The sequence below is a fragment of the Spiroplasma endosymbiont of Tiphia femorata genome (assembly GCF_964020225.1).
GTDB lineage: Bacteria > Bacillota_I > Bacilli_A > Mycoplasmatales > VBWQ01 > Spiroplasma_E.
Window position 1 is genome coordinate 1384114 of the sequence record NZ_OZ026544.1, and the last position, 115343, is coordinate 1499456.

Consider the following 115343-nt stretch of genomic DNA (forward strand, 5'->3'; position numbering starts at 1 on the left):
TAAAGAAATTATTGAATTATTATGAAAAAATCTAAAACAAGTTTGTTTACCAAGAATGAATGGTGAGCATTTGGAATTTTACTTTATTAATAGTTGAAACGATATCGTATTTGATAATGATTTTAAAATTGGACAACCAAGTTTAAATTGCCAAAAAGTTATAGGAAGTCAAATTGATTGTATGTTAGTACCATTGATTGCCTTTGATAAAGATTATTATCGTATTGGTTATGGTAAAGGTTTTTACGATCGTTATTTATCTAAAAATAAATTTAACTTTAGTAAAATAGGACTTGGTTTTGCTATTCAAAAAATTCCTTATATAATTAATCACGATAATTGAGATATACCATTAGACTATATTTTTACTAATTAATATTTTAATCTAAAATTAAATACACTAATCAATAAATAAAAGATAGTTTAATTAATCAAATTATCTTTTTTTATTTTTATTGTATATTCATTTTTTTAATTATAGACTTAAATTAAGATTTACTTAGAATAATTATTTTAAAAAGACTAAAACTAATCATTAGTTTAGTTTATACACACTTGAATTTTATAAAAACTGAATCAATTAAAATTATTTTATATTTTTTATCAAAATGAATCCAAAAATAAATAATAAAAAATGATATTTTTAGTAAATCTTAATACTAAAAAATAAATATTTCTAAAAAAATAATGAAAAAATACATAGGAGGCAAATAAACATGCGTTGATATAACTTAACATGTGCTACACTTTTAAGTTCATTATCATTATTAACTATTAATTCAAAGCATTGTTATTTAAATAAAGAAGAACAAGCTATAGAACAAGTTGATAATTTATACGTTATTGGTGATAGTTTATCAGATAATGGTGCACTTGTTGGAGCTGGAACACAATTTTTTAAAGGTAATAAAATCCTTCCAAAAATTCAAGAAATTAAAATGGAAGAACCTTATCATAATAATCAGTTTTGTAATGGTCCAAATGCAGTTAGTGTTGTAGCAAATTATTTTCATAAACCTTTAACACCAGCATGGAAATTTCAAAAAATACCATTTGTTGGCAAAACTTATCAACAAATTGGCGAAAATTATGCTGTTGGTGCTGCTAGATTAGGATATAGTATTTATCCAGGTGGATTTTTTGTTAGTAAATTTTCAGCACAAGCACAAGTTACTTCTCTACTTTCACAACATAAAAATATTAATGATCATGATTGAGTACTATATGTAATGGGGGTTAATGATCTTTTGGCAGTAATGCAAGATACAACTTCTCCTTTCTTAACATGAAAACTTTATTTAGATTTTGCAATCCTTAATGAAAAAATATCACTAATGCGACTACTTAAACATCATGTAGCGAATATTGTTGTTACTGATGTTCCGGATATTAGTGAAACTCCTGCTTATAATAATGATCCTATCCTAGAGACAAAAGCAGCAGCAGCTTTTAAATATTTTCATTCACAATGAAAAGCAATGATAAAAACTTTAAAAGAAGATTACCCAAAACAAATTAATGATTTTGAACTTTCATCAGTTGTTAAACAAACATTAAATGATTTAGGTAAAAGAGGAATGAATATTAAAGAAGGAGCTAGTGATATTAGTTTTTATGAATCATTTTTAAAAGATGGAATTTTACAACCCAAATTAAATCCGGGGGTAACTTTAGATACAGTTAATAACTACTTTTTTGTCGATACTGTTCATCCAACTGAAATACCATCAAAAGTAATTGGTATGCAGTTAGCTCATTTTATTACTAATAAAATTAAACAAAATTTAAATGATTAACAAAAAAATAAAAAATAACAAATAGGAGGTACAAATTATATGTATAAAAGCAATGGAAATTATGAAGCATTTGCACAACCTAAACCAGCACAAGAAATAGAAGATAAAAAAGCATTTTTAGTAGGAGCAGGATTAGCTTCTTTAGCCGCTGCTACATTTTTAATCAGAGATGCAAAAATGAATCCAGAAAATATCCATATTTTTGAAGAATTAAGTATTGCTGGTGGTAGTTTAGATGGGATTTTAAATCCAGATAAGGGTTTCATTAGTCGTGGTGGACGAGAAATGGAAAACCATTTTGAATGTCTATGAGATTTATCTCGCTCTATTCCATCTTTAGAAATTGAAGGGGCTTCAGTTTTAGATGAATTTTACTGATTAAATAAAGAAGATCCAAATTATTCTAAGTGTCGACTTATTCATCAACAAGGGAAAAGAACAGAAGATGATGGTAAGTTTACTTTGAATGAAGAGGCTTGTAAAAAAATAATTGAATTATTTTTAACAAAAGAAGTAAATCTAAATAATAAAACAATCGAAGAAGTATTTCCAGAAGATTTTTTTAAATCAAATTTTTGATGATATTGATCATCAATGTTTGCTTTTGAAAAATGACATAGTGCTATGGAAATGAGAAGATATATTATGAGATTCATTCATCACCTTGGTGGATTACCAGATTTATCAGCACTTAAATTTACAAAATACAATCAATACGAATCACTTGTTTTACCATTAATTTCTCACTTAGAAGAACAAGGTGTTGTTTTTCACTATGAAACAATAGTAAAAAATATTATAATTTCAGAAAATGAAAATAAAGAAAAAATTGCAAAAAAAATCATTTTTCAAAAAAAGAATAAAGAACAACAAATAATATTAAAAGAAAATGATTTTGTTTTTGTAACTAATGGCAGTATTACTGAAAGTACAACATATGGTGATCATAATACTCCAGCACCAATTAGTGAACAACTCCAATTAGGTGGAAGTTGAGAATTATGAGAAAATTTGGCAAAGCAAAGTAAAGATTTTGGAAAACCAGAGAAATTTTATGCAAATTTACCAAAAGAAAGTTGATTTATCTCAGCAACATTAACAACTCTAGATAAAAAAATGGCACCTTATATTGAAAAAATCAGTAAAAGAGAGCCATATGCTAAAAAAGTTGTAACTGGTGGAATTGTTACTGCTATCGATTCAAGTTGAATTTTAAGTTATACCTTAAATCGTCAACCACACTTTAAAAGCCAATCAGATGATCAATTAGTTGTTTGAATCTATGGATTACTTTCAAATAAGGAAGGAGATTATATTAAAAAAAGTATTACTGAATGTTCTGGCATGGAAATAGCTCAAGTATATAGGGACTACGTCCCTCGCCACTACGTGGCTCACCCAAATTATAGTCGCAGTAGGTTCACTGCGACTATAACTATTTTTATTTATCTTTATTTTTAGGTTTATCTTTTTTCTTTAAAATATTATCTAATTTATCTAAACCAGCAGACTTAATATCAGTATAAGTCATATCAATACTACTTGCTTCTTTAAGGTATTTTTTAGGTGACAATTCACTTTTAAGTTCATGCACATAATGTAAAGCATGTGAATTATACCTTTTTAACCAGTGTCTAGGAAAAAATAAAGTCATAGCCATTGCTTCACCACTATAACTTGGAGGCATAATGCCTTTTTTAATCATTTTCTTTGTTCTACGTCGTGAAAACACTACTTTATTATAATCATCAATATTAGTATATAAATTAAGATTAAATATAACAACAAAGCCCAAAAAACGCATTCTTTTAACTTGCACAACATACTCTACTTTTTCTCTTGCTTGTACTGGTATTCTATTAGGATGTTGTTCAATCAAATACATAGTACCATTAAACATATGACCTATTAACTTACAAAATTGTCCTAAACTTTCTTGTTGATTTTTAAACTGTACTCCTAAATCATTAGAATTTATCTTTAATGCTAATTCATCTAAAATTATTAAATCTTCTTCTTCAAAAGCATAATTACTTGCTAACTGATTAAAAGTAAAAACATCATTATAATTAACCAAATAAGAATAACCATTTTTTAATTTAATAGGAAAAGGACTAACTACTCGTTTTTTATGAGTTTGTGCTAAACAACAAGCAAGAGCAGATTTACCAGTACGTGGTGGCGCTGAAATAATATAACTACCAACTCGTTTTAAAATTTTAACATTACGAATAGTTATAAGAATTGGATAAATAATCATAATCAAACCTATAACCAATAACACGTAACCATATCAAGGCATTATTTCACAACTCCTAACCTATAATTAAACTAATTGCTCTAACAAATAATCATAAAGGTATAATATTTTCTATTCCACTAACAATATCAACATTTAAAGCAGTACTAATCGTATCTGAAAAAATATGTCGTAATAAACTATCTGTTGTAAAAAGAAATTGTCTTAATGGTTCAACTGGTAAAACTTTACCAACAACACCATAAAGTACTCATCTAAAAGCATTACGCAAATGACCAAAAACATCATATCAACTAACACGTTCATAATCAGGGTTAAAAGGACTATTTGGTGGTACTGGTACAATATCTTTGGAAGAAAAAATGTTCATCTGCCCAAACTTAACATGCAAACCGTCACGATTAGTTAACGAAGATAAATCAAAATCAATTGTTAAATGCTTTAAATTTGGAACACGAACCGGCATAGTAACAAAATTATATTTTCCTAAATTGTAAACACTATCTTTATCATTTAATACACCTTTAAAATTATAACGAATATTACCTTCATAATCTAAAAATGAAAATGTATAAATAGAAGAAAAATAACTAAAATATTCAGCAGAAATATAAAACATAAAACCTTGTATATAAAAACTCAAAGGTTTTGTAATTTCAAAAGTCAACTTAAAACTTAAATTATTAGAAACATTATAATTTCAAAAAACTAACTCATTAAACTTACCAGTTTGTATATAATTATGATTAAATAAAATAAGAGATAACTGTTCTAAATCTTGCTCTGTAAAATCATAATTTGTAGATAAATCACTAACTCGTCTATCAAAATTACCTACAACATCAGAATGAAATTGAATTGAATAAGGAGTATCAGTAGTTTTATGTACAACAGCAGAAACTAATTTTAAATCTGGTTGGCCAACATCAAAATAAGCAGAGTTTCATGGAATAGTTGCTCAATCATTAAAATCATTATATTTAACGGGTTTAACCATATCGCTAGTTATAGTGTAATTACTTTCACTAGGTGCATTAGAAACAATTAAACTAGTTGGTGCTTGAACAGTACTATTTACAACAAAAAATAATTTAGCAAACTTAAATCACATAATTATTTACCAAATAAACATTTTAAAATTCACCATGAACCATAAAATATAATAAATCCAATAAAAAACTGAGTTCCATAAACTACTAAATTTCATAAAATAGTAGTAAATTGGTCAACTGGACTACCTATAAACATAGTTCAATAATCAACTATACATTGATGTATTTTATTGTAAATATCTCAAACACTCATAATTAACACCTACCCAAACAATGACCTAAAAACAAATTTAATACTACGATAAATAAAATTAAAAAATACAGCTAATACCAACCAAAAAGTCAAATTAAACAAAATATAAACTTCATCAGTAATATTTGGTTGATTTAAAAATATTTGAATATCTTTACTAGAAAATATAAAAATTAAATGTAATATACTATTCACAAAATCACTCATAATTAATTACCTACAAACTTCCCTTTTTTATTTTCAACACCCTTAGCCTTATTTTTTAAACGTTTTCTTTCATGTTGTTTAGCAATTTGCTTTCCAACAAATTTTGAACTTCCCTTAATATTTTTATAACTTTGCTTTACAGTACCCGATGTAGAAACTGGCTGAATATCAATACTTAAAAAAAACTGACATAGCAAACTTTATTAAAAGAATAAAAACAACAAAAGTTCCTAAGTTAAAACCTAAATCTGCCATTGGCAAATTTCAAAATTTCATAAATATTTGTGTAAATAATTCTAAAATTTTTGAAATAAAAGCAACACCCATAATAAACTACTCCTATATTATTTTTAATAATTTTAAAATTAATGAAAAAGTAAAAAGTACTAAAATAATTGCTAACAATGGTGCTGGCATAGAAACTATTTGTTGTGAACTATCACCAAAAATAAAACTTTTAATAACCAAAGATAAATTATGTAAACCAGAAAAATCAGTAATATAACTTTGTAAAATATTTTGCACAATATTATTTAAAGAAGGTAAAAGTTTACCCAATAAAGGAAAAACAAAAATTATCGCAAAAAATAATTTAATCATAACTATTACCTCCTAAAAATAACTTTAATTCTTTCTATCTAAATCCACGAATAATATGTCCTATGAATTCTTTAATAAATACTAAGACCATCATAAATATTGGAATTAATACCGGTCAATTTGTCATAATTGAGTCCCAGCAAATACTCAATCAAATACATAACTAAAAGATTCTAATAATTTTTGGCCAATACCTCCAATCATATTTAATAGTGCGGTTAAACCTGCGGGCATTCTAATCACCTCCCTCCTCTAATTCTTTTCTTGCTCTTTCTTTCCGTTTTTGTTCTTTACAATACCAACAATCTGGGTCAATTACGTTATGCTTTTTATGTTTAAATTTTCAAATTATCTTTTTAATAGTACCCTTAAAAGCCCAAGCAGTACCAAGCACAGCCAATATCACAACTATTCATTTAACCATTATTTTTTACCTCCTAAAAAATTATCAAAACTCATATTTTCACTTAATCTTTGTTCAAAATTTCTTTTTGATTTTTTCTTATGTAACTTTTGTCTTGGCATATTTTTTCATTTATCTTTTTTCATTTTAAACACCACCTAATGTATAAGCATAAGAATAATCCCAATTTAAACTTGCTCTATCTAAATTAATCTCAGACATACTATCATCGTTTAAATCAACTTCAACCATACCGTCATCTGTACTTTGATAATCATTAACACTGTTATTAATTATTCTTGCTCTTTCATCAGTAAATACTTCTTGTAATTCTGTATTATTATGTGTACTTCCAAATGGTAATAATAAAGTATTTATAATCTCACTTGCTCCGGCAATAATCGTAGGAATAGCAAAATAATTATTAAAATTATTATTAATACCCATAGCAACACCAGTTGAAATCAAACAACCGCCAGTTCCCATATTTGCTATTTTTCTTATATTTTGAAATTTATTAGGTATTAATTCAGTTAAACCACTAATAACATTCGCTATACCAAAACTATTTAAAGCAATATCTAATATACAATTTGGACAATAATATTTTCTAGTATATAAGTTTTGTAAAACTCTTTTTGGACAAATAACTTGGTCGCAAAGTTTACATATATAAATTGCTAAATGAAATGCTTGTTCACATGAACAATTATTATTTTTAGCCATAATTTAAACTTAACTCCTAACATAAAATAATTATTTAAAATTACCCTTTTAATAAATAACTATTTTCAATTAGAAAGTTTTTTAATATTACCGCTTAAATCAAGTTCAAGTGAATAAAAATTACCAACTTTTAAATCAACACTAGATAAACAATTATTAAAATCACTAGCAAATTCTGGATTATATCATTTATCACGTGTTTGACCAGTTGGCACGCTTGTTTGTTTATTTATTTCTACAAACTTCAAAACATCAAACTTTAATGTTTGAGCTTTATTATTTTTATCGGGTATAATACGCCCTTTTTCAATATTAACTAATTGAACTTTAAACATAAAAAAACTTAACCTCGACTATTCATTAAAATTTAATTTAATAAGTTAAGCATAGTAGGGTAAAACCTATACTTATTAATAATATATCATAAAAATATAAAATTTCAACAAAAAATAAAAAAATGAACACTAGTAAGAATAGTCGTAATTACTAATGTTCAATAAACATTATATATATATATATATATATATACAAGTAAAAATATAGAAAAACTAGTTTTTTTTCTAATGTAAAACTTTTTTCTTAAAATCTATTTTTTCAACTTTATTGCCAAAAACTTTATCTACCCAAGTCAAAACATCTTTATCTCTTTGAATTAAATAACCTATTTCACTAGTCCGTAAATAATACTTATGCGATAAAGCACTTAAATATACATAACGTTCATAATCTTCATATTCTTTAAAATAATCATTTACAACAGTACTTTCAATAATACCACCAATCATAACAGTATTACCGTTACTATCTCTTTGAGTTTTAAAATAAAATACATTTGTTGCTTTAAAACTTGCTTTAATTATATCTTGGATTGTAATTTTTTTAATACCACGAACTACAATAGGATTTTTACAATTACGACTAAAAGCATAAGCCTTTACACCTACATCTGTTTGATTTATAGATTTAACATCATCTATTGCTTTTGTAACATACTTTCCTAAATATTTAATAACAAATTCATTTGTACCTTTTTTAACTACTTTTAAATCATTAAAACCGTGAGTTCATCATTCTGCTAGCATACTTTTATGTATCTTTCTATTAAAAATTATATGAAAATGAATAGCACCACGAGATTGATATTCATAAACATAAAAATACTTTAATTCTCCTAAATGTTCAAAACGTTTAGGGTCATTTCACCATTTCTTTAATTTAAGAAAAAATAAACGAATATCTTTTTTTGCTTTTTTAATATCTTGTATATTATCTTTATAAGTTAAAGTAATAAAACTCAACATTTTACTATCATAAAAATTATGTAATGCTTTTTGAATTAAATTAGTTTTAGTACGAACAGTATTATTTCTTAATTTTTGTTTATTACCAACATAACATTTACCTTTTTTATTTCCAATATTATTTAAAAAAGAAATAGGTAAAACAACATTTTTAACATAACAAGCATAAAAAATCTTTTTAACATAAAAATCTTGTTGAAAATCCATATATAAAACTCGACTATTCTAGGTTTTAAAAAAACCAATTTTATACATTTTAATAACAAACAAATCTTAACATAAAAAATTATAAAAATAAATATAAAACAAAAACGATACTTAATCATGGAAATAGCTCAAGTATATAGGGACTTCGTCCCTCACCACTACGTGGCTCACCCAAATTATAGTCCCAGTAGGTTCACTGGGACTATAATCATTTTTATTTATCTTTATTTTTAAGTTTATCTTTTTTCTTTAAAATATTATCCAATTTATCCAAACCAGCAAATTTAATATCACTATAAGTCATATCGATACTACTTGCTTCTTTAAGGTATTTCTTAGGTGATAATTCACTTTTAAGTTCATGCACATAATGTAAAGCCCTAGAATTATACCTTTTCAACCAATGTCTAGGAAAAAATAAAGTCATAGCCATTGCTTCACCGCTATAACTTGGAGGCATTATGCCTTTTTTAATCATTTTCTTTGTTCTACGTCGTGAAAACACTACTTTATTATAATCCTCAATATTAGTATATAAATTAAGATTAAATATAACAACAAAGCCCAAAAAACGCATTCTTTTAACTTGCACAACATACTCTACTTTTTCTCTTGCTTGTACTGGTATTCTATTAGGGTGTTGTTCAATCAAATACATTGTACCATTAAACATGTGACCTATTAACTTACAAAATTGTCCTAAACTTTCTTGTTGATTTTTAAACTGTACTCCTAAATCATTAGAATTTATTTTTAATGCTAATTCATCTAAAATTATTAAATCTTGTTCCTCAAAAGCATAATTACTTGCTAACTGATTAAAAGTAAAAACATCATTATAATTAACCAAATAAGAATAACCATTTTTTAATTTAATAGGAAAAGGACTAACTACTCGTTTTTTATGAGTTTGTGCTAAACAACAAGCAAGAGCAGATTTACCAGTGCGTGGTGGCGCTGAAATAATATAACTACCTACACGTTTTAAAATTTTAACATTACGAATAGTTATAAGAATTGGATAAATAATCATAATCAAACCTATAACCAATAACACGTAACCATATCAAGGCATTATTTAACCACCTTATTTTTATTTTTAAACTTACTTTTAATTCAAAAACAAAATTTCATAAAATATGAACCAAAAACAAAAGAAAAAATAAAATTAAAAATAAACAATAAAAATTGAACATCAAAACCAGAATTTTCATAAAATAATTTTAATTTATCTACATCAAAATTAAAAAATAATGCAGTAACTAATGATGTTAAAAAACAAACAACAACTGTAATCAAAATTTCACATCAAAACAATCTTTTATTTTCCATAATAAACTCCTAACCTATAATTAAACTAATTGCTCTAACAAATAACCATAAAGGTATAATATTTTCTATTCCACTAACAATATCAACATTTAAAGCAGTACTAATCGTATCTGAAAAAATATGTCGTAATAAACTATCTGTTGTAAAAAGAAATTGTCTTAATGGTTCAACTGGTAAAACTTTACCAACAACACCATAAAGTATTCATCTAAAAGCATTACGCAGATGACCAAAAACATCATATCAACTAACACGTTCATACTCAGGGTTAAAAGGACTATTTGGTGGTACTGGAACAATATCTTTGGAAGAAAAAATATTCATCTGACCAAATTTAACATGCAAACCGTCACGATTAGTTAACGAAGATAAATCAAAATCAATTGTTAAATGCTTTAAATTTGGAACACGAACCGGCATAGTAACAAAATTATATTTTCCTAAATTATAAACACTATCTTTATCATTTAATACACCTTTAAAATTATAACGAATATTACCCTCATAATCTAAAAATGAAAATGTATAAATAGAAGAAAAATAACTAAAATATTCAGCAGAAATATAAAACATAAAACCTTGTATATAAAAACTCAAAGGTTTTGTAATTTCAAAAGTCAACTTAAAACTTAAATTATTAGAAACATTATAATTTCAAAAAACTAACTCATTAAACTTACCAGTTTGTATATAATTATGATTAAATAAAATAAGAGATAACTGGTTTAAATCTTGCTCTGTAAAATCATAATTTGTAGACAAATCACTAACTCGTCTATCAAAATTACCTACCACATCAGAATGAAATTGAATTGAATAAGGAGTATCAGTAGTTTTATGTACAACAGCAGAAACTAATTTTAAATCTGGTTGGCCAACATCAAAATAAGCAGAGTTTCATGGAATAGTTGCTCAATCATTAAAATCATTATATTTAACGGGTTTAACCATATCGCTAGTTATAGTGTAATTACTTTCACTAGGTGCATTAAAAACAATTAAACTAGTTGGTGCTTGAACAGTACTATTTACAACAAAAAATAATTTAACAAACTTAAATCACATAATTATTTACCAAATAAACATTTTAAAATTCACCATGAACCATAAAATATAATAAATCCAATAAAAAACTGAGTTCCATAAACCACTAAATTTCATAAAATAGTAGTAAAATCATCAACTGGACTACCTATAAACATAGTTCAATAATCAACTATACATTGATGTATTTTATTGTAAATATCTCAAACACTCATAATTAACACCTACCCAAATAATGACCTAAAAACAAATTTAATACTACGATAAATAAAATTAAAAAATACACCTAATACCAACCAAAAAGTCAAATTAAACAAAATATAAACTTCATCAGTAATATTTGGTTGATTTAAAAATATACTAATATCATTACTAGAAAATATAAAAATTAAATGCAATATACTATTAACAAAATCACTCATAAATTAAGCACCTACAAACTTCCCTTTTTTATTTTCAACACCCTTAGCCTTATTTCTTAAACGTTTTCTTTCATGTTGTTTAGCAATTTGCTTTCCAACAAATTTTGAACTTCCTTTAATATTTCTATAACTTTGCTTTACAGTACCCGATGTAAAAACTGGCTGAATATCAATATTTAAAAAAACTGACATAGCAAACTTTATTAAAAGAATAAAAACAACAAAAGTCCCCAAATTAAAACTCAAATCTGCCATTGGCAAATTTCAAAATTTCATTAAAATTTGCGCAAATAATTCTAAAATTTTTGAAATAAAAGCAACACCCATAATAAACTACTCCTATATTATTTTTAATAATTTTAAAATTAATGAAAAAGTAAAAAGTACTAAAATAATTGCTAACAATGGTGCTGGCATAGAAACTATTTGTTGTGAACTATCACCAAAAATAAAACTTTTAATAACCAAAGATAAATTATGTAAACCGGAAAAATCAGTAATATAACTTTGCAAAATATTTTGCACAATATTATTTAAAGAAGGTAAAAGTTTACCTAATAAAGGAAAAACAAAAATTATTGCAAAAAATAATTTAATCATAACTATTACCTCCTAAAAACAACTTTAGTTTTTTCTACCTAAATCCACGAATAATATGTCCTATAAATTCTTTAATAAATACTAAGACCATCATAAATATTGGAATTAAAACTGGTCAATTTGTCATAATTGAATCACCAGCAAATACTCAATCAAATACATAACTAAAAGATTCTAATAATTTTTGGCCAATACCTCCAATCATATTTAATAGTGCGGTTAAACCTGCGGGCATTTTAATCACCTCCCTCCTCTAATTCTTTTCTTGCTCTTTCTTTCCGTTTTTGTTCTTTACAATATCAACAATCGGGATCAACTATATCATGTTTTTTATGTTTAAATTTTCAAACTAACTTTTTAATAGTACCTTTAAAAAACCAAGAAGTAGCAAACACAGTCAATATTACAACTATTCATTTAACCATTATTTTTTACCTCCTAAAAAATTATCAAAACTCATATTTTCACTTAATCTTTGTTCAAAATTTCGCTTTGCTTTTTTCTTATGTAACTTTTGTCTTGGCATATTTTTTCATTTATCTTTTTTCATTTTAAACACCACCTAATGTATAAGCATAAGAATAATCCCAGTTTAAACTTGCTCTATCTAAATTAATCTCCGACATATTATCATCATTTAAATCAACATCAACCATACTGTCATTTGTACTTTGATAATCACTAACACTAGTGTTAATTAATCTTGCTCTTTCATCAGTAAATACTTCTTGTAACTCTATATTATTATGTGTATTGCCTAATGGCAACAATAAACTATTTATAATTTCACTTGCTCCCGCAATTATCGTAGGAATAGCAAAATAATTATTAAAATTATTATTAATTCCCATAGCAACACCACTACTAATCAAACATCCACCAGTAGCCATATTACATATCTTTCTTATTGCTTCAAATTTATTAGGTATTAACTAAGTTAAACCACTAATAACATTAGCTATACCAAAACTATTTAAAGATATATAAGTATCTCAATCTACAAAAGGCTTATCAATTACTGGATTAGGAGTTGGTATTGGAGTAGGAATTGGTGGTTCAGTAGGACAAGGCGGCCAAAAACAAGGTTCATCTCTTAATAAAGAAACTGACTTATCTACATACTGAACAAACTTGGCATAGTTAATTAAACCAATAGTCCCTAAACCTAAAAATATCTTTTTATAACTATTAATAACTTTATTTCTAGTAGTTGGTCTTTGATTAATATTCCATATATCAATTCCTAACTTTTTACTAAATAATAAAGAATTTATAGAACCTAATACTGGGTCTTTTAAATATTGACCATAATAAGCACTAACACCTACCATAGCACTTAATGGACTTAATCCAGTTCTTAAAATTTTAGTTAAAGTATAATTACTAGTTTGCTCTAATTCATTAGGCATAAATAAAACTCCTTACTTTATATACTAATAAGGAGCTTATTTATGAATTATAATCTAATCCATTGGGGCTTAATGAAAAATATATAATCCATATATAAGCCCCTTATTTAATTTTTACTTATTTCTTTTATTCTCTTTTTTTATTCGTTCCATTTCATTAGCAACTCTGTAACACATTTCACAACCATATACTCGTTCATAAGTTCAATCACTACATTTATGTCTCATAATTTAACTTACTTTCTTGCTGTCTCATTGCCTTATTTAAAGCAATATCTAATATACAATTTGGACAATAATATTTTCTAGTATATAAGTTTTGTAAAACTCTTTTAGGACAAATAACTTGGTCACAAAGTTTACACATATAAATAGCTAAATGAAACGGTTGTCCACAAGAACAATTATTACTTCTAGCCATAATTTAAAATTAACTCCTAACATAAAATAATTATTTAAAATTACCCTTTTAATAAATAACTATTTTCAATTAGAAAGTTTTTTAATATTACCGCTTAAATCAAGTTCAAGTGAATAAAAATTACCAACTTTTAAATCAAGAGTAGATAAACAATTATTAAAATCACTAGCAAATTCCGGATTATATCATTTATCACGTGTTTGACCAGTTGGCACACTTGTTTGTTTGTTTATTTCTACAAACTTCAAAACATCAAACTTTAATGTTTGACCTTTATTATTTTTATCGGGAATAATACGCCCTTTTTCAATATTAACTAATTGAACTTTAAACATAAAAAAATACTTAACCTTTCGCGTTCATTAAAATTTAATTTAATAAGTCAAGCATAGTAGGGTAAACCTATACTTACTAATAATATATCATAAAAATATAAAATTTCAACTAAAAATAAAAAATGAACATTAGTAAGAACGCGAATAATCACTAATGTTCATTAACCATTATATATATACAAGTATATTCTTTAATAATTTAATTTTTTATGATAAAACTTAAAATTTTTAAATTTATTATTTTAAATCATTTTTTAAACAATTCGGGCAAATAGCAATCATAATTTTTAACTTGTTTTTTCAGTTACTAAAAAGAATTTAAAAATTACACTTCAATCAATTATTTTTTTCCTATTATATAATGAATTAGTAAATTCATCTCATTTTTTTGTATCAATAATACTTCTACATTGAGAACATTCATATTTATTTTCGAAATTAAAAATAGATAATAAAATATTTACTTCTCACAAATACGAATTAAAATGTGTTATAAATTGTTTTGACATTTCTTTTACTGAAAGTTGTTTACTACCTATTATTTCATTTTTATAATCTCTAAGTAAATTTTTCTCTTCATAAGAAAAAAATTGATATTTATTTCAAATCTTTTCTAATTCTTTATATAATTCTGTTCTAATTGTTCTTTTTCTATTTTCAAATTGAAAATATATAGTAATTCCTAAAGTTATAATAACAGACATAGCACTAATAATACTAGTACAAATTTCAATTATTGTTTTAGTATCCATTTTTTTCTCCTTTTATATTTTATTATAATTTAAAAAAATAAAAAAAATACTAAAAATTAAACTAATGTAAAACTTTTTTCTTAAAATTTATTTCTTCAACTTTACTACCAAAAACTTTATAAACTCAAGTCAAAACATCTCTATCTCTATGATTTAAATAACCAATTTCACTAGTCCATAAATAATGTTTATACGATAAAGCACTTAAATATACATATTTTTCGTAATCTTCATATTCTTTAAAATAATCATTTACAACAGTACTCTCAATAATAGCACCAATCATCACAGTATCACCATTACTATCTCTTTGAGTTTTAAAATAAAATACATTTGTTGCATTAAAACTTGCTTTAATTATATCTCCAATTGTCAATTTTTTAATACCACGAACAACAAGAGGATTTTTACAATTACGACTAAAAGCATAAGCCTTTACACCTACATCTGTCTGATTTATAGATTTAACATCATCCATGGCTTTTGTAACATATTTTCCTAAATATTTAATAACAAATTCATTTGTACCTTTTTTAACTACTTTTAAATCATTAAAACCATGAGTTCATCATTCTGCTAACATACTTTTATATATCTTTCTATTAAAAATTATATGAAAATGAATAGCACCACGAGATTGATATTCATAAACATAAAAATACTTTAATTCTCCTAAATTTTGAAAACGTTTAGGGTCATTTCATAACTTTTTTAATTTAATAAAAAATAAACCAATATCTTTTTTTGCTTTTTTAATATCTTGCATATTATTTTTATAAGTCAAAGTAACAAAACTTAACATTTTACTATTATAAAAATTATGTAATGCTTTTTGAATTAAATTAGTTTTAGTACGAGAAGTATTATTTCTCAATTTTTGTTTATTTCCAACATAACATTTACCTTTTTTATTTCCAATATTATTTAAAAAAGAAATAGGTAAAACAACATTTTTAACATAACAAGCATAAAAAATTTTTTTAACATAAAAATCTTGTTGAATATCCATATATAAAACTTCCGCGTTCTAGGTTTTAAAAAACCAATTTTATACATTTTAATAATAAACAAATCTTAACATAAAAAATTATAAAAACAAATAATAAAAGAAAAACGATACTTAATATGGAAATAGCTCAAGAGTGATTATATCATATTGGTGTTCCTGAAGAAGAAATCTTTCAACTTGCTAAAAACTCATGTAATGTGGTACCAGTTTATATGCCATTTATTACTTCATACTTTATGCCAAGAGAAATTGGTGATCGTCCTTTAGTAGTTCCGGAAGGTTCAAAAAATTTAGCGTTTATTGGTAATTTTAGTGAAACTGAAGATGATACAGTTTTTACAACCGAATATTCAGTGAGAACTGCTATGGAAGCTGTCTATAAATTATTAAAGGTTGATAGAGGAATACCAGAAGTTTTTGCTTCAGCATATGATATTAGAGTAGTATTGAATTCAACTCATATTTTATGAGATAAGAAAAAAATTAATGATATACAAGTTCCTCTCATCTTAAAAATTTTCCGTAGAGGTGCATTAAAAAAAATCAAGGGAACTTTTCTAGAAGAATTACTTGAAAAATCAGGATTATTATAATAAATCCTAATATTTTTAATAATATTTATAAAATAAAATATCTATATTAACTTACCATTTTAAGTATAAAATAAAGAAAAATATTAAAAAAAATTAGTAATATTGTTACAAGTAACATTCATTTCTTTAAAAATAAAGAAATTGCTAACAAATTTAATATTTTAATAATCTTTAAATTTAAAATCAATTAATAATTTCTCATTCTAATGTTTAAAAATTCATAAAATTAATATTATTAATTTTAACTTCAAGATTAAATATAATGTTATAATATTTTTATGTATTATTAAATTATACAAAAGAAAGAGGAATTAACTTATTATGAGTACAATTATTAAAAATGAAGAAAATGAATCAAATGTTCAACAATTTCAAGTTGGTGACATTATTACCGTAACTCCAACTGGAATAAAGGAATTTGGAGTTTTTTGTAAGTGTCCAAATGGATTTTCTGGTTTAATTCACATTAGTCGTATTACCCCTAAATTTGTTAAAAATGTTAGTGATTATTTTACAATTGGTACATCAGTTAAAGCAGAAATAACAGGTATTGATCATACTAAACAACAATTAAGTTTAAGTACAAAAGAACAAGGATTAGTTGCAAAGAATAATTCTTCAATTGAAGAAAATGGTAAAGGATTTGCACCAATAAGAGAAACTGTTGATAATTGATTTAAAAAAGAAGAAAATAATTAAAATACTATTTTTCTTCCAAATAATAAAAAATATTGCTATTTAATGGTAATATTTTTTATTTTTTTCTTGCAATCTAAAATTTTTACAACTATATTTTTATTATAAATATTAAATAGTATTATTACGAATTAATATTTTAATTTTAAATACTATAAGGAGGTTATAGAATAGTGATAAAAACTAATTTAAAGTTTACTAATTTAGATATGAAAGAATTATCAACTTTATATCAAGAAAAAGTAACGGTGATTAACGCTGAACTGGAAAGTAATGCTAAAAATGAAGATGGTTGATTAGGATGAATTGATTTTCCATTTGCATACCAAAAAGACATTACTTTTCAAGACTCTTGAAAACGAATGAAAACTCTAGCATTGAAACTACAAAAAGAAATACAAGTTTTAGTAGTAATTGGTATTGGTGGATCATACTTAGGTGCTAGAGCAGGAATTGATATGGTGCAAGGTTTATTTAATAATACCGCTCCTGTTAAAGTAATTTATATGGGTAATACCATGAGTTCAACTTATGTTCACCAAGTTTTATCATATTTAAAAGATAAAGAATTTGCCATTAATGTTATTTCTAAATCAGGAACTACTACTGAACCAGCAATAGCTTTTCGTTTGTTAAAAGAACTATTAATTAAACAAAAGAAAAATAAGAATATTGTTAATAACAGAATTATCGCTACTACTGATAAAACAAGAGGAGTACTCCATGATTTGGCAAAAGAAGAAGGATATGAAAGCTTTGTTATTCCCGATAATATCGGTGGTAGATACTCTGTTTTAACTCCTGTTGGTATTTTTCCGATGATGGTAGCAGGAATTAACTGTGAAGAAATTATTGCTGGTGCGCAATTAGCAGCAAAAGAATGTAAAAGTGATAAAATTGATGTTAATGATGCCTATTTATATGCAGTTTCTCGCTATCATTTACATAAAACTAATAATAAAGCAGTTGAAATTTTAGTAAGCTATGAATTACAAATGCAAATGTTATGTGAATGATGAAAACAATTATTTGGTGAGTCAGAAGGTAAGGATGGCAAAGGATTATTACCAGCTAGTGTTGTTTTTTCAACTGATTTACATTCAATGGGCCAATTTATTCAAGAAGGTTCAAAAATGTTTTTTGAAACAGTAATAAAAATCAAAAAACCTAATGAAGATATCAAAATTCCACTTGATAAAGAAAACAATGATCAATTAAACTATTTAACAAAACATTCTTTACATGAAATTAATAATATTGCCTTACAAGGAACTATTGAAGCTCATAGTGATGAAATAGTAGGAAAAACACCAAATATTTTATTAGAATGGGATACAATGGATGGCAAAATGTTTGGTTATGCTAGTTATTTCTTTATGAAGGCTTGTGCTGTTAGTGCAAAATTATTAGGTGTTGACCCATTTAACCAACCTGGTGTTGAAGTATACAAAAAGAAAATGTTTACATTATTAGGTAAAAAATAATTTCCTAATAATAAATTTAATAAAACATTAAAATATAGTTATATAAAAACCATTCTGAAAAGAATGGTTTTTATATAATTTACTTAGTTGTTCTTCACTTATTAATTTACAATATTATATTATGACATTTTTTTGTAAATAATAATCTAAATAAATGTAATTATAAGTTAAGTTGTATTTTAAATGATGGTAAATGATATATACCAGTGCTAGTTGATGGTGCATTTATAAAATCAAATTGATTTATTTCATTTACCATTTTTTGTTCTTGTTCTTTAATTAAAAAACTTTCTACTATATGCTTAGTTATTTGCTCTTGAATAGAATATTGTGCTTTTTCTTCAGAAAAACCTTGATTAATACATTCAATAAAAATGAAAGATAATTTTTCATTTATTTCATTATTCTTAATAATCTCTTGATAAACATCATTAAATTCATTATTTAATAATTTTATATTTAATATTGATAAATCTTCATAAGTCATATTTCTAAAATTTAAATTAAATTCAAATTTTTCAAAAATATTTATTATTAATTGTTGATTTTCAAGTTCTTGATACTCGCTTTCTGATTGGATTACTTTACTAGCCATCTTTTATTCTTCCTTTTCTTTAAAACTTTAATTTAATAAAACCTAATATAGAATAATTTCTATATTAGGTATAAACATTTATTAAATTATTTTATCATTTTATCATAATTTCTATTCTAAATATAAAAATTATTAAATAATATGTAATATGTATAAAATTTATTATTTATATAAATTTATTTTATTTAAAATTCTACTTTAATTAAATAACATCCTTAACAATAGTAATGCCATTTTTAAGCATTGAATATCATGCATATTGATTTAAAATATGAGCTGGATGCTCTGGTTCATCATAAGTATTTGTCATTGTCATTGGAACAATAACATTTACTTCTTTATTGTGCTGATTAAATCAAGTTTTACAACTAATAGCAAATTGATAAATACAAATATCAGTACAACAACCAACAATAATAATGTTATCCCATTGTAAATTTGGCTTAAAATCAAAAGCAAAAAAACCATTAGTACTATTTTTTTTAATAATCTTAATATTGTCAAATTTTAATTCTTCTACTAACTCTGATTCAATAGTATTTTCCAAACAATGACTAGGAAAAGTATGAAATTCGGGACTATGTTCATTATGAGCATCATTAAAAGCAATAACTTTAGTTTCATTAGTATTTACTTTTGCTAATAAATTTTTAATTGGTTTAATAATTAAATTAATATTGGGTGAAAATAAATTTCCTTTTTTAGCAAAGCCATTAACCATATCAACAATAAATATAATATTATGACCTTTTAAAGTTTTAAAATTTAAATTAACTGTTTTATCCAAAGTTTTATTTATAATTTCAATAAATGAATCATTATTTTTCATTATTCACCTCTATTTTTTAAAAATTAATCGTTTAATAATAAATCAAATTATACTACAGCCAGAACAAATTGGCATTAAGAAAATAGTAAAAATAATTCCTACTTTTAAAAAGAAAATATCTACTGTTATTCCCTGACTACTTTGATAGATTAAACTATCAATTACACCATTTATATAAATAAAATTAAATCCATTAAAAATGTTTTCTATTTTAATACTTAATAACATAATTAACCCTAATAACAAAAATATAAAACCAGAAAAAAATAAAATAGTAATTATTTTTTCATCAAGAGGTAATTTTTTTCATCAATTTTTAGTTATCATTATTATCACCTATTTTTTTTAATTATATCATTGTTATATTACTGCTATAAAATAAATAAAAAAATTCTTACTTTAATGTGAAAAATAAGAATTTTTTAAAATTAATAAATCGCTATTTTTATTTTTTTACTACTTTTAAATAACAACTGTATCCAAAAATAATAAGACTTGTAAAAAATAAGATTGGAGTAGCAATAACCGCTAAGATTACTCCTATTTGTAACTGTGCTGCTGTACCTGTTAAAGTTGCAGTTCCACCTAATGCAGCAACTGCAATTTTTAATTTATCAAAAAAATCAGTTAATGACATAGTAACACCAAAATTAGTTATACTACCCTTAATAAAATCTCCAATAGTTCAAGGATGAGAATTTCTTAAAATTCAAAACCCATCATGACTTTCAGCCGCTTTAGCTCCTAGAGGTTTAACTGTTCAAGATACTGTTCCAATTAAAATTAATCCTAAAATCATTACTATTAACATAGTTATAAATACGTAAATGCTAATTTTATCTAACTTTGATAATTTTTTTCAAATTTTTTGCATAAATTTTCCCTTTCTTTTAATATAAATATGGCTCAAAAAAATTTTAGCAAACTTTAAAAAAATATTATATTTAAAATATATAAAACTGAAAATAGGTATAAAATAGTAATATTTAACATAAAATTATTTTTTTTGGTTTTTTCTTTTAACTTTTCTTTTAAAAAATAATTAAAAATAAAATAATTTTACATTATCTTTAAAAAATAATTGTAAATGTGAAAAATATCTATTATAATGATTAAGGTTTTTTAAGAATAAATAATTCTAATAAAACAATAAATAAGGAGTATTAGCTCAGCTGGGAGAGCAATTGCCTTACAAGCAATAGGTCGGCGGTTCAAGTCCGTCATACTCCACCATTTACCTGCTGATGTGGCTCAATCCGGCAGAGCAACGGTTTTGTAAACCGTAGGTTGCAGGTTCGATTCCTGTCATCAGCACCATTATTATTTATGGAGGGGTAGCAAAGTGGCCAACTGCACCTGGCTGTAAACCAGATCTCTTCGAGTTCGGGGGTTCGACTCCCTCCCCCTCCACCATATTACTTATTGGGGTGTAGCCAAGCGGTAAGGCAACGGCCTTTGACGCCGTCATGCGTTGGTTCAAATCCAACCACCTCAGCCATATATTTTATTAATTTGTCCTCGTAGCTCAGCGGTAGAGCACTCGGCTTTTAACCGAGGTGTCGCAAGTTCGATCCTTGCCGGGGACACCATTTGATGCCCAGGTGGTGAAATGGCAGACACGTCGGGCTTAAGATCCGATGACTTTTACAGGTTGTGCGAGTTCGAGTCTCGCTCTGGGCACCATTTTATATATTTATTAATGACGAGGAAGTATTCCTCATTTTTTATAAGCAAGTAAACTATATTTTGCCCAGATGGCGAAATGGCAGACGCAGTAGACTCAAAATCTACCGAGAAATCATGCGGGTTCGAGTCCCGCTCTGGGCACCACTAATATTAAATTATTAGTATAAAAAGGTATTCTTAAAAGAATACCTTTTTATTTTTATAATATTAAATATTATTAAACTGATAATCGACGTTCTGAAGATTGTTGTTTAACAGGCAAACGTTCTTCAGAATTTAATGCTGCTGTATTAAGTGGTTTAGGATCAGCTATTTCAACAACATGAGAAGTTGACATGACTGATTGTGTTTCCTCTCCATTATTAATTTTTTCTGGATTAAAAGGTTTATTTAATAATGGATTATTATCATCACTATCTTCAGAACTTGATGATGATGGTGAAGATGTACTGCTAGAAATATTTTCATAATTATCTTCCTCATCAAAATCATTAACATCCGCACATCAATTTTCATATAATTCCATTCCAGTATTTACTAATAAACCAGTACCAACTATTGCAAGACCAGCTATTGTGTCTCAAAAAGCCGTTGATCTTTTCTTATAAAATGGTTGGTCATCATCATTATTATTTGGATTACTTAATTCATGATATGCAAAAAGACTAACACCAGTAATTGCACTAGCAATAGTTATTGGTGCTAATAAACTTGCAGCTGTATTACCTATTTTTTGTCATATATTACGTTGTTGATTTATTGCATTTTCTTCATTATTAGGTGCACAACATTCTGATATTTTTTTACTAATTGTCACTATATGATTTAAACTTGAAGCTGCTGCTGCTGTAATAAAAGCATATGTAACAGGTAATGTATCTGGATTGGGTGTTGGTCAGTTAAGTCAAGCTACTGCTAGTGGTAATAATGGTGCTGTTGCAAAACTCACTCCTGTTAATAAATTATTAATCCTTACATTATTAATATTTCAATATCTTAATATTAAATTAGTTAACGAAATTTTTGAATTAATTCCTCCTTCCAACATAAAAAATAATGCTGGTGCTAGTGATAATACTCCATCTTGATATAATAAATAGTTACCCCCAGTTACCATTCAATTACCAAGAGTAAGTAACACATCTCTTATAGTAGGTACTACCCTATTTCTATTATTAGTTGATATTAAATCATTTGGTAATAATTGTTCTGTAGAAGAATAACTTCTTGCTGGTGATGAATCCATATTTTTCATCCTTTCTAAAAAATAATTTAAAGTAATAAAATTAATATAAAAACACCCATATTAAGAATTACAATTCTTAAATATGAGCTAAACTCTAGTCTTTATTTATTACTTCTTGTATTATAACCCTATATTAAATAAATGAAAGTAATATAATCATTAATATTGAAATTATGAAAAATAATTTTAATAACTTAAATAATTAAATTAATAATATTAAAAATAAATTTTTATTATTTCCTTATATAAGGAGGAGTTTTATTTTTTAATATTACTTTTTTAAAATTTACTTAAAAACCTTGTTTTTTCTTATTATTTATTTTTAATAATATCATTTTATTAAATAAAATAAAATTTTGATTTTCTATATATTTTCCAATACACATTATTAATAAATAACATCGCAAAATTTTATTTACTGAAATTAGTTTTAATAAAATATTTTTTTTGTATAATTAACTGTTATAAAGGAGGTCATTTATTAATATGAAAAAACAACGCTTAAATATCTCAAAATTAGGATTTTTACTTTCAGTAATGGGTTCGGCAGTAGGATTAGGTGGTATTTGAGGATTTCCAACTCAAATGTATAACCATCATGGTGCTTTTCTAATCCCTTTTTTAATATGTATGGTAATTTGTGCAATACCAGTTTTATTTATTGAAATGACAATTGGTAATAAATATCGCAAAAATCATATTGAATTTTTTAGTGAGGTTGGAGGTAAAAAGGGTGCTTTTTTCTCTTGATTGCATTCAACAACCGTTATTTTACTAAGTACTTATTATAGTGTTTTAGTAGGATGAACTTTAATTAATATTATTATTAGTTTTATTTCTAATTTAAATAAAGGTTCTTATTTTTATCATAATATTTTACAACAAACAAATGATCAAGATATTAGCAATTTAAATAGCCTAGGTAACTTAAATTGAATGATTTTACTTGCAACAATTGGTGTATGAATTATTTTGGGTATCATTCTACTAGGTGGTGTTGAAAAAGGAATTGAAAAAGCCAATAAAATTATGATTCCATTTTTATTTTTAATGATTATTATTTTAGCAATTTATACTAGTACATTATCAGGTGCTAAACTTGGATTAAATGTAATGTTTGATTTAGATGCTAAAGAATTATTAAATCCTGGATTATGAAAAGATGCTTTTGGTCAATCATTCTTTATGTTATCAACATGTACAGGAACCATTTATATTTATGCAGCTCATGCTCCTGAAAAACAAGATAGTACTAATCAAGCTTTTGTAGTAGCCTTTGGTACTAGCGTTATTGGTATATTAACAACAATTATTGTTTTTAATTCAATAGGTGCAATTGCTCAAAATCAAGGTAAAACTGATATTAAAGATGTATTTCAAGCAGGACCTGCTTTGATTTTCCAAGTAATACCACAATTATTTGCTATTATTAATAATCAAGTTCCTATTTTAGGAAATATTTTAGCAATATTATTTTTTGTTACACTTTTCTTTGCGGGTATGTCCTCACTAATTGGTCAAGTTGAATCAATGGTAAATGGTCTAGAATATGAAATTCATTTAAAGCGCAAACAAGCATTAGCAATATCATTATTAGGAGCAATGGCAGTATCAGTATTATTTACCTTTAGTAATTCACCAGCGCTGTTTAATGGGCTAGCAATCTGAGTAGCACAAATTTGACTACTAATAATTGGGTTTATTTTATTAATTGGTATTAGTCCATATGGCTGAAAACTATATGATACATTAAAATTATATAATAATGAAAATTCATGAATGAAATGAACAAAAGGATATAAAATAGTAATTTTAATTATCGCACCAATTTTAATTTTAATTAATATTGCTACTGGTATCTATGATTTTATTATTAATATTATCAATGCTAATTTTGTCTATGGTACAGTTGGTCTAACACTTGGTGTTGGGTTAGTTTTACTTTTAACTTTTATCTTAACTTATCATAAAAATATTCATAATGGTTTTAATAAATTATTTAAAATAAAAACAAAAACTGAAAGAGGTTAAAAAACATGGATGTTGGAGCAATTATTTTAATGGTAATTTCTTTAGTAAGTATTATTGGTCTTTTTATTTTCTTTGTCATAATGGATTTTAAGAGTCATAAAAAACAAAAAAGAAAAGAAAAAAACAAAGAATAATATTTTTTAAAATATTTTAGTATACTTATGATAAAGTATTATAATTAGGTTTTTTTGTAATCTGGCATTAAAATGCCAGATTACAAAACTTATTATTAAATGGTGAGTGAAATGGAAAAAAATAAATTAAAACAAATTTTATTAATTAGCAAAATAACTTTAACAATTGCTTCTTTATTTTTATTTTTAGTTTGACTAATGTTTATGACTAATATTTTTTTTCCTAAATCTCAAAACTCATTTGTTGCCAAAATTATGAATACTTCAATTCAAATTATGATTTGACCAATTACTAGTATAATTCTATTTATTTTTATTATGCCAATATGAGTTACTAATAAAAAACAAATTTTATTAGTATTTTTAACACTGTCACTAATTATCACAATATTGTGCACAACTTTTCTTTTTAGTTTAAACATTAATAAATTCTGAATTATATGATTAATTGCTCATTTTTTTGCTATAGCTTCAATTATTTTTGTCATTGTTTCTTTTTTCTTTAAAGAAAAACTTCTTTTATTTAAAAAGAAAAAAAATAAACATATTGAAAAAAAGATTAAAAAATAATTTTTTTTAACTTGTTTATCAAAAGTAGTTGACTTTAATTTTAGTAATATGATATAAATACATGGTGGTTAACATAACTGCGGGTGTCGTATAATGGTATTATTACAGCCTTCCAAGCTGAAGACGTGGGTTCGATTCCCATCACCCGCTCCATTATAAAATAAAAAAAGGCGTATTAATTACGGCTTTTATTTTTTTATAATGGTTTATATTTTAGGACCTTTTTTAGTTTGTAGTACTACTGCTGTTTCTTCATCACTACAATTACTGCAAGCACATTTATTAACTATTTCTGCTCATGAATTTACTGGATACATAACTAAAGACATTCCATTAGTTCTTTCTGGTAATGATTCTAAATATTTTATTTTATTATTTGTGCATTCTTCTAAATTAATTTTCATTAGTTATCCCCTACTTCTTTTAAAATTCGACTATTAAAAGCATCTGCTAAGAACTTATAAACTTTTACTTCAGAAATATTTTTTAAATCATAACAATTAATGATATCAGTTAATTTTAAAATCACATCATGATATTTTATAAAGTAAGTTTTATTTTCAACATTTGCTCACTTTTCTAAATTCATTGCATAATAAATTATTCCATCTCTATAAAATTGTGATTTCATATTTCTCACTCCTTTAAACGATATAATAAAACAAAAAACCTAATTTAAATACAAAAATTTAAACGAGGTCTATAAAAAAACCAAAATATTTTGTTCCAAAGTTCCTTTAAAACTTTAATACAATTGTAACTCATTTACAAGAAATTCCAAGTAAAATCAATAAAAAAAATTAATAACTTAAAATTAATATAAAGAGATAAATAAAGATTACATTTGTAATCTTTATTTATAATTGTCCTGAAATTGTTTTTAAAACAAAATTTTTTATATTCACTGATTGGAACTTCAGTTTTATTTATTAAATCACTCACTTGTTTTTGTCATTTTTTTAACTAAGCTTTTCATCTCTACATAGTCAGGTGTAACAATAGAAACAAAAATAATCATTTGTTTCATAATTTGTAACTCAACCTCACAATGTTTCTTATTGACTAATCTGGGGTCTCAAGCATAAGCAAGAACTGTTCTATTGCTTACTGCTACTTTAATTAATTTGTTTTAGTTTTATCTTTAGGAATTTCTTTTAATCTTTTTTCCTTTTCTTTAAAACTTTAATTTAATAAAAATCCTAACATAGAGATATATCTATATTAGGACTGAACAGTTATTAAATTATGAATATATAATAACATAAAAAATAATACTTTTGATGAAAATTATAATTAACACTTATATAAGTATTAATATTTAATTTCATATACATGTATTTTTTTATAAACAATTAAATTATAAAACTTCTAAGGAGGTAACTATTTCTAATTAAACAATAGTTATCTAATACAAAAATAAATGAAAAATATCTATATTTAATATAGATATTATGATATAATTTTCCTAAAATTAATATAAGTTTTTACCTATTTACTTTTATTTTAAAGTAAATAGGTTTTTAATTTGAAAAAGGAGATATTTAGAAGTGCTATATAGTAAAAAATCAGAAAATCTTATAACAGAAAAAGAAAAAACAACAACAAATTCAAGAAAAATTAAACCACAATTACCAATAACAACATCTCTTGCTGAAATATTACTAAATAATAATGAAAAACTTGTTGGTACTATTACTAGTGATCAGTATCTTAATAAAGATAACAAACAAGTACCATTATATAAACTAATTAAAACTTCAGAACCAAATAAAAAAATAAACATTAAAGCAATAAATTCTATTAAAAATGACAAACAACCAATAACAATTCTAAATAAAACCAATTCACAATCAATATAAAAATAAAATAAAATTATTAAAGATTGAAATTGAAATTTTTAATAATTTTATTTTTTATTATTTAATTCAAAGTTTATGTTTAGATTAACTACTAAAATTTATTTTCTTCTTATTTTATAGTATGATTTACCTATAAACTTAATTTTTTATTATAAAGGAGAAATAATAATGAATGTACTAAAAACATATGAGATTTGAAAAAACCAAAACTTACCACAACACTTAAAAAAACAATTAACTACAATGTCTAAAAGTGAAATTGAAGATGCTTTTACTACAACTTTAGAATTTGGTACAGCTGGCATGCGTGGTATTACTGGAGTTGGTACTGGCAGAATTAATGAAATTATTATTATGAAGGCAACTGTCGCATTTATTCAATATTTAAAATCTGCCTTTTCTGAAAAAGACTTACTTCGTGGTGTTATTATTGCTCATGATAATCGTCACTTTTCAGCAGAATTTACAATGTTAACAGCAAAAACTTTAGCTAAACATAAAATTCCTGTTTTTTTATTTAAAAATAATGATTTAAGACCAACACCAGTACTTTCATATAGTATTAGAAAAGTTAATGCTCTTGCTGGAATTGTTATTACAGCCAGTCATAATCCTCCTGAATATAATGGTTATAAAATTTATGATCAATATGGCTGTCAATTTCTTCCTAATGTTACCAATATAATTAGCAATAAAATGGAACAATTGCCTGATGATTTTCAATTAACATTCGATTATGATACTAACCTAATTAAAGAAGTGCCTTCAACAGTAGAAGATAATTATCGTGACGATATTAAAAATTTACAGTTTTATCCACAAGTTAAAAATCGTAACTTTAAAATTGTATTTTCTAATCTACACGGTACTAGTCGTGAATGAGTTAAACCAATTTTAGAACAATGCGGTTATGAAATTATTTTAGTAACAGAGCAAGCTAACTATGATCCTGATTTTAAAGGTGTAGTGTCGCCCAATCCCGAAGTAAAACCAACATTTGATTTAGCAATTAAACATGCTAAAAAACATGATGCACCATTAATTATTTTAAATGATCCTGATGCTGATCGCATTGGTATTGCTGTAAAACATAATAATGATTATGTATTATTAACAGGTAATGAAACAGCACCAATTTTATTAGAATATTTATTAAGCCATTATCAACTTAATAAAACAATGCCAAAAAATCCTGTTATGTACAATACATTTGTTACTTCAAATTTATCTGATATGATTGCTAAATCATATGGATGTCAAGTTATTAAAACGTTAACTGGTTTTAAATGAATTGGTGCAGAAATGCTAAAAGAAAAAGAACGTAACATTAACTTTGTTTTTGGTTTTGAAGAAGCATATGGTTATGTTATTAAAGATATTACTCGTGACAAAGATGGTATTCAATCAGCAATAGTAGCAGCAGAAGCGGCTTGATATTATCAAAAGTCACAAAAAACATTAGTTGATGTTTTAGAAAATATTTATCAAAAATTTGGATATTATTACTGTTATACTGTTAATCTTATTTTAAAAGGCAAAACAGGACAAAATACTATTAATAATATGTTAGAAACATTAAGAACTAGTAAAATACCAACACTTAATAATATTAAAACAATTAAAGTTGAAGATTATCAAACTGGTTTACATGGAATGCCATCGCAAAATTTACTAAAATTTTACTTCAGTGATGGTTCATGATTTGCTGTTAGACCTAGTGGAACTGAGCCAAAAATTAAATTCTATTTTGTTTGTGTTGATAAAACCATTAATGATGCACAATTAAAAATGAGAAAAATGTATGAAGAATTAGCTATCAAATATCTAAATATCAAAGATATAAAATGATAGAAAGGAACTAAAAAATGACTGTAATTAAAGATATTAAACCTAATAATGTTTTAAGTTTAGTAGTAATTATTAATCGAGTAATTCAAGGTGTTGCTTCTAACAATACTAATTATTTAAACTTACAATTACAAGATAAAACTGGGACAATTTCAGCAAGAATTTGAGACGTAAGCAAAGAAACTATTGAACAATTAACAATAGGACAAGTAATTAAAATTGAAGCAAATAGCATTAATTATAATAATGAAATACAACTAAAAATTAATAATTGAACTATTATTACTAATCCTAGTGAATATTATGATTTATTACTTACACAAGCACCAATTAATATTATTGAAGCATGAACTGAAATTAGTCAAACAATAAAGGAATTTAAAAATCCAATTTTAAAAAAAGTATTAATCCAATGTTTTAATAAAAAAAATATTGATGATTATAAAAAGTGACCAGCAGCAGTTAAAATGCATCATGCTGTTCAAAGCGGTTTATTATGACACTCAGTAACAATGTTAAGAATGGCAAAACAAGTAGTAGCACTTTATAATGATCGTAATATTAATAGTGAACTATTATATGCAGGAATCATTATGCATGATTATGGAAAAATGGTTGAATTAAATAATAATCCTATTAGTTCATATACACTATCAGGTAAAATGATTGGTCATATTTCATTAGGTGCAATGCAAGTTACACTTGCTTGTAAGGAATTAAATATTAACTTAGACGAAGAAATCGTAGTTTTATTACAGCATCTAATATTAGCTAGTCATGGTAAATATGAATATGGTTCACCTGTCTTACCAAAAACAATAGAAGCTGAAATTTTACATCATTTAGATAACTTAGATGCAAAGATCTATGCAATTGATGAAGCATTGGTTAATATTAATGTTGGTGAATCAACTGCTCGTATTGCAAGTATTGAAAATAGAATGTTCTATAAACATCAAAATTTAAAAGAAAAAAATAAAAAAGTTTAAATAATAAAAACTCTCTTTTAATTAAAAGAGAGTTTATTTTTTATCATAAATTTTAATAAATTAATTTATATTTATTTTTATAGGATAAAAATAACCAGTTTCTGTATTACCATAAAAAATCAATACATTTGCTTCTTTATCTGATTCTTTATCTTTAAATCAATCATTAGGTACTGGCTTTTCATTTTTATCATAAATTTCATTTTCATTTCTAAGCTTATTAAAATCAATTTTTTCTTTATACATACCTTTTAATAAAACTTTAACAGCTAATTCTGAATTTTTTTGTAATTTTTTTAATTTATTTATAACATCTGTTACTGCTTCTTGTTTATTCATTGTTTCTTTAGTTGAAGTTGCTGGTGCTCATGAAGCGAATGGCAAAGTTGTCTTTGCAAAATAATTTTGCATATCAATATCTGAAATAATTGTTTGTTTAGTTATATCAATCATTGTTGAACCTTGATAATTTGGATCATTTGAATTACTACTTATTTTGACAACTATTTTAGATACTTTTTCAAGTTCTTGTTTATTGTTTGTTATTTCTTCATTATTTTCGTTATAAAATTGAAGTTGATAACCAGCAGCTAATGGTGTTGACTTAAATTCATCAAAACTATTTATATTACTAATTAATTCTTTATAACTTTTACTTGGATTAGCAATAATGTCTAAACCAGTTAATTGAATAATAGTACTTAAATCAGTTTTATCAGATTGTTCTTTTATATTTATTTTAATTGGTGCTGTTGAACCTTGATAATTCAAATCATTACTATTGCTAGTAATAACTATATATAAATCACCAACTTTTTGTAATTTAGCAGTTATATCATTTTTAGCTTCTTTATCACTAAAATATTTAATTACAGGGTTACCTAACTTTGGATTTAAGTTTTTAACTTCTATTGTATTATTTATTAATGTATCTAATTTTTTATTACTTTTATTAACATCTACAGTAATATTTGTTGTTAGTTTAGTAATTTTATCTTTTAATTCTGTTTTTTGTGTTGTGTTATTATCACAAGCAACAACTGATAATGGTATTGGTGTTGATATTGTTAAGATCGATAATAATTTTACTAAGTTTTTCATTTTTTACCTCGCTTAAAAATAATAAGTTAATTTAAAAACCAATAAAGATTTCAAGTATATAGGGACTTCGTCCCTCGCCACTACGTGGCTCACCCAAATTATAGTCCCAGTAGGTTCACTGGGACTATAATCATTTTTATTTATCTTTATTTTTAAGTTTATCTTTTTTCTTTAAAATATTATCCAATTTATCCAAACCAGCAAATTTAATATCACTATAAGTCATATCGATACTACTTGCTTCTTTAAGGTATTTCTTAGGTGATAATTCACTTTTAAGTTCATGCACATAATGTAAAGCCCTAGAATTATACCTTTTCAACCAATGTCTAGGAAAAAATAAAGTCATAGCCATTGCTTCACCGCTATAACTTGGAGGCATTATGCCTTTTTTAATCATTTTCTTTGTTCTACGTCGTGAAAACACTACTTTATTATAATCCTCAATATTAGTATATAAATTAAGATTAAATATAACAACAAAGCCCAAAAAACGCATTCTTTTAACTTGCACAACATACTCTACTTTTTCTCTTGCTTGTACTGGTATTCTATTAGGGTGTTGTTCAATCAAATACATTGTACCATTAAACATGTGACCTATTAACTTACAAAATTGTCCTAAACTTTCTTGTTGATTTTTAAACTGTACTCCTAAATCATTAGAATTTATTTTTAATGCTAATTCATCTAAAATTATTAAATCTTGTTCCTCAAAAGCATAATTACTTGCTAACTGATTAAAAGTAAAAACATCATTATAATTAACCAAATAAGAATAACCATTTTTTAATTTAATAGGAAAAGGACTAACTACTCGTTTTTTATGAGTTTGTGCTAAAAAACAAGCAAGAGCAGATTTACCAGTGCGTGGTGGCGCTGAAATAATATAACTACCTACACGTTTTAAAATTTTAACATTACGAATAGTTATAAGAATTGGATAAATAATCATAATCAAACCTATAACCAATAACACGTAACCATATCAAGGCATTATTTAACCACCTTATTTTTATTTTTAAACTTACTTTTAATTCAAAAACAAAATTTCATAAAATATGAACCAAAAACAAAAGAAAAAATAAAATTAAAAATAAACAATAAAAATTGAACATCAAAACCAGAATTTTCATAAAATAATTTTAATTTATCTACATCAAAATTAAAAAATAATGCAGTAACTAATGATGTTAAAAACAAACAACAACTGTAATCAAAATTTCACATCAAAACAATCTTTTATTTTCCATAATAAACTCCTAACCTATAATTAAACTAATTGCTCTAACAAATAACCATAAAGGTATAATATTTTCTATTCCACTAACAATATCAACATTTAAAGCAGTACTAATCGTATCTGAAAAAATATGTCGTAATAAACTATCTGTTGTAAAAAGAAATTGTCTTAATGGTTCAACTGGTAAAACTTTACCAACAACACCATAAAGTATTCATCTAAAAGCATTACGCAGATGACCAAAAACATCATATCAACTAACACGTTCATACTCAGGGTTAAAAGGACTATTTGGTGGTACTGGAACAATATCTTTGGAAGAAAAAATATTCATCTGACCAAATTTAACATGCAAACCGTCACGATTAGTTAACGAAGATAAATCAAAATCAATTGTTAAATGCTTTAAATTTGGAACACGAACCGGCATAGTAACAAAATTATATTTTCCTAAATTATAAACACTATCTTTATCATTTAATACACCTTTAAAATTATAACGAATATTACCCTCATAATCTAAAAATGAAAATGTATAAATAGAAGAAAAATAACTAAAATATTCAGCAGAAATATAAAACATAAAACCTTGTATATAAAAACTCAAAGGTTTTGTAATTTCAAAAGTCAACTTAAAACTTAAATTATTAGAAACATTATAATTTCAAAAAACTAACTCATTAAACTTACCAGTTTGTATATAATTATGATTAAATAAAATAAGAGATAACTGGTTTAAATCTTGCTCTGTAAAATCATAATTTGTAGACAAATCACTAACTCGTCTATCAAAATTACCTACCACATCAGAATGAAATTGAATTGAATAAGGAGTATCAGTAGTTTTATGTACAACAGCAGAAACTAATTTTAAATCTGGTTGGCCAACATCAAAATAAGCAGAGTTTCATGGAATAGTTGCTCAATCATTAAAATCATTATATTTAACGGGTTTAACCATATCGCTAGTTATAGTGTAATTACTTTCACTAGGTGCATTAAAAACAATTAAACTAGTTGGTGCTTGAACAGTACTATTTACAACAAAAAATAATTTAACAAACTTAAATCACATAATTATTTACCAAATAAACATTTTAAAATTCACCATGAACCATAAAATATAATAAATCCAATAAAAAACTGAGTTCCATAAACCACTAAATTTCATAAAATAGTAGTAAAATCATCAACTGGACTACCTATAAACATAGTTCAATAATCAACTATACATTGATGTATTTTATTGTAAATATCTCAAACACTCATAATTAACACCTACCCAAATAATGACCTAAAAACAAATTTAATACTACGATAAATAAAATTAAAAAATACACCTAATACCAACCAAAAAGTCAAATTAAACAAAATATAAACTTCATCAGTAATATTTGGTTGATTTAAAAATATACTAATATCATTACTAGAAAATATAAAAATTAAATGCAATATACTATTAACAAAATCACTCATAAATTAAGCACCTACAAACTTCCCTTTTTTATTTTCAACACCCTTAGCCTTATTTCTTAAACGTTTTCTTTCATGTTGTTTAGCAATTTGCTTTCCAACAAATTTTGAACTTCCTTTAATATTTCTATAACTTTGCTTTACAGTACCCGATGTAAAAACTGGCTGAATATCAATATTTAAAAAAACTGACATAGCAAACTTTATTAAAAGAATAAAAACAACAAAAGTCCCCAAATTAAAACCCAAATCTGCCATTGGCAAATTTCAAAATTTCATAAAAATTTGCGCAAATAATTCTAAAATTTTTGAAATAAAAGCAACACCCATAATAAACTACTCCTATATTATTTTTAATAATTTTAAAATTAATGAAAAAGTAAAAAGTACTAAAATAATTGCTAACAATGGTGCTGGCATAGAAACTATTTGTTGTGAACTATCACCAAAAATAAAACTTTTAATAACCAAAGATAAATTATGTAAACCGGAAAAATCAGTAATATAACTTTGCAAAATATTTTGCACAATATTATTTAAAGAAGGTAAAAGTTTACCTAATAAAGGAAAAACAAAAATTATTGCAAAAAATAATTTAATCATAACTATTACCTCCTAAAAACAACTTTAGTTTTTTCTACCTAAATCCACGAATAATATGTCCTATAAATTCTTTAATAAATACTAAGACCATCATAAATATTGGAATTAAAACTGGTCAATTTGTCATAATTGAATCACCAGCAAATACTCAATCAAATACATAACTAAAAGATTCTAATAATTTTTGGCCAATACCTCCAATCATATTTAATAGTGCGGTTAAACCTGCGGGCATTTTAATCACCTCCCTCCTCTAATTCTTTTCTTGCTCTTTCTTTCCGTTTTTGTTCTTTACAATATCAACAATCGGGATCAACTATATCATGTTTTTTATGTTTAAATTTTCAAACTAACTTTTTAATAGTACCTTTAAAAAACCAAGAAGTAGCAAACACAGCCAATATTACAACTATTCATTTAACCATTATTTTTTACCTCCTAAAAAATTATCAAAACTCATATTTTCACTTAATCTTTGTTCAAAATTTCGCTTTGCTTTTTTCTTATGTAACTTTTGTCTTGGCATATTTTTTCATTTATCTTTTTTCATTTTAAACACCACCTAATGTATAAGCATAAGAATAATCCCAGTTTAAACTTGCTCTATCTAAATTAATCTCCGACATATTATCATCATTTAAATCAACATCAACCATACTGTCATTTGTACTTTGATAATCACTAACACTAGTGTTAATTAATCTTGCTCTTTCATCAGTAAATACTTCTTGTAACTCTATATTATTATGTGTATTGCCTAATGGCAACAATAAACTATTTATAATTTCACTTGCTCCCGCAATTATCGTAGGAATAGCAAAATAATTATTAAAATTATTATTAATTCCCATAGCAACACCACTACTAATCAAACATCCACCAGTAGCCATATTACATATCTTTCTTATTGCTTCAAATTTATTAGGTATTAACTCAGTTAAACCACTAATACATTCGCTATACCAAAACTATTTAAAGATATATAAGTATCTCAATCTACAAAAGGCTTATCAATTACTGGATTAGGAGTTGGTATTGGAGTAGGAATTGGTGGTTCAGTAGGACAAGGCGGCCAAAAACAAGGTTCATCTCTTAATAAAGAAACTGACTTATCTACATACTGAACAAACTTGGCATAGTTAATTAAACCAATAGTCCCTAAACCTAAAAATATCTTTTTATAACTATTAATAACTTTATTTCTAGTAGTTGGTCTTTGATTAATATTCCATATATCAATTCCTAACTTTTTACTAAATAACAAAGAATTTATAGAACCTAATACTGGGTCTTTTAAATATTGACCATAATAAGCACTAACACCTACCATAGCACTTAATGGACTTAATCCAGTTCTTAAAATTTTAGTTAAAGTATAATTACTAGTTTGCTCTAATTCATTAGGCATAAATAAAATTCCTTACTTTATATACTAATAAGGAGCTTATTTAATTTTTACTTATTTCTTTTATTCTCTTTTTTTATTCGTTCCATTTCATTAGCAACTCTGTAACACATTTCACAACCATATACTCGTTCATAAGTTCAATCACTACATTTATGTCTCATAATTTAACTTACTTTCTTGCTGTCTCATTGCCTTATTTAAAGCAATATCTAATATACAATTTGGACAATAATATTTTCTAGTATATAAGTTTTGTAAAACTCTTTTAGGACAAATAACTTGGTCACAAAGTTTACACATATAAATAGCTAAATGAAACGGTTGTCCACAAGAACAATTATTACTTCTAGCCATAATTTAAAATTAACTCCTAACATAAAATAATTATTTAAAATTACCCTTTTAATAAATAACTATTTTCAATTAGAAAGTTTTTTAATATTACCGCTTAAATCAAGTTCAAGTGAATAAAAATTACCAACTTTTAAATCAAGAGTAGATAAACAATTATTAAAATCACTAGCAAATTCCGGATTATATCATTTATCACGTGTTTGACCAGTTGGCACACTTGTTTGTTTGTTTATTTCTACAAACTTCAAAACATCAAACTTTAATGTTTGACCTTTATTATTTTTATCGGGAATAATACGCCCTTTTTCAATATTAACTAATTGAACTTTAAACATAAAAAAATACTTAACCTTTCGCGTTCATTAAAATTTAATTTAATAAGTCAAGCATAGTAGGGTAAACCTATACTTACTAATAATATATCATAAAAATATAAAATTTCAACTAAAAATAAAAAATGAACATTAGTAAGAACGCGAATAATCACTAATGTTCATTAACCATTATATATATATATATACAAGTATATTCTTTAATAATTTAATTTTTTATGATAAAACTTAAAATTTTTAAATTTATTATTTTAAATCATTTTTTAAACAATTCGGGCAAATAGCAATCATAATTTTTAACTTGTTTTTTTCAGTTACTAAAAAGAATTTAAAAATTACACTTCAATCAATTATTTTTTTCCTATTATATAATGAATTAGTAAATTCATCTCATTTTTTTGTATCAATAATACTTCTACATTGAGAACATTCATATTTATTTTCGAAATTAAAAATAGATAATAAAATATTTACTTCTCACAAATACGAATTAAAATGTGTTATAAATTGTTTTGACATTTCTTTTACTGAAAGTTGTTTACTACCTATTATTTCATTTTTATAATCTCTAAGTAAATTTTTCTCTTCATAAGAAAAAAATTGATATTTATTTCAAATCTTTTCTAATTCTTTATATAATTCTGTTCTAATTGTTCTTTTTCTATTTTCAAATTGAAAATATATAGTAATTCCTAAAGTTATAATAACAGACATAGCACTAATAATACTAGTACAAATTTCAATTATTGTTTTAGTATCCATTTTTTTCTCCTTTTATATTTTATTATAATTTAAAAAAATAAAAAAAATACTAAAAATTAAACTAATGTAAAACTTTTTTCTTAAAATTTATTTCTTCAACTTTACTACCAAAAACTTTATAAACCCAAGTCAAAACATCTCTATCTCTATGATTTAAATAACCAATTTCACTAGTCCATAAATAATGTTTATACGATAAAGCACTTAAATATACATATTTTTCGTAATCTTCATATTCTTTAAAATAATCATTTACAACAGTACTCTCAATAATAGCACCAATCATCACAGTATCACCATTACTATCTCTTTGAGTTTTAAAATAAAATACATTTGTTGCATTAAAACTTGCTTTAATTATATCTCCAATTGTCAATTTTTTAATACCACGAACAACAAGAGGATTTTTACAATTACGACTAAAAGCATAAGCCTTTACACCTACATCTGTCTGATTTATAGATTTAACATCATCCATGGCTTTTGTAACATATTTTCCTAAATATTTAATAACAAATTCATTTGTACCTTTTTTAACTACTTTTAAATCATTAAAACCATGAGTTCATCATTCTGCTAACATACTTTTATATATCTTTCTATTAAAAATTATATGAAAATGAATAGCACCACGAGATTGATATTCATAAACATAAAAATACTTTAATTCTCCTAAATTTTGAAAACGTTTAGGGTCATTTCATCACTTTTTTAATTTAATAAAAAATAAACCAATATCTTTTTTTGCTTTTTTAATATCTTGCATATTATTTTTATAAGTCAAAGTAACAAAACTTAACATTTTACTATTATAAAAATTATGTAATGCTTTTTGAATTAAATTAGTTTTAGTACGAGAAGTATTATTTCTCAATTTTTGTTTATTTCCAACATAACATTTACCTTTTTTATTTCCAATATTATTTAAAAAAGAAATAGGTAAAACAACATTTTTAACATAACAAGCATAAAAAATTTTTTTAACATAAAAATCTTGTTGAATATCCATATATAAAACTTCCGCGTTCTAGGTTTTAAAAAACCAATTTTATACATTTTAATAATAAACAAATCTTAACATAAAAAATTATAAAAACAAATAATAAAAGAAAAACGATACTTAATTAATTTAAACAAATCTTAACATAAAAAATTATAAAAACAAATAATAAAAGAAAAACGATACTTAATTGAATTAATAATATATGAAAACCAAATATTTTACAATATAACTTTAATATGCAAAAATACTTGTAAATTAAGTTATTTTTTAAAAAATTTCTTTTCTTTTTTATATATTTTAAAATTATTTTTTAATTAAAAATTATAATTATCTATTACTAGTAAAGAAAATGTGATATTATATTATTAAAATTTAATATAAGTTTTTGACCTATTTACTTTATTTCAAAATAAATAGGTTTTTTGTTTTAATTTAGAAAAGGAAGATAAAGAAATGCCTAAAAATAAATTTTTAACAGCTATTGAAGAAGGTGACTTACAAACAGTTAAAACTTTACTACTTAATCCTGATAACAATAAGTTCGATATGGAGGGTGCCTTAATAACAGCCGCTGATTATGGTCACATTGAAATAGTTCAATTTTTAATAGAAAATAATACTGATATCAATCATATAAATAGTACAAAAGATACTGCTTTAATGTTAGCTGCCGAACAAGGTCACACAGAAATAGTTAATCTTTTAATAACAAACGGTGCTAATGTTAATCATATAAATAACACAAAAGATACTGCTTTAACACTTTCTATTGAACAAGGTCATGAAAATATAGTTAAAATTTTAATAACAAACGGTGCTAATGTTAATTATATAAATAAAGATTATGATACACCTTTATTATTAGCTACCAAAAAAGGTTACATAAAAATAGTTAATCTTTTAATAACAAATGGTACTAACATTAATTATATAAACAAAAATGATGATACAGCTTTATTATTAGCTGCTGAACAAGGTCACACAGAAATAGTTAATCTTTTAATAACAAACGGTGCTAATGTTAATCATAAAAATGAAATCAATGGTGATCATACTGCTTTAACACTAGCTGCTGAACAAGGTCACACAGAAATAGTTAATCTTTTAATAACAAACGGTGCTAATGTTAATCATAAAACAAAATTTGGCAATACTGCTTTAACAAAGGCCGCTAAAAATGGCCATTTAAATGTAGTTGATTTATTAATAGCCAATGGTGCTGATATTAATCAAATAAATTTACGTGGTGAAACTGCTTTAATAAGAGCACAAAAACAAAAACATACAAAAGTAGAAAAAATTTTAACAAAACAATGTTCTTTAGAATCTAATAAAAATGAAATCAATGCAACTAATTATAATAATAAACCATCAATAAAGGTTACTGTTCTTTTGTATTAAAAGAACAGTAACCTTGTTAAATGTTTAATCTTATCTATTATAAAACTTTTTATTATTTATGCCATATTTTTAATATTATTAATTAATTGATAATTAATAGGATTATTAAAATTATTATCTTCGTGCACACATTTTCCAACGTGAATATCATTAATACCATTTTTTAATAAAACATTAACATTTTCTAAATTAACTCCACCACCAGCAAGAATTTTTATTGGTAAATTTAATTTCTTTAATTCTTTAAATTTATTAATATTATTTACAATATTATCTTGACCACCAGAAGTTAAAACTGTAGTAACACCTAATTTTACTAACTGTTCTAAAGCTTGTTTTTTATTAAAAATTTCATCAAAAGCACGATGAAAAGTTATTTTTAAAGGCTTTGCTAATTTAATAATTTCACTCATTCTTTCAACATCAATATTATTATCTTTAGTTAAAATACCACAAACAATACCTGATGCATGAGTTGTTTTAATAAATTCAATATCTCTTTTAAAGATTTTAAAATCATTATCAGTAATATTAAAACCATTATTATTATTATTTCTAACCATAACCATTACTGGTTTCAATGAAATTTTACATGCTTCAGCAATCAATTCATAATTTGGAATATAACCACCAAATTCCATAGCAGTACAAAGTTCAACTTGATTAGCTAAAGAATTATTAATTTTTTCTATATCTTTTAAAGATGTAGCTATTACTTCTAAAAACATAAAATATCTCTCCCCATCTTATTTTTTTGATAAATAAGTTTTCAATAAACTAACTTTATCTAATTTCTCTCAAGGTAATTGTAAATCATTTCTACCAAAATGACCATAAGTTGATAATTGTTGATAATTTTGTTTAAATAACTCTAATTTATCAATCATAGCACTAGCAGAACAATCAAAGACTTGATAAATTATTTCTGTTAATTTTGCCTCTGTTAAACCGGAAATAATAGTTTGATGAGTATTAACAAATATTGCAATTGGTTCAGGAGTTCCAATTGCATAAGCTAATTGTACTTCACAAATCTTTGCTAAGTTAGCAGCAACAATATTTTTAGCAATATACCTAGCATAATAAGCACCCGTTCTATCAACTTTAGTGGGATCTTTTCCTGAAAAAGCTCCCCCGCCATGACAAGCAGCTCCACCATAAGTATCAACCATTAATTTTCTTCCTGTTAAACCAGTATCACCAGCAGGTCCACCAATTACAAATTTACCAGTTGGATTAATTAAATATTTAAAATCAAGATTTAAATGATATTTATTAGCAATATATTGCATAATTTCTTTATGAATAAATGTTTTAAATTGTTTTTCATCATAATTTGCTTGATGTTGAATGCTCATTAAAATAGTATGTATTTTTAAATTTTTAGGGTCTTCTTGATCAATAGTAACTTGCGCTTTCATATCAAGAAGTGCATACTTAAATTTTTTTTCCTTTCGTAATTTTGTAGCTCGTTTAATTAATTCATGTGCTAAAACAATTGCTAATGGCATATATTCTGATGTTTGCTGACATGCATAACCAAACATTATTCCTTGATCACCAGCACCAATTTGATGATTTTTTAATTCAACACCTTGTAAAATATCAGGTGATTGTTCATGAATTAACACTTTAATTTCACAAGTAAAACCATTAAATCCAATTTCATCATTTATATAACCAATTTCAGTAATAACTTTTCGCGCAATTGCTTGATAATCAACTTGAGCATGACTATGAACTTCACCACCAATTAAAACAAAATTTGTAGTAATAAAAACCTCACATGCTACTTTGGCATGTGGATCTTGTTTTAAAAAAGCATCTAAAATTGCATCAGCAATTTGATCGCAAATCTTATCAGGATGACCAGGAGCAACAGACTCACTAGTAAAAAGAGGATGGGTAATATTAGGTATTAATTTCATATTTTTTAACCTTTCTCAAGTAAAATTTTTTTTGTAATTCATGGCATAATTTCATTATCAAATATATCTTTAATATTAGGTTCATTAATTAAAGCATGTTTACCATCAAAAATAAAAACATAACTATGATGTTTCTTCCAATATTTTTTATTAATTTTAAGTTGATGAAAATCACTAAATACATCATCAGCACTTTGCAAGATTAACGTTGGAAGTTTTGAATTACTAATTTCCATTATACTTTTTTTATTAATTTTTTTAAATTGTAGTAAAAAACGTAATGATCAATTTTGACGATTACTATATCTTTGATTTATATTAGTAATATGAGCATTATTACTAGAAATATCTTGATTTTCAACATAGATTGGCATTTGAATATTAGAATTAAAAATAAAAGCAAAACAAAAACAAATAATAAAACTTAATGAAAATTGATAAAGATTTTTTTTAGTTACTAAATTACTAGTAATTAATGCTGATACTTGTGAATTATTTTTAACAGCATGACTAGCAATAGCTGCGCCTAATGATTCACCAAAAATAATAATTTTTTGATTAGGATATTTAGATTTTACTGCACTTATTATATCTTTTAAATCATTAATATCAGTACCTAATGATTTAAATTTTCAATCTTGTCCATTTTTACCATTACCTCTTCGATCATAAGTAATTAAAGATAGTTGTGATTTTTTACAAAAAGAACTTAATAATTTAAAATCATCTTTTTGACCTTGCAAGCCATGAGCACCAATAATAATGACTGTACTTTTATCAACCATTTGCTTAAATAATTTTACTTCATAACCATCACGTAAAATAATTACCTTTTCTCGTATTTCAGCAGCTTGTTGTACATGAACATTATCTTTAATTTTTGCCATTAATAAAATTCTTAAAATTATTAAAATAATTAATATACTAATCCCAATTAAAATCGAATATAAACCATTTTTATCAGTAAAAAAATTAGCATTGTTTCATATCATGTTAAAGTTAGTCCCTTCCTATATTTGTAATTATTCGTAAATTTTAAAATTAGGTGCTTGTGGATGAATAAAAATACGTTCAATTTTTTGTGCTTTATTTGTCTCATCATTAATAGTTAATAAAACAGCTGAAAATTGACCTTCACCATCAGCTGGACTAAATTTTGCCGGCATACTTTTTTTATCACGAATAATAACTTCTTCAGCTTTAGCACCAATAATAGAATAAAACGGACCTGTCATTCCAACATCACTAATAAAAGCAGTACCTTTTGGTAATAAACGATTATCTGCTGTTTGAACATGAGTATGAGTTCCTACCACACAAGTAACTTGACCATCAAAATTTCAAGCAAAAGATAACTTTTCCGCTGTTGCTTCAGCATGAAAATCAATAATATGAATGTCACTTTTTTCTTCACTATTTTGTTTATCAATCGTAATAAGTTGTTCAAGAGCAAAATAAGGATTATCAGATTTATCCATGAAAGTACGACCAATTAAGTTTGTTACACGTACTTTTTTATTACCAACTTTAACTAAAATTGTACCATTACCTGGATGATAAGGATTATAATTTAAAGGACGCAATAAATCGGGAGTTGTATTAATATACTTAGCAACATCAGGATGACCAAAAATATGATTACCGGTAGTAATAATATCAATACCAGCATTTTTTAATTCATCATAGTGTTTTTTACATAATGATTTACCATGAGTAGTATTTTCACCATTCGCAACTACTAAATCAATCTTAAATTGATTTTCATATTCCTTTTTTATTTTAGGAATTCAATATTTAACCATTTGTCTACCAACAATACTGTAAATATCACCAATTATTAAAATCTTCATTAATTTCCACCTGCTTTATTCTATTTTATCAATTTCTTGTAAAACTTTAATAAAATTATACTTTTCCGTATATTTTTCATATATTACTTGTCGTTGTTTATATTTTTCATAAAGATGCAACTTACTTTCATATTTATTTAATAAAATAATAACTTTTTGTAGACTATCATGAACAGCCGTTCGTGATACTTTTTGTAAATCAGCGATTTCTTGTAAAGATAAATTCTCAATAAAGTAATTTGTAAAATATTGTTTTTGTTTTGCTGTTAATAATGTATTATAAAAAGCAAATAAACTATAATATAAAACTTGTTTTTCTAAACTATTCATTTTCATACTCCACAAACAAATTACTTGTTAAACTAAAAATATACTTATCTAAATCAAACTCTTCCAAGTCATTAATACCTTCACCAAAACCCATTAATTTAACAGGAATATCTAATTCTTCCTTAATAGCAAGAATAATGCCACCTTTAGCAGTGCCATCCATTTTTGTTAAAATAATGCCAGTCAAAGAAACAATTTTCATAAATTCTTGCGCTTGATTAATACCATTTTGTCCAGTTGTACCATCAATTACTAACAATGTTTCATTAGCTTCATGTCCTAATTTCTGAGTAATAATTTTATTAATCTTTTTTAACTCCTGCATCAAATTAACTTTATTTTCTAATCTCCCTGCTGTATCAACAATAATAACATCACAACCTTCAGATTTAGCTGCTTCAATTCCAGCATAAACAACACTAGCTGGATCTTGCTTTGGTGTTCCTAAATAACAAGGAATACCAATTCTTTCTGCTCAAATTTGCAATTGTTCAACTGCACCAGCACGAAAAGTATCAGCAGCAACTAGAATTGGTTTTTTACCTTGTGTTTTTAATTTAGCTGCTAATTTAGCTGCTGATGTTGTCTTACCATTACCATTAACACCAACAACTAAAAATAACGAAATATTATTACTACTAAAATTTAATCTTGTAGAAACCAACTGACCATCAGTATAAATAACAAACATTTTATCAATAATAATATCATTAATATCTTTTGGTTTTGTTAATTTTTGGATTTTAGCTTCATGACGAATTTCATCAGTAATAGTTTCTGCCATTTTGTATCCAACATCTGCTAAAATTAATACTTCAGTTAATTCTTCAAAATATTGTTCATCAAGTTGATGATAACGCGCTGCTAATGCTTTAATTTTAGATGCAAATAATGTTCTTGACTTTTTAAGGCCCTGATCATATTTAGTTGTCTTTTGACCAAATAATTTTGTCTTTAAATTTTTAAAAAATGCCATATTTTCACCTACATTGTTTATTATACCAATAAATAACTAGTTATTTATGACATTAATACTTTAATTTTATTAAAATATTAATAGTACGATTTAAAAGTTTTATTTAATAAGTAATTTATTATATTTTAATTTAATAATAAATCCAAAAAATATCAATCATTTTTTCTTGATTTTAGCTAAAAATAAAAGATTGCTTTTGCAATCTTTTAACTTGTTTTATTAAATACATGATGAATTTGATGGGTTATATCCACTTGTTGAAGGTTGATTTTGTAAATCCATTGCATTTATTTTTTTAGTTTTATTAAAATTTAATCGGTTTATTTTTTCTTTAAATACATGTTTCTCATTATTAACAATTTCTTTTTCTAATAATAAATTTTTAAGTTGATCAGTCTTAATTAAAATATCCTTATTTATATCTTTGTTCTTATTAACACAACCAAAAGTAAAAATAATAATAATATAATTTAATAGTGAATTTATTTTTTTCTGTTCAAAATGTGCAATATCTCTTTCAATATTGGTAATTTCTCTTTCAATATTAGTAATTCTTTTAGTTATATTTAATAAGATTTGTTGATTTTGTTTTATTCTTAATTTTTTCATTTTTTTTAAAAAAAATTTAGAAACTTTCTTATCTTTTGAAAAATCTTTGGCAAAAGATAAACTATCATTACCCATTTTATCTTTCTCAATAAAATTAGCACCTTTATCAATTAATAAATTAATAAATTTTAAATCAGCATTACCCATTATAGCATAATGTAAAGGAGTATTATCTCTATTATTTTTGGCATTTATATTAACGCCATATTTAATTAATAGATCTGCAGCTTCTAAAAAATTATGAAAACATGCATAATGTAAAGGAGTATTACCAGAATTATCTTTTTCATTTATATTTAAATTATTTATTTTATTAGTAAGAAAATAAATAACTTCCTTATTATTACCATTTTGTAAAAAGTAAATAAAAAGTTTTTGATCAAAAACTTTTCTTAAGTTTTCATCCGTTAATATTCTTTTTGCTTCATTCAATTCTTGCATTTTAAGTTTTGATTGAGGATTATTATTTTTATCTGGGTGAGTTTTTAGAGCAGTCTGTTTGAATTTTTTTTTAATTTCTGCTACTGATGCTGTTGGTAATACATTTAATATATCATAATAATTAGAAATTAATGATTCATCTTTCAAAATTCTTTTTTTCTCCTTTCAAAATAAAAAACCCATTTACTTTAAAATAAAGTAATGAGTTAAAAACTATATTTAGTTTTCAAATAAAGTATACATATTTGACTATTAATTTGGTAAATTTAAATATTTAAATTTACCAAACATTCTTTAGTGAACTTTATTTTATTCATCAGATTTTAATAATTCAATTAAATTCATTTTATTTAATTCATGATTATTGATAATAAATGTTGATATATATATACCACCAATTATGGTAAAACTTACTGGTAATATTCATCATGTTATTGTAAATGGTAAAGCCACACCAACAAAACTAGTAAGAATAGAAATTAAACCATAAATTGCAAGGAAACCTAGGGCAAATCCTACAATATAACCAAGTAATGCTCAAGGTGTAAAAATACCTAAAGTAAAAGAATTAATTTCTCAATTAGTATATCCTTCTGCTTTCATATGAGCCATAAAACGACGAAATTGATCGGTAAATAAATCAGTAATCATAATAACAATTAATATTGAACAAATAATCGTTGTCACAATAAATAAAGCACTAGCACTGAAAGCAATATCTGAAATTTTAGTAAGCATTGCTTGTTGTCTTGATAATAAATAATTTTTTTTGACCATTGGTATATTTTGATTACCACTTAAACTAGTGGTTGCATAAATAGTATAATCATCTAAATTTGATTTAAAACTCATTCTTCCAATTAAATCAAAAACATTAGCATTAGCACTTAACTTACCATTAAATCATTGAAATACATCCGTTCCTGAATAATAAGGATTATCATCAATATAACTATAACCCATAATTTCATTAGCTCATTTTTGATCAACATAGGCTTTAGGAGTATCATAAGAATCTTGAATTCCCACAACTTGATATGTATGAAGTGGATTATCATTACCCGTAATATTTTTTCATCATGTTGGCATGTTATTTTTAATATCTGCTTGTAAACTATCAGCATTAATATTATTTTCTTTAGTTAAAATATTATTATTAACCATTCCCATAAATCATTCTGCTGGACGGTTTAATAAAATACTTAATGGATCTTTAGGATCAAATCCATTATATGGCTTTACCAAATCATATGAAAAAGGTCTAATTCATTCACCTGTTGAATCGGAAATACGTGATAAATCAAAATCAATAGTTTTAGCATTATCAGCTGTTGGAATTTTACCCTTTATAGCATGATGATCAATATCAGAAGGCAATTTTAATCAAATATCATTAACATTATTTCAAGTACTAGGTTCATTATTTATAATTGGTTGTCCTTTTTCATCATACATACCATTATACCTAGTGCCGTGGATATCACTATATTCTTTACTATTATCAGATAATTTTATTTTTTGATCACCACGATAATTTCATTTTGTTCCACTTTTTGATCAAATGCCACCATTTGTAGTATAAGAATCTGTTGGTGGTGTTTCACCGTAATATCAATTTTCTTTTGGTAAAGGAATACTTTTACCATCAATATTTTTATAACATAGAGTATTAACTTGTGGTACACCACTAAATTGTGAACCAACATCTAATCCAAATTTAGATTGAAAAGCACGATTGATAACCATTGGAATAGCATTAGCATTAGCATTATATTTTAAAGCTTTAACTTCATCATTTTTTAATACCAACATCGCAGTATTGGGATTAATACCAATAACATCCATTAGTTCTTTTTTAGCAATTTTTGTACTTTCATCAACACCAACTTTAAACTGTGTTACTAATTCTTCATCTGGTCCATTAATATCACCATTATTAGTAGTTTTTGGATTAAAAGCAATAGTATTATGACCAATACTAAAATAATCATAAGGATCTTCTTTAATATTAGGTCTTGGCAAACTATCAATACTCTGACGAACAAAGCCTGGTAATACTTGCTTTAAAATTTCTTTAATTGCCTCTGGACCAGGTGGCACTCCAGGATTGGGAACTTGCAAAATATTAGGTAATTGGCCACTTGCAAAATTAACAATATTATATGAAAATATTTTTGATGGTGTATTATCTTCTTTACTTAAATCAGTTATTAACTGATTACTAAAATCTTTGCCACCTAATCAACTATATGATCAAACTAAATCATTAAGATCTAATGTCCCTGTTGATTGTTCTTGATAATAAGAGGACATTTTTTTTATAAACTCTGCTCTTTCAGATTCAGGAAAAGATGAATCAAAAGTAAAAATATCAGCAAAATTATTAGTTAATTTTTCTTTTTTAAACAATAATGGATTATATCATCCAACACGTGCCTTTTTCTCATCATAAACAATTTTATCTTCAGGTCAAGGCATAGCACCATAAGTTGGATAATATTTCTCACCGCTTGGTCGATTAAAAAAATCTCATGAATATAATCCATATTTACTCATTGGCATATTCGGCATTGGTGTTTGATACTCATAATAATTTTTATATTTTTGAGTTTTGAAATAATTAACTTTTAAACTATTAATAGTGGCAGGAACTAGTGTTGTTGCTACAATTGAAAGTGAAGCTAAAGTAATAACTCCTGAAGTAACTAAAATTTTTTTTCAACTAGTTTTTGATAACGATAATAAAAAGCGAAGACGAAAATTATTTTGTAAAAACTTGCTAGTTCTACTTTTAGAAACACCTAAAGCTAAATCACTATCTTTTTTAATTAAAAATAAAGGATCACGTTTTAAAAGACGAAAGGCAGTTAATAAAGTAACAATTGAAATAAAACCAATAATTAAAACAATTGAAATAAATAATGGAACAACATCAAAGTTAAAAACATTATATGGTAAAACAAATAAAGTATTAAAAATCTCAGTTAAATATACCTGAATTACAAGACCAACAATTCAGCCAATTGGAATTGCAATTAATAGTGTTAATAATGGATATGCCAAATAAGAAATCGTAATTTGTCATGTTTTATAACCTATTGATTTTAAAATACCCATTGAAACTTGTCCATGTTGGATTGCTTTTTTAACAATTAAAGTAGTAATAAAAATAACAACCGTTAGTAAAAATAATACTCCTACTATTGCTGCAAATAAAAATCCAATTATTGCTGAATTAAATATCTTTTCTTTACTATTATAAAGCGAAAACTGACTATTACTACTTGTAACTACAGGATTTGGATTAATAAGGTATGTAGAAGACGATTGTGGTATTGGAACTGTATTACCATATTTCTCAACTAAATACTTATTATAATCATATTGATTTAAATCACTAACACCATTATCACTAAATATTGTTTTTTGAAAAAAATCATTAAATAAATCAACATCAAATTCATGAATACTATTTTTAGGAACATTATTTCATTTTGTAAAATACATTAAAGTATTATCAGTTTTATCTGCTGTCTTATATCAATTTCCATCATTTCATGCTGAAGGTGTAACATAAGCAATAAATTCAGTTCTTGTATTGGGAATTGGATCTAAGTCACTAATCGTTGGATAAATATCATAAGCATCACCACCAATACCACTAACAATAAAGTCAGTACCATTAATATTAATATGATCGCCTGGTTTATACGCTTTATTACTTTTATTTTTTCTTGCATATTGTGGCGTAATAACTATTTCATTTTTACTTGTTGGTGCAACACCTTCAAATACTTTTAGATTAGTATGATTTAAAGCATTAGGTAAACCAATATCAATAATTTTAGTATTAATTTGAGTATTATTAATTACTCCAGCACTGGCAGTAAATTGATTACGAACATATAAATCACGCATTTGTAATGCTGCAACCGCACGAATTAAATATGAAGAAAAAGCGTCTCTTTCAGTGCCATCACTAATCATATTATAGTTAAAAGGTGAATGATAACCAATAGAAGTATTAGTAAAATTAGTATAAATGTTACTATCTGATTCTGTTGCAGAAAAATTACGATAAATTCTCATTCATTGACCATTCATACCATAATCATTATCTAATCTTGGATCAGGTTCAGTTTCCTTAACTACTTTAATAAAAAGTTCATTTCTTTCTGTTTGATCTTGTAAATTAACACTATCAGGAATAGTAGCATCATTAGAAGAAGATCTAAAATTTATTTTATTTTCTAAAATTCAAGTGGTAACTTTATCATTATCAGTCTCCTTTAATATCGGATCTGTTGAATGTTTTGTAATCCATTCCTTAATAAAAGTATTAATAGATTGAAGAATATTGGGTGCTGTTTTTTTTAAAAAAACATCACGATATAAATCATCTGCTGCTGTTTTAAAATGGTTTTTTAAATTCTCATTAGCAGCATTTTTTGACTTTAATAATAATTGACCATAGATGCTTGCTTTAACATTATTATTATTCAAATTAAAAATTAAAGGATTATCTGGGTTTGTTCATCTTATATCATTAAACCCAGTAATATTACCTATATTATCACGAGTATAATCAATAGTTAAGTTATCTTTAGTGATTGGTAGGATTTCTTGATCTGTCCCTATTTTTGTATCATCAAAATAAAGAGCTTTAATACTTTTACTATTAGTTCCATCTTGAACATAAAATCGACCTAACTTTAAACTAAAAGCTTGATTAGCAATTTGTTTAATACCTTGCGACACTGGTGAATAAGGTAAAACAGCATCAAACTTAAGATCATTTAATCCTAATTGATTGCTTCCTTCAATCATTCTAACGTACGAAATTCAACTTCCAGTAACCAACGAAGTTGCAAAAGCAGTAAGTAATAATAAAATAACTAATTGTAATTTACTTTTTCATGTAGCTACTAAAGTCTGCTTTAATAGTAACGCATTCTTAAATAAACTTTTTTTTGTTTTTTTATTAGTAGACACCATTTTTTTATTATTCGCTTTTTCGCGTTTATTTAACCTTGCCATTACAGTTCTCCCTAATTCCTGAAATTAAAATTTTACATTTAATTTTAATTATTAAGTTCACATATGGATTAATAATATCACACTTATACAAAATTAATATATAGGATAATTTTAAAATAAATAATAGATAGTTTTTATAATGTTTAATTTTTCTCTGTTTGATATATTACCATATTTAAATTGTTTATTTAAATAAATTTTAAAATTAAAATAACTAATGATACAATTTGTAAGAAATGAATTTAATTATTTTCAGAGTTAAATGTATTAAATTTTAGTAAAATAAAATTGACAAAAATAACACTTTATTTAAGGAGAACTGCTATGAAAAAAGTATTTACCAAGTTAGGAATTATCTTAATAGCAAGTGCCACTATTTTACCTCTATCAGCTTGTACCTTTAATTTTTATGTTAACCGTGTAACTAATAGTATCGCTAAAAGTTTTGCTGACCAAACTTCTGCTTTAATTAAAAGTATGGTTATGTCAAAAGAGTTAGGTGCTGATACTAGTAGTACTAATGATGATATTATGGGAAAAATTAAAAATAATAGTATTAATAATTTAACTAAAAATACTAGTTTAGATAATTGAGGTGATTTACAAACACGTTGAGGGGAAAATGGAAAAATTGATGTAAATAATTTTGATCCTGATAATTTTTTTAAAGCTTCTGGAACAGGTGAATTAACTAAAACCATCAATAGTAAAAAACAAGTTAATGATGTTTTTTCATCACTTGATTATATTAGAACTATATCAATTATGGCTAACCCACAATTAGAAAATATAGTTGTAGGTGCTGGTATGGACCCCATTTCTAGTTTTTTAAAATCATTACAAGGTGACTTAAGCACTTTACCAGCTGGATTACAATTAGTTGCTAATTTAATTAATAACTATGGTCCTAATTTTTTAAATCCGCTAACTAGAATATTTGGTAATTTAGTCAATGGCAGTTGATCTGATCAACAAACTTCTACACCCACTGATGAAGAAACATTAATTAAATTTATGAATAATTGAAAAGATGATAGTGGTCAACCTTATAGCGCTTGAAATAATGGAGAAAGATGAAAAATAAGTCCAACTTTAGGTCAACTTCCTGGTCACAAAGTAAGTGATTGAAAGTCAAAACAAGATTATGATTTATATCATGGTGGCACTTTAATTAATTACTTGTTTTGAAAAATGAGTGAAGACAATAAAATTTTTGGTAAAGATGGTAAAAGTCCACGATATTTAGGTGGCGTTCTTTCAGAACATATAACACTTGATGGAAGTTGACTGGATACAGGTAACATAAAAGTTCATTTTGATGATAAAGGTTTTTTTGCTGATATAGAAAGATACCTTCCCTATCTTTTAACTAACCCACTTTATATCTTAACAATTATTGAAGCAATTATTCCTGTTATTAAAAAATGAATATTAGATATGCCAGATATTACTGAAGGTGTTAAAAACTTAACAATTGGTAATGGTTATCCATCAAAGCCAAGTGCTGATAGCTATAATTTACTTGATATTATTAATACTATAAAATCTTTAATTAGCCAACCAGAAAAATTAAAACAAATACTTCTAACCGTATTTGGTAAAACTACAGCAGAAACTCGTGGTTTTGATACATTTCTTTATGATCTTAAACTTAATTTAACAATACCAAAACCAACTTCTTTACCGGTAAATTTAACTTTAGGAGGACTGATTGGTGATGAAATGTATAAACCTGATGACTTAATTGATACCATTATTAAAGCAATTAATACAGATAGTGTTAAAAATACTATTGATAGCACTACTGATCTAATTACCAAAATTTCAGAACAATATCCAGGTAATGAAGGTATTAATATTGATTTACAAGATTTAGAGAATTTTTTATTTAATAATACTATTGGTCTCTTAATAATTTTTAAAAATGATACTATTGTTACTCTAAAAAACATAATTAATAAAAGTGATGTAACAGCAACCGATGTCGAAGAATTATATAAATCATTAGGTGGGCACATTAATAAAGATGATCCAGAATATCCAACTTTTACTCAAGGTTCAATACTGGATATTTTACAAAAAACTATGCTTGAACCACACAGTCAACTAAATAATATTTTAAATTTATTACTTGGTACTACTGATGAAAGTCATAAATTAGGAATTAAAAATATTATTACTGCTAATAATAATCAATGAATTAAAGATAACTATGAAGTTTATTTTGATGCTGATAACACAACCGGCATTAATAAAAAAATAGGTAATACTTCTAATATTACTATGACTAAAACTACCATCAATAATATTGAAACAATTAATTTAAAATATGATTTTACATATAAAATTAAAAACACTACATATCATTTTATTATCACTGCTATTGATATTGAAAATTTAATTGATTTTCAAGGTATACGTACTTTTAAATTTAAAAGTATTACTTTAGTAAAATAAAAAACTAATTTTAATAATATTATTTACTAGATATTTAATAAAAAATAATAGTTATCATAATAATAATTATTTTTAACTATAAAATATATGACTATATACTATACAATTTTAATTTTAATGCTATACTTAAATAAGTGCTTATTAATCTCATTATATCAGATATTATTATCAGATTTATCAATTAGGCGCCAGAAAGAAGAGGCATTGTTAATGGAAAACAATCAAACAATCGAAGCATTATTAGAAGAAATTAAAGTTTTAAAAGAAACAGTAATTACTATTAATGCAAGTTTAACAACACTTGTAAAAATCACAGAAGAACGTGAAAAACGTTTTGCTGAACGTGGAGCAAGAACACAAGGGGATAGAAATTCTTCTGATCGTGGAAACTTTAGACCACGTTCTGACCGTGGTAATTCTAGTTGAGGAAACAGTGGTGGATTTAGCAGACGAGACCGTGACGACCGTAATCGTAAAGGATAATTTAAATATTAAAAATAACTATTTTAATTTCACTAATTTGTTAATTTTTCAAAATCTAAAACACCATCAACTCAACTATTATTAAAATTAGTATCATGAGTTGTCAATAATACAGTGCCTTCAAATTCTTGCAATGCTTTTAATAAAGACTCTTTAGCTAAAACATCAATATGATTAGTTGGTTCATCTAAAATTAATAAGTTGTAAGGTTTTAATGCCAATGCTGCTAATCTAACCTTAGTTTGTTCACCACCAGAAAGTAAGTTCATTGGTTTCATTACTAAATTACTACGCAAGCCAAAACTTGCTAAAATTCTTCTAATCTCAACATCATTTAATTTAATATCTAACTCTTTTAAATAATTAAATGGAGTAGTACTAGTCATTACTTCAGTCTGATGAAAATATGCTACTTGCATTCGATCATCTAAATTAATATTTCCAGCAAGTGCTGGAATATTACCAGCTAATGTTTGCAAGAAAGTAGTTTTACCAATTCCATTATACCCTTTAACAACTCACTTACTACCAGTCTTAATAACAAAAGTAAGTGGCTTAATTAATGGTTTATGATAACCTATTTCAAGGTTTTTAGCTTGCACAGCAATTGAACTCGTTGTTTTATAATACTTAAAATAAAACTTTGGAGGAGACTGGATTTGCTGTTTTTCTAAAACATTAATTTTAGATAATTGTTTTCTTCTTGATTCAGCACTTTTAGCAGTTGAAGCACGTGCTGCATTTTTACTAATATAAGTTTCTAATTTTTCAATTAATTTCTTTTGATTTGAATATGCTGATTCATATTGACGATGATGTAAACTTTTTTGTTCTAAAAAACTTTCAAAATTACCAACATAACGAGTAATCATATAATTATCAATATCGAAAATAATATTACATGTTGTATTAATAAAATTACGATCATGTGACACCAATAAAAATGCACTAGGGTAATTTTGTAAAAACTTAGCTAATCAATTAATTTGTTCAATATCCAAAAAATTAGTTGGTTCATCAAGTAATAAAAAATCATCTTCATTTAATAATAATTTTGCTAATAACACTTTTGCTCTTTGACCACCACTTAAACTACCTAAAGTTTGTTCTAAAAGCTGTAAATTAATACCCAATCCATCAACTAAACGACCAATTTTTTTACTAATAGTATCAAATCCTTGGTGTGTCAATTCATCTTGAATTTTCATTGCTTTCGTTAATAACTCTTCACTATAATTATTAGCCATTTCTGCATATAAGTTTTCCATTTGTTGTTCACGTTCAAAAAGTTTTTGATAACTTTCACGCAAATATTGTAAAACTGTTAATTCTAAATTAACCTCTTGATGTTGATCCAAATACCCAATTTTAATTTTAGGATGAATATTTAAATTAATATGATCTGCAGATACTGTTCCATTAATAATATTTAATAATGTTGTTTTACCAACACCATTCATACCAATTAATGCCACATGTTCACCTTTATTAATTTGTAAAGTGGCGTTTTTATATAAAACTTTTCCACCATTAGCATGTGTTAAATTCTCAATTGTGACAATACTCATCTTATACCTCATTAATATTTTTTTAATTACTTAGTAATAATAACATGAATATTAGCCATAAAATAAGAGAAAAGAGAAAATAGTATTAATTTTATAGATTAAAATTTTAAAAAAAATAAATAACTTTAATTAAATAAACGCCATATGGCGTTTATTTAATTAAAATTTTATTATTATCAACAAAATTGTTAACTTATTAATTATGTTGAAATAAACATTTTACTTTATTTCAAGTATTAGCTGAAATTGGAATATTATTAATACTCTTTGCATCAAATTTTTCTTGAGTTTGATGAGACAATTTTCTATTTTTAATTATATTAATATTTTGTTCAAAACTTGGTCTAATTTCATCAAAAGGTATGTTTTTTTGAGAACTTAAATAGTTTTTTAAAACTCTAGAATTGATATTATGAAAATCTATTTCTTTTAAGTCCTCCATTTCTAGTTTTTTTGCTTTTTTTAATTCCACCAAGTTTCACATTTTTTTTAATAAAGGTTTAATTCCATATTCTTTTAGTATCTGAACACCTAATACTGCTACAATTGCTAAAACTACACATCAACCTATAGGCAAAGCAGTAAGTGTTGCTATTCCTAAAGCCGCAGGAGTTCATCAACAAAGCGCCATTGCAAAAGAAATTTTAAGTGCAAGAACAGAAATAATTCCTGAAACAACACCAAAAATAAAAGTTTCAAAGGCAAAAATAAAAAATTTTCCAACTCACCTACCTAATCGTTTACCTAAAGTATTTTTACTTTCTTTAATCTTTTCATCATTATTATTGACACCATTAATATTTTCTTTATTTTTAAAATCTAAAATAGATTTTTTTCTAATAACTACTTGCTTATCATTTTCATTTTTTATGAATTGACTTTCTTCTAAAAGTTCTTTTTTACAAAAATAAACTCTATATTGTTCTATTATTTTTTGTTCAACATCAGTTTCTTTATTATTAATATATACTATCTTTTCTCATATCTCATCATTACTAAAATAAATTCTAGTCACAATGCAAGAACCATTATCTTTATTTTTTATTTTCTCAAAAAAATATTCATAAATTATAATATCCTTATTAATTTCTGTTTTATATACAAAATCATTTTCTGATTTTAGTTTATATGTTATTAATTCTCTCTGTATTTTCTCTTTATTTTGATGTAAAGGTTCATCTCTAGTAATTCATGCACCTTGTTTTACAATATTACTTAGGGCTTTTGATAATATCGGTTTCATTTTTTTCTCCTTATTTGATTAAAAAATAAAAAACCCATTTACTTTAAAATAATAAAGTAATAGGTTTCAATAAAAACTCATATACAGACCAAATATCTTGTTATATTTTATATAATTTTTAAAACAAATTTATTTTTTCAAACTAGATCCCGCTTTGTTTTGTTTTTGTTGTTTTTTTTTCTTCTTCTTTTTCTCTTTTTCATCTTTCTCTAGTTTCATTCACATCATTAATTTCCCATTTAGCAACTTTGCTTAAATCTGTTGGGCCATTAGTTTCTGTTTTTCATGGGTTTGGCATTTTTTAATTTTCTCCTTACTTCAATTTGAATATTTTTTCTCAATTTTAAATATTAAATATTCGACATCATTATATATCTTTTTTATTTTTTTTAAATAATTTTTTACAAAATTTTTATAACTAAAATTAAAACTATAAGACTATAAGTTTAACCACATATTTTTGTTTTATTACTTTTATTAGTGCTTAAAAATTTCATAATATGTAAAAATTTTTACTAACAATAAACACTCCATTAATGCACTAATATTTTTTATAAAACTAAGATAAGTAGGGTAAAATTATTGCAATTTTTCCAAAAATATTTATCAAAAAAATAAAAAACTTATATAGAGTATGAATATATTTTTCAAAAAAAACTGAAAATATAAATTATTTCTAAAAATAATAACAAATTTCCTTGCAATTTAAATATTATTTGTTATTATTCTTATAAGGATTTAGATAGCCTAGGTCCTTTAAAATTAAGGTAATATGTCAAAACATTATTCAATTATAATATTTTTAAATATAAAAAATTTAAAATTAATCTAAAACCCCTAATTTAAACTCTATAACCCCAATAACCTTAAGTTTTATTTATAAATAACCCCCCCTTTTTTTTATAAATGACATATTACCTTAGCAATAATTCTTGTGTAGACAAGAGCTGAAAAGTTCTTGTTTTTTATATATAAAAAAGAAAAAATGAATTTAAAAATTAAAAATTGAATGTTATAATAAAAGTTAAGGATCTATTTATAAATATCCTTAATATTTAAATACTTAAGTTACAGAACTCTAATCACTATAAATATAATAATTCTCTTAAAATTAACCCTAAAACCTTATATTTATAATGTTTTCTACACAATTAAATCTGTAACTTAATTATTGTTCGATAGCAAGAAAAAAATCTTGTTTTTTTTATATGCTAATTTTTTAATTTTATATGAAGTTATACTTACTTATTGTTATAATAGTTTTATGAAATTAGGTGAATAAATGAAAAAAGCATTAATTATTGATGGTAACAATTTATTATTTAAAGCATATTATGCTACTGCATACCAAGGAGTTAATCTACATTCGCTACAGGGTATTCCAACTAATGCCGTCTATGCTTTTATTAGAATGTTGACTAAGTACTTAAAATCTAACAACTATGCTAGTGTTTTTGTTGCATTTGATGCTGGTCGTAAAACATTTCGTCATGAAACTTTAGCAACATATAAAGGAAAAAGAAGTGAAACTCCGGTTGAGTTAATTGAACAATTTAATTTAGTTAAAATATTTTTAGACTTAGCACAAATTCCTTGGGGACAAATAAATAATTATGAAGCTGATGATATTATTGGCAGCATTGTTAAAAATAAAGTTGCTAGTAATTATCAAATTGATATTATGAGTAGTGATAAAGATTTATTACAACTATTAGATAACAATATTAAAATTCTTAATCCACAAAAAGGGATGAGTGATTTAAAGGTTATTACTATTTCTACATTTCAATCAGAATATGAATTATTACCTTATCAAGTTACCGATTTAAAGGGATTAATGGGTGATAGTTCTGATAATTTACCTGGCATTAAAGGAATTGGTCAAAAAACTGCTATTAGTTTATTAAAAGAATATGACACATTAGAAAACATTATTGAAAATGTAGAACAATTAAAACCAAATGTTAGTAAACTAATTAAACTTAACTTTAATAATGGTATTATTTGTAAACAACTAGCACAACTTAATTTAAATACACCAATTACTGGTAATTTAGAAACGTTTAATTATAATGTTGAAAATTTAAATAATGAAAAGTTACAAGACTTTTACAAACAATATAATATGAACTCTTTATTAACACAAGACACTAATCCTAAAACTAATAAAAATAGTACATCTCACGTTCAAATTATAAATAAGTGAAATCAAGAATGAAATTGTGATTCAAATTACTTATGATTAGAAATTTTTGGTGATAATTATAATCGTGATAATATTATTGGTTTTGGTATTAAAAATGAAAAAGGAACATTTTATATTAATAAAATTAATGCAATTAATTGTCCTAATTTTCAACATTTCTTACAAAATAAAAAACTACAAAAAATAACTTGAGATTTAAAAAAGGTTATTATCGCAGGACTACGTTTAAAATTGATAATAAATAATATTATTTTTGACCATATGTTAGCTGCTTACCTTCTTTATGCTAATGAAAAAATATTACCAGAAAACATTGCTGTTATGCTCAATGTCAATGTTAAAGATAATTTAAGCGCTGATGATTTCTATGGCAAAGGTATTAAAAAAAATATTCCCAATGATGAAAAAGAAATAGCTATTTTTTTAGAAAAAAAATTAAATTTTTTAACAGATTCTCATCTCATTCTTATAAAAAAATTAAAAGATACTAATAACTGAAATTTATATCAAGAGATTGAACTACCTGCTGCTTTTGTATTAGTAAATATGGAGTGTAATGGTGTTAACATTGATCAAAAAAAATTAAAACTACTAACTGATAAAACTTTACTAAAAATCCAAGATTTAGAATTACAAATTAAAAAAGAAAGTAATAGTAATTTAAATCCAAATTCACCAAAACAAATTAGTGAATACTTATTTAAAGAATTAAAATTACCTAATTATAAAAAAGGTAGTACTGCTTTTGAAGTTTTAATTAGTTTAAAAAATCAACATCCAATCATCGATATTCTTTTAGAATATCGTAAATTACAAAAATTATATTCCACTTACTTACTTGGTTTACAAAAATATATTTTTGATGATGGTAAAATTCATAGCATTTATAATCAAGTACAAACCAGTACTGGCAGGTTATCTTCATTAGATCCTAATATGCAAAATATTAGTATTCGCGATAAAGAACAAAGAGAAGTTCGCAAAATCTTTATTCCAAGCAAACCACATACTAAAATACTATCCTGTGATTATTCGCAAATTGAATTAAGAATATTAGCTCATATTAGTGAAGATGAAAATTTAATTAAAGCTTTTCAACAAAAGCATGATATTCATCGCGAAACTGCAAGTAAAATATTAAATATACCTTTAGCAGAAGTTACTAACGAACAAAGACAAAATGCAAAAGCTATTAATTTTGGCATTGTTTATGGCATTTCTAGTTTCGGTTTATCACAACAAATAGGAATTAAAGTTGAAGATGCTAAAATATTTATTAATAAATATTTTTCAGTTTTTCCAAAAATTAAAAGTTATATTAATAATATAATTGATTTTTGTGAAAAAAATGGATATGTTCAAACAATTTTTAATCGTAAAAGAGAAGTAATGGAAATTACAAATAAAAATAAGGTGATTCAAAATTTTGGTAAACGAATAGCAATGAACATGCCAATTCAAGGTAGTGCTGCTGATATTTTAAAATTAGCAATGAATAAAATTTATGAAGAAATAAAAAAACAAAATATTGATGCAATATTAATTGCACAAATTCATGATGAATTAATTTTTGAAGTTGAAGATAATAAAGTTAATGATGTTATTACTAAAATTACTAAAATTATGTCTAATGTTACTAAATTAAAAGTTCCCTTATTAATTAATACTAGTATTGGTGATAACTGATTTGAATTAAAATAAATTTTTAAAAATTTATTAATATTTAAAACAAATTAGTTTATTATATTTTATTGGAAGGAAAATAAAAATGCCAGAATTACCCGAAGTTGAAACTGTTCGCAAAACTTTACAACCACTTTTAACTAATCATAAAATTATTGGTGTTAGAATTCTTTTAAATAAAATTATCAAAACACCAAGTATTGAACAATTCACAAAACAAATTATTGGACAAACAATTAATGATGTTCAAAGAGTTGGTAAATTATTAATATTTATATTAGATGATTATGTATTATTAAGTCATTTACGAATGGAAGGAAAATATTATTTTCAACAAAATAATCAATCAATAAATTGAAAACATGTCTTATTAATATTAGAATTAGACAATAAATACGAATTAAGATATCATGACACAAGACAGTTTGGAACCTTTCATTTGCAAACTAAAAATGAATATCAAAACATAAAACCTTATATTAATATTGGTCCAGAACCTTTTAATAAAAATGTTACTGCTGAATATTTAAAAAATAAATGAAAAAATAAAAGTCAAAGTATTAAAGCAACATTATTAGAACAAAATGTTATGAGTGGTTTAGGAAATATTTATGCAGATGAAGTATTATTTTATGCTAGTATTCATCCGCAAAGTATTACTAAAAATTTAACACTTAAACAATTACAAGAAATCATTAATAAAGCAAGATTTGTGCTTGATAAATCAATAAAACTTGGTGGATCAACAATTAGTAGTTATACTTCAAGCCTTGGTGTAACAGGTTACTATCAACAAGAATTACAAGTTCATACTAGAGCAAAAATGCCTTGTTTTAAATGCCATACTATTATTAAAAAAATAAAAATAAACCTTCGTGGAACTTACTTTTGTAATCACTGTCAAATTAAATATTAACTGTGGAAAACTCAAAAGTATATATTAATAAAGAATATTTTTAATAAAAAAAGTGGAATAAATGTGGATAAGTATGTGTTTTAATCATTTCACTTTATTTATATTCTTTATGTGCATATAATTATCATACCATGAAAGAAATGGATAGTAAAAAGAAAGTTAGGGAATGAATATGAACAGAACAATAAATGATATTGATATTTTTAAGTTGAACCAATCAGAATATATTAGTAACGAAGATTACCAAATTTTATTTATGTTATATCAACCAATAATTGGTATTGAAGCAATAAATTTATATTTAACTTTAGTTCAAGAAAAGTTATTAACAAAACGTATTAATCTTGATTTCAATCATGGACGAATTAAATCTTTATTAAAAATAACTTCCACTCAATTACTTGTTGCTTTCCAACAACTTGAATCTGTTAACCTTATTAATACTTACTACTATTCTTTAAAATCTACTTACATTTATCAATTGTGTTCTCCCTTATCTGCTGATGATTTTTTTGCTAATACCCATTTAAACTCAGAACTACTTAAACAATTAGGAACTTTAAATTACGAAAGACAAAAATTTTATTTTTTGAAAAATGATATTGAAATTACAGAAAATTATGTTAATATTACTCAACAGGAAAATACTATCCCTCAATCTTTAAAATTAAAAACAGCACTTAATAATATTTATGCTAAACAAGAGCAAACATCAATTTCTAGACCAATTTATTCATTTCAAAATAAAAATCAAATTAATACTATGAAAGTTAATTTAAATTCTAATGGTAATACAATTATATCTAAAGATAATTCTGATGTTATTAATACCACATTAAATTTAATGCAACAAAAATTACCTGAAGAATATTTAAAAAATTTAACTGGTAAAATACCAACTGATAAATTAAAAACAACATTAGAAATATTAACTAATAACTTTCAATTAAATAATGCTGTAATTAACTGCTTAATTGAATATGTTTGATTTAAAAATAATAAACGTTTAGAACCAAACTATATTATTAAAATTGCTGAAACCTTTCAAGAAAATCAAATTAATAGTATTGATGATGCTTTATCTCATTTAAAACTTGCTTATGCTCGTAGCAAAAAAAATCCACAGCAACAATTTCAACAAGAATCATTATGATCTACTACAGAACAATCAACAACAAATAATTTCAATAAAAAAATAATTAAAAAATATAAGGTTGATAATATTAAAAAAGATATAAAATTAACTCAAGAAGAAATAAAGAATATTTTAAAGGAATTTGATGCCCATTAATTTAATTATTAAAAGACACTATTATTAAGTAAGGAAATGATTATCATGAAACTTAAAGCGACAACTATCTTAAAAGAAAACATTAACAATGCTGAACTTCATGACTTTATTAAAAAAAACAACTTAACTAACAGCAAACTAGAACCATATGTTGATTTATTAAAAACTTATATTGATAGCTACAATTTATGTAAAAAACGAGAGAATCTTAGCAAATGTCTACAAAATGTTAAAGGATATCGTTATAAACTAGTAATGTTACCTAATCAAAAAATAAGTTTAGTACTAACGGATTGTCTTCATTCTATTAATAGATCTGTCCAACAACAAGTACATAATAATTTTTTAATTAAATACTATGATGATAAACTTTTATCACTTTCATGAAGTAAAAATTTTAATGCCTCAACTAATGCAAGAAAAGAAATCATCCAGTATTTACATCAATCTTTAAAACACAAAAGTTATCAAGGTTTATACTTATATGGTGACACAGGTAGTGGCAAAACTTTTATTTTTATCTTATTTGCAAATAAATTAATTCAAAAAAATCAAACTGTTTGTTTTATTGTATGACCTGAATTTGTTATGGACATTAAAAAAAGTTTTAAAAATGATACTGATACTAATCAGCAAATTGAACAATTAAAATCATGTGACTTATTATTTATTGATGATTTAGGCGGTGAAACTGTTAGCGCTTGAGAGCGTGATGAATTATTATTTAGTATTCTTAATGCACGAATTTTACCATTAAAAACTACATTTATTAATTCTAACTATAGTATTAGTGAACTATATCAACATTATTATTTAAAAAATAGTAAATCAGAAGAAATTAAAGTTAAACGTTTATTAGAACGTATTCAAACTTTAACTATACCAATTGAATTAACTATTGAAGAATCACAAACTACCATTGAAAATAATAATAATATTGACAATATTAATAATGAAATAGAATATATACCAATATAAATTTCATAAAAAAATAAAATAATGAAAACTATAATTAAAATAAAGGAAATAATTTACTAATAAAATAAATGTTTTATAAATAAATCCATATTTTATGACAAATATTAACAATATTTGTTTATAATATACCTAGTCATTAATCAATATAAAAAACAAACACATAAAAGGAGTGACTTAATAATGGCAATTAAAATTGCAATTAATGGATTTGGGCGCATTGGCCGCCTTGCCTTTCGTCAATTATTTGACAAAAAAGAAATTGATATTGTTGCTATCAATGATTTAGGAAATGTAGAAGCTCTAGCATATCTATTACAATATGATTCAGCACATAGAACTTGAAAACATGGAAAAATCAAAGCAGACAAATCAAAAAATACTATTAATGTTGATGGTAAAATAATTAAAGTTTGTCAAGAAAAAGACCCAAAAGCATTACCATGAAAAGCCAATGATGTTGATATCGTAATTGAAGCAACTGGACGTTTTACAACAAAAGAATTAGCACAAGCACATATTGATGCTGGAGCTAAAAAAGTTGTGATTTCAGCACCCGCTAAAGGAGACTTAAAAACTATTGTTTATAATGTTAACCATGATATTCTAAAAAGTACTGATAATATTATTTCTGGTGCTTCATGTACTACTAATTGTCTTGCTCCTGTTGTTCATGCTCTAGAATCAGAATTTGGAATTATTAAGGGATGAATGACAACAGTTCATGCTGCAACTAATGACCAACGTTTACTAGACTTAGAACATTCAGATTTTAGAAGAGGACGTAGTGCTATGTCTAATATTGTTCCTGCAGCTACAGGTGCTGCTGCAGCTATTGGTTTAGTTATCCCTTCTGTTAAAGGAAAACTAGATGGTTCAGCAATGCGTGTTCCAATTATTACTGGTTCAATTGTTGATTTAACAATTGAATTAAAGAAAAATGTTACTGTTGAACAAGTTAATGCAGCAATGAAAAAACATAGTAGCGAATCATTTGCTTATAATGAAGATCCAATTGTTTCAACTGATATTATTGGTTCAAGTTTTGGTTCAAGTTTTGATGCAACATTAACAAAAGTTATTGAAGTTGAAGGCAAACAAATTGTTAAAGTTTTTGCTTGATATGATAATGAAATGTCATATGTATCGCAATTAGTAAGAACAGTAATACACTTAGCAAAGCTAAAATAATTTTTAAATAGTTTAATTAAAATATTAAACTACAAAAATGCATCTTACCAATTACAAGATGCATTTTTATTAATAGCTTTAAAAATATATTAAAATTATAATATGAAAAAAGGAGATGAAAATTATATGAATAAAAAAACATTAAAGGATCTTGATTTTAAAAATAAAAAAGTTATTGTTCGTTTTGACTTCAATGTACCATTAGAAAATGGTAAAATTACCGATGATACAAGAATAAAAGCAAGCATCGAAACTATTAAGTATTTACAAAATCAAGATGCAAAAATAATCATGTTATCACATCTTGGAAGAATTAAATCTGAAGCTGATAAAGAGAATAATACTTTAGCGCCCGTTGCAAAAAGACTAAGTGAAATCTTAAAAGAAAATGTAATATTCATTAATGAAACTCGTGGTACAAATCTTGAAACAGCTATTAATAATCTTAAAAACAAAGAATTACTTTTAATAGAAAATACTCGTTTTGAAGATTTAAATGGTAATAAAGAATCTACTAATAATCCCGAATTAGGTAAATATTGAGCACATTTAGGTGATGTATTTGTTAATGATGCTTTTGGTACTGCACACCGTGCTCATGCATCTAACGTTGGTATTGCTACTAATATCAAAAATAGTTGTGTTGGTTTATTAATTGAAAAAGAATTAACAATGCTTAATAAAATCACCGTTAATCCAGAACATCCTTTTATAGCAGTACTTGGTGGTGCTAAAGTATCAGATAAAATTGATGTTATCAAACAATTATTAACAAAAGCTGATAAAGTTCTTGTTGGTGGCGGTATGGCTTATACTTTTATGAAAGCATTGAATTATAAAATTGGTGATTCATTATTAGAAAAAGATAAAATTGATATTGCTAAAGAAATTATTGAATTAGGAAAAGGAAAATTAATACTACCTATTGACTTTGTAATTGCTCCGGAATTTAAAGATATCAAAGGTAAAATTACTAATAATGAAAACATTGATGATGGATATGAAGGAATGGATATTGGTCCAAAAACAATTAAATTATTTGAAAATACTTTAATTAATGCTAAAACTGTTTTTTGAAATGGACCATTAGGAGTTTTTGAAATGAGTAACTTTGTTAATGGAACAAAAAATATTTGTAAAACTATTTCACAATTAAAAGGTGCATTTACACTACTTGGTGGTGGTGATAGTGCAGCAGCAGCAGTTAAATTTGGATATGAAAATAAATTTAGCCATATTTCAACTGGTGGAGGTGCTTCATTAGAATATCTAGAAGGTAAGGATTTACCTGGTATTAATGCTATAGAAAATAAATAGTGAAAATATATGATTACTCAAGATCAAACAACAAGTGTTTTTATTCTTATTAGTTTATTTTTAATTACGATGGTTTTAATATTTCAATTATTCCAATTTTTTTTGATTAATTATTATTTTAAAAACTAAAAAAAATGATACTAAATTAAAACCTAGCTATCAACAAGCATTATCCAATGAAAATATTAATTGTCAAATAGTTAAAAGTAAATTTACTTTTAAATATCTTAACTATAATTTTAAAAAAAATATTTTAAAATTAAAAAGTCGTGATTTTAATGAAACTACTACTTGAAATAAATATCAAACTTTAAGTAGTGTACTTGTTATTAAGTGAAAAAATAATTCTCAAAAATGAAGTAATTTAGCTCTACCAATTATTAATTTATTTTTTATAAATGGTGTTATTATTACTATTATTTGTGCTTTATTATATTACATTCCAATTCAAAATAATAATATTAACAAGGAAATCTTAGCAATTTTTAGTTTCCTTAGCTTACTTATTATTACTATGAGTTGATTATTTTGAACAATGTTTTATGAAAAATTTCGTAAGCAATTAATGACATTAAATACAGAATTAAATTATAATGAACAAAAAACTATTAAATATATTACCCTATTTAAATCTTGTTTTCCATTTTCTGATTTAATGTTTTAAATAAAATAAAATTATTTTAATTAAGTATCAAATTTACACTTGTGGTAAAAATTGATACTTTTTTTATTATTTTTAATTAAATTTAAACTTAATTTTTATTAATAAATGATTATTAAATAAATTTCTATTATCTAAAATACAAACCAAAAATAAACCTAGTAATTATAGCGATAAAACTATAATATACATTTAAATTTCATTTACAAAAGTATAGTAATCTTGCTTTAAATTATATACCATGTTTATTATTATCAAAGCATTATAAAAGCAAATATCCTAAGAAAAATAAAAAAATGTTAAAATAAATACATAATTTTAGATATATTTTTATTAATAATTATTATTTTGAAAGGGGTGTTAAAATGAAATATTTTAATCCAAGTTTTTTATTTAAATTATGAATATTAATTATTCCATTATTTCATAATGAAAAACAAAAAGTACAATCTATGCCAATAAAATCATTAACTAACCCAACAACCTTACAAGAATCATTAACCAATTTACAAGAACTACCAATTAATTTAAAACAAGCCGAAATTTTTAATCATAAACATCGTCATAAAAAACATAAAAAAAGAAATATTAATAGTAACTTAAAAAATTCAACATTTTTTAATGGTACATGTACAAATGAAGGAACTACTTTCGTAAAATTAATTAAAGAAGACTTTTACTGTGGTGTTGAAGAGCCTTGAACTAATAATAAAGGTGTTGCAATATTACCTTATGTTTTAAAAGATAATGAATATTATTATTTACTAGTTAAAGAAAATAATCCGTTATTTAAAAATAAACAAATTAGTGAATATAGCACTATTACTGGGGGAGTAGAAAAAAAGTTCTTAACACCACAGTAGTAAATGAAATGAAAGAAGAAGCTAATATTGATGTTAATAATACAAAAGCAAAAATTTATTATTTGGGTAAACATTATTCAAACAAAATAAGTACCAAAGAATGACATTTGTATGGAATTGATTTAACAAATATGAATTTAGATTTAAATAAGCCCTACAAAGGTGGTGGAGATGGTTCTATTGCTGAAAAAACAATTACTGCCAAATTTGTAAATAAAACTATTTTAGGCATGTGCAATGATGTTTTAAGTTTAGCTATTTATGGAAAATTAAATTTAGATAAAAAAATCGAATCAAATTTAAATATTGATAAAATTAATTCAATGGAATTAGGAGATTTTTCAAATCAATCTTTAACAAGTATAAATAACAACTCTTCATTATAAAAATAAGTTATTTATATTATTGATAGATATCAACTAAAAACTCATTTGTTGACTATGAACCAAAACTTAACTGCAATAAGAAACAAAGTTTCTATTATCTATTAGTAGTTATGATACGAAGCATATTTTTAATAAAATAAATTGAAAGGGAAAAAAAGATAATGTTAAAAAAATTATTTATGGAAATTAAACAAAGAAAAACTAAGAAAAAAATAAATAAAATAAAAGAAAATTTAGTTTTTATTGAAAGAATAAATTTACTTATAGAAAAAATTGAAAATTTTAAAATTAAGTTTATCGAAATTACAATATATGCACAAGATATAGACTTAACTTCTTACTATCTCTCACAACATAATCTTGAAAATAACTCTAATAAATTTATTGGGAGCGTACCGATGTTGTCGGTAACTAAAAAGTTTTAAAAATAGCTCCTTTCTTTTTTAAACTCTTAAATTAAAAATAAATGATAAAAGATGAGAATAAAATTCTTGTCTTTTTTTGTAATTGTAAAATTTTAAAATTTTTAATAACCGTCTTTAGCACTATTATCAACACGTGTTAGGAAACTAAAAAAGTGAACTACAACACAGTTGTTAAAAATAGTAGCTAGCATGTGGACTTGCATGAATAAATAAAAAGTGGAGTGATACCTAATAAAATATACTAACCAGAAATGGTAATCCTTGGGGTGGGAGCGGATTGGAAACTAGTATATATAGACCCGGGGAGTGGGGACCAACTATTATTATTTATTTAACCAACCTTGCCACTACCAAGTGAGCAAGTGTTGGTTTTATTTTTTATTTTTTTTAAAAAATTTTTGGGCGAGAAAATAAATTTCAAACTTGTAAAAAAAATTGAGCGGGACCGGTTCAATTAAAATATTAATTTGCTAAACGCAAATTAAATAAATATTGAATCGAATGCCTCAATGTTTTTTAAAATTTCACAATTTATTTTTGAACCCAGAATTGCTGGAATGAATAAAACGAATAGTGGGATTATTAATAATCTAAAAATCAAAATATATGTTCTTTATGCTAGAAGCAACAGAACATATTAGGAAAGGATTATTATGCAAATAGAATTTAAAAAAGAATAAATTGTAAAAGATAAACCACAATCTATTCTTATTGATTATGGTGAATATAAATTACAATGTCCAAAATGAATGGTTAAAAATAATACTTTTATTGCTGATGATAAATATACATATTGAGTTTTTAATTTAGAAAATATTAAAAGAGAATTAAGTGGTAATGAATTAATAAAATTATTAGAACCATATATTAAAGACCAAAAAATAACTGTTAATAAAGCAACTGCTCCAAAAGAATATTATCTTAATGATGTAAAACTTGAACAACTAACATTTTATGAACAGCATAATAGTTGATTTATTGGTGAAATAACAGATAACAAAACTAAAATTACTAATCCTTGTTTTAAATATAACATTACGTGAGAAGAGAACAGAAAAGGTTTTAAAATAAATAATCCATATAAACATGATGATTTACCAACTAATTATATAATTACTTCCTATAAAGAAATTTCAACTCATAATGAAAAAGTATTTTTGTTGAACATGTAAACAAAATAAATTAGATTATTTATTCTTTAATACTAATGATATAAAAACAAAAAAATATTTTTTAAGAGATAAAAATGGTAAAGCAATTTGTTATGACTGTATTTTAAATATTAGGTTAAGTAGGAGGTATAAATATGAATAAAGAAAAAATACTTGAATATCTTAAAGATGAATGAGAATGAAATAAAGAAATGAGAGACGATGAAAAAGTAACTAAACTTTGAAAAAGTTGTTTTAATGGAAGATTAAATCTTATATCTCAATTAAATCAAAAAATTAAAAATGGTGAATTTGATTAATAATGCAATATGACTTAATTATTGGGATTGACCCCGCTGGTATTGGTAATAATGGAATTGTTATATATTCAAATGAAACTAATAATATTGTTTTTAATGAAACATTTAATACATTAACTGTTTTATGAACTAAAAATATGTATAAAGAAAAATTTCAATTAATTAAAGAAAAATTTATTGATAAAAAAATATTAGTTATTGTAGAAAATTTCTTTTTAAGTTCAAAACAATTATTAACTAATCCATTAGCAACACCTAAAATTATTGGTGCATTAATGGTATTAGTAGAAGATATTATGAACTGAGATTATTTAGAAAATCATCCTAAAAATAAAACTAAAATAGAAAATTATAAAGGAAATATAAAATTAACAAAACATGAACAAGATGCTTATAAGCATATTCAATATTATTTAAGGAATTATAAAAATGAAAGAGAAAGCAAATTATGTCAAATTAACAGTAAAACTAAGTAACACTATTGAAGCAAAATATTACGAAAAAGGTAATAAAGAATTATATTATAGTGTTCGTGGTCAATGAAATGGTTTAAACTATGTTACTTTAATTTTTAATAACCCAAAACTTTATAGACGCTGTATTTTATTAAACAAAAACGATGAAATTATTGTAACTGGTCAAATTTTTAATACTTTAAACATTCCTAAAAATCGTGTATTTTGTTCAATTAATGTTAAATGATTTAAAAAATGAAAAGAGTAAAAAATGATATGATGAGAAATTTTATTAATAGCACCAATATTAATAACAAGTATAACACTAATAATATTTTTAATATTTATTATTAAAGAATTAAAAAATGAATATAAAGTATTAAAAATATTAAGTGAAATTGCTAATCAAATTGAAAATAAGGAGAATAAATAATGAAATGTTTTCTTTGCATGCATGGAGAAATATATTCTCCAAAAACCTTGTATAAAATAAAAAAATTGAAAAAAATAATTTACCAAGATAGAGATATTGATAGTGAAGATTTTAAGAAAAGATATGAATATCTTTTAAAAAAATTAGGTGATGGTGATAATCAAATTATTTGAATAAATTTATTAATAAAGCAAGAAAGAAATAATAGAAAGGAGAATAAATAATGAATAAAGAAAAATTACTTAAATATATGAAAGATATAATTAAATGAACTAAAAAAATTAATTATACAAACTCTGATTTGGACAAAAATATTTTAAATTTATTAATTGAAAAAATAGAAAAAGGTGAATTTGATAATGATTAAATTAAAAGATTTATTTGGTCAAGATAAAATAGAAATATTTTCACCAAATCCCAAAGATTTAACAGATAGTAATGATATAAAAGCAATTATTTTATGAAAATATCCTAATGTTATTGCTGAATATTTAGTTGTTTCTTAACCACATGCAAATACTGCTATTTTAGTTGGTGATAACGTTCACTATACAGGTTGAGTTGAAGTGTTTATTAAACCAAAAAATGAAGGAGTAAATGAAAATGCCAAATGACACGAATGTACAATCAAATAACTATACTTTATTAAAAATAATAAGAATTGGAATAAGTCCATTATCAGCAATGATTGGTACAAGTGCTTATTATGGTCAAATTATTGGTAATCCAGTATTAGGAAGTATTAATGCTTTATTATTTAGTAAAAAGTTAGGAATTGATATATGAAACTTAAATCAAATGCCAAGTACTAAAAAGAAAATATTAAATTCAAGTAAAAAAATATTATTAGGTTTAGGAACTATTGGTTTAATTAATTATGCAAAATTTACAAAAATCAATCCTAATCCTGAACCACCACCTTGATTAACAACTACTACCACAGAAACACCACCATGACCATTATTATTAACTAATGATAATAAACAACAAATGGATTGAGATACATATATTAGTTTAAGTACTTATGGTATATCAAATCTAATTGGTGGGTTAAGTGAATTAATACCTAATAGATTTGAAGTAATAAGAAAAATATGTAATATGGCAACTAGTGGATGTCTAATTTCAAGTGGTGTAGCTATGGGTATAAATAATGATTTTAATAATGCTTATGCAGTACCAACAATAGTTGCTGATGCAAGTGAAATTATACATAATTTATTACCTATGGAAACTACAAATCATAATCAAGAAATGCAAGAAACATCATTTACAAATGAAACAAGAAGATTAATTAATAGTGATGCTATTAGTAATAATAGTGGAAGTAGTGATGTTTTATATGAAAGACCAACTACATATGATAGTTTATAAAGGAGATGATAACTAATGAATAAAGAAAAATTGATTGAATATTATAACAATGAAATTCAGACATATAAAGAAAGAATGGAACAATTAAATAAAGAAATATCTTTATTGGTAACTATTATAAGTAATTCAAAATCAATGATTGAAAGAATTAATAATGGTCAATTTGACGAATAATTAAAAATAAATAATTGAAAGGAAATAATTGAAAATGAAAGAATTTTTACATGAATTAATTATTATTGGAACAAGTGTAGGAACATTAATTTGTAGAGAATTAATTGTTTGATTTAAAAGATTTATTACAACTCCAAAACATATTAGAAGAAATAATAAAGTGATGAAACATCAAAAAAAATTAGCAAAACTTAATGAAAAAATTAATGGAAAAGAAAATAAATAATAAAGGTGTGATTTAAATGTTAGAAAATGAAACTAATGTTGAACAAAATACTGAACCTTTAACTGAAAATAATAATTTACAACAAGAGCAAGAAATTAAGATTGTTGAATTAGAAAATAAGTTAAATAAACTTAATCAAGAAATTAAAGAAAAAGAAATAATTAATATATTTAAAAAATATCAAGTTAAAAAAGAATTTTATGAATTTTTAAAATTTAAAACAAGTAATATAGAAAATTCAAAAATTGAAGAAACTATTAAAAAAATGATTAAAGAACAACCACTATTTAAAGAACCAATTAATACAGGTGGTAAACAAGAAACAATATTAACAAATCAAGAAACTTCAATAAAAAGTAGTTTATTAGATTATAAAAAGAAAAATAATTTATAAAAGAAAGGAAAATTTAAAATGCCAAATCCAGTGCCATTTAAACAAAATTTAGATAATACTACAAAATTAGTAGAAACACCTGAATTTATAGAATTTTATAAACAATCAAATAGTCCATGAGCAAGTTTTTTTCCAATTGAAATGGTTAATTCTACAAAAATTGAATTTATAGTTAAAAAACCAAAAGACCCAACATTCAAAATACTTCATTGAAATGAAAAAAGTAAAGGATTAGAAGTTGGTTATGTTGATACTGATAAAATTATTAAAGAAATTACAAAAGAAGCTAGTACAGGAGAAATGATTGGTGAAGTTGATTTATTTGCAGATAATGGGCAAAATTTACTAGAAAGTATGCAATATGAAGTTGCTAATGATTTAGCAGATTATTTAGCAAATAATGATACAAATACAATTGCTAAATCTGCCAAAAAAGTAATCATTACTGATACAACACCAGTAGGATATTTAAAATCAATGTTATCAGCATGAAATACTTTATTTCAATTAAGAAATAGTAATAATTGTAAATTTTTTATAACAAATAGTCTTTATGATACTTTAGTTTATTTAGCAGATAATAAAGGTTTAATTACTGATAATCAACTAGCACAACAATTAAGATTAAATGGAACAAATTTATATATTAAAGGTGTATTATGTCAAATTGTTATGGATGATTATATGACATTTAAAAATACTGAAAATAAAAATCAAATTATGAATTTTGTTTTAGCAACACCAAAAGCAATGAAAAGATATATGTTACAACAAACTAGTATATATGTTGAAGATATTAAAGATGGTAAAGTTCCAAAAAGATATTTAGTTGGTGGACAAGTAACAGGAGAATCTATTCCTTATATGTCAAACTCAGAAACAGAATCAAGATGAATGTTATGTGGTATTGTTAATAAAAAATATTTAAGTGAAGAAATTACAACATTAACAACTAATATTACTGCTGATACTACTAAAAAGAATAAATTATTAGATACAACAATTAAAAATACAACTGAACTAAATAATTTAAATCCAAATTTAACAACTCCAATTATTAATTATTTTAGTGATGCCCAAGGTCAAGTTGATGTAAGTAATCAAAACCAAAAAGCAGGAGATTTATATGTAGTAATCACTACTAATGACACTGATAAAAATTATCAAGGTTCAACAAATCCTATAAAAATAACTCTTAAATAAGGATAATTATTATGCCAATTGGTACAACTAGTACAGCAATACTTTTAAACATAAATAAACCAAAACATACTAGAACAAGTCAACAACAAGAACATAAAAGTTGATGATGAGAAATTTTAGAAATGATTGGTGTACAAGTAATAGCAGTAGCACTTGCTCCTTTTACTGGTGGATTAAGTGAAAGTTTAGCACTTGGTTTAGGTGCAAGTGATTTACTTGCTAGTATTAGTGCTGTTGGTGTAGAGTTTTTAACTGATTTTACTATTAATCAAGTTTATGATTATTTAAAAGGAAATGTTACACCATTAAATGCTTTTTTTAATATATTACCTGCATTTGCTGGACTTAATAGAATTAGTCGTGGTTATCGTACAACTAAATTTATTAGTTTAGCAGAAAAAACTAAAACATTAGAACAAATTGGTATTAAAAAAGCAAAAAATTTACAAGAAATCATTAGTCAAGTAAGTGAAAAACAATTTTTAACAGATAAAATTATTGGAAATAAACGTTATTTATTTAATTATAACCATGCTCCAAATCGCGAAACAATAATACAAAATTTAGGTTTTGTTGCTGAAAGACAATATAAAAATAATTTTGCAAAATTAGAAGTACAAGAATTAAAAAATTATTTATTATTACAAAATGAATTAATAAAGTTAAGTCCACAGTTAACTCCTAAATTTAAAATTAAAGATATTGATAAAGCAAACAATTTTTTACAAAAATATAATACTGATTTAAAAAAAGTATTAAAAATGAACCAACATGACTGATTAAATTTAGTTCATACAATACATGCAGAAAATAGATATGGAAAATCTTTAATTTTAGATTTACAAAAAATTCGTGCTAATGCAATTAAATTTAATTTTAAAAATAGTTCAATTCATAAATTAGTATTAAAAGCAAATCAAACTTTTAAATATTTTGATATTAAATTTTATTTTAAAAAAGGTTTAAATAAATTTTGAAAAGATACTTCATATTTTGAAAAAATAAGAATAAATATTTATAAATTACAAGAGAAATTCGAAAAATTAGAAAAACAAGCATTTGAAAAAATTAATAAATTAAAAGAAAAAACAATTGATGTATTTACAAGTGCTGAAAAGAAAGCAATTAAACATGCACAATTAATTCCATTAAATTCACCAGTATTTATGGCTTGTAAAATTCAACCTTTATCATTAGATAAATGTGGAATTACTATTTATCATCGTAATCCTAAATATAAACCAATTGTAGTTATTGATAGTATTATCAAAGCAGAAACTTTTGTTATTCAAATACATCCATTTCATTGATATAGATGATATAGCGGTTGATATATTGGATATGGAGTTAGTCAAAATAAATGATTAAAAAGTATTGCTTTTGCTCCACCAGTTGTACAACAAATGATTAAAGATAGTTTTAAAATTTATAGGCAAATATTAAGGACAATTAGAACTTATCATAAAGTAGTTAATGTTATTAATAATCCTATTGATAATGTCAATAAATCATTTAAAAGGGTGGGTTTAAAATTCTCAGTTAATACTGTATTTGGTACTGGATTGTTAAGACATTTAGAAAAATTTGCATATAATCAAGTTGTAAAAAAAGGAAAGAAAAAATTACAAAAAGAAATTATACATATATCACATAGAAAAACTAAATCAAAAACCAAACGTTATAAAAAAGCATTTTTTAAGGAATGATAAAATATGATTAATAAACTTTGAACTGGTGTCAGTTTAGAAAATTATAATAACTGATATCCATTAACTGGAACAATTACAGAAACACCACGACAATATATAAATACATGACCAAATGTTGATGATTGATTTAAAACATTTGCTATTCGTGCTCAAAATGATATTAATGCTTATCTTGATTTTATTTTATCTAAATTTCCTTTTGATAGTTTTAAAGATGAATTAATTAAAGAAACTTTAAGAGATATGGTTTATGTTATGGTTGAACATTGAGTATTTAATCGTACACCAATTGAATTTAATGTTGATGCTACTATTCAATTTAATAATGGTAATCAATTTAGTGCAAGTAGTACTCCTACGATTAATATTTGAGATTTAGCACCTAGTAGAATGAAAATATGAGCAAGATTAACAGAATTAAAACAAATATTTTCAAATTATAATAATGATGAAATAGATGTTGAAAAAATTGACTTAAAAGCATTTTATACTAGAAACCAAGTTAATGAATTAATTCAAGAACAAAAAGAATTTACATTATCAAAGCAAATAAAATTATATGATGATACCATTAATGGTAATAAAAATGAAACATATAGGGGACCAGTTACAAATTTAATAAATAAAGGTTATGTTGCAACAGAATATGACTCAAAAACTGAAACTATGATTTTAGATTGACCTAATGAAATTGGAACATTACCACCTGATGTTTTACAAAACAATCCACAAATTGGTGATTATACACATGCACCAACTTGTGATTTTTCTGCTAAACAACAAAAACGAATTACTACAAATGAAAATGAAATTACCAAATTAAATAGTGAATTAATTAAAACAAACGAAAATATTAATGATGTTAAAAATAATTGATTTAATATTGAAACTAGTCCCTTATGAAAAAAAGTTGAAAATAATAATATAGAAATATTTAAATGATATTTTATTAAAATCAGTTATCAATATTCAACAGAAAATAACTTTATGAAATTTTATAAAGTAATTAAAATTTATTTAAATAATGTTTTTAACGAATTTGAATTGTTAAATGTTGATTCCATGACTTATGGAGAACAAATACAAAATAAAAATATTTTAAATATTGGAACTATTTACTATAACAATAAAAAGAAACAATTTAGTGGTGGTGGTAATTCTTATCCTGAACTTGGAAAAATTAATTTAATTGGTGATATAGAAGAAATATATCAATATCAAGGAATAGATACACCAACTGAATTTATAGCAGAAGAAAATACTGAACATGATTATTATACAAAACTAGAAACAAATCAATTATTAGATAAAAAACAAGATAAGTTAATTGCTGGTGAAAATATTAAAATTGATGAAAATAATAAAATTAGTGCTACTTGCGGGAAAACTGATTTAACTGATTATTATAAAAAAGAAGAAGTAGATAAAAAATTAGACAATAAAATGGATAAAGACCAATTCAAATATGCTTTTTCTATAAATACTATTGGTACTGAAATTCCTAATTTAGAAACTACTGATAAAACTGTTGCTGGTGCTATTAATGAAATTATCAAAAAACAACCACAACCAATTCCAATTCCTCCAAGTAGTTCAATTTGAAAAGAAGTAGGAATAAGAGAAAAAAATAAATGAGATAATTGACAAATTACTTATGATTTTATAGTTAATAAAAGATATAAAGTTTATTATTCTTGAAATATATATAATAATGTTTTTGCAATTAAAGAATTTATTATAACTAATACAAAAATAGCAGGTGTACCAATAGAAGTTTTTAACAATAATACTAATGTCTTAGTTTTATCAGTACAACACTCAAAATTTATTACTATTTATTCTTTAAAAGGTAGCGATAAAGGTAATACATGAAAATTAGAAGAATTACAGGAATAAAATTATGATTTGAAAAATTATAAAAATTATTTTAAGTTTAATTGGAGTTTTATTATCTTCTGCTGTTGCTGGTTTAATTATATTTATTATAGTAAAAATTGTCTTAAAAATTAATCAAATATTTTAGAAAGGAGAAAAAAATGAAACCTTTTTGACCAAGAAAAGATAAAACAAATATTAATAATAATGAAGAAAAATCTAAATTAATTTTTTTAGAAAATAAAAGTACACACACTTCTATTTTAAGTTATTTTGGTTTTAATGATTTTAATCATGAGACTTATTTTACTGATTTTGTTGCTGAAAATAATGCTAATTTATATAATGCTCCATTGGATATTAATAATGAAACTATTAAACAATATTTAATTAAACAAGAATTTTATAGAAAGAATTGAAATTCTATTTTTAAATTAAGCAAATTAGGAATTAGTGGTTATTTAATTTATATTGCTAATGATGATTTATATTTTCAAGTAGTAGATATACAGCAAAGAATTTATGATATTACTGGTAAATTAATTCAATGTACTATTTTTTATGATAGTTATCAACAAAATGCACAAACAGTAAGATTATTTGAAGTTTATAAATTAAATAATGAACAAGTAACTATTAATCGTGCAATTTATAGTATTAGTGATAATAAAAAACAATTTCCTTTACCTTTTAAACAATATAGTAATAATCCTAATTTACAAAACAAGAACAAACATTAAATATCAATTATATTCCAATAGCAATTATGAGAAATAAAGCAAATGAGTTAGCAGATTGTAATAAAGTAATGGATAAAATTAAAGCATTAGATGTTATTTATGAACAAATTGTTTTAGATACTATTTTAAACTCACCAAAATTTATTTTTGACCAAACTTATGGTAATGCTAAATCTACAATGGATGAAGCCGTAAGAATATTAGTTACTAACAATTATATTTGAAAAACTACTGGTGATAATAATGAAAAAAGTGAAAATATCAATATGACAAGTAGTAATTTTAAAGGTAAAAATTTAACTGATATATACGATTGAAATGTTAATGAAATATTTAAACGTTGTGGTATTCATATACCAAGTCAAAAAAAATCTGCACAACAATCAGTTCCCGAAAGTACAGCAGTAAATATTTCAACTATTAATTATATTGAACAAAAATTATGACAATTTAATATTGATATTCTTAAATTTATTCAAATATTAGTACGTTTAGATAAAGATTTATTAAATAGTAAAACATTTAATATTAATGATGAACAAGAAATTAATAACTTAACAGTTAAATTAAAATTATTTAATCCCGAAAATAACCAATTAATAGGAGAAAACAATGGAAAACAACAACAAAGCACAAACGAAGTTTCCACAGAAACAAACTAAACTTAATCAAGCAAAAGTAGAAAATGATTATTTAATTGATAATATTCCTTATGATTTTACAAATATGATGGGTGCTACTAGTGACCCTGATATTAATAGAGCATATGATGAATTTAAAAAAAGAACAATTTATATTTATGAAATTGAACGTTTATTTAAAAATAATGAAAATAATAGTTTAAAATTTTCAGCAAATACTATTAAAATAGGTTTTATTGATATTGATAAAGTATTAACAACTACTGCTGTTGAAACATCTGATTTTACTATGCAATTAAATCAAAGAGCAAGTACTAATATTAATGATAATACTATTGAATATAGTATGACTGATATTAAAAACTTAATATTCCAAGAAATAAATTTATTAAATCAATTTAAATTATATGCTGTATCTATTAATGAACCTTTAACTGAAAATAATATTGATAATTTATATATCATTAATAATTATTCACAACCTTATCAAAATCCAAAAACAAGAAGCACTAAAAGTATTACTATTATTAAAATTAAAGATTTTAAAACAAGAGATGGTTATCCAATCATTATTAAATTACAAAAACCATTAGATAAAGACACAAAAGTAATTGGTTTAAAAATTAAATCACCCAGAAGCATGATTTTTGGCAATATAAAGGTACTTGGTGAAGTTGATAATATGGAAAAGTATACCCAAAGTTATTTGTCAAAGATAAGATAGCATTTCCGCTATTATCAATGCCTATTGAAACTCAACCAAAAGTTAGAATATTACAACAATGATTTAGTGAACAAATTTTACCTTGAAAATTAGCAAAACAATTTATAGGGCAAGAAAAATCAGTTTTAGATTTAATTGCTATTGGTGGTGGTAGAGAAACAAGAAAAGAAATTATTAATAATGCCAGAGTAACTAATGCTTGATTAGGTTATTTTATAAGTTCTCATGATTTTGGACAATGACCATTAAAAGAAAAACGAGAACTGAAAGATAAAGAAGTATGAAAAATTCATGATGCATTAGGTACAACATATACAAGTATTGCTACAAATGATGAATTTAAAGATGTTGAATTAGAAATAAAAGATAAACCACCAGTTGATAGTTTACAAAAAGTATTATTAGATATGCTAACTTATACATATAATTATAATAGAAACTTTGATGGTGCTATATATGAAAATGGAAATCCTAAAAATAAAATAGCAGAATTAAGACAAAAATTTGAAGGACAAAAACCCGATGATGTTATTACTAATTTATTCAAACAATGAAAATTAGATTATCCAAATTATATTAACTTAGAGCAAGTAAAAATATTTAAACAATTAATAATTATGTTATCATATAATATTTATTCAAATATGTCAATTAATAAAGGTTTAAATGATGATAATAAAATTTTATTACCATATTATTTCGAATTAAAATCAAATCCTATACATACAGATAGTGGTGAAGTTTGAAATTTTAAAGATGCAAAAGTAACATTAAAATCTGCATATTTTGATTTTATAGATATCAATAATATTAAATTAAAAAATATTGATATTAGTCAAAATGAATTATTTAAATTAGATGATAATCAATTTAATTGATTATCTATTACAAATGAATTAGAAACTAATAATATACCGTCACTAATCCCAGCAGATTGAACATTAGGTAATGGTGAATATGGAAAATATTTTACAAGAGTAGTTATTGATAAAAGTAAAATTGAAAATTCTTTAAATTTATATGGTTCAAATAAATTTCAGTTATTTTCAAAATTAGAATTTTATAAAGAAATTTCACAAATTGATAATAATAACGAATTTGAATTGCAAATTGAAAATCCGATTAATAACTTAAATCGAATTGAAATTAGTGGAATATTTGGTGCTGGTAATTATGATTTAATTTTAATTACTGATAAACAAGAAATAAACTTACAAAATATTAATTTATTTGATAAATATAATGAAAATATTTCTTATATAAATCTAGAAATTTAATTACTAAAATATCCAGTAGTATAATTTCCATCTCATTTTACGTCTTCTTTATTAGTAGGTTTTCATGCAAAATATAATTCTGTTTTATTGGGGCTTATTGCTTTATTTCATCATATAATACTTGTTCCATATATTGCTTTTCCATCTGGTGTTAAATAATATTTAAGTTTAGTATTTTCATGGGTAAGCACCCCCCCATGATTAATCCTATTGTTCCGGTTGTAGCACCAGTTAGTGCTAATGCTAATGTTATTTTACTTAAATTTGTTTTTATTCATGTTTTCATATTAAATTACTCCTTTTTTCCTTGATTTTACTTTTAAATTGTACTATTTTTGATTATTTTTACAAGTATGCTTTTAAAAGCAAAATAACGCCTAAATTAAAGGTTTTTATTTTTTGATACCTATACTATTAATTGAATTGTATTTGTTTATTATATAGCAAATGTGAAGATACTTTTTTTCACAGTAGCATTATTTTTACCCCTAATTACATTTTTATATGGATACAGTGAATAAAACAAAGCATCATATGGGTCTTGATACATATTTTTGTCAGGAATATTAGTTTTTGTTTCATCATAACGTAATTCTTCTAAACATTGAGTTGTTTTTGGTAAATCATCTTTATTTGCATAAAAATTTCCATAACTCATAATATTTCTCATTCAAACCACTCTATTAGTTAATCCTGCTTCTTGATTTAAATTTGAAGCATGTTTAATAGCAGTTTGTGTTATTAGAATAGTATTATGTTCATCGATTAATTTTTGATTTAATCAATCAATGGCAGTTCGTGCTTTATCATCATAAAAATAAATTGCTTGTTCAAAATTTTCAAAATTATCCATTAATCCTAAAATTTCATTAACATAAGCATTAATTTTTTCATTTTCATTTATAAAGTCATTTGGTGTAACTACTAATTCACAAATAATATAAGCATCATAATAACCAGTATTATTATATTCTTTAAAACCAACTACCATAAATACAGTATGGTCTTTTGGTCCCGTAGCTCAATCAATACCAACACTATAAAAATCAAATTTATACATTTCTTTTTCTTGATTATAAAATTATTTTAAATCATATGATTGTCAATATTTTACTGTTTTTTGAAATGGGAAAATTGTTGCATCGCTATCTAAAAATTCAAAACCATAATAAACAGTATTATATTCATCTGGATTACTTTTTTCCATTTCTAATAATGTTCTTTGTTGAATGTCAGGTAATTTATTTCAAAATGGTTGAATAGTAAATCTTAAAACAAATAAACCTAAACCACTAAACATATCTTTATTTTCATAATAAACTTTACCAACTTTTTTAAGATTTTTCATGACTTCATCATTTAATGGTAAAAATGGTGTACAGTATTTTAAATAAAATGGATGATATTTATCATAAGGATTACATGTAAAAGTAATGAAAAAACTTTTATAAAAATAACGAGTAATCTTTTGTCCAAAGGTAGAACTATATATATTTTTATCAATAAATGTTCAACTTCACTCTTTAATAGGTTTATTTGATACTTTAATACGATTACTTCTAAACATAGAGTTTTGTAAACGTTCATATCGATATGTTAATTGTTTTTCAGTTAATGTTTCTTTTTCTTCTGCCATAATAATTTCATCTGTTCTTGAACCTAAAAAACTTGACCCACCTGCTTCTTTTCCAAAAATCTTATTACCATTAGCATAACCAATAAAGTCAATTTGTTGATTACTTGGAAAGATAATACATCCCCCATCCTTAGTAATTTTTCATTTAATGCCATGTGGATTATTAGGTAATAAATTAATATTATATGTATCTAATAAAACTTGACAAACATTCATTAAAGCACCAATTGTAGTTTCACTATGAGTATTTTCATATCTTCTTACTTCTTGAACACTACTATCTCTAAAATTACAACATATAAATAAATCAAATGCTAAACAGTTTCAAGTTTTTCTTGTTCCACGTGCTGTTGGAACAAAACGATAAAAACAATTAGTAGTAAAATATTCTGCTCACTCATCACCAACAAATTCTTTAAAAATATCTCAACTAAAACCATAATTATTATCACTAAAATTAAGATTATATTTTTTATTTAATTGTCCATAACTACTAATAAAAGCCATATTTACTCCTTATTTTTTAAAAAAAATTAAACTTAAATTATTAACAAACAAAAATTAGAAAGGAACATTAAAAATGTTTATATTACCATTCGCAAATCATTTTGATTGAGACAAACATGATTTTAATCAAGATGAATTAAGTTTAAAACAAACAGAAGAATTATTTGCAAAAATAGATGATTATTTATGAAGTATATGTGATAAATCTGAATATAAATCATATAGATTTAGACAACGAAAATTAAAAGCAAAAAAAGGTTTATTAACTTATAAACGACGTATTTGTATATATTATAACACAAAAACACAAAAAATGGAATACGTATCATTATTAGCCTTGCATTAAACTAGTGCTTCCATTTTTGCTGATTTTGAATACACCAGTATCACTACCAACATAAACGGTTTCAGTATTTTTATCAAATGTTAAAGCTCAAATTCAGTTTTTTGGTCCTGGTATTATAATTTTTTCAAAACTACGTACACCATCGCTCTTATAAACAAAGCCATTATCACTACCAACATAAACATTATCTTCATTATCAATTACTAAGGCTCTAACTGCCCAATATCCTTCTAATCCTGTTGGAGTAATCTTATAAACCTTATCTTCTTGTGCTCTAAAAATATTACCTTGTGAATCAACACCTAAAGCATAAATGTTTCCATTTGTTAATTTTTGAGAAACAAAATTAGTAATACTATAATACAAATTAACTGTTCCTATATAATCACCTTTGCCAATAATTGTAGCAATACTAGTATCTTGTCTTTTAATATCAAAATCATTAATAGTTAATGATTTAATTGCATGATTTGCTTCAATAATACCTATTAGTAAACTCATTTTAGATGGTGCTAAATCCTTACCACTATTAATAAGTCCTAAATTATTATTTACTATTATATCTGCTAAGTTAATTGCACTATGTTTATTTTCTAAACGTTTTTTATTTTGCATATAATTAGTTGTAATATTAGTTTTTTACTCAATTCTGTTTAATAAATTAGTTAAATTTCCTGTGGTTGTTGCAAGTGTTAAAACACTTAATGTTTTTATTATTTTTTTCATAAAGACCCCCTTTTTGATACTAATAATAGTTTTTTATACTATACAATATATATTAAATCTTTTAAAATAAAAAACAAATCTTTTAATTTTCCAATTTTGTAATCTAATAAAATCGATATTTAGGTTAATCAAATAATTAGTTACACTATCTAATAGCCAATATCTTAAAATCTAATGTATCTCAATCAGTACCATTCACAATAAGTGTAATTGAATGAATTCCTGGGTAATGTTTCCTTGTACTTATATCTGCAAAACAATGTTTTTTTGCGTAAAATTTCTTCATATTTTCCTTTAAATATATCTCTGATATTTGGAATATTTTACGATTCCGTTTGCCACTTGCTTTCACATAATCAATACCATATTCTAATCGTACCTTGATTGCTTTTTTTGTCTCAATCTTAAAAGAAAAAGTCATATTTTCTCCAATAGAAACAAATTCAGTACCTAAAGCAAAATCAATCACATTTACACAATCAATATTGGTAAAACCAAAGATTTTCATTACCTCCATATTGCCTTTTTTCAAAAGGGTCCTACAACCGTGCTTTACAATCCAATCAGTCTGATTGTTTTTACCATATCATTCCTTTGCAATTTTTGTAACCAAGTCAGGATGTGTTTTAGAAATATCATTTAGATTATTTGCTACACTTTTACGAACATAAAAAGAGGGATCGGCTTTTAATTGTTCTAAAATTTTAAGGATTGGATATGGATTTTTTTGAAATTTGTTAATACTTGTCCTCATGGTAATTGGGGACGACAACCTTCACTAGCAAGTCATCGCACATGCTCATTATCATGCTTAGATCAAACAAGCATTTGCTGCATCATACGCTTTTCATGTTTTATAATAAATTGTCTCACTGCAAATTCAGAAGATGAAAATTGTGTATACCTTTCTAATGCAGCTATTGACAAATCCCAATGATGTTCATTTTGTCCATAGATTTCAACAAAATTTGGAAAAAACATTAGTGAAAAATCATTAAATCCTACAGGATAAAGATCAATGATCTTATCAATGATAGCAAGTACCTGTTCATAACTGGTTGGTAAATATCTTCCTAAATTAATAGCAATTTTCCTCATACGGGCTTTCAATTCTAACTTATCTCATGTTTCATCTATAATGTCATTGATAAAATCATCAATTTTAAATAAAGGGTATATGGTTCTAATAGTTACAGCCAGATCTTGGACTGACTGGTAATTATACCTATTTTTTAATAATTTTGGCATACTATTTTCCTTTTAATTTTTATTAATAAAAAATTATTAATAATATTTTATCATTGTTTTTCCTTCTTTTTTATACATAAAAAACCAATGAAAAAATAATTAATATCAATTTCCTTTACATTAATATTTGTTACATTTCTTATGATAAAGCATCAAGATTATTTTTAATTTAATATTATTTTAATATCAATAATAAAGGTAATGTTTAAAATAATATATTTTATAGTTAAAATGTTAAAATTATTATTATTAATATTTTTAGTTTAAAGGAGAATAATATGCAAACAAAACGTTTAATTAAAAGTTTAATTAATAATTTTTTATTTATTATTAATGCTATTTTATGAATTTTTAATATTAGATCCGTTGGTGAAATCGTCACCGGAATTAATGTTGGATCAAATCGTAAAGAAAAACTAATCTATGGACTTTGCAGTTTACTACAATATATAACTTATATATCATTAATTGGATTTATTATTACTATTTATTGATGAATAAAAAATGATTTATCAATAGCAGAGCGTATAAGTGGTTTAAAATAATCATAAATTAAAAATAAAATTTTTTACTTATTTTAATGTAAAAATTAAAAAAATCTTAATTTTTACATTAAGATTAACAATAAAAAAAATTTGGCATCGTGCTATTTTCCCATTGCTGGTATTTTCGCCGCTGGAGTGCTTAACTGCTGTGTTCGAGATGGGAACAGGTGTGACCACTCCACCATGGACACCAAATAGTTTAGCAATTGCTCCCTAAAAACTAGAAACAGACATCTTTAAATTTGATTACTTTTGATTTGCAATAGAGAATATATTCTTCAATAAATCCTCGATCTATTAGTATCAGTAAGCTGAACATATCACTATGCTTACACACCTGACCTATCAACCTTGTAGTATTCAAGGGATCTTACTTCTTTCGAATGAGAAATCTCATCTTGGAACTGACTTCGCGCTTAGATGCTTTCAGCGCTTATTCATGCCCTACATAGCTACCCAGCTGTGCCACTGGCGTGACAACTGGTGCACCAGAGGTAGGTCCATTCCGGTCCTCTCGTACTAGGAACAGCTTTCCTTAAATTTCTTGCGCCCACGACAGATAGGGACCAAACTGTCTCACGACGTTCTGAACCCAGCTCGCGTACCGCTTTAATGGGCGAACAGCCCAACCCTTGGAAGCGACTACACCTCCAGGATGCGATGAGCCGACATCGAGGTGCCAAACCTCCCCGTCTATATGAACTATTGGGAGAGATTAGCCTGTTATCCCCGGGGTAACTTTTATCCGTTGAGCGACGGCCTTTCCACACAGCACCGCCGGATCACTAAGCCCAACTTTCGTTCCTGCTCGACTTGTATGTCTCGCAGTCAAGCACCCTTTTACCTTTGCGCTCTACATATGATTTCCATTCATATTGAGGGTACCTTTGGGCGCCTCCGTTACTTTTTAGGAGGCGACCGCCCCAGTCAAACTACCCACCAGACACTGTCCTTAGACCAGATTATGGTCTCAAGTTAGAATTTCAATATAGCAAGGGTGGTATCCCAATGGTGACTCCATGCCTACTAGCGTCTGCATATCAACGTCTCCCACCTATGCTGTACAAACTACACCAAAATTCAATATCAAGTTGTAGTAAAGCTCCACGGGGTCTTTCCGTCTAATCGCGGGTAACCTGCATCTTCACAGGTACTAAGATTTCACCGAGTCTATAGCCGAGACAGCGTCCGGATCGTTACGCCTTTCGTGCGGGTCAGAACTTACCTGACAAGGAATTTCGCTACCTTAGGACCGTTATAGTTACGGCCGCCGTTCACTGGGGCTTCAATTCAAAGCTTCGCTTACGCTAACAAATCTCTTTAACCTTCCAGCACTGGGCAGGCGTCACCCCCTATACATCGTCTTACGACTTAGCAGAGAGCTGTGTTTTTGCTAAACAGTCGCCCGGACACCTCTTCACTGCGACTCATATTGCTATGAGCTCCCCTTCTCGCTAACTTACGGGGTTATTTTGCAGAGTTCCTTAGCTATAGTTATCTCGCTTGCCTTAGGATATTCTCCTTGACCACGTGTGTCCGTTCTCGGTACAGGCACCATGGTGATGTCTTTAGAAACTTTTCTTGGAAGTATGGCATCAAATGCTTCGTTACTAAGCGAACCGTTCACTCCCCATCGTACTTCAAGGTTAACGCTGTGCGGATTTGCCTACACAACCCTCTTTGTACTTAGCCCAGCACTACCAACCACTGGGACATTTTAGCCTTCTCCGTCATTCCATCAGTCACCATGGTGGTACAGGAATATCAACCTGTTATCCATCGACTACGCCTTTCGGCCTCGCCTTAGGTCCTGACTAACCCTGGGTGGACGAACCTAACCCAGGAAACCTTGGTCAATCGGCATGAAGGATTCTCACCTTCAATCGTTACTCACGCCGGCATTCTCACTTCTAAACGCTCCCCTACCGCCCACAATATATATAAACATATATATAGACCCATAGCTTCGGTACAATGCTTAGCCCCGGTACATTTTCCGCGCAGAATCATTCGACTAGTGAGCTGTTACGCACTCTTTAAAGGATGGCTGCTTCTAAGCCAACCTCCTAGCTGTCTGAACAATTCCACATCGTTTTCCACTTAGCATTGATTTGGGGACCTTAGCTGATGATCTGGGCTGTTTCCCTCACGTCCATGGACCTTATCACCCATAGACTGACTGCCAGATATGTAACAATGGCATTCGCAGTTTAATTGCATTCAGTACCCCGAGGTGGGGCCATCATACATTCAGAGCTTTACCTCCATTGCACTAATTCTGACGCTAGTCCTAAAACTATATCGGGGAGAACCAGCTATCTCCAGGTTCGATTGGAATTTCACCGCTAGCCACAAGTCATCCACGGTCTTTTCAACGAACGTTGGTTCGGTCCTCCATTAACTGTTACATTAACTTCAACCTGCTCATGGCTAGATCACCTGGTTTCGGGTCTACGACCACATACTAAACGCCCTATTCAGGCTCGCTTTCACTTCGGCTCCGTCTTTTCAACTTAACCTTGCATGTAATCGTAACTCGCCGGCTCATTCTACAAAAGGCACGCCGTCACCCATTAACGGGCTCCGACTTGTTGTAAGCATATGGTTTCAGAAACTATTTCACTCCCCTCTCGGGGTACTTTTCACCTTTCCCTCACGGTACTGGTTCACTATCGGTAATTGGTTAGTATTTAGCCTTACGCAGTGGTCTGCGCAAATTCCGACAAGGTTCCACGTGCCTCGCCGTACTCAGGATACTGTCAAGAGATTTATACATTTCGCATACTGGGCTTTCACCATCTATGGCGTTGCTTCCCAACAACTTCTGCTATATATAAATTTTGTAACTCTTCATAGGTCGAACCTAATAGACAGTCCTATAACCCCAGTCTGACGACTGGTTTAGGCTGCTCCCTTTTCGCTCGCCGCTACTAAGGGAATCGCATTCGCTTTCTTTTCCTCTAGGTACTAAGATGTTTCAATTCTCTAGGTATCACTCTGCACAACTATGAATTCATTGTACAGTACTATCTGATTAAAGATAGTGGGTTTCCCCATTCGGACATCTCCGGATCAAAGCTTATTTCCAGCTCCCCGAAGCTTATCGCAGGTAATCGCGTCCTTCATCGTCTTCCAATTCCAAGGCATCCACCATACGCTCTTAATAATTTATTTTTAGAATATCCTATTGCAAGATAAAAATTATCTTATTTTTTTTAAAAGATGTCTATTATCCAGTTTTTAAAGAACAATTGCTCAGAGAAAACAATCCCTGAAAACTAAACAGAACAAAAGAAGTAATCCAATAAATCATCCATCTAATTTTTCTTGTTGTCTTGGTTTCTTATTAGAAACTAAACTCCATAGAAAGGAGGTGATCCATCCCCACCTTCCGGTAGGGATACCTTGTTACGACTTAACCCCAATCATCAACCCTGCCTTTGGCAGCTCCCTCCTTACGGTTAGGACACCGACTTCTGGCATTGCCAACTCTCGTGGTTTGACGGGCGGTGTGTACAAGACCCGAGAACGTATTCACCGCGACATTGCTGATTCGCGATTACTAGCGATTCCGACTTCATGAAGTCGAGTTGCAGACTTCAATCCGGACTGAGACTGACTTTTTGAGATTTGCTTGACCTCGCGGTTTAGCGACTCTTTGTATCAGCCATTGTAGCACGTGTGTAGCCCAGGTCATAAGGGGCATGATGATTTGACGTCGTCCCCACCTTCCTCTAGCTTACACTAGCAGTCTCCTTAGAGTCCCCAACTTAATGCTGGCAACTAAGGACAAGGGTTGCGTTCGTTGCTGAACTTAACCAAACATCTCACGACACGAACTGACGACAACCATGCACCACCTGTATCCTTGTTAACCTCTACTATATCTCTATAGCTTCGCAAGGTATGTCAAGACCTGGTAAGGTTCTTCGCGTTGCTTCGAATTAAACCACATGCTCCACCGCTTGTGCGGGTCCCCGTCAATTCCTTTGAGTTTCACTCTTGCGAGCATACTACTCAGGCGGAGTACTTAATGCGTTAGCTACAGCACTGCCTCATGGCAACACTTAGTACTCATCGTTTACGGCGTGGACTACTAGGGTATCTAATCCTATTTGCTCCCCACGCTTTCGTGCCACAACGTCAGTAATAGGCCAGTTAGCCGCCTTCGCCACTGGTGTTCCTTCATATATCTACGCATTCCACCGCTACACATGAAATTCCACTAACCTCTCCTATACTCTAGTAATGTAGTTTCCAAGGCGGTTAGGGGTTGAGCCCCTAAATTTAACCTCAGACTTGCAAAACCGTCTACGCACGCTTTACGCCCAATAAATCCGGATAACGCTTGCCACCTATGTATTACCGCGGCTGCTGGCACATAGTTAGCCGTGGCTTTCTGGTAAGGTATGGTCGATACTAAAATCATTTCCTATTCTAGCACTTCTTCCCTTACAACAGACCTTTACAATCCGAAGACCTTCATCAGTCACGCGGCATTGCTCCATCAGGCTTTCGCCCATTGTGAAAAATTCCCTACTGCTGCCTTCCGTAGAAGTTTGGGCCGTGTCTCAGTCCCAATGTGGCCGTTCATCCTCTCAGATCGGCTACGCATCGTTACCTTGGTAAGCCATTACCTTACCAACTAGTTAATGCGCCGCATCCCCATCAATTAGCGAAGCAAATGCTCCTTTCATTATTTATCATTGCAAATAAATAACATATGCGGTATTAGCTGTCGTTTCCAACAGTTATTCCCCACTAAATGGTAGGTTAGATACGTGTTACTCACCCGTTCGCCACTAAAGTATTGCTACTTTCGTTCGACTTGCATGTATTAGGCATGCCGCCAGCGTTAATCCTGAGCCAGGATCAAACTCTCAATAAAATTGTTTTTGTTAAAAGATGATGTCTGACTTATTTAATTTTTAATAAAAAATTGACGGATTAATTCTTGTTCTATTTAGTTTTCAAAGATCGTTTTTTCTAGTTTGTAACCCATTTATTTTCGGGCATAATAAGTATCTTACAGAAAACAAAACCCAATGTCAATGAAAATAATACTAAAAATATAAATATTTTTTTCGTATAAAAAAATGGTTTAAATTTTACTAATATACTTAGTAAAATTAAATTGCTTAATTAACTAAAAAAACCATTTAAGAATTAGAACCTTAAATGGTTTTTTAATTTTTATAATTATATTTTATTATCAACTTGTTTTGTTAATAATTTTAAAAATTCTGATAAAGTAACAATTTTACTTTCTTTTTGACCATACTGACGATAACTTAAATTATTATTTTCTATTTCCTTATCACCAATAATAATTTGATAAGGAATTTTTTGAGTTTGTGTTTCAACAATACGTTTGCCAATAGTTCCACTGCTAATAATTTCAGTTCGTAAATTATGTTGTTTACAAGTTTGCAATAATTTATTAGCATATTCTAAGGTTTTTTCTTTTTCATTTATTGGTAAAATTGCAATTTGCCTTGGTGCTAATCATAGTGGAAAAACACCTTTATTTTGTTCTAATAATGTGGCAATAAAACGTTCATATGTACCAATTAATCCTCGATGAACAATAACTGGATTTATTTCATTATTATTTTCATCAATATAAGTTAAATTAAACTTTTTCGGTAATAAGAAATCGAATTGAATAGTAGATATTGTAATTTCATGACCTAATGCTGTTTTAATTTGAACATCAAATTTTGGTCCATAAAAAGCAGCCTCACCAATCATTGGTTTATACTCTAATTGTAATTCATCTAATACTTCACGTAATGCTGTTTCTGCTTGATTTCACATTTTATCATCATTAAAATATTTTTCTTTATCAGCAGGATCTCGTAAAGATAATGATAAATAATCAATTTTAATATTTAAAGTTTTTAAAACCTCAGCAATTAACTGATAACAACGTTTAAACTCTGTTTTCATTTGATCAAATCTAACAAAAATATGAGAATCGGTTAATTCCATACTTCTTACTCGTTCTAAACCAGTTAAAGCCCCACTTGCTTCATAACGATATAATAAAGCATGTTCACTTAAACGCAAAGGCAAATCTTTATAACTACGAAGAGCACTTTTATAAATCATACAGTGATGAGGACAAGTCATTGGTCTTAATACCAATTGTTCTTCTTCTTTTTTAATTGGAGTAAACATATTTTCACGATAATGATCTCAATGACCACTTTTTTTATATAATTCAACAGAACCTAAAACTGGTGTCGCTACTTCTTGATAATCTCACATAAATTCTTGTTTTCTCAAATATTCCTGCAAAACTTTTTTAATAACCATACCATTTGGTAAAAATATAGGTAATCCTTTACCACAATCATCATTAAAAGTAAAAATACTTAATTCTTTACCTAGTTTACGATGATCACGATTTTTTTGTTCTTCAAGTTCATTAAGTTTATCTACTAATTTTACTTTTGAATAATCACAAATTCCAGAAATGCGCTGTAATTGTTTATTTTTATCATTTCCTAATCAATATGCACCAGTAATACTTAATAATTTAAAATCTTTTATTGATGAAGAATTATTAATAGCAACACCCGATGCTACTACTAAAGTTTTATTATCAACTAAATAAGAGCATTTTAATCCATTAACATGATTTAATTTAATATATTCTAAAGCAAAAGGATTGTCTTTATGAGTTTTTAAAGATTCTTCTTTAGTTTGACAAACTCTTTTAATTTCAATATTTTTTATTAAAATTTCACGCATTTTCTCTTCAATTTTAATTAATTCATCATTAGAAAGTCGTTTTTCATAATCAAAATCTAAATAAAAACCATTATCATTAGTATTAGCAATCGTAATTAACGCTTGTGGATACATTAATTTAATAGTATGAGCTAAAATCATAGCACATCCATAATTTAAAATAGTTCATCCTAAAGCATCATCTTTTTTAATAAACTTGATTTCAGCATCTTCTTTAATTTCTCAATATAAATCTTTTAATTGTCCATTCAGAGTAAAAGCAATAATTGAAGAATCTATATTTTCATTTTCCTGTTTTAATAATTGATAACCAGTAATTGGATTTTCAATATTATAAGTCATCGTTTTGCCATTTAATTTAATTACATTAATTTTCATGTTTTACCTAATTCCTTTTCTAATTTACCTCAGTAGTACTAGGTTATTTAACAATAAAAGTTGTAAAAGGATTAGTATTATTATTAATATCTACTACTAATACTTTTGATTTAGTAGGGATTATATAAGTGCTACTAATGCTTTTAACTAATTGCGAAGAATTACTTAATTCTACTGGAATTCCTTCAGTTGCTAAAAAAGTATAAATTCCAAAGTTTATTGCAAATTTATTATAATCAATAACATTATTAACAATAGGAATTATATAAACTGGCAAATGAGCATTAGCAATAGTTCTAATATAATTACTATCTTGACTATTAGTAATTAAATATTGTGGTTTTTCTTCAATAATTTTTTTAATAGTTTTAGCAACTAATTGATCTTTTGTATGCAATAAATCAGTAGCAATTTTAATCTGTTCTTGATGACTTTCAGCATCAACAAGAATTTTACTCATTGTTGCAATTGATAACACAGGATAGTTACCATTAGCAGATTCACCCGATAACATTGTACATGTTGCTCCCCAATCCATAGCAACCCAAACATCAGTAACTTCAGCACGTGTTGGATGAGGGTTATCTATCATTGAATCTAACATTTGCGTAGCAACAATTATCGGTTTGTTAACAGTACGACATTTTTTAATTCATTCACGTTCTAAAAAAGGAACTTTTTCAAAAGGAATTTCAACTCCTAAATCACCACGAGCAACCATAATAGCATCTGATTCTTTTAAAATTTCATCAAAATTATTAACTGCTAATTGTGATTCAATTTTAGCAATGATTTGAATATGTTTACCATCATTATCATCTAAAACTTTGCGGATTTCTTTAATATCAGCTGCTGAACAAACAAATGATGCAGCAACATAATCTACTTTTTGCTGACAACCAAAAATTAAATCTGCTCTATCTTTTTCAGAAATAAAAGGTAAAGATAATTTAACATTTGGAATATTAATAGCACGACGATCTTTAATAGTATGTGTATTTAAAGCTTGACAAATAACAGTATGGTCTTTAACCGCTGTAACCTTTAATGTTAATTTACCATCATCTACTAGTAAATTAACATTAACTTTAATATCCTTTGCTAAATTACCATAATTTACAGAAAACTTATCCGCAGTACCAATAATCTCTTTATTATCAATTATCGTAATAATTTCATTTTTTTTGATTTCTACACTACCCTTTGTAAAGGTATGTGTTCTAACTTCCGGACCTCTAGTATCTAACATAATAGCAACTGGTACATTTAATTGTTTAGATACTTCTCTAATCATTAAAACCCTTGCTAAATGTTCATCATGAGTACCATGAGAAAAATTTAAACGCCCACAAATTGAGCCATTTTCTATTAGTTGTTTAATAACATCAGCAGAATTTGAAGCAGGTCCTAAAGTAGTTACACATTTAGTTCTTTTTATAATTGATATCAAATTATTCACCTCTTTTTATTAAGTATTTTTTTTAAAAATAACTCCTGACAAACGTAAAATTTTATTAGCAACGTTATTTTTATTTATTGAAGGTGTGTTTAATGCATCTTGAATTTCAATAGCTACTAATTTATTATCTTGTAATCCAATACAAATACTAGATTTATTACTATTTGCAAATCTTTCAGCAGCAAAAATACCCATCATTGTTGCTAAATAACGATCAAATGCACTTGGTGTTCCCCCACGTTGAATTTGACCCAATATTACTGCTCTTGTTTCACAATCAGTATCCTTTTCAATGATTTTAGCTATTTTATTAACATCATATTGACGTTCAGTTACTACTATTACTAATGAACGACGTTGTTTTTTAGTGTACAACTGTTTAATAATATCAATCAATGACTGTTCTCCAATTCCTAAATCTTTAGTTGCAACTAAATCACAATTTGCAGCAGCAGCACTGTGAAGAGCAAGGTCACCACAATTACGACCCATTACTTCAACAATCATAATTCTTCCGTGAGAATTAGCAGTTTGACGAATTTTATCAAGATTTTCAACAATTGTATTAAGAGCGGTATCAAAACCAATAGTAAACTCACTTGAACTAATATCATTATCAATAGTACCTGGAATACCCACACATTGAATAGCTGCTTCATTACTTAATTTTTGCAAACCATTATATGTGCCATCACCACCAATAGCAATTAAACCTTCAATTTTTTTAGATTTTAAAATTTCAATACATTTTTTACGAGTTTCTTCTTGCTCAAATTCTCTAAAACGAGCAGACCCAATGATTGTTCCCCCCATCTCAGTTCCTAGATCAATTAAATTTGCTCAATTGTTATCAATAACGTGAATGTCATTTGTCATTATTCCTTTATAACCATTTTTTATTAAAACTAATTCAAATGGTCTTTTATCAGCAGTAGCAATTTTACTATTTTCATGATTTATACCACGAAAAGTCTTATATACTGCATTAATAACATTATTCATACCTGGTGAATCACCACCAGAAGTTAAGATTCCAATTCTTCTTTTATTTAATTCTTGCATATTTAGTCATCCTCTCTTCTAATTACATTATTTTAGTGATAATTATTATAATTTGTTTAAAATTAAAAAGGATATCAGTAAATTTAACCATAAAATATGATTTTAATTAATTAATATTATAAAATACATCGTCACCTAAAAATTTAGCTTGATCTGCTAAATCGGCTTCAATTGTTAATAAACGATTATATTTTGCAACACGATCAGTTCTTGACATTGAACCTGTTTTAATTTGTCCAGTATTAAAAGCTACTGCTAAGTCAGCAATCGTTGTATCTTCAGTTTCCCCAGAACGATGAGATACTACTGCTGTTCACCCAGCTTTTTGACACATTTCAATAGCCTCCATAGTTTCAGTTAATGTTCCAATTTGATTTAGTTTAATTAATACTGAATTAGCAACGTTTTTAATAATTCCTTCTTTAATAATTTTTGGATTAGTAACGAATAAATCATCACCAACAACTTGGAATTTACCTTCTGATTTTTCTAATAATAATTTAAATCCTTCTCAATCACCTTCAGCCAAACCATCTTCAATTGAAATAATTGGATATTTTTTAGTTAAATCAACTAAATAATCTACTAGTTGCGCTGAAGTTAATAATTTTTCAGTATTTTTACTTTTACCATCTTTATTGCCAAAAACATATTTACCATTTTTATAAATCTCTGATGATGCACAATCCATAGCAATTTTTATATCTTTATTTGGAGTGTAACCCGCTTTTTTAATAGCTTCAACAATTAAATCTAATGCTTCTTCAGTTGATTTTAAATTAGGAGCAAAACCACCTTCATCACCAACTGCAGTAACTAAACCCTTACCTTTTAAAATACTTTTTAAAGCATGAAAAGTTTCAGCAGCCATTTGGATTGCCTTTGAAAATGTTTTAGCACCAACTGGCATTATTAAAAATTCTTGAAAGTCAATATTATTATCAGCATGAGCACCACCATTAATTACATTTAACATTGGGACTGGCAACTGACAAGCATTAGTACCACCTAAGTATGTATATAAGGGCACATATAATTCATCAGCGGCAGCTTTAGCAACTGCTAATGATACCCCTAAAATAGCATTGGCACCTAATTTTGTTTTATTTTCTGTTCCATCTAACTTAATCATTGTTTGATCAATTAATCTTTGATTAGTAACTTCCAAACCAATAATGGCTTCGGCAATATTTTCATTAATATTTTTAATAGCTTTCATAACACCAAGTCCACCATAAACTTTAGTATCTTTGTCTCGTAGTTCTAAAGCTTCTCTAGTACCTGTTGAAGCACCTGATGGCACTAAAGCAATCCCGTATCCACCATCTTCAGTTCAACATTCAACTTGAATAGTTGGATTTCCTCTTGAGTCTATTACTTGTAGTGCTCTAATATCAATAATGCAAGACATATTTGTTAATTCCTTCTTTCTTTAATATTTCACTAATTATTATACAGAAAAAAATATTGTTTAGAATCAAAAAAGCACAAATATTTTTTATTTGTGCTTCTAAAATAATGATGATTTAATTACATTTGTTGTTGTTGTGAATGTTGAGTTGTACTACTTGGTGATGATGTATCATTAACTTTAGCAGCAGTATCACTATTTCATGGTTTTGGAGTTACTCCATCATCCTCTGGTATTAAACTTTCAGGATTATTAAGAGCAGTAATTATTGCTTCCATTAATTCATCAGTTTCAATCGTTTTTTGATTAAAATTATTACTATTAGATAAATCTTTTCTGTTAATAGTTACATTTTGTTTTACTTCATCTCTATAAAAGATATAACTTATACTTTTAAAATTATCATCTTTATCAAAAGTTAAAGAAAAATCAACTTCATTTTTAGTTAAATATGATAATGCACGAATTTGTTCAGGACTAAGTTTCACTTCTGCTTTTAATGGAATTCCAAGTTCATCATTACATAAAACATAACATTTTCCATTAAAAATATTAAAATTAAAAGTTTTAATATTTTTTGAAAATAAGTTTGATTTTAAATCATGTATTGGTCTTACTGTTCTTGTTTCTGATACTCTTACTTTTGCTTTCTGATTTATGATACTAAGTTGTTCTTTATCTTCATCACTTAACTTATTAGAGCAATTTACTTTTTTATTATTTTCATCAAAATAATATGCTCTTAAAAATTTTCCATCACACTTATTAAATAAAATAACAGTATTTGCATTATTATTTTTATCTATTAAATTTTTCAAAATATCATTTTCATCTTTTTCTAATTTTAATTTTTTATCCAATGTTTGCTCATCAGTTGTTATGTTTAAATCTCATAATTCTCTACTATCATCTCATTTTAAATTAATAACATTTTTAACGATAACTGGAGATAATTTTGTAGCTGATGGTTTTGGTGATATTACCTGTTCAGCAGCAGCTCTTGCCACTTTAACTTGTGATCCATTTTCTCCACAGTGAATACCCTTTAATCCATTAGGAAATAAATTATTATTTGCAAAACTTTTTCTTAACTCTAATAAAGAAAGTGTTCCAATACATTGTAGTTGATTTTGATCAGCAATAACTACTCATTTTTCTACTAAATTATTACTTGGGTTTTTTGCAAAGTATACTTTTTGATACTTACCAGCAACTTCTATATCATTTCATATTTTTTTATTATCCCGAGAAAGTTCTTGTTCAAAAATTACATTTTCTGGATCTGATTTAGCATCTGATATTTTTATTTTACCATCTTCTATTACTAAACTATACAAACCTTCTATGCTATTATTTTGTAATGTTTCAATGATATTATTTGTAATCGATAAAGGTTCAGGTAAATCTTCTGGTAACACTTCTGGTGCAATAACTAAAAAACGCATAGCAACTAAATCAATTTCTTCTTATTCTTCTTTAACAACAGATGCTAATCCAATATTAATTGTTGGTTCTATAGTAAATCCCAATTGTGGAGGAGTACTTAATGCTTTTAAATCATCAAATTGCTGGTCGGTTAAAGATTTAACTTTATGTCCTTGATATTTTACATTATCATATAATCATCCTAGAACAGGTTTTTTTGTTATTTTATAGGTTTCTCAAAAAATTTCTCCATTTTCGTTAATCTTTTTATTTAAATAAAAAATATCATTATCAGTAATACTTTGAGCAGTTGTTGAGATTATAAAAGTATCATTTGGATCAGTAACATTTTTAATAAAAATTTCATTTCCTTGACGATAAATAAAATAGTCTTTTTCAACATTCACTAAGTTTAAATGTTTTTTAAAATCTTCGATCATTGTACTATTTGAAGAATAATCATTAATTTTATACTGTTCCACATCTCAAACTGGGTTTGATTGTTCAAATGGATTTCGCAACTGTGGAGTATCTAATAAACTTTTAATCTTTTGATTAATTAAAACATCATTTTCTTTAAACAGTCCAGAATTTATAAAAATTTCATTAAATTTTAATAAATTTATACTTCCTAATAATCCTAATTCAGGTCTTATTTCACCTTCAGATTCATCAAATAAAATTTTATATACTTTAATTTTAGTATTGTCAGTTTCATCGTCAACGAAAACTAATTGGTCTTTTTTAAATATACTTTGATCATTTTGAATTAATGATTCATCACTAATAAATATAGTATTAACTAATGAACCACTATCAACAACAAATTTTCCATCTTGATTTAAACTAACTATTTTTTTTACTTTTAATGGATTAATATTGAAAGAAGAATTCTTCTTTCAATATTAAGTGTATTCTTTTTTGAATATAGGTCATCCTCTACTTCAATAGCAATATCTTCAACATCACTTATTTCTGATTGATATATACTTCTCATAATGTTTGTAAATCATTTAAAATTTTCCATTAGTGGCATTTTTATATTTTCTCCTTTAATTATTACATTTATGGTGTTGGTGTAGATAAAACTGACTTAACGTTTTGTTCTACTGGTTTTGATGGTGCTTCAGTACCATTAATTTCCTTTGCAGGAAAAGAATTATTACTTTGTACTTCTTTTTTAGGTGCAACAGAATTATTTTGTGAATGTTGTGAATGTAAAGAAGAGGCTGTACTAATTACTCTTTCAAGAGTATCAATTAATTTTTCATCAATTTTTATATCTTTCCTCTTATGAGTCTGGTTATCAATAATATATGCAAACAAAATCTTTCCATTTTTATCAACTTCAATATTTATACTACCATTACGAGGACATTTTTTGGCTACAAAGTTTTTAAATTCCTTAGCATCATTTACATCTACAGGAACAATTGTTTTGTTTTTATTATCAATAAACAAATAACACGTTCCATTTTCAGCAAATGATAATTTCATAGGCTCTTCAAATCTTTTTATAATATTAACATTAAGATCATCTAACTCTTCTTTATATTCTTCATTATTTAAATTATTGGATTCTGATTGAGTTTTTAATAATAATGCCAGTAATTCTTTTTTACCTAAATATTCAAGAATAATCTTATCATTTTCTTTTTTAGTTCGATATAAATGTACTAGAGAACTATCTAATTTTTCTTTTACTATTACTAGTTGTTGTAATTGATCACTATTAATTGCTAAAGGTGGTTGTTGAATAATACTAACATTTTCATCATTAGTATTTTTTACTAAACGTCCCTTTTCATCTACATATACAAGTTCAATAATATATTTTTTTAAACTACTATCTAATTGTGTTTTTATATCATCAATCTTAACTTCCAAACTATTTAAAGTTATATTGGGTGATGATTCATCTTTTTTAGAACTTAATGATTTTTGTAGAAAGTCATTAAGTTCTCGATATTCTACTGTTTCTGATAATGGCATACTTTACCTCCATAATTTTTAATAAATGTATAGATTTCTAAAATAATATAGGAACTAAATATAATAAACCCCTTATATTTATTTAAAAAAATAAAAGGGGAAACACTATATTTAATTCATATGCCTATATTTTAATACTTTTATATTCTTAAAACAAGCACTTATCAATAAAAAGAAAAATCAATATATTTCTATTTAATAATTAAAGACTCACTGGTCATAACAGTTGGTTTAACTAAACCCAAAACGTCTAATAGCGTTGGAGCAATATTTGCTAAGCAACCACCTGATTTTAATTTTAATCCTGTTTTACAAATAATAAATGGTACTGGTTGCGATGTATGTTTTTTATTAGGATTACCCTCTTTATCAATCATGATTTCAGCATTACCATGATCAGCAGTAATCATTAAAATACCATTCACTTTTTTTATTGCTTGATACAATTTTCCAATACATTCATCAATAACATCAATCGCATCAATGGCAGCATTTAAAACACCAGTATGACCAACCATATCAGGATTAGCAAAATTTAAAACCATAACATCATATATGTTTTTAGAAATTTCACTTTCTAAACGAGTAGTAATTTCGCGAGCACTCATTTCTGGTTTTAAGTCATAAGTTGCTACTTTTGGTGAAGGAATTAAAATTCTTGTTGATAGTGGATATTCAACATCAACACCACCATCAAAAAAATAAGTTACGTGTGCATATTTTTCAGTTTCAGCAATTCGTAATTGATGATATTGATTTTTACTTAATCATTCCCCTAAAGCATCAAGCATTGATATAGGTGGAAAAATAACACCTTGTGGTTTAACACTTTTAGCATATTCCATCATTGAAATAAAAAAAGTATTTTTTAATGTTGGTATTTTCATACTAATATTAAAATCATATTTATTATTTGTTAATGCTGATGCTAATTGAATTGCACGATCAGGACGGAAATTAGCAAAAATAATGCTATCGTTATTCCTAATATTACCATTATTAATTTCAGAATTATAAGCAGGCATAATAAATTCATCATTACGACCAGCGCTATATTCTGCATTAACATAAGCAATAGGATCAATAAATGAAGCACCTTCATGATTAACTATTACATCATATGCTATTTTTAAACGATCTCAACGTTTATCGCGATCCATAGCATAATATCTTCCTGAAATAGTAGCAAGCATACCAATGCCTAATTGTTTCATAGTTTTTAATAACTGTTCAATATAAATTTTAGAAATATCAGCTTTTGTATCACGACCATCTAAAATAGCATGAACATAAACATTCTTAAAATTTTGTTGTTTAGCAATTTCTAATAATGCTAAAATATGATTAATATGAGCATGTACTCCACCATCACTTAGTAAACCAATAATATGAACATTACTATTATTCTTTTTGGCATGATTAATTGCTGACAATATTGTTTCATTTTTAAAAAATGTTTTATCATTTATTGACTTATTAATTAATGTTAATGACTGATAAATTACTCTACCGGCACCAATTTGTAAATGTCCAACTTCAGAGTTGCCCATTTGTCCTTCTGGTAAACCAACTGCAAGGCCAGAAGCTGAAACTTCAGTATGCGGATAAGTTTTTAATAAATAATCCAAATTAGGTTTTGTTGCAAAACTAATAGCATTAGTTGAACTAGATTTTGCAATACCAAAACCATCTAAAATACATAGTAATATTGGTTGTTTTGTTTTCATAAATTTCACCTCATATTTTATTTAATAACTTGTAACTGATGTTTAAAATTATCAGATTTAAAAATAGTAATCATTTTAGTAATAAAATCAGTAATACATTGATAATGAACAGTACTCAAAATAACAATATCTTTTTTAAAGACTATTTTAATAGATTGCTTTTTAGTAATTTTAGTAATTATTGTTTTTAAATCACAAATTGATTTTAAATCTTCACTTAATAAAATAACCATACTAGGATTATCACTAATATTATTAGAAAGAAATAAAATAGTATTACTACTATTAGCTAATAAATTGTGTCCTTTAATTTCCATTAAATTATAATCTAATAAATCATTATTAAAAGAATAATGAGTAATTTTCAAATTATCAATGACTTCTGAATAATAACCATAAGCAAAAGTCTGTGATAAATTTTCTAATATATCTTGAGATACTATCCGCCATTTTGAAAATGACTTCAATAGTTCATTATGTATTTTTTGTAATTGTCATAAATCTTGATAATTAGTAATATTAGTTATCGGTGCTATTAGTTGAATATTTTCGGGCTGATTAATTGCTCTAATTTTTTTATTAATAGCATTAATAGCAATAATGATTGGTTTTTTAGCATTAATAAAAAAGTTTTCAATTCGTTGTTTATTACCTGCTATTAATGTTATTTTTCGCTGATCTTTATTAGTTTTAATAGCAACAACTGCTATTTTTTGCAAATTAATAATTTCTTGTAATTCAACTTCATTAAATTTTTTTAAATAACTATATTCTTTTTTATTTTGCAATAAAATTAACTGTTCTAATGATAATTTTTGTTCTAATAAAGAATTAATGATAAATTCACTTTGCAATATTTGTTTTCTATTTATCTTTAAATTATTAAGAGCAACAATAAAATTTTGTTCAGTAATAGAAATAGAACTAAAATTAGAAGTTTTATAATTTAATTGTTTCATCAAACTATTTATAAATAATTTAGCACCAATTTTATTATTAACTAATGATTGATGATGACTTTCATTGATAGTTAAATACAATGGAATATCGTTAATAACGATTGGTCCACTATTAACCTTAACTAAATGAATATAAGTATTAGGAATAAGAGTATTATTAACATCAATTACTTCACCAGTAAAATATTCATTAGTAATAATACCTTTGTCACTAACAATACTATCACTACTAGGAGCAAAAATAGTTTTAGTACAAATAATAAAGCCAATTTGTTCTAATTGATTAGTGTCTTCACCATTTTTACTAAACAATGCTAAAATTTCTGACTTATTCCTAAAAGCATTGACAAAAGTGGTTGCCGGAAAGGCACGATGTTTAATTTTTTTTGTTAGTTTTGTTCACATACTTTTAATTTGTATCTTTGATAATTCCATGTTTAGTTAACTCCTTATTTTTATTAGTAATTTAAATAGAGTTAAATTAGTAAATCAAAAAAAGATTGTGGTACTAATGAAGCACCTCCAACTAATGCACCATCAATGTCGGGTTCAGAAAGTATTAATTTAATATTATCGGGTTTTACTGAACCACCATACTGAATACGTACTTGTTCTGCAACATTTTTATTATATAATTCACTAATAAATTCACGAATCATTTTACAAACCGTTTGGGCTTGTTGAGCTGTTGCTGTTTTACCAGTACCAATTGCTCATATTGGCTCATAGGCAATTACTAACTTAGCAATATTTTCTACTTTAATATTTTTTAATGCTAACTTAATTTGATTTTTAATTACTTCATTAGTTTCTTTATTTTCATATTGGTTTAAAGTTTCACCACAACATAAAATTGGTATAATATTAGCATTAAATAGTGAATGTATTTTTTTATTTATTGTTTCATCTACTTCATTAAAATACATTCTGCGTTCAGAATGACCAATAATAACATGACTAACCATCATATCTTTTAGCATCTTAATTGAAATTTCACCAGTATATGCACCTTCGGTTTCATAATGACAATTTTGAGCTGCAATAATTAAAGCAGAAGTTTTATTCATTTTTAGTAAGGGTAAATTAGTAAAACTAGCTGCTATTCCATAATCATATTTAATATTTTTAGTTTTTATTAATTTATTAAATTCATTTAAAAAAAATTGAGTTTCTTCTATATTTTTATACATTTTTCAATTTCCAATAATAATCTTTTTACGTTCCATTTGTTTCTCCTTTAAGTTAATTTTTTTTTGATATAGTTGGTTTTAATAATGCTGCTGCTTCTTCATCAATAATAATTGTAACATCATCATGATTTTGTAAAAAAGTACATGGATAATTTGGAGAAACTTTACCTTCAACTAACTCTCGAATAGCTTGTGCTTTATTAGTTCCTGTAGCAATTAAAACAATCAATTTAGCTTGTAAAATAGTATGAATGCCCATCGTAACAGCTTTGGTTGGTACATCTTCAACTTTAGAAAAAAATCTTTTATTAGCTTCAATTGTTTCTTTAGTTAAATTAACAACATGTGTTTTACTACTTGCAAGAGTACCTGGTTCATTAAAAGCAATATGACCATTAGTACCTAAACCCAATATTTGTAAATCAATTGGTCCTTTTTCTTTTAATAATTTTTCATATTCTTCCACATTTTGGTCTAAATCACCAATACCTTTAGGAACATACGTATTTTTTAAATTAAGACTTTTAATATGATTAAATAATTGATGATTCATAAAATAACGATAACTTTTTACATGATCTGGAGTTAAACCAACATATTCATCTAAATTAAATGTTACAACTTTTGATCAATCTCTTTTGTTATTTTTTGCATCTGCTATTAATAAATTATATGTTTCAATTGGACTACTTCCTGTTGCTAATCCTAAAATAGCATTTGGTTTAACTTTAATAATATCAATAATAATTTTACTTAATAATTGAGCAACCTCAGTTTTATCTTTTAAAATAATTAATTTCATAATTTAAAAACCCCTTACATTACTTACTTATTCTTGTTGATACGCAATTTTTCCTTCGCATATTGTTAAAAAAATATCATTATTCTTAGTTAATACAATAATATCTGCTAATTTACCAATAACAATATCACCCGTTTTATTTGCAATTCCTACTTGTTTAGCACTATTATAAGAGGCCATTTTGATGCAATCTTGTCAATTATTATTAGTAATTTTTAATAAATTTTTAAAACCAGCAATCATTGTTGCAATGCTGCCTGCCAATTTTCCGGTTGCTTCAACAGTAACCTTATTATTACTTTTAATGACAGGTAATGGTCCCAATAAATACTTACCATCAGGCTGTCCCTTTGCACTCATGGCATCAGTAATCATACAAATTCCATCGGCACCTTTAATTTTATATGTTATTGCTAAAATATCAATATCAACATGAATTCCATCACAAATTAACTCAGTAACTAATTGATCATAATATAATGATGCTGGAACAACACCAGGATCGCGATGATTATAGGGACTCATTGCATTATAAAGATGGGTAATATGCGTTAAACCATATTCAACAGTTTTAGTTATTTCTTTAAAAGTAGCATTACTATGACCAACACTAGGAATAATATTATTTTTAATTAATGAAGAAATAAAATTTGAATTTTTATTATTTAAATTAGGATCTATCTCAGGAGCATAAACAATAAATTTTAAATTTTTGTTACTAATTATATTTCAAGATTTTACTAAATTAAGATCAGGAACATGAAGTAATGACGGAGTATGTGCTCCTTTTTGTAATTCTGAGATAAAAGGTCCTTCTAAATATGCACCAATAATTCGTGCCTTGTTACCTTTATTTTCTGTTTTCATATACTTAGCAAATACTGAAAGAATATTATCAATTTCTTTTTTACTGGCAGTAACTGTTGCATAACAAAACTTTGTTACTCCCTCTTTTGGAACTAATTTTGCAAAATTATTAATTGATTCAATGGTACCATCCATTAAACTATAGCCATAACCTCCATGTACATGTAAATCAATAAAACCAGGTATTATTGTTTGATTATGACATTCAATAACCTGAGCATCTTGAAATTCATAATTATACTTTCCTTCATTAATTTGGAAAATTAAATTATCTTTAATTACTAAAAAACCATTATTTATTATTTTCTTAATGCTAATTATTTTCGCATTATTTAAAACTAAAATTTTAGACACTAATACCCTTCTTTCTAGAATTATTAATTGTTTAAAATTGCTAATGACACTATTATACCTAAAATTTTAACTTAAACCTAAATCTAAGAAAAATAATTAAAAAAAAGGCTTAATTGCCTATATTTTAAATAATGGTGGCTCGAAGCGGATTCGAACCACTGACACTTCGCTCTTCAGGCGAATGCTCTACCAACTGAGCTACCGAGCCGTTACCTATACAATAATAGCATATAAAAGTAAAAAATAACAAGGGGTTAAAACTTATTTTTTAATTTATTTAAATATATATTTATTTTTTTACTAATTATCTTCTAATTACATATCTTCTTCAACAAGGTTTTTCAGTTTTTGGCATTAAGTGATTTGAGTCTCTTCTAATTTCTTCTTTTCAATTATTATTTGATAAATCAGTAGACCCATTTTCTTTAGCAATATTTGCTTGTAAAAATATATTATTACCAATAATATTTAATGATTCACTTCTTTGAAATTCATGATCACTACACACATCATTTACTAAACTTTTGACAATCTCACATAATTTTTTACAAGTATCTAATATCAATTTATATTTTTCTTTACCTTTTCATTTTTCAATTAATGATTCACAATTTTCGATAAATTTATCCTGTCATTCTTTAAACTCTTCGGAATTAATTGTCTTAGTTAAATCACCATCACAATAATAAGTTAATATTTCTTTTCAAACATTACGTCATACTTTTCTCATATTATTATGAGGAGTTTTAACTTTCAATTTTTTAATCAAAAAATCAAAATCTTGAATTTTATTTCTTCTTCAACAATTTAATAATGCAGTAATAATTGGAATTACTAATTGTTTATTATTTATTTTTTCTATTATTTCTTGTTTTTTATTTTCAAGATCTTCTAATCTAGTTATACGTTCTTTTTCTAATTCTTGTAAAACATTAAAATACTCTTGATATTCTCTTATTGCTTGTGAATATATTATTAATTTAATTATTACTTCTCATTTGTTTATAAGTTTAATATCCATTTTTATCATTCTTTCCATTAGTTCAAATATATCTCTATAACCCACTATTTAATCCGATAATTTATTTATATTTTATAAAAATTCAATATCTATAATTTTAATAATTTATTTTATTAATAACTTATGTTACAACTGTTTGTTTAGGAGAATGAAAATTAATATTCATATCAATATTAATACTTTCACCAAAACTATCACTTCACTCACTAATGCCGCTTTCAGAAACAAGACATGTATCAGAATCTAATTGAGATGATAAATCATTATCATCATTAATAACTTTAATTTCGTATTTTTTTTTGAAGTTCAATATTTTTTAAAACATCTTTAAATAAAGTTACTGCAAAATTACTAATTAACTCTATTTTTAAACTATTAAATTCAAGATTTTTAATTACTTTTTCACATGTAGCAATAAATTCGACTTTTCACACTTCATATTCAGAAAATTTTAAATTTTTAGATTTGTTTTGTTCTAAATAAAATGCTAATAGTTTAGCAGATAAATCCAATTCTGCTTTTTTAAGTGTTGACTGATCTAGTGATTTAGTATAAAGATCTTTAAATTTTTTTAAAAAAAATTCTTTTTCTGCAATCTTTTCACCTAATTTAATTTCTCAATTTTTGTTACTTTTCTTTAACTGTCTACATTTTCAAATCTTATAAAATCATATGTTTTTTATTTTTTGTAGCTTCATATTGTTTTTTTCTATTTTATCTGTAATAACTTTTATTTTTAAATTAATTTCTTTTAGAACTGATTCTTGATTATCTTTTAGATTGTTATATTGTTCATTAACTAATTTATGATTGGCAAACGCTACTTGAAAACTTAATATTTCTTTACTATTAATTGTTTCATAAATAAATTTTTCCATTAAATTTTTTACTTTTATAACTTCCAATTCATGTTTGTTTTGAAAAGTTTCATCACGAAATACATCTAAAAATAAAGTTTGTACTGTATTAGTTATTATTTTAATATTTTCTAAATCAAATCCTTGTAATTCATTCATTTTTATATTAGCAAATTCAATAAATATCTTTTTTCATTGTTCATATTCATAAAAATATAATCTTTTACCATTTAAAGAATTATCATCAAAATATAAGGATAATATTTTCCAATAAATATTATGTTCAGCAAATCGTAATTTTTTTTCTGCTAAACTTCTTTTTGTTTTTAAAAATTGAATATTTTTTGACAAAAATTATTTTTTTATTTTATTTTTTAAATTTAATTGTCTATTATTGTTTGAATTTATAAAAGCATTATATCTATCTAAACAACTATAATATTGTTTTAAAATTTCATTTAAATCATTAAAAGATTTATTATATTTTTTCATTTGTTCATCTTTTTTTGCTTCTTTAATAAATTGTTCTACTTTTTCTTCATTAAATAAGAAATCTAACTCTGACACTTAAATCTCTCCTTAACATATTTAATTTGTTTTTAATTAATATTGTTTGCTAATGAATTATATAAAAATAATAAAAAGCCACACTAATAAATTTAATTTATTAACAGGCTTAATTTTACAAATATATAATTCCTAACAATAATACACCTATAATCATTTGTAAAGGGAAAATTATTATTAAAATCATAATTTATTTCTATTTTATACAATATATTTTATTAAAATAAAAAAATAAACTTTACATATTAAATGGTCTATTTTCTAAATTTGTTACTACACTAGAAGTATTATTAATCAAACTTATATTTTCAGGAAAATCTTTTTCACTAATAACTGTGATTGCCACTTCTTCTTGAAATTCTTTATTTGTAACAATATTTTTTTTAAAATTTTGAAGAATTTCAATAAAATTACTTAAACTTTTAAATTTCTCACGTTCTGTAATATAAAATCTCTGGTTTTTACATACTTTAATAAAGTTATCTATTCATTTTTGAAATTCTTCAATTTTTATTTCTTTATTATGATTTGTTTCTTTTAAATATAAAATTAAAATAAGATTTCATATACCACGAAGTGCAAAAATAAATTTAGAATGTTTATATTCTTCAATTAATTTAAGTGTATTAATTATTTCTTCTATTGCTACTAATTCAACTTCCATTTTTAATAAAGAAAAAGTATTGTTTTCATTTTCTTTCTTTTTAATTTTATTTTTATATTGTTCATTTCTTTCAAATAATTCTTTTGATATCTTTGTGACTATATCAATAGTCTCTCTTATTTCATTTCTTTTAAGAAGAAATAATTTATAATCAACTAGTATATCGTATTTTTTAATAATTGATATTTCTCTAATATATTTTGGTATTTTTTTGGTAAAAATAGGTAATTGTTCCATATATGTTTTAAATATTTTAGTATTTATAATTTCAAGTGCATCATTAAAAAGATTAAAAGATATTACATCTTCTATTTCTAATTTAGACTTTTCTTTTTCAATATTTAAATTATATTTTCTTTGAAAAGTTTCATCACGAAATACATCTAAAAATAAAGTTTGTACTGCATCAGTTATTATTTTAATATTTTCTAAATCAATTCCTTCAAGTTCATTCATTCTTATATTAGAAAATTTAATAAATATCTTTGTTCATTGTTCATATTCAGAAAAATCTAACCTTTTGCCTTCTATAGTAGTATCATTAAAATATAATAATAATATTTTTAAATAAATAATATGTTCCATTTCCCGTTTTGGTGCATTATCACGTAGTTCTAATAAAATATTATGTATTTCTTCCAACATATTTGCTTTCTTTTCTAAGTTTTCTATTAAAAACATTTTTTTATTATTTTCCTTTTTTAAAAAAAAGAATTTATTTTTTTTATTTTTTTATTATCAGGAGCCGTTTCTGCTCTTAATTGTTCTCTAATTTTTTCTATATCTTTTAAAAATTCATCTAAATCATAAAAAAAATTCATATATTGACATTCACCATTTAATATGACTTCTTTATAATCATTAAAAAAAATTTTTATTTCATCACTATTTTTTAGTAAAATAAGAAATTTGTTTATTCTTTCTTTTTCTAAATGTTCTAATCTTGGCATTAAAATTTCTCCTCATAAAAATGTTAATTTAAAATATAAATTATAATATTAAAAAACCTTATTAATAAATAAATCTATTAAAAGGCTAATTTTGCAAATATTATAATTACTATTGATAATACACTACTATAAAATAATAATTAAATCAAACTATACAAAACACTTATTTTATAATCATTTATTTACATTCTTTAAATTATTTTTAATTAAATATTCAAAACCTTAAAAATACAAAAAAGCATATTAATTGATAGATTAAAAAAATAAATTATAATTTTATTAATTTAATAATTGTTTATTCCTAGTATAGATATTTTCTATATTAGGATTTTTATTAAATTGTTAGAAGAAAAGGAGCATTAAAAGATATGACTAAAAATGAGAAATTAATGATTGCTATTGAAGAAGGTAATTTTAAAAAAACTATGAAATTAGTAAAAAATGGCGCTGATGTCAATTATAGAAACTTTAAATATTCCATTTGTAAAAAACTTACCGGTAAAGTGACTTCTTATCCAGATAAAAATACTAGTGGTAATACTCCATTAATGAAAGCCGCCAAAAAAGGGTATTTAAATATAGTTAAATTTTTAGTTGAAAACGATGCAGATGTTAATCAAATAAATTTACGTGGTGAAACTGCTTTAGATCGAGCTATTGAAAATGGTCATTTAGATGTAATTAAATTTTTGAAATCATGTTCACCACAAGCAAGAGAAAGAGAAAAAAATAAACAATTAATGAATGCAGTAAAAGAAAATGATTTAGAAAAAATTAAACTTTTATTACTAAATAATGCTAATGTCAACTATACAAATTCAGATATTTTTACTTATACTTATAGAATAAAAGAAAATTCTTTTCAAAAAAATATAAAAATTGGTAGTGGTAATAGCGCTTTAACAAAAGCCGCCAAAAAAGGATATTTAAATATAATTAAATTTTTAGTTGAAAACGATGCCGATGTTAACCATATAATTAATTATAATAAAGAAAGTGCTTTAACACGAGCTGCTCAAAATAATCACTTAGATGTTATTAAATTTTTAGTAGAAAATAACGCTGATATTAATCATACAAATCAAAATGGTAAAACTGCCTTAATTCTAATTGCTGATAATAATAATATAGAGGGAGTTAAGTTTCTAATAGAAAATGGTGCTAAAATTGAATGTATAGATAATTTTTGAGAATCAATAAATAAAGTGAATCTAGAAGTGAAAGAATATTTGCAATCATGAATTTTAAACTCAAGTAAAAATGAAATAAATTCACCTAACTATAGTAATCAACCAACAACAAATATCAAAAAACAAAGTTTGCTAATGATCTAATTAAAAATCTAAAATAACTTTTATTATTTCTTACCTTTAATATTTCTAACTTCTTTTAATTGTTTTTTTAACATTTTTAATTGTAATTGTAAATCTTCATATGATGGTAAATCATCACTTTTAATTTCTTCTTTTTTGTTTTTACTATAATCATTACTTTTTTTTGATAACTGTGGAGGATTAACTCATAAATTTTTTAAGCCATATCAAAAAATAGTAAGTAAACTTAAACCAATACCTGCTCAAGGAATTGTTCATAAATCTTTAAAAGGAATAGTTTGAAAATTTCTAATATTAAAGTAATTAAAAAGTACTAATACAAAAAGTATCAATACTAAGGTTATTAATAACATGTGTATAGCAAAAACTGATCTTGAAAAAGGTTTTTTAATAAAAATTAATGGTATTAAATAAGTTAAATTAAAAATCAATAATGTTCCAAAAGTATATAAAGAAACTATACTATCACTAGTCATTAATTGTTTATAAAAACTACTAGTAATTGGTTCTTTATTAACGATTAAAGCAATAATAATAGCAATATTGTTTTTTAATGGAACACCTCAATTAAATAATGGAAAAATTGATAAACTAATTGTTACTGTTAAAACACTAATAATAACTAATGTTTTGCTTAAAATTAAATTATTTTTTTTCATATTATCCATCTCTCATTATCAGTTTACTTTTTCACTCTAATAATATTTTATCATTATTAAAGCAAAAAAATAACTATCAAAATTAAGATTAAGATTTATTTTTAGTTTTAACTAAATTTAATGCAATTTTTCGCGCAGCAAATGGATCGCGAGGATCATAATGTCAATAATTAGTAAAATATTTTTTAAAATTATTAGACAATGTTGAAGAAGCAATATTAATAGCATGAAAGCGATTAGCTTTTGCTTTTAGTTGCAACATTAAATTAATATTATTTTTAGTAATATTAGCAGATAAAAAATCAGAAACTACCAATAAGTCTGCATTATGATATGTTTTAGATTGCATAATTGTTAAAGCGTGACTAATAGCTGGATTAATATTAGTATGTCCTTTAAAACTATGACCTAAAAAATGAATTAGATTGGGAATTGATGAAACTAAATTAGATAAATCATAAGTTTCAAATTTACCAGAAAAATTGATCATATAGCATGGTCTTTTTTCTTGTAAAGCAATTTTACTAATAGCAAGCGCAATTGATTTTGCAATAATTTCTGGACTATGACTCATCGATTTAGATGTATCAATGCATAAGATAAAAGGGCCTTCACTTTCGGGAATTGGTACTTCTACAACTTCTTCAACAAGATGTTCAGTGGCAACTAAATCCATTGATTCAAACTCTGTAATTGCTAACTTTTCTTCAACAAATTTTTTATAAAAAATAGCATTTAACTCTGGAATAGCAAGATTAACTAATTCTAATGGTAATAAATGTTCTAAATCTTTACCCTCGGTAATTCCTACTATTTCTTCAGGCCATTTTCCTAATGGCTTTAATTGATATTCAATTTGTACTTTTTGATGAACCTGCTTTTCTGTTAAACCCGAAATTCCTTTTCAACGACCAAGTAGTCTAGCAATTTCAATAATAGATGGATTCTTATTTAAAATTTCACCATATTGTATAATAGTATTTAAATTAATTTTTTTAAAATCATTTAAATCTCCTTCTCAAAATTGTCCAAAAAAATTTCAAGCAAAACCAACAATATGTCTTACTTCATTAATAATTTTAATATTATTACTTCACATTGTTAAATATTTTTGACGCATTTGCATAGTTTCAAATAATTTATAATTTACAATTCTTTGAACAATTAAACTTTCTCAATGTCTTATAAAATTATCAAAAGTTAATTTACTATTAAGTTTACGATCCTTAAATTTTTCTTGAAAATAATGAAAATAATTAATCATTGGTGAATCAAGAATTTTTGCCCTAGTGTAAATTTCTTGTCAATTATTTTTTAATCTATCAATACCATTAATCATAACTCAGAAATATAATCGTAATTCTCTTTTAATGATGGGACTAATAACAATATTTTTACTTTTTTCTAAAACTTCATTTAAATAAAAATGACTAATTTGTTGATCAAATTCTGGAGCTAATCAAGCAAAATTTTTTTTAAATCAAGTAAAACTACTTAAATTTGTTTCTGATAAAGACATTTTTTTCAATTTAGTTTCTAAAATTTGTGAAACATGGGATTCAATTAATTGTTCCATAATAATCACCTATCTTAATTAATATCAGAATTATTATTATTAGTATCATTAACATTTGAAATAGTTATTGGTGAATCTTCAGTTAGTGATTCTGATGAAAGAGTCGTTTCGGTTTCTGCTTCTGGTATTTGTGAAATTTTATCAAAAAATGCCATTTCTAATAGTGATTTAAATTGTTCATCAAAAAATATAGAATCGGTTTTACTTAAACGATGATATTCTTGTTCAAAATGTACTTTTAATTCATTAATTTGTTGCTTTAAATCTTTCATTTGACTATTAATATTTCCAAATTGTGATTTACTATCAGTATTAGTTAATTCAACTTGAATTATAGAATTATTTGTAATATTTATTAATTCACTAGAATTCTTTAATTGCAACTCAAACTTCTGATTACCTTCCATTTTACTTAAACTTTTAC

At 25.2% G+C, this 115343-nt stretch carries 137 protein-coding genes, 9 tRNA genes, 3 rRNA genes and 3 pseudogenes (2 of these 152 only partly in view); 57 read left to right on the forward strand and 95 right to left on the reverse strand.

Annotated features, from left to right (window positions below; all coding sequences use genetic code 4):
- The 3 genes and pseudogenes from AACK83_RS08460 to AACK83_RS08470 form a co-directional block, all read left to right on the forward strand.
- Positions 1–376, forward strand: partial view of a 5-formyltetrahydrofolate cyclo-ligase gene (locus AACK83_RS08460; RefSeq protein ID WP_256468307.1) — the 3' portion only. The gene continues 179 nt to the left of window position 1, outside the view; the window shows 376 of its 555 coding nt (coding positions 180–555); the start codon falls outside the window, past its left edge; it ends in the stop codon at positions 374–376.
- A gap of 340 nt (positions 377–716) precedes the next feature.
- Positions 717–1796 (forward strand): SGNH/GDSL hydrolase family protein, encoded by a 1080-nt coding sequence (locus AACK83_RS08465; protein ID WP_338957704.1) that lies wholly within the window; start codon positions 717–719, stop codon positions 1794–1796.
- A 39-nt stretch (positions 1797–1835) separates the two neighbouring features.
- Positions 1836–3155: pseudogene (locus AACK83_RS08470) on the forward strand (oleate hydratase); the annotation flags it as partial.
- Positions 3156–3237: 82 nt separating this feature from the next.
- Here AACK83_RS08470 and AACK83_RS08475 read toward each other — a convergent pair.
- The 28 genes from AACK83_RS08475 to AACK83_RS08610 form a co-directional block, all read right to left on the reverse strand.
- A complete protein-coding gene (locus tag AACK83_RS08475) occupies positions 3238–4098 on the reverse strand; it encodes a hypothetical protein (protein WP_338957707.1) in 861 nt (286 codons plus the stop codon).
- 13 nt (positions 4099–4111) lie between these two features.
- On the reverse strand, positions 4112–5167 hold the full coding sequence (locus tag AACK83_RS08480) for a hypothetical protein (RefSeq protein WP_338957708.1): 1056 nt from the start codon (positions 5165–5167) through the stop codon (positions 4112–4114).
- 2 nt (positions 5168–5169) lie between these two features.
- Entirely contained in the window at positions 5170–5361 is a 192-nt protein-coding gene (locus AACK83_RS08485; RefSeq protein WP_338957709.1) for a hypothetical protein, read from the reverse strand.
- A gap of 9 nt (positions 5362–5370) precedes the next feature.
- The gene (locus AACK83_RS08490; RefSeq protein ID WP_338957711.1) at positions 5371–5568 is read right to left on the reverse strand and encodes a hypothetical protein; all 198 of its coding nucleotides are present in this window, start codon (positions 5566–5568) and stop codon (positions 5371–5373) included.
- Between the two features lie 2 nt (positions 5569–5570).
- Positions 5571–5765 carry a hypothetical protein gene (locus AACK83_RS08495; protein WP_338957713.1) on the reverse strand — a complete coding sequence of 65 codons (195 nt, stop codon included), beginning with the start codon at positions 5763–5765 and terminating at the stop codon, positions 5571–5573.
- A gap of 142 nt (positions 5766–5907) precedes the next feature.
- Positions 5908–6168 (reverse strand): hypothetical protein, encoded by a 261-nt coding sequence (locus AACK83_RS08500; RefSeq protein ID WP_338956747.1) that lies wholly within the window; start codon positions 6166–6168, stop codon positions 5908–5910.
- A gap of 105 nt (positions 6169–6273) precedes the next feature.
- Positions 6274–6402 carry a hypothetical protein gene (locus AACK83_RS08505; RefSeq protein ID WP_338957714.1) on the reverse strand — a complete coding sequence of 43 codons (129 nt, stop codon included), beginning with the start codon at positions 6400–6402 and terminating at the stop codon, positions 6274–6276.
- A 1-nt stretch (position 6403) separates the two neighbouring features.
- Positions 6404–6592 (reverse strand): hypothetical protein, encoded by a 189-nt coding sequence (locus tag AACK83_RS08510; RefSeq protein ID WP_338957715.1) that lies wholly within the window; start codon positions 6590–6592, stop codon positions 6404–6406.
- Positions 6592–6717, reverse strand: a complete 126-nt coding sequence (locus tag AACK83_RS08515; RefSeq protein WP_338957716.1) for a hypothetical protein — start codon at positions 6715–6717, stop codon at positions 6592–6594. The genes AACK83_RS08510 and AACK83_RS08515 overlap by 1 nt, the downstream gene beginning before the upstream one ends.
- A gap of 1 nt (position 6718) precedes the next feature.
- Positions 6719–7297, reverse strand: coding sequence for a hypothetical protein (locus AACK83_RS08520; RefSeq protein ID WP_338957717.1), 579 nt, complete (start codon positions 7295–7297; stop codon positions 6719–6721).
- 59 nt (positions 7298–7356) lie between these two features.
- The gene (locus AACK83_RS08525; protein ID WP_338957719.1) at positions 7357–7632 is read right to left on the reverse strand and encodes a hypothetical protein; all 276 of its coding nucleotides are present in this window, start codon (positions 7630–7632) and stop codon (positions 7357–7359) included.
- Positions 7633–7857: 225 nt separating this feature from the next.
- A complete protein-coding gene (locus tag AACK83_RS08530; protein WP_338957721.1) occupies positions 7858–8805 on the reverse strand; it encodes a rolling circle replication-associated protein in 948 nt (315 codons plus the stop codon).
- Positions 8806–9019: 214 nt separating this feature from the next.
- On the reverse strand, positions 9020–9880 hold the full coding sequence (locus AACK83_RS08535; protein WP_338957723.1) for a hypothetical protein: 861 nt from the start codon (positions 9878–9880) through the stop codon (positions 9020–9022).
- The gene (locus tag AACK83_RS08540) at positions 9880–10137 is read right to left on the reverse strand and encodes a hypothetical protein (protein ID WP_338957725.1); all 258 of its coding nucleotides are present in this window, start codon (positions 10135–10137) and stop codon (positions 9880–9882) included. The genes AACK83_RS08535 and AACK83_RS08540 overlap by 1 nt, the downstream gene beginning before the upstream one ends.
- Before the next feature lie 9 nt (positions 10138–10146).
- Entirely contained in the window at positions 10147–11202 is a 1056-nt protein-coding gene (locus AACK83_RS08545) for a hypothetical protein (RefSeq protein WP_338956741.1), read from the reverse strand.
- Between the two features lie 2 nt (positions 11203–11204).
- Positions 11205–11396, reverse strand: a complete 192-nt coding sequence (locus tag AACK83_RS08550; protein ID WP_174481228.1) for a hypothetical protein — start codon at positions 11394–11396, stop codon at positions 11205–11207.
- A 9-nt stretch (positions 11397–11405) separates the two neighbouring features.
- Positions 11406–11603: a hypothetical protein gene (locus tag AACK83_RS08555; RefSeq protein WP_338956743.1), complete on the reverse strand. Its 198-nt coding sequence runs from the start codon at positions 11601–11603 to the stop codon at positions 11406–11408.
- Between the two features lie 3 nt (positions 11604–11606).
- Positions 11607–11930 (reverse strand): hypothetical protein, encoded by a 324-nt coding sequence (locus AACK83_RS08560; RefSeq protein WP_338957727.1) that lies wholly within the window; start codon positions 11928–11930, stop codon positions 11607–11609.
- A gap of 12 nt (positions 11931–11942) precedes the next feature.
- A complete protein-coding gene (locus AACK83_RS08565) occupies positions 11943–12203 on the reverse strand; it encodes a hypothetical protein (protein WP_338956747.1) in 261 nt (86 codons plus the stop codon).
- A gap of 34 nt (positions 12204–12237) precedes the next feature.
- Entirely contained in the window at positions 12238–12438 is a 201-nt protein-coding gene (locus AACK83_RS08570; RefSeq protein WP_338956748.1) for a hypothetical protein, read from the reverse strand.
- Between the two features lies 1 nt (position 12439).
- Positions 12440–12628: a hypothetical protein gene (locus tag AACK83_RS08575; RefSeq protein ID WP_338957728.1), complete on the reverse strand. Its 189-nt coding sequence runs from the start codon at positions 12626–12628 to the stop codon at positions 12440–12442.
- Entirely contained in the window at positions 12628–12753 is a 126-nt protein-coding gene (locus AACK83_RS08580) for a hypothetical protein (RefSeq protein WP_338956654.1), read from the reverse strand. The genes AACK83_RS08575 and AACK83_RS08580 overlap by 1 nt, the downstream gene beginning before the upstream one ends.
- A gap of 1 nt (position 12754) precedes the next feature.
- Positions 12755–13093, reverse strand: a complete 339-nt coding sequence (locus AACK83_RS08585; RefSeq protein ID WP_338957730.1) for a hypothetical protein — start codon at positions 13091–13093, stop codon at positions 12755–12757.
- Positions 13094–13135: 42 nt separating this feature from the next.
- A complete protein-coding gene (locus tag AACK83_RS08590) occupies positions 13136–13612 on the reverse strand; it encodes a hypothetical protein (protein ID WP_338957733.1) in 477 nt (158 codons plus the stop codon).
- Positions 13613–13829: 217 nt separating this feature from the next.
- Positions 13830–14033, reverse strand: coding sequence for a hypothetical protein (locus AACK83_RS08595; RefSeq protein WP_338956753.1), 204 nt, complete (start codon positions 14031–14033; stop codon positions 13830–13832).
- Between the two features lie 59 nt (positions 14034–14092).
- On the reverse strand, positions 14093–14368 hold the full coding sequence (locus AACK83_RS08600; RefSeq protein ID WP_338956755.1) for a hypothetical protein: 276 nt from the start codon (positions 14366–14368) through the stop codon (positions 14093–14095).
- A 287-nt stretch (positions 14369–14655) separates the two neighbouring features.
- The gene (locus AACK83_RS08605; RefSeq protein WP_338957735.1) at positions 14656–15120 is read right to left on the reverse strand and encodes a hypothetical protein; all 465 of its coding nucleotides are present in this window, start codon (positions 15118–15120) and stop codon (positions 14656–14658) included.
- A gap of 61 nt (positions 15121–15181) precedes the next feature.
- Entirely contained in the window at positions 15182–16129 is a 948-nt protein-coding gene (locus tag AACK83_RS08610) for a rolling circle replication-associated protein (RefSeq protein WP_338957736.1), read from the reverse strand.
- Positions 16130–16248: 119 nt separating this feature from the next.
- Here AACK83_RS08610 and AACK83_RS08615 point away from each other — a divergent pair.
- The 3 genes and pseudogenes from AACK83_RS08615 to AACK83_RS08625 all read left to right on the forward strand — a co-directional run.
- Positions 16249–16722 (forward strand): annotated as a pseudogene (locus AACK83_RS08615) (oleate hydratase); the annotation flags it as partial.
- Positions 16723–17043: 321 nt separating this feature from the next.
- On the forward strand, positions 17044–17421 hold the full coding sequence (locus AACK83_RS08620) for a S1 RNA-binding domain-containing protein (protein ID WP_252318945.1): 378 nt from the start codon (positions 17044–17046) through the stop codon (positions 17419–17421).
- 170 nt (positions 17422–17591) lie between these two features.
- Positions 17592–18902: a glucose-6-phosphate isomerase gene (locus tag AACK83_RS08625; RefSeq protein ID WP_338957740.1), complete on the forward strand. Its 1311-nt coding sequence runs from the start codon at positions 17592–17594 to the stop codon at positions 18900–18902.
- A 160-nt stretch (positions 18903–19062) separates the two neighbouring features.
- Here AACK83_RS08625 and AACK83_RS08630 read toward each other — a convergent pair whose 3' ends face one another.
- The 4 genes from AACK83_RS08630 to AACK83_RS08645 all read right to left on the reverse strand — a co-directional run bounded on the left by AACK83_RS08630 (position 19063) and on the right by AACK83_RS08645 (position 21200).
- Entirely contained in the window at positions 19063–19497 is a 435-nt protein-coding gene (locus tag AACK83_RS08630; RefSeq protein WP_338957742.1) for a hypothetical protein, read from the reverse strand.
- A 202-nt stretch (positions 19498–19699) separates the two neighbouring features.
- Positions 19700–20326 (reverse strand): isochorismatase family cysteine hydrolase, encoded by a 627-nt coding sequence (locus AACK83_RS08635; protein ID WP_338957744.1) that lies wholly within the window; start codon positions 20324–20326, stop codon positions 19700–19702.
- Between the two features lie 9 nt (positions 20327–20335).
- Positions 20336–20653, reverse strand: coding sequence for a hypothetical protein (locus AACK83_RS08640; RefSeq protein WP_338957746.1), 318 nt, complete (start codon positions 20651–20653; stop codon positions 20336–20338).
- A 118-nt stretch (positions 20654–20771) separates the two neighbouring features.
- The gene (locus AACK83_RS08645; protein WP_338957748.1) at positions 20772–21200 is read right to left on the reverse strand and encodes a hypothetical protein; all 429 of its coding nucleotides are present in this window, start codon (positions 21198–21200) and stop codon (positions 20772–20774) included.
- 283 nt (positions 21201–21483) lie between these two features.
- Between AACK83_RS08645 and AACK83_RS08650 the strand changes: the two genes are divergently transcribed.
- The 7 genes from AACK83_RS08650 (at position 21484) to AACK83_RS08680 (ending at position 22156) form a co-directional block, all read left to right on the forward strand.
- Positions 21484–21559: transfer RNA gene (locus tag AACK83_RS08650), tRNA-Val, on the forward strand.
- Between the two features lie 7 nt (positions 21560–21566).
- Positions 21567–21643, forward strand: a tRNA-Thr gene (locus tag AACK83_RS08655).
- Positions 21644–21654: 11 nt separating this feature from the next.
- Positions 21655–21739, forward strand: a tRNA-Tyr gene (locus tag AACK83_RS08660).
- A gap of 10 nt (positions 21740–21749) precedes the next feature.
- Positions 21750–21824: transfer RNA gene (locus AACK83_RS08665), tRNA-Gln, on the forward strand.
- Between the two features lie 16 nt (positions 21825–21840).
- Positions 21841–21915: transfer RNA gene (locus AACK83_RS08670), tRNA-Lys, on the forward strand.
- 6 nt (positions 21916–21921) lie between these two features.
- Positions 21922–22009: transfer RNA gene (locus AACK83_RS08675), tRNA-Leu, on the forward strand.
- Positions 22010–22074: 65 nt separating this feature from the next.
- Positions 22075–22156, forward strand: a tRNA-Leu gene (locus AACK83_RS08680).
- Positions 22157–22229: 73 nt separating this feature from the next.
- Here AACK83_RS08680 and AACK83_RS08685 read toward each other — a convergent pair.
- A complete protein-coding gene (locus AACK83_RS08685; RefSeq protein WP_338957750.1) occupies positions 22230–23258 on the reverse strand; it encodes a hypothetical protein in 1029 nt (342 codons plus the stop codon).
- Between the two features lie 486 nt (positions 23259–23744).
- Here AACK83_RS08685 and AACK83_RS08690 point away from each other — a divergent pair, with 486 nt between their 5' ends.
- From AACK83_RS08690 to AACK83_RS08705, 4 genes are all read left to right on the forward strand, one after another.
- The gene (locus AACK83_RS08690) at positions 23745–25289 is read left to right on the forward strand and encodes a sodium-dependent transporter (protein ID WP_338957751.1); all 1545 of its coding nucleotides are present in this window, start codon (positions 23745–23747) and stop codon (positions 25287–25289) included.
- A 5-nt stretch (positions 25290–25294) separates the two neighbouring features.
- Positions 25295–25423: a hypothetical protein gene (locus tag AACK83_RS08695; protein ID WP_255495923.1), complete on the forward strand. Its 129-nt coding sequence runs from the start codon at positions 25295–25297 to the stop codon at positions 25421–25423.
- Between the two features lie 111 nt (positions 25424–25534).
- Positions 25535–25993, forward strand: coding sequence for a hypothetical protein (locus AACK83_RS08700; RefSeq protein WP_338957752.1), 459 nt, complete (start codon positions 25535–25537; stop codon positions 25991–25993).
- 79 nt (positions 25994–26072) lie between these two features.
- A tRNA-Gly gene (locus AACK83_RS08705) sits at positions 26073–26146 on the forward strand.
- Between the two features lie 53 nt (positions 26147–26199).
- Here the strand turns inward: AACK83_RS08705 and AACK83_RS08710 are convergent.
- Both AACK83_RS08710 and AACK83_RS08715 read right to left on the reverse strand, forming a co-directional pair.
- On the reverse strand, positions 26200–26397 hold the full coding sequence (locus AACK83_RS08710) for a hypothetical protein (protein ID WP_338957754.1): 198 nt from the start codon (positions 26395–26397) through the stop codon (positions 26200–26202).
- Positions 26397–26624 carry a hypothetical protein gene (locus AACK83_RS08715; RefSeq protein WP_174481002.1) on the reverse strand — a complete coding sequence of 76 codons (228 nt, stop codon included), beginning with the start codon at positions 26622–26624 and terminating at the stop codon, positions 26397–26399. The genes AACK83_RS08710 and AACK83_RS08715 overlap by 1 nt, the downstream gene beginning before the upstream one ends.
- Before the next feature lie 916 nt (positions 26625–27540).
- Here AACK83_RS08715 and AACK83_RS08720 point away from each other — a divergent pair.
- The 3 genes from AACK83_RS08720 (at position 27541) to AACK83_RS08730 (ending at position 30689) form a co-directional block, all read left to right on the forward strand.
- A complete protein-coding gene (locus tag AACK83_RS08720) occupies positions 27541–27852 on the forward strand; it encodes a hypothetical protein (RefSeq protein WP_338957756.1) in 312 nt (103 codons plus the stop codon).
- 168 nt (positions 27853–28020) lie between these two features.
- Entirely contained in the window at positions 28021–29703 is a 1683-nt protein-coding gene (locus AACK83_RS08725) for a phospho-sugar mutase (protein ID WP_338957757.1), read from the forward strand.
- A 14-nt stretch (positions 29704–29717) separates the two neighbouring features.
- The gene (locus AACK83_RS08730) at positions 29718–30689 is read left to right on the forward strand and encodes a 3'-5' exoribonuclease YhaM family protein (RefSeq protein ID WP_338957759.1); all 972 of its coding nucleotides are present in this window, start codon (positions 29718–29720) and stop codon (positions 30687–30689) included.
- A 60-nt stretch (positions 30690–30749) separates the two neighbouring features.
- Here the strand turns inward: AACK83_RS08730 and AACK83_RS08735 are convergent, their stop codons facing one another.
- The 17 genes from AACK83_RS08735 to AACK83_RS08815 all read right to left on the reverse strand — a co-directional run bounded on the left by AACK83_RS08735 (position 30750) and on the right by AACK83_RS08815 (position 38974).
- Complete coding sequence (locus AACK83_RS08735) at positions 30750–31790, reverse strand: hypothetical protein (protein ID WP_338957760.1); 1041 nt, start codon at positions 31788–31790, stop codon at positions 30750–30752.
- A gap of 136 nt (positions 31791–31926) precedes the next feature.
- On the reverse strand, positions 31927–32787 hold the full coding sequence (locus tag AACK83_RS08740; RefSeq protein ID WP_338957761.1) for a hypothetical protein: 861 nt from the start codon (positions 32785–32787) through the stop codon (positions 31927–31929).
- Complete coding sequence (locus AACK83_RS08745; RefSeq protein ID WP_338956739.1) at positions 32787–33020, reverse strand: hypothetical protein; 234 nt, start codon at positions 33018–33020, stop codon at positions 32787–32789. Before AACK83_RS08745 ends, AACK83_RS08740 begins: the two co-directional genes overlap by 1 nt.
- A gap of 32 nt (positions 33021–33052) precedes the next feature.
- The gene (locus AACK83_RS08750; protein WP_338956741.1) at positions 33053–34108 is read right to left on the reverse strand and encodes a hypothetical protein; all 1056 of its coding nucleotides are present in this window, start codon (positions 34106–34108) and stop codon (positions 33053–33055) included.
- Between the two features lie 2 nt (positions 34109–34110).
- The gene (locus tag AACK83_RS08755; RefSeq protein ID WP_174481228.1) at positions 34111–34302 is read right to left on the reverse strand and encodes a hypothetical protein; all 192 of its coding nucleotides are present in this window, start codon (positions 34300–34302) and stop codon (positions 34111–34113) included.
- A gap of 9 nt (positions 34303–34311) precedes the next feature.
- Positions 34312–34509, reverse strand: a complete 198-nt coding sequence (locus tag AACK83_RS08760; RefSeq protein ID WP_338956743.1) for a hypothetical protein — start codon at positions 34507–34509, stop codon at positions 34312–34314.
- Positions 34510–34512: 3 nt separating this feature from the next.
- A complete protein-coding gene (locus tag AACK83_RS08765; protein ID WP_338957437.1) occupies positions 34513–34836 on the reverse strand; it encodes a hypothetical protein in 324 nt (107 codons plus the stop codon).
- A 12-nt stretch (positions 34837–34848) separates the two neighbouring features.
- Positions 34849–35109, reverse strand: a complete 261-nt coding sequence (locus tag AACK83_RS08770) for a hypothetical protein (RefSeq protein WP_338956747.1) — start codon at positions 35107–35109, stop codon at positions 34849–34851.
- A 34-nt stretch (positions 35110–35143) separates the two neighbouring features.
- Complete coding sequence (locus tag AACK83_RS08775) at positions 35144–35344, reverse strand: hypothetical protein (RefSeq protein ID WP_338956748.1); 201 nt, start codon at positions 35342–35344, stop codon at positions 35144–35146.
- Between the two features lies 1 nt (position 35345).
- Entirely contained in the window at positions 35346–35534 is a 189-nt protein-coding gene (locus tag AACK83_RS08780) for a hypothetical protein (protein ID WP_338956750.1), read from the reverse strand.
- Positions 35534–35659 (reverse strand): hypothetical protein, encoded by a 126-nt coding sequence (locus AACK83_RS08785; protein WP_338956654.1) that lies wholly within the window; start codon positions 35657–35659, stop codon positions 35534–35536. The genes AACK83_RS08780 and AACK83_RS08785 overlap by 1 nt, the downstream gene beginning before the upstream one ends.
- Position 35660: 1 nt before the next feature.
- Positions 35661–35999, reverse strand: a complete 339-nt coding sequence (locus AACK83_RS08790) for a hypothetical protein (RefSeq protein WP_338957730.1) — start codon at positions 35997–35999, stop codon at positions 35661–35663.
- A 47-nt stretch (positions 36000–36046) separates the two neighbouring features.
- A complete protein-coding gene (locus tag AACK83_RS08795; protein ID WP_338957763.1) occupies positions 36047–36517 on the reverse strand; it encodes a hypothetical protein in 471 nt (156 codons plus the stop codon).
- Positions 36518–36667: 150 nt separating this feature from the next.
- Positions 36668–36871, reverse strand: a complete 204-nt coding sequence (locus tag AACK83_RS08800) for a hypothetical protein (protein WP_338956753.1) — start codon at positions 36869–36871, stop codon at positions 36668–36670.
- Between the two features lie 59 nt (positions 36872–36930).
- Positions 36931–37206, reverse strand: a complete 276-nt coding sequence (locus AACK83_RS08805; protein ID WP_338956755.1) for a hypothetical protein — start codon at positions 37204–37206, stop codon at positions 36931–36933.
- Between the two features lie 243 nt (positions 37207–37449).
- Positions 37450–37965 (reverse strand): hypothetical protein, encoded by a 516-nt coding sequence (locus AACK83_RS08810; RefSeq protein ID WP_338956756.1) that lies wholly within the window; start codon positions 37963–37965, stop codon positions 37450–37452.
- A gap of 61 nt (positions 37966–38026) precedes the next feature.
- The gene (locus AACK83_RS08815) at positions 38027–38974 is read right to left on the reverse strand and encodes a rolling circle replication-associated protein (RefSeq protein WP_338956758.1); all 948 of its coding nucleotides are present in this window, start codon (positions 38972–38974) and stop codon (positions 38027–38029) included.
- 447 nt (positions 38975–39421) lie between these two features.
- Between AACK83_RS08815 and AACK83_RS08820 the strand changes: the two genes are divergently transcribed.
- Entirely contained in the window at positions 39422–40369 is a 948-nt protein-coding gene (locus tag AACK83_RS08820; protein WP_338957764.1) for an ankyrin repeat domain-containing protein, read from the forward strand.
- A 56-nt stretch (positions 40370–40425) separates the two neighbouring features.
- Here AACK83_RS08820 and AACK83_RS08825 read toward each other — a convergent pair whose 3' ends face one another.
- The 8 genes from AACK83_RS08825 to AACK83_RS08860 form a co-directional block, all read right to left on the reverse strand.
- Positions 40426–41097: a copper homeostasis protein CutC gene (locus tag AACK83_RS08825; protein WP_338957766.1), complete on the reverse strand. Its 672-nt coding sequence runs from the start codon at positions 41095–41097 to the stop codon at positions 40426–40428.
- A gap of 18 nt (positions 41098–41115) precedes the next feature.
- Complete coding sequence (metK, locus tag AACK83_RS08830; protein ID WP_422397105.1) at positions 41116–42291, reverse strand: methionine adenosyltransferase; 1176 nt, start codon at positions 42289–42291, stop codon at positions 41116–41118.
- Between the two features lie 11 nt (positions 42292–42302).
- The gene (locus tag AACK83_RS08835; protein ID WP_338957768.1) at positions 42303–43289 is read right to left on the reverse strand and encodes an alpha/beta fold hydrolase; all 987 of its coding nucleotides are present in this window, start codon (positions 43287–43289) and stop codon (positions 42303–42305) included.
- Between the two features lie 30 nt (positions 43290–43319).
- Positions 43320–44147 carry a TIGR00282 family metallophosphoesterase gene (locus AACK83_RS08840; RefSeq protein ID WP_174480992.1) on the reverse strand — a complete coding sequence of 276 codons (828 nt, stop codon included), beginning with the start codon at positions 44145–44147 and terminating at the stop codon, positions 43320–43322.
- 15 nt (positions 44148–44162) lie between these two features.
- Positions 44163–44477 (reverse strand): YlxM family DNA-binding protein, encoded by a 315-nt coding sequence (gene ylxM, locus AACK83_RS08845; protein WP_174481096.1) that lies wholly within the window; start codon positions 44475–44477, stop codon positions 44163–44165.
- Positions 44470–45453 (reverse strand): signal recognition particle-docking protein FtsY, encoded by a 984-nt coding sequence (gene ftsY, locus AACK83_RS08850; protein ID WP_338957770.1) that lies wholly within the window; start codon positions 45451–45453, stop codon positions 44470–44472. Before ftsY ends, ylxM begins: the two co-directional genes overlap by 8 nt.
- 219 nt (positions 45454–45672) lie before the next feature.
- Positions 45673–46650, reverse strand: coding sequence for a DnaJ domain-containing protein (locus tag AACK83_RS08855; protein ID WP_338957772.1), 978 nt, complete (start codon positions 46648–46650; stop codon positions 45673–45675).
- A 162-nt stretch (positions 46651–46812) separates the two neighbouring features.
- Complete coding sequence (locus AACK83_RS08860; RefSeq protein ID WP_338957774.1) at positions 46813–51540, reverse strand: ABC transporter permease; 4728 nt, start codon at positions 51538–51540, stop codon at positions 46813–46815.
- A gap of 324 nt (positions 51541–51864) precedes the next feature.
- Between AACK83_RS08860 and AACK83_RS08865 the strand changes: the two genes are divergently transcribed.
- Together AACK83_RS08865 and AACK83_RS08870 are read left to right on the forward strand one after the other, a co-directional pair.
- On the forward strand, positions 51865–53997 hold the full coding sequence (locus AACK83_RS08865) for a hypothetical protein (RefSeq protein ID WP_338957776.1): 2133 nt from the start codon (positions 51865–51867) through the stop codon (positions 53995–53997).
- 210 nt (positions 53998–54207) lie between these two features.
- Positions 54208–54480: a hypothetical protein gene (locus tag AACK83_RS08870; RefSeq protein ID WP_338957777.1), complete on the forward strand. Its 273-nt coding sequence runs from the start codon at positions 54208–54210 to the stop codon at positions 54478–54480.
- Positions 54481–54512: 32 nt separating this feature from the next.
- On the opposite strand, the gene AACK83_RS08875 is transcribed toward AACK83_RS08870, so the two are convergent.
- From AACK83_RS08875 to AACK83_RS08885, 3 genes are all read right to left on the reverse strand, one after another.
- The gene (locus AACK83_RS08875; protein WP_338957779.1) at positions 54513–56048 is read right to left on the reverse strand and encodes an ABC-F family ATP-binding cassette domain-containing protein; all 1536 of its coding nucleotides are present in this window, start codon (positions 56046–56048) and stop codon (positions 54513–54515) included.
- Positions 56049–56244: 196 nt separating this feature from the next.
- Positions 56245–57291 carry a hypothetical protein gene (locus AACK83_RS08880; protein ID WP_338957781.1) on the reverse strand — a complete coding sequence of 349 codons (1047 nt, stop codon included), beginning with the start codon at positions 57289–57291 and terminating at the stop codon, positions 56245–56247.
- Positions 57292–57433: 142 nt separating this feature from the next.
- Entirely contained in the window at positions 57434–57589 is a 156-nt protein-coding gene (locus AACK83_RS08885; protein WP_338957783.1) for a hypothetical protein, read from the reverse strand.
- Between the two features lie 984 nt (positions 57590–58573).
- Between AACK83_RS08885 and polA the strand changes: the two genes are divergently transcribed.
- From polA to AACK83_RS09040, 31 genes are all read left to right on the forward strand, one after another.
- The gene (gene polA, locus AACK83_RS08890; protein ID WP_338957784.1) at positions 58574–61198 is read left to right on the forward strand and encodes a DNA polymerase I; all 2625 of its coding nucleotides are present in this window, start codon (positions 58574–58576) and stop codon (positions 61196–61198) included.
- Between the two features lie 67 nt (positions 61199–61265).
- Positions 61266–62096 carry a DNA-formamidopyrimidine glycosylase gene (mutM, locus tag AACK83_RS08895; RefSeq protein ID WP_252319020.1) on the forward strand — a complete coding sequence of 277 codons (831 nt, stop codon included), beginning with the start codon at positions 61266–61268 and terminating at the stop codon, positions 62094–62096.
- A gap of 172 nt (positions 62097–62268) precedes the next feature.
- The gene (locus AACK83_RS08900) at positions 62269–63387 is read left to right on the forward strand and encodes a DnaD domain protein (RefSeq protein ID WP_338957785.1); all 1119 of its coding nucleotides are present in this window, start codon (positions 62269–62271) and stop codon (positions 63385–63387) included.
- A 45-nt stretch (positions 63388–63432) separates the two neighbouring features.
- Positions 63433–64365, forward strand: a complete 933-nt coding sequence (locus tag AACK83_RS08905; protein ID WP_338957786.1) for an ATP-binding protein — start codon at positions 63433–63435, stop codon at positions 64363–64365.
- A 180-nt stretch (positions 64366–64545) separates the two neighbouring features.
- Complete coding sequence (gene gap / locus AACK83_RS08910) at positions 64546–65553, forward strand: type I glyceraldehyde-3-phosphate dehydrogenase (RefSeq protein ID WP_338957788.1); 1008 nt, start codon at positions 64546–64548, stop codon at positions 65551–65553.
- Positions 65554–65679: 126 nt separating this feature from the next.
- The gene (locus tag AACK83_RS08915; protein WP_338957789.1) at positions 65680–66870 is read left to right on the forward strand and encodes a phosphoglycerate kinase; all 1191 of its coding nucleotides are present in this window, start codon (positions 65680–65682) and stop codon (positions 66868–66870) included.
- A 514-nt stretch (positions 66871–67384) separates the two neighbouring features.
- The gene (locus AACK83_RS08920) at positions 67385–67534 is read left to right on the forward strand and encodes a hypothetical protein (RefSeq protein WP_338957792.1); all 150 of its coding nucleotides are present in this window, start codon (positions 67385–67387) and stop codon (positions 67532–67534) included.
- A 362-nt stretch (positions 67535–67896) separates the two neighbouring features.
- Complete coding sequence (locus AACK83_RS08925; protein ID WP_338957795.1) at positions 67897–68394, forward strand: hypothetical protein; 498 nt, start codon at positions 67897–67899, stop codon at positions 68392–68394.
- Between the two features lie 8 nt (positions 68395–68402).
- Positions 68403–68780 (forward strand): hypothetical protein, encoded by a 378-nt coding sequence (locus tag AACK83_RS08930; RefSeq protein ID WP_338957798.1) that lies wholly within the window; start codon positions 68403–68405, stop codon positions 68778–68780.
- A 161-nt stretch (positions 68781–68941) separates the two neighbouring features.
- Entirely contained in the window at positions 68942–69205 is a 264-nt protein-coding gene (locus tag AACK83_RS08935) for a hypothetical protein (protein WP_338957800.1), read from the forward strand.
- Between the two features lie 509 nt (positions 69206–69714).
- Positions 69715–69846, forward strand: coding sequence for a hypothetical protein (locus tag AACK83_RS08940; protein ID WP_338957802.1), 132 nt, complete (start codon positions 69715–69717; stop codon positions 69844–69846).
- Positions 69847–69954: 108 nt separating this feature from the next.
- Complete coding sequence (locus AACK83_RS08945) at positions 69955–70377, forward strand: hypothetical protein (protein ID WP_338957803.1); 423 nt, start codon at positions 69955–69957, stop codon at positions 70375–70377.
- Positions 70378–70511: 134 nt separating this feature from the next.
- On the forward strand, positions 70512–70676 hold the full coding sequence (locus AACK83_RS08950) for a hypothetical protein (protein WP_338957566.1): 165 nt from the start codon (positions 70512–70514) through the stop codon (positions 70674–70676).
- Between the two features lie 2 nt (positions 70677–70678).
- Positions 70679–71152, forward strand: a complete 474-nt coding sequence (locus AACK83_RS08955) for a hypothetical protein (RefSeq protein ID WP_338957806.1) — start codon at positions 70679–70681, stop codon at positions 71150–71152.
- The gene (locus tag AACK83_RS08960; protein ID WP_338957808.1) at positions 71106–71399 is read left to right on the forward strand and encodes a hypothetical protein; all 294 of its coding nucleotides are present in this window, start codon (positions 71106–71108) and stop codon (positions 71397–71399) included. The genes AACK83_RS08955 and AACK83_RS08960 overlap by 47 nt, the downstream gene beginning before the upstream one ends.
- Before the next feature lie 3 nt (positions 71400–71402).
- On the forward strand, positions 71403–71564 hold the full coding sequence (locus AACK83_RS08965) for a hypothetical protein (protein WP_338957563.1): 162 nt from the start codon (positions 71403–71405) through the stop codon (positions 71562–71564).
- The gene (locus AACK83_RS08970) at positions 71564–71788 is read left to right on the forward strand and encodes a hypothetical protein (protein WP_338957562.1); all 225 of its coding nucleotides are present in this window, start codon (positions 71564–71566) and stop codon (positions 71786–71788) included. Before AACK83_RS08965 ends, AACK83_RS08970 begins: the two co-directional genes overlap by 1 nt.
- Positions 71788–71931 (forward strand): hypothetical protein, encoded by a 144-nt coding sequence (locus AACK83_RS08975; RefSeq protein ID WP_338957559.1) that lies wholly within the window; start codon positions 71788–71790, stop codon positions 71929–71931. Before AACK83_RS08970 ends, AACK83_RS08975 begins: the two co-directional genes overlap by 1 nt.
- Positions 71924–72070 (forward strand): hypothetical protein, encoded by a 147-nt coding sequence (locus AACK83_RS08980; RefSeq protein ID WP_338957811.1) that lies wholly within the window; start codon positions 71924–71926, stop codon positions 72068–72070. The genes AACK83_RS08975 and AACK83_RS08980 overlap by 8 nt, the downstream gene beginning before the upstream one ends.
- 97 nt (positions 72071–72167) lie before the next feature.
- Positions 72168–72938, forward strand: coding sequence for a hypothetical protein (locus AACK83_RS08985; RefSeq protein WP_338957813.1), 771 nt, complete (start codon positions 72168–72170; stop codon positions 72936–72938).
- A gap of 15 nt (positions 72939–72953) precedes the next feature.
- Positions 72954–73112 (forward strand): hypothetical protein, encoded by a 159-nt coding sequence (locus AACK83_RS08990; RefSeq protein WP_338957552.1) that lies wholly within the window; start codon positions 72954–72956, stop codon positions 73110–73112.
- A 34-nt stretch (positions 73113–73146) separates the two neighbouring features.
- Positions 73147–73338: a hypothetical protein gene (locus AACK83_RS08995; RefSeq protein WP_338957816.1), complete on the forward strand. Its 192-nt coding sequence runs from the start codon at positions 73147–73149 to the stop codon at positions 73336–73338.
- A 16-nt stretch (positions 73339–73354) separates the two neighbouring features.
- Positions 73355–73732 (forward strand): hypothetical protein, encoded by a 378-nt coding sequence (locus tag AACK83_RS09000; RefSeq protein WP_338957549.1) that lies wholly within the window; start codon positions 73355–73357, stop codon positions 73730–73732.
- 18 nt (positions 73733–73750) lie between these two features.
- Positions 73751–74935, forward strand: a complete 1185-nt coding sequence (locus AACK83_RS09005) for a hypothetical protein (protein ID WP_338957819.1) — start codon at positions 73751–73753, stop codon at positions 74933–74935.
- Between the two features lie 11 nt (positions 74936–74946).
- Entirely contained in the window at positions 74947–76644 is a 1698-nt protein-coding gene (locus AACK83_RS09010; RefSeq protein ID WP_338957822.1) for a hypothetical protein, read from the forward strand.
- Positions 76645–76647: 3 nt separating this feature from the next.
- Positions 76648–78540 (forward strand): hypothetical protein, encoded by a 1893-nt coding sequence (locus AACK83_RS09015; protein WP_338957824.1) that lies wholly within the window; start codon positions 76648–76650, stop codon positions 78538–78540.
- Between the two features lie 4 nt (positions 78541–78544).
- The gene (locus AACK83_RS09020; RefSeq protein WP_338957828.1) at positions 78545–78667 is read left to right on the forward strand and encodes a hypothetical protein; all 123 of its coding nucleotides are present in this window, start codon (positions 78545–78547) and stop codon (positions 78665–78667) included.
- Between the two features lie 13 nt (positions 78668–78680).
- Entirely contained in the window at positions 78681–79259 is a 579-nt protein-coding gene (locus AACK83_RS09025; protein WP_338957830.1) for a hypothetical protein, read from the forward strand.
- A 26-nt stretch (positions 79260–79285) separates the two neighbouring features.
- On the forward strand, positions 79286–79921 hold the full coding sequence (locus AACK83_RS09030) for a hypothetical protein (RefSeq protein WP_338957837.1): 636 nt from the start codon (positions 79286–79288) through the stop codon (positions 79919–79921).
- On the forward strand, positions 79872–80624 hold the full coding sequence (locus tag AACK83_RS09035) for a hypothetical protein (protein WP_338957840.1): 753 nt from the start codon (positions 79872–79874) through the stop codon (positions 80622–80624). The genes AACK83_RS09030 and AACK83_RS09035 overlap by 50 nt, the downstream gene beginning before the upstream one ends.
- A gap of 17 nt (positions 80625–80641) precedes the next feature.
- The gene (locus AACK83_RS09040; protein ID WP_338957842.1) at positions 80642–81901 is read left to right on the forward strand and encodes a hypothetical protein; all 1260 of its coding nucleotides are present in this window, start codon (positions 80642–80644) and stop codon (positions 81899–81901) included.
- Here the strand turns inward: AACK83_RS09040 and AACK83_RS09045 are convergent.
- The 4 genes from AACK83_RS09045 to AACK83_RS09060 form a co-directional block, all read right to left on the reverse strand.
- Complete coding sequence (locus AACK83_RS09045) at positions 81898–82092, reverse strand: hypothetical protein (RefSeq protein ID WP_338957845.1); 195 nt, start codon at positions 82090–82092, stop codon at positions 81898–81900. The genes AACK83_RS09040 and AACK83_RS09045 overlap by 4 nt on opposite strands.
- Positions 82053–82187 carry a hypothetical protein gene (locus AACK83_RS09050; protein WP_338957848.1) on the reverse strand — a complete coding sequence of 45 codons (135 nt, stop codon included), beginning with the start codon at positions 82185–82187 and terminating at the stop codon, positions 82053–82055. Before AACK83_RS09050 ends, AACK83_RS09045 begins: the two co-directional genes overlap by 40 nt.
- A 150-nt stretch (positions 82188–82337) precedes the next feature.
- The gene (locus AACK83_RS09055) at positions 82338–82961 is read right to left on the reverse strand and encodes a hypothetical protein (RefSeq protein WP_338957850.1); all 624 of its coding nucleotides are present in this window, start codon (positions 82959–82961) and stop codon (positions 82338–82340) included.
- Positions 82962–82982: 21 nt separating this feature from the next.
- Positions 82983–84044, reverse strand: coding sequence for a hypothetical protein (locus AACK83_RS09060; RefSeq protein ID WP_338957852.1), 1062 nt, complete (start codon positions 84042–84044; stop codon positions 82983–82985).
- Positions 84045–84117: 73 nt separating this feature from the next.
- Here AACK83_RS09060 and AACK83_RS09065 point away from each other — a divergent pair, with 73 nt between their 5' ends.
- On the forward strand, positions 84118–84390 hold the full coding sequence (locus AACK83_RS09065) for a hypothetical protein (RefSeq protein WP_338957855.1): 273 nt from the start codon (positions 84118–84120) through the stop codon (positions 84388–84390).
- Here AACK83_RS09065 and AACK83_RS09070 read toward each other — a convergent pair.
- Complete coding sequence (locus AACK83_RS09070) at positions 84376–85005, reverse strand: hypothetical protein (RefSeq protein ID WP_338957858.1); 630 nt, start codon at positions 85003–85005, stop codon at positions 84376–84378. The genes AACK83_RS09065 and AACK83_RS09070 overlap by 15 nt on opposite strands.
- Before the next feature lie 256 nt (positions 85006–85261).
- Positions 85262–86364, reverse strand: a pseudogene (locus tag AACK83_RS10650) (DNA alkylation repair protein).
- Positions 86365–86642: 278 nt separating this feature from the next.
- Here AACK83_RS10650 and AACK83_RS09085 point away from each other — a divergent pair.
- Entirely contained in the window at positions 86643–86909 is a 267-nt protein-coding gene (locus tag AACK83_RS09085; protein WP_338957866.1) for a hypothetical protein, read from the forward strand.
- A gap of 88 nt (positions 86910–86997) precedes the next feature.
- Here AACK83_RS09085 and rrf read toward each other — a convergent pair.
- The 23 genes from rrf to AACK83_RS09200 all read right to left on the reverse strand — a co-directional run bounded on the left by rrf (position 86998) and on the right by AACK83_RS09200 (position 111350).
- Positions 86998–87104 (reverse strand): 5S ribosomal RNA (gene rrf / locus AACK83_RS09090).
- A gap of 82 nt (positions 87105–87186) precedes the next feature.
- Positions 87187–90083: ribosomal RNA gene (locus AACK83_RS09095) — 23S ribosomal RNA — on the reverse strand.
- Between the two features lie 192 nt (positions 90084–90275).
- Positions 90276–91797, reverse strand: a 16S ribosomal RNA gene (locus AACK83_RS09100).
- Together the 16S, 23S and 5S rRNA genes form the textbook arrangement of a ribosomal RNA operon.
- Positions 91798–92108: 311 nt before the next feature.
- On the reverse strand, positions 92109–94043 hold the full coding sequence (gene thrS / locus AACK83_RS09105; RefSeq protein ID WP_338957869.1) for a threonine--tRNA ligase: 1935 nt from the start codon (positions 94041–94043) through the stop codon (positions 92109–92111).
- Positions 94044–94086: 43 nt separating this feature from the next.
- A complete protein-coding gene (gene pyk / locus AACK83_RS09110; protein ID WP_338957871.1) occupies positions 94087–95493 on the reverse strand; it encodes a pyruvate kinase in 1407 nt (468 codons plus the stop codon).
- A gap of 18 nt (positions 95494–95511) precedes the next feature.
- A complete protein-coding gene (locus AACK83_RS09115; RefSeq protein WP_252319488.1) occupies positions 95512–96564 on the reverse strand; it encodes an ATP-dependent 6-phosphofructokinase in 1053 nt (350 codons plus the stop codon).
- A 106-nt stretch (positions 96565–96670) separates the two neighbouring features.
- A complete protein-coding gene (gene eno / locus AACK83_RS09120) occupies positions 96671–97975 on the reverse strand; it encodes a phosphopyruvate hydratase (RefSeq protein WP_338957874.1) in 1305 nt (434 codons plus the stop codon).
- Between the two features lie 119 nt (positions 97976–98094).
- The gene (locus AACK83_RS09125; protein ID WP_338957875.1) at positions 98095–99420 is read right to left on the reverse strand and encodes a hypothetical protein; all 1326 of its coding nucleotides are present in this window, start codon (positions 99418–99420) and stop codon (positions 98095–98097) included.
- 21 nt (positions 99421–99441) lie between these two features.
- The gene (locus AACK83_RS09130; protein WP_338957877.1) at positions 99442–99921 is read right to left on the reverse strand and encodes a hypothetical protein; all 480 of its coding nucleotides are present in this window, start codon (positions 99919–99921) and stop codon (positions 99442–99444) included.
- A gap of 344 nt (positions 99922–100265) precedes the next feature.
- Positions 100266–100436 carry a hypothetical protein gene (locus tag AACK83_RS09135; protein ID WP_338957879.1) on the reverse strand — a complete coding sequence of 57 codons (171 nt, stop codon included), beginning with the start codon at positions 100434–100436 and terminating at the stop codon, positions 100266–100268.
- Positions 100437–100465: 29 nt separating this feature from the next.
- Positions 100466–101392: a hypothetical protein gene (locus AACK83_RS09140; RefSeq protein WP_338957881.1), complete on the reverse strand. Its 927-nt coding sequence runs from the start codon at positions 101390–101392 to the stop codon at positions 100466–100468.
- A 191-nt stretch (positions 101393–101583) separates the two neighbouring features.
- Positions 101584–103119 carry a 2,3-bisphosphoglycerate-independent phosphoglycerate mutase gene (gpmI, locus tag AACK83_RS09145; RefSeq protein ID WP_338957883.1) on the reverse strand — a complete coding sequence of 512 codons (1536 nt, stop codon included), beginning with the start codon at positions 103117–103119 and terminating at the stop codon, positions 101584–101586.
- Between the two features lie 17 nt (positions 103120–103136).
- Positions 103137–104513, reverse strand: a complete 1377-nt coding sequence (locus AACK83_RS09150) for a hypothetical protein (protein WP_338957886.1) — start codon at positions 104511–104513, stop codon at positions 103137–103139.
- A 41-nt stretch (positions 104514–104554) separates the two neighbouring features.
- Positions 104555–105304: a triose-phosphate isomerase gene (tpiA, locus tag AACK83_RS09155; protein ID WP_338957888.1), complete on the reverse strand. Its 750-nt coding sequence runs from the start codon at positions 105302–105304 to the stop codon at positions 104555–104557.
- Between the two features lie 16 nt (positions 105305–105320).
- Positions 105321–106070, reverse strand: a complete 750-nt coding sequence (gene nagB, locus AACK83_RS09160; RefSeq protein ID WP_252319509.1) for a glucosamine-6-phosphate deaminase — start codon at positions 106068–106070, stop codon at positions 105321–105323.
- Between the two features lie 27 nt (positions 106071–106097).
- On the reverse strand, positions 106098–107291 hold the full coding sequence (nagA, locus tag AACK83_RS09165; protein WP_338957892.1) for an N-acetylglucosamine-6-phosphate deacetylase: 1194 nt from the start codon (positions 107289–107291) through the stop codon (positions 106098–106100).
- Positions 107292–107423: 132 nt separating this feature from the next.
- A tRNA-Phe gene (locus AACK83_RS09170) sits at positions 107424–107499 on the reverse strand.
- Positions 107500–107595: 96 nt separating this feature from the next.
- Complete coding sequence (locus tag AACK83_RS09175) at positions 107596–108312, reverse strand: hypothetical protein (RefSeq protein WP_338957895.1); 717 nt, start codon at positions 108310–108312, stop codon at positions 107596–107598.
- A 121-nt stretch (positions 108313–108433) separates the two neighbouring features.
- A complete protein-coding gene (locus AACK83_RS09180) occupies positions 108434–108622 on the reverse strand; it encodes a hypothetical protein (RefSeq protein WP_338957897.1) in 189 nt (62 codons plus the stop codon).
- Complete coding sequence (locus AACK83_RS09185; protein WP_338957899.1) at positions 108594–109520, reverse strand: hypothetical protein; 927 nt, start codon at positions 109518–109520, stop codon at positions 108594–108596. Before AACK83_RS09185 ends, AACK83_RS09180 begins: the two co-directional genes overlap by 29 nt.
- 3 nt (positions 109521–109523) lie before the next feature.
- Positions 109524–109736, reverse strand: coding sequence for a hypothetical protein (locus AACK83_RS09190; protein WP_338957901.1), 213 nt, complete (start codon positions 109734–109736; stop codon positions 109524–109526).
- 238 nt (positions 109737–109974) lie between these two features.
- A complete protein-coding gene (locus AACK83_RS09195; RefSeq protein WP_338957903.1) occupies positions 109975–111081 on the reverse strand; it encodes a hypothetical protein in 1107 nt (368 codons plus the stop codon).
- A 20-nt stretch (positions 111082–111101) separates the two neighbouring features.
- Positions 111102–111350, reverse strand: coding sequence for a hypothetical protein (locus tag AACK83_RS09200; RefSeq protein ID WP_338957905.1), 249 nt, complete (start codon positions 111348–111350; stop codon positions 111102–111104).
- Positions 111351–111718: 368 nt separating this feature from the next.
- Here AACK83_RS09200 and AACK83_RS09205 point away from each other — a divergent pair, with 368 nt between their 5' ends.
- Complete coding sequence (locus AACK83_RS09205; RefSeq protein WP_338957907.1) at positions 111719–112684, forward strand: ankyrin repeat domain-containing protein; 966 nt, start codon at positions 111719–111721, stop codon at positions 112682–112684.
- Positions 112685–112707: 23 nt separating this feature from the next.
- Here AACK83_RS09205 and AACK83_RS09210 read toward each other — a convergent pair whose 3' ends face one another.
- The 3 genes from AACK83_RS09210 to AACK83_RS09220 form a co-directional block, all read right to left on the reverse strand.
- Positions 112708–113343: a hypothetical protein gene (locus AACK83_RS09210; protein WP_338957910.1), complete on the reverse strand. Its 636-nt coding sequence runs from the start codon at positions 113341–113343 to the stop codon at positions 112708–112710.
- Between the two features lie 88 nt (positions 113344–113431).
- Positions 113432–114919 carry a VWA domain-containing protein gene (locus AACK83_RS09215; RefSeq protein ID WP_338957911.1) on the reverse strand — a complete coding sequence of 496 codons (1488 nt, stop codon included), beginning with the start codon at positions 114917–114919 and terminating at the stop codon, positions 113432–113434.
- A gap of 14 nt (positions 114920–114933) precedes the next feature.
- Positions 114934–115343, reverse strand: partial view of an AAA family ATPase gene (locus AACK83_RS09220; protein ID WP_338957914.1) — the final stretch only. It continues 1171 nt past the right edge of the window; the window shows 410 of its 1581 coding nt (coding positions 1172–1581); its start codon lies beyond the right edge, outside the window; it ends in the stop codon at positions 114934–114936.